This is a genomic window from Actinoplanes sp. CA-051413, from assembly GCF_050955795.1.
Lineage (GTDB): Bacteria > Actinomycetota > Actinomycetes > Mycobacteriales > Micromonosporaceae > Actinoplanes.
The window spans coordinates 7,294,426-7,403,185 of sequence record NZ_CP192100.1; the positions used below are offsets into that span (position 1 = coordinate 7,294,426).

110 protein-coding genes (2 of these 110 running past the window's edge) are annotated in these 108,760 nt (G+C 72.3%); 51 read left to right on the plus strand and 59 right to left on the minus strand.

Annotation, left to right across the window (positions count from 1 at the left end):
- Positions 1-638, minus strand: partial view of a phosphatidylinositol mannoside acyltransferase gene (locus ACQP2Y_RS34315; protein WP_433732175.1) — the 5' portion only. It extends 205 nt beyond the left edge of the window; only the first 638 of its 843 coding nucleotides appear in the window; the start codon lies at positions 636-638; its stop codon lies off the left edge, out of view.
- Positions 639-697: 59 nt separating this feature from the next.
- Positions 698-1,381: a phosphatidylinositol phosphate synthase gene (gene pgsA / locus ACQP2Y_RS34320; RefSeq protein WP_433720071.1), complete on the minus strand. Its 684-nt coding sequence runs from the start codon at positions 1,379-1,381 to the stop codon at positions 698-700.
- A gap of 233 nt (positions 1,382-1,614) precedes the next feature.
- On the opposite strand from pgsA, the gene ACQP2Y_RS34325 reads away from it, so the two are divergent.
- Positions 1,615-3,765, plus strand: coding sequence for an elongation factor G-like protein EF-G2 (locus tag ACQP2Y_RS34325; RefSeq protein WP_433720073.1), 2,151 nt, complete (start codon positions 1,615-1,617; stop codon positions 3,763-3,765).
- 6 nt (positions 3,766-3,771) lie between these two features.
- Here ACQP2Y_RS34325 and ACQP2Y_RS34330 read toward each other — a convergent pair whose 3' ends face one another.
- Positions 3,772-4,962, minus strand: a complete 1,191-nt coding sequence (locus ACQP2Y_RS34330) for an FAD-dependent monooxygenase (RefSeq protein WP_433720075.1) — start codon at positions 4,960-4,962, stop codon at positions 3,772-3,774.
- 54 nt (positions 4,963-5,016) lie between these two features.
- Here ACQP2Y_RS34330 and ACQP2Y_RS34335 point away from each other — a divergent pair, with 54 nt between their 5' ends.
- Positions 5,017-5,598 carry a TetR/AcrR family transcriptional regulator gene (locus ACQP2Y_RS34335; RefSeq protein WP_433720077.1) on the plus strand — a complete coding sequence of 194 codons (582 nt, stop codon included), beginning with the start codon at positions 5,017-5,019 and terminating at the stop codon, positions 5,596-5,598.
- Here ACQP2Y_RS34335 and ACQP2Y_RS34340 read toward each other — a convergent pair.
- Positions 5,569-6,045, minus strand: a complete 477-nt coding sequence (locus ACQP2Y_RS34340) for an HIT family protein (protein WP_433732177.1) — start codon at positions 6,043-6,045, stop codon at positions 5,569-5,571. The two genes, ACQP2Y_RS34335 and ACQP2Y_RS34340, sit on opposite strands and share 30 nt — an antisense overlap.
- Positions 6,046-6,206: 161 nt before the next feature.
- On the opposite strand from ACQP2Y_RS34340, the gene ACQP2Y_RS34345 reads away from it, so the two are divergent.
- The gene (locus ACQP2Y_RS34345) at positions 6,207-7,187 is read left to right on the plus strand and encodes a hypothetical protein (RefSeq protein WP_433720079.1); all 981 of its coding nucleotides are present in this window, start codon (positions 6,207-6,209) and stop codon (positions 7,185-7,187) included.
- Between the two features lie 28 nt (positions 7,188-7,215).
- Here the strand turns inward: ACQP2Y_RS34345 and thrS are convergent, their stop codons facing one another.
- Entirely contained in the window at positions 7,216-9,204 is a 1,989-nt protein-coding gene (thrS, locus tag ACQP2Y_RS34350; RefSeq protein ID WP_433720081.1) for a threonine--tRNA ligase, read from the minus strand.
- 57 nt (positions 9,205-9,261) lie between these two features.
- Complete coding sequence (locus ACQP2Y_RS34355; RefSeq protein WP_433720083.1) at positions 9,262-10,185, minus strand: ADP-ribosylglycohydrolase family protein; 924 nt, start codon at positions 10,183-10,185, stop codon at positions 9,262-9,264.
- A gap of 108 nt (positions 10,186-10,293) precedes the next feature.
- Here ACQP2Y_RS34355 and ACQP2Y_RS34360 point away from each other — a divergent pair, with 108 nt between their 5' ends.
- The 4 genes from ACQP2Y_RS34360 to ACQP2Y_RS34375 all read left to right on the plus strand — a co-directional run bounded on the left by ACQP2Y_RS34360 (position 10,294) and on the right by ACQP2Y_RS34375 (position 15,058).
- On the plus strand, positions 10,294-10,983 hold the full coding sequence (locus ACQP2Y_RS34360) for a response regulator transcription factor (protein ID WP_203766725.1): 690 nt from the start codon (positions 10,294-10,296) through the stop codon (positions 10,981-10,983).
- Between the two features lie 104 nt (positions 10,984-11,087).
- Positions 11,088-12,401 (plus strand): HAMP domain-containing sensor histidine kinase, encoded by a 1,314-nt coding sequence (locus ACQP2Y_RS34365; RefSeq protein WP_433720085.1) that lies wholly within the window; start codon positions 11,088-11,090, stop codon positions 12,399-12,401.
- A 244-nt stretch (positions 12,402-12,645) separates the two neighbouring features.
- Positions 12,646-14,862 carry an RICIN domain-containing protein gene (locus ACQP2Y_RS34370; protein ID WP_433720087.1) on the plus strand — a complete coding sequence of 739 codons (2,217 nt, stop codon included), beginning with the start codon at positions 12,646-12,648 and terminating at the stop codon, positions 14,860-14,862.
- Positions 14,863-14,872: 10 nt separating this feature from the next.
- Positions 14,873-15,058 (plus strand): hypothetical protein, encoded by a 186-nt coding sequence (locus tag ACQP2Y_RS34375; protein ID WP_433720089.1) that lies wholly within the window; start codon positions 14,873-14,875, stop codon positions 15,056-15,058.
- On the opposite strand, the gene ACQP2Y_RS34380 is transcribed toward ACQP2Y_RS34375, so the two are convergent.
- Both ACQP2Y_RS34380 and ACQP2Y_RS34385 read right to left on the minus strand, forming a co-directional pair.
- A complete protein-coding gene (locus tag ACQP2Y_RS34380) occupies positions 15,052-16,071 on the minus strand; it encodes an adenosine deaminase (protein ID WP_433720091.1) in 1,020 nt (339 codons plus the stop codon). The two genes, ACQP2Y_RS34375 and ACQP2Y_RS34380, sit on opposite strands and share 7 nt — an antisense overlap.
- 9 nt (positions 16,072-16,080) lie before the next feature.
- Positions 16,081-16,851 carry a trans-aconitate 2-methyltransferase gene (locus tag ACQP2Y_RS34385; RefSeq protein ID WP_433720093.1) on the minus strand — a complete coding sequence of 257 codons (771 nt, stop codon included), beginning with the start codon at positions 16,849-16,851 and terminating at the stop codon, positions 16,081-16,083.
- A 66-nt stretch (positions 16,852-16,917) separates the two neighbouring features.
- Here ACQP2Y_RS34385 and ACQP2Y_RS34390 point away from each other — a divergent pair, with 66 nt between their 5' ends.
- Complete coding sequence (locus ACQP2Y_RS34390) at positions 16,918-17,895, plus strand: aldo/keto reductase (protein ID WP_433720095.1); 978 nt, start codon at positions 16,918-16,920, stop codon at positions 17,893-17,895.
- Positions 17,882-18,112: a hypothetical protein gene (locus ACQP2Y_RS34395; protein WP_433720097.1), complete on the plus strand. Its 231-nt coding sequence runs from the start codon at positions 17,882-17,884 to the stop codon at positions 18,110-18,112. Before ACQP2Y_RS34390 ends, ACQP2Y_RS34395 begins: the two co-directional genes overlap by 14 nt.
- Before the next feature lie 1,255 nt (positions 18,113-19,367).
- Here the strand turns inward: ACQP2Y_RS34395 and ACQP2Y_RS34400 are convergent.
- From ACQP2Y_RS34400 to ACQP2Y_RS34430, 7 genes are all read right to left on the minus strand, one after another.
- A complete protein-coding gene (locus tag ACQP2Y_RS34400) occupies positions 19,368-19,571 on the minus strand; it encodes a cold-shock protein (protein WP_007458127.1) in 204 nt (67 codons plus the stop codon).
- Between the two features lie 262 nt (positions 19,572-19,833).
- On the minus strand, positions 19,834-20,106 hold the full coding sequence (locus ACQP2Y_RS34405; RefSeq protein ID WP_360821605.1) for a DUF4235 domain-containing protein: 273 nt from the start codon (positions 20,104-20,106) through the stop codon (positions 19,834-19,836).
- Positions 20,103-20,570, minus strand: coding sequence for a DUF3618 domain-containing protein (locus ACQP2Y_RS34410; protein WP_360821607.1), 468 nt, complete (start codon positions 20,568-20,570; stop codon positions 20,103-20,105). Before ACQP2Y_RS34410 ends, ACQP2Y_RS34405 begins: the two co-directional genes overlap by 4 nt.
- The gene (locus ACQP2Y_RS34415; protein ID WP_360553347.1) at positions 20,567-21,001 is read right to left on the minus strand and encodes a phage holin family protein; all 435 of its coding nucleotides are present in this window, start codon (positions 20,999-21,001) and stop codon (positions 20,567-20,569) included. Before ACQP2Y_RS34415 ends, ACQP2Y_RS34410 begins: the two co-directional genes overlap by 4 nt.
- A 74-nt stretch (positions 21,002-21,075) precedes the next feature.
- Positions 21,076-22,263: a mechanosensitive ion channel family protein gene (locus tag ACQP2Y_RS34420; RefSeq protein WP_433720100.1), complete on the minus strand. Its 1,188-nt coding sequence runs from the start codon at positions 22,261-22,263 to the stop codon at positions 21,076-21,078.
- 102 nt (positions 22,264-22,365) lie between these two features.
- The gene (locus ACQP2Y_RS34425; RefSeq protein WP_433720102.1) at positions 22,366-23,187 is read right to left on the minus strand and encodes a DUF1206 domain-containing protein; all 822 of its coding nucleotides are present in this window, start codon (positions 23,185-23,187) and stop codon (positions 22,366-22,368) included.
- A 61-nt stretch (positions 23,188-23,248) separates the two neighbouring features.
- On the minus strand, positions 23,249-23,572 hold the full coding sequence (locus tag ACQP2Y_RS34430; protein WP_360553364.1) for a hypothetical protein: 324 nt from the start codon (positions 23,570-23,572) through the stop codon (positions 23,249-23,251).
- A 45-nt stretch (positions 23,573-23,617) separates the two neighbouring features.
- Here ACQP2Y_RS34430 and ACQP2Y_RS34435 point away from each other — a divergent pair, with 45 nt between their 5' ends.
- A complete protein-coding gene (locus ACQP2Y_RS34435; RefSeq protein ID WP_433720104.1) occupies positions 23,618-23,896 on the plus strand; it encodes a GNAT family N-acetyltransferase in 279 nt (92 codons plus the stop codon).
- Between the two features lie 18 nt (positions 23,897-23,914).
- Here the strand turns inward: ACQP2Y_RS34435 and ACQP2Y_RS34440 are convergent, their stop codons facing one another.
- On the minus strand, positions 23,915-25,492 hold the full coding sequence (locus tag ACQP2Y_RS34440; protein WP_433720106.1) for a glycoside hydrolase family 3 protein: 1,578 nt from the start codon (positions 25,490-25,492) through the stop codon (positions 23,915-23,917).
- A gap of 188 nt (positions 25,493-25,680) precedes the next feature.
- On the opposite strand from ACQP2Y_RS34440, the gene ACQP2Y_RS34445 reads away from it, so the two are divergent.
- From ACQP2Y_RS34445 to ACQP2Y_RS34470, 6 genes are all read left to right on the plus strand, one after another.
- Positions 25,681-25,821, plus strand: a complete 141-nt coding sequence (locus ACQP2Y_RS34445) for a hypothetical protein (protein ID WP_433720108.1) — start codon at positions 25,681-25,683, stop codon at positions 25,819-25,821.
- 18 nt (positions 25,822-25,839) lie between these two features.
- Positions 25,840-26,790, plus strand: a complete 951-nt coding sequence (locus tag ACQP2Y_RS34450; protein WP_433720110.1) for a TIGR03557 family F420-dependent LLM class oxidoreductase — start codon at positions 25,840-25,842, stop codon at positions 26,788-26,790.
- A 39-nt stretch (positions 26,791-26,829) separates the two neighbouring features.
- Complete coding sequence (locus ACQP2Y_RS34455) at positions 26,830-28,476, plus strand: RecQ family ATP-dependent DNA helicase (RefSeq protein ID WP_433720112.1); 1,647 nt, start codon at positions 26,830-26,832, stop codon at positions 28,474-28,476.
- 11 nt (positions 28,477-28,487) lie between these two features.
- Complete coding sequence (locus ACQP2Y_RS34460; protein ID WP_433720114.1) at positions 28,488-28,991, plus strand: hypothetical protein; 504 nt, start codon at positions 28,488-28,490, stop codon at positions 28,989-28,991.
- A gap of 81 nt (positions 28,992-29,072) precedes the next feature.
- Positions 29,073-29,921, plus strand: coding sequence for a helix-turn-helix domain-containing protein (locus ACQP2Y_RS34465; protein WP_433720116.1), 849 nt, complete (start codon positions 29,073-29,075; stop codon positions 29,919-29,921).
- Positions 29,914-30,330 (plus strand): VOC family protein, encoded by a 417-nt coding sequence (locus ACQP2Y_RS34470; RefSeq protein WP_433720117.1) that lies wholly within the window; start codon positions 29,914-29,916, stop codon positions 30,328-30,330. The genes ACQP2Y_RS34465 and ACQP2Y_RS34470 overlap by 8 nt, the downstream gene beginning before the upstream one ends.
- Here the strand turns inward: ACQP2Y_RS34470 and ACQP2Y_RS34475 are convergent.
- The 6 genes from ACQP2Y_RS34475 to ACQP2Y_RS34500 all read right to left on the minus strand — a co-directional run bounded on the left by ACQP2Y_RS34475 (position 30,300) and on the right by ACQP2Y_RS34500 (position 35,720).
- Complete coding sequence (locus ACQP2Y_RS34475) at positions 30,300-30,728, minus strand: dihydrofolate reductase family protein (RefSeq protein ID WP_433720118.1); 429 nt, start codon at positions 30,726-30,728, stop codon at positions 30,300-30,302. The genes ACQP2Y_RS34470 and ACQP2Y_RS34475 overlap by 31 nt on opposite strands.
- Positions 30,729-30,881: 153 nt before the next feature.
- Positions 30,882-31,511, minus strand: a complete 630-nt coding sequence (locus tag ACQP2Y_RS34480) for a response regulator (RefSeq protein ID WP_433720120.1) — start codon at positions 31,509-31,511, stop codon at positions 30,882-30,884.
- Positions 31,508-32,779, minus strand: a complete 1,272-nt coding sequence (locus ACQP2Y_RS34485; protein WP_433720121.1) for a histidine kinase — start codon at positions 32,777-32,779, stop codon at positions 31,508-31,510. The genes ACQP2Y_RS34480 and ACQP2Y_RS34485 overlap by 4 nt, the downstream gene beginning before the upstream one ends.
- A 5-nt stretch (positions 32,780-32,784) precedes the next feature.
- Entirely contained in the window at positions 32,785-33,525 is a 741-nt protein-coding gene (locus ACQP2Y_RS34490; RefSeq protein WP_433720123.1) for an ABC transporter permease, read from the minus strand.
- The gene (locus ACQP2Y_RS34495) at positions 33,525-34,436 is read right to left on the minus strand and encodes an ABC transporter ATP-binding protein (protein WP_433720125.1); all 912 of its coding nucleotides are present in this window, start codon (positions 34,434-34,436) and stop codon (positions 33,525-33,527) included. Before ACQP2Y_RS34495 ends, ACQP2Y_RS34490 begins: the two co-directional genes overlap by 1 nt.
- Before the next feature lie 81 nt (positions 34,437-34,517).
- Positions 34,518-35,720: a glycosyltransferase gene (locus tag ACQP2Y_RS34500; protein WP_433720127.1), complete on the minus strand. Its 1,203-nt coding sequence runs from the start codon at positions 35,718-35,720 to the stop codon at positions 34,518-34,520.
- A gap of 119 nt (positions 35,721-35,839) precedes the next feature.
- Here ACQP2Y_RS34500 and ACQP2Y_RS34505 point away from each other — a divergent pair, with 119 nt between their 5' ends.
- On the plus strand, positions 35,840-36,295 hold the full coding sequence (locus ACQP2Y_RS34505; RefSeq protein ID WP_433720129.1) for an SRPBCC family protein: 456 nt from the start codon (positions 35,840-35,842) through the stop codon (positions 36,293-36,295).
- Positions 36,292-37,296 (plus strand): SDR family oxidoreductase, encoded by a 1,005-nt coding sequence (locus tag ACQP2Y_RS34510; RefSeq protein WP_433720131.1) that lies wholly within the window; start codon positions 36,292-36,294, stop codon positions 37,294-37,296. Before ACQP2Y_RS34505 ends, ACQP2Y_RS34510 begins: the two co-directional genes overlap by 4 nt.
- A gap of 4 nt (positions 37,297-37,300) precedes the next feature.
- On the opposite strand, the gene ACQP2Y_RS34515 is transcribed toward ACQP2Y_RS34510, so the two are convergent.
- Positions 37,301-38,890: a phytoene desaturase family protein gene (locus tag ACQP2Y_RS34515; protein ID WP_433720133.1), complete on the minus strand. Its 1,590-nt coding sequence runs from the start codon at positions 38,888-38,890 to the stop codon at positions 37,301-37,303.
- Positions 38,891-38,996: 106 nt separating this feature from the next.
- On the opposite strand from ACQP2Y_RS34515, the gene ACQP2Y_RS34520 reads away from it, so the two are divergent.
- The 3 genes from ACQP2Y_RS34520 to ACQP2Y_RS34530 all read left to right on the plus strand — a co-directional run bounded on the left by ACQP2Y_RS34520 (position 38,997) and on the right by ACQP2Y_RS34530 (position 40,834).
- A complete protein-coding gene (locus ACQP2Y_RS34520; protein ID WP_433720135.1) occupies positions 38,997-39,965 on the plus strand; it encodes a YihY/virulence factor BrkB family protein in 969 nt (322 codons plus the stop codon).
- Positions 39,966-40,060: 95 nt separating this feature from the next.
- Positions 40,061-40,522 (plus strand): SRPBCC family protein, encoded by a 462-nt coding sequence (locus ACQP2Y_RS34525; protein WP_433720137.1) that lies wholly within the window; start codon positions 40,061-40,063, stop codon positions 40,520-40,522.
- 75 nt (positions 40,523-40,597) lie between these two features.
- A complete protein-coding gene (locus ACQP2Y_RS34530) occupies positions 40,598-40,834 on the plus strand; it encodes a hypothetical protein (protein ID WP_360828712.1) in 237 nt (78 codons plus the stop codon).
- 21 nt (positions 40,835-40,855) lie between these two features.
- Here the strand turns inward: ACQP2Y_RS34530 and ACQP2Y_RS34535 are convergent, their stop codons facing one another.
- Positions 40,856-41,509, minus strand: a complete 654-nt coding sequence (locus tag ACQP2Y_RS34535) for a hypothetical protein (RefSeq protein WP_433720139.1) — start codon at positions 41,507-41,509, stop codon at positions 40,856-40,858.
- Between the two features lie 172 nt (positions 41,510-41,681).
- Here ACQP2Y_RS34535 and ACQP2Y_RS34540 point away from each other — a divergent pair, with 172 nt between their 5' ends.
- Positions 41,682-41,879, plus strand: coding sequence for a hypothetical protein (locus ACQP2Y_RS34540; protein WP_212990676.1), 198 nt, complete (start codon positions 41,682-41,684; stop codon positions 41,877-41,879).
- Between the two features lie 73 nt (positions 41,880-41,952).
- Here the strand turns inward: ACQP2Y_RS34540 and ACQP2Y_RS34545 are convergent, their stop codons facing one another.
- Entirely contained in the window at positions 41,953-42,378 is a 426-nt protein-coding gene (locus ACQP2Y_RS34545) for a hypothetical protein (protein ID WP_433720140.1), read from the minus strand.
- Positions 42,379-42,495: 117 nt separating this feature from the next.
- Between ACQP2Y_RS34545 and ACQP2Y_RS34550 the strand changes: the two genes are divergently transcribed.
- Complete coding sequence (locus tag ACQP2Y_RS34550) at positions 42,496-42,843, plus strand: DUF6401 family natural product biosynthesis protein (RefSeq protein ID WP_433720142.1); 348 nt, start codon at positions 42,496-42,498, stop codon at positions 42,841-42,843.
- A 79-nt stretch (positions 42,844-42,922) separates the two neighbouring features.
- On the opposite strand, the gene ACQP2Y_RS34555 is transcribed toward ACQP2Y_RS34550, so the two are convergent.
- Complete coding sequence (locus tag ACQP2Y_RS34555) at positions 42,923-44,548, minus strand: mechanosensitive ion channel family protein (RefSeq protein WP_433720144.1); 1,626 nt, start codon at positions 44,546-44,548, stop codon at positions 42,923-42,925.
- Positions 44,549-44,646: 98 nt separating this feature from the next.
- Positions 44,647-45,531, minus strand: coding sequence for a cellulose binding domain-containing protein (locus ACQP2Y_RS34560; RefSeq protein ID WP_433720146.1), 885 nt, complete (start codon positions 45,529-45,531; stop codon positions 44,647-44,649).
- Between the two features lie 191 nt (positions 45,532-45,722).
- Between ACQP2Y_RS34560 and ACQP2Y_RS34565 the strand changes: the two genes are divergently transcribed.
- Both ACQP2Y_RS34565 and ACQP2Y_RS34570 read left to right on the plus strand, forming a co-directional pair.
- On the plus strand, positions 45,723-47,861 hold the full coding sequence (locus ACQP2Y_RS34565; protein WP_433720147.1) for a SpoIIE family protein phosphatase: 2,139 nt from the start codon (positions 45,723-45,725) through the stop codon (positions 47,859-47,861).
- A gap of 62 nt (positions 47,862-47,923) precedes the next feature.
- The gene (locus ACQP2Y_RS34570; protein ID WP_433720148.1) at positions 47,924-48,604 is read left to right on the plus strand and encodes an HAD family hydrolase; all 681 of its coding nucleotides are present in this window, start codon (positions 47,924-47,926) and stop codon (positions 48,602-48,604) included.
- 5 nt (positions 48,605-48,609) lie between these two features.
- On the opposite strand, the gene ACQP2Y_RS34575 is transcribed toward ACQP2Y_RS34570, so the two are convergent.
- Together ACQP2Y_RS34575 and ACQP2Y_RS34580 are read right to left on the minus strand one after the other, a co-directional pair.
- Positions 48,610-49,047, minus strand: a complete 438-nt coding sequence (locus ACQP2Y_RS34575) for a hypothetical protein (protein WP_433720149.1) — start codon at positions 49,045-49,047, stop codon at positions 48,610-48,612.
- Positions 49,048-49,116: 69 nt separating this feature from the next.
- Positions 49,117-49,926, minus strand: a complete 810-nt coding sequence (locus ACQP2Y_RS34580) for an SDR family oxidoreductase (protein WP_433720151.1) — start codon at positions 49,924-49,926, stop codon at positions 49,117-49,119.
- Between the two features lie 48 nt (positions 49,927-49,974).
- Here ACQP2Y_RS34580 and ACQP2Y_RS34585 point away from each other — a divergent pair, with 48 nt between their 5' ends.
- From ACQP2Y_RS34585 to ACQP2Y_RS34605, 5 genes are all read left to right on the plus strand, one after another.
- Positions 49,975-51,276, plus strand: a complete 1,302-nt coding sequence (locus tag ACQP2Y_RS34585) for a cation:proton antiporter (RefSeq protein WP_433720153.1) — start codon at positions 49,975-49,977, stop codon at positions 51,274-51,276.
- Between the two features lie 157 nt (positions 51,277-51,433).
- A complete protein-coding gene (locus ACQP2Y_RS34590) occupies positions 51,434-52,216 on the plus strand; it encodes a VOC family protein (RefSeq protein WP_360553313.1) in 783 nt (260 codons plus the stop codon).
- A 36-nt stretch (positions 52,217-52,252) separates the two neighbouring features.
- Positions 52,253-52,462: a DUF3072 domain-containing protein gene (locus tag ACQP2Y_RS34595; protein WP_433720154.1), complete on the plus strand. Its 210-nt coding sequence runs from the start codon at positions 52,253-52,255 to the stop codon at positions 52,460-52,462.
- 105 nt (positions 52,463-52,567) lie between these two features.
- Positions 52,568-52,804: a hypothetical protein gene (locus tag ACQP2Y_RS34600; protein WP_023560874.1), complete on the plus strand. Its 237-nt coding sequence runs from the start codon at positions 52,568-52,570 to the stop codon at positions 52,802-52,804.
- Between the two features lies 1 nt (position 52,805).
- Positions 52,806-53,435 (plus strand): Clp protease N-terminal domain-containing protein, encoded by a 630-nt coding sequence (locus ACQP2Y_RS34605; protein ID WP_433720155.1) that lies wholly within the window; start codon positions 52,806-52,808, stop codon positions 53,433-53,435.
- Positions 53,436-53,660: 225 nt separating this feature from the next.
- Here ACQP2Y_RS34605 and ACQP2Y_RS34610 read toward each other — a convergent pair whose 3' ends face one another.
- A complete protein-coding gene (locus tag ACQP2Y_RS34610) occupies positions 53,661-54,791 on the minus strand; it encodes a hypothetical protein (protein ID WP_433720157.1) in 1,131 nt (376 codons plus the stop codon).
- A gap of 207 nt (positions 54,792-54,998) precedes the next feature.
- On the opposite strand from ACQP2Y_RS34610, the gene ACQP2Y_RS34615 reads away from it, so the two are divergent.
- Positions 54,999-55,421, plus strand: coding sequence for a hypothetical protein (locus tag ACQP2Y_RS34615; protein WP_433720158.1), 423 nt, complete (start codon positions 54,999-55,001; stop codon positions 55,419-55,421).
- Here the strand turns inward: ACQP2Y_RS34615 and ACQP2Y_RS34620 are convergent.
- A complete protein-coding gene (locus ACQP2Y_RS34620; protein WP_433720159.1) occupies positions 55,409-55,939 on the minus strand; it encodes a GNAT family N-acetyltransferase in 531 nt (176 codons plus the stop codon). The two genes, ACQP2Y_RS34615 and ACQP2Y_RS34620, sit on opposite strands and share 13 nt — an antisense overlap.
- Positions 55,940-55,956: 17 nt before the next feature.
- Between ACQP2Y_RS34620 and ACQP2Y_RS34625 the strand changes: the two genes are divergently transcribed.
- Complete coding sequence (locus ACQP2Y_RS34625; protein WP_433720161.1) at positions 55,957-56,682, plus strand: class I SAM-dependent methyltransferase; 726 nt, start codon at positions 55,957-55,959, stop codon at positions 56,680-56,682.
- Here ACQP2Y_RS34625 and ACQP2Y_RS34630 read toward each other — a convergent pair.
- The gene (locus tag ACQP2Y_RS34630) at positions 56,665-57,846 is read right to left on the minus strand and encodes an ROK family protein (protein WP_433720162.1); all 1,182 of its coding nucleotides are present in this window, start codon (positions 57,844-57,846) and stop codon (positions 56,665-56,667) included. The two genes, ACQP2Y_RS34625 and ACQP2Y_RS34630, sit on opposite strands and share 18 nt — an antisense overlap.
- A gap of 51 nt (positions 57,847-57,897) precedes the next feature.
- Between ACQP2Y_RS34630 and ACQP2Y_RS34635 the strand changes: the two genes are divergently transcribed.
- From ACQP2Y_RS34635 to ACQP2Y_RS34650, 4 genes are all read left to right on the plus strand, one after another.
- Positions 57,898-58,521 (plus strand): HAD-IA family hydrolase, encoded by a 624-nt coding sequence (locus ACQP2Y_RS34635; protein WP_433720163.1) that lies wholly within the window; start codon positions 57,898-57,900, stop codon positions 58,519-58,521.
- A gap of 187 nt (positions 58,522-58,708) precedes the next feature.
- Entirely contained in the window at positions 58,709-59,785 is a 1,077-nt protein-coding gene (locus tag ACQP2Y_RS34640; RefSeq protein WP_433720164.1) for a hypothetical protein, read from the plus strand.
- Positions 59,786-59,841: 56 nt separating this feature from the next.
- On the plus strand, positions 59,842-60,306 hold the full coding sequence (locus ACQP2Y_RS34645) for a MarR family winged helix-turn-helix transcriptional regulator (RefSeq protein ID WP_433720165.1): 465 nt from the start codon (positions 59,842-59,844) through the stop codon (positions 60,304-60,306).
- Between the two features lie 11 nt (positions 60,307-60,317).
- On the plus strand, positions 60,318-61,289 hold the full coding sequence (locus tag ACQP2Y_RS34650; RefSeq protein WP_433720166.1) for a pirin family protein: 972 nt from the start codon (positions 60,318-60,320) through the stop codon (positions 61,287-61,289).
- 8 nt (positions 61,290-61,297) lie between these two features.
- Here ACQP2Y_RS34650 and ACQP2Y_RS34655 read toward each other — a convergent pair whose 3' ends face one another.
- Both ACQP2Y_RS34655 and ACQP2Y_RS34660 read right to left on the minus strand, forming a co-directional pair.
- Positions 61,298-61,426: a hypothetical protein gene (locus tag ACQP2Y_RS34655; protein ID WP_433720167.1), complete on the minus strand. Its 129-nt coding sequence runs from the start codon at positions 61,424-61,426 to the stop codon at positions 61,298-61,300.
- A 251-nt stretch (positions 61,427-61,677) separates the two neighbouring features.
- Entirely contained in the window at positions 61,678-62,292 is a 615-nt protein-coding gene (locus ACQP2Y_RS34660) for an NAD(P)-dependent oxidoreductase (RefSeq protein ID WP_433720168.1), read from the minus strand.
- 94 nt (positions 62,293-62,386) lie between these two features.
- On the opposite strand from ACQP2Y_RS34660, the gene ACQP2Y_RS34665 reads away from it, so the two are divergent.
- Positions 62,387-62,752 carry a winged helix-turn-helix transcriptional regulator gene (locus tag ACQP2Y_RS34665; protein ID WP_433720170.1) on the plus strand — a complete coding sequence of 122 codons (366 nt, stop codon included), beginning with the start codon at positions 62,387-62,389 and terminating at the stop codon, positions 62,750-62,752.
- Between the two features lie 164 nt (positions 62,753-62,916).
- On the opposite strand, the gene ACQP2Y_RS34670 is transcribed toward ACQP2Y_RS34665, so the two are convergent.
- Both ACQP2Y_RS34670 and ACQP2Y_RS34675 read right to left on the minus strand, forming a co-directional pair.
- The gene (locus tag ACQP2Y_RS34670; RefSeq protein WP_433720172.1) at positions 62,917-64,293 is read right to left on the minus strand and encodes a hypothetical protein; all 1,377 of its coding nucleotides are present in this window, start codon (positions 64,291-64,293) and stop codon (positions 62,917-62,919) included.
- Between the two features lie 79 nt (positions 64,294-64,372).
- Entirely contained in the window at positions 64,373-64,501 is a 129-nt protein-coding gene (locus ACQP2Y_RS34675; RefSeq protein ID WP_433720173.1) for a hypothetical protein, read from the minus strand.
- A gap of 100 nt (positions 64,502-64,601) precedes the next feature.
- On the opposite strand from ACQP2Y_RS34675, the gene ACQP2Y_RS34680 reads away from it, so the two are divergent.
- From ACQP2Y_RS34680 to ACQP2Y_RS34705, 6 genes are all read left to right on the plus strand, one after another.
- Complete coding sequence (locus tag ACQP2Y_RS34680; RefSeq protein ID WP_433720175.1) at positions 64,602-66,179, plus strand: phospholipase D family protein; 1,578 nt, start codon at positions 64,602-64,604, stop codon at positions 66,177-66,179.
- Positions 66,180-66,249: 70 nt separating this feature from the next.
- The gene (locus tag ACQP2Y_RS34685; protein ID WP_433720176.1) at positions 66,250-67,557 is read left to right on the plus strand and encodes a sensor domain-containing protein; all 1,308 of its coding nucleotides are present in this window, start codon (positions 66,250-66,252) and stop codon (positions 67,555-67,557) included.
- Positions 67,545-68,198, plus strand: coding sequence for a response regulator (locus ACQP2Y_RS34690; protein ID WP_433720177.1), 654 nt, complete (start codon positions 67,545-67,547; stop codon positions 68,196-68,198). Before ACQP2Y_RS34685 ends, ACQP2Y_RS34690 begins: the two co-directional genes overlap by 13 nt.
- A 51-nt stretch (positions 68,199-68,249) precedes the next feature.
- On the plus strand, positions 68,250-69,035 hold the full coding sequence (locus ACQP2Y_RS34695) for an ABC transporter ATP-binding protein (protein ID WP_433720178.1): 786 nt from the start codon (positions 68,250-68,252) through the stop codon (positions 69,033-69,035).
- On the plus strand, positions 69,032-69,793 hold the full coding sequence (locus ACQP2Y_RS34700; protein WP_433720179.1) for an ABC transporter permease: 762 nt from the start codon (positions 69,032-69,034) through the stop codon (positions 69,791-69,793). Before ACQP2Y_RS34695 ends, ACQP2Y_RS34700 begins: the two co-directional genes overlap by 4 nt.
- A 14-nt stretch (positions 69,794-69,807) precedes the next feature.
- Positions 69,808-70,650 (plus strand): MerR family transcriptional regulator, encoded by an 843-nt coding sequence (locus tag ACQP2Y_RS34705; RefSeq protein WP_433720180.1) that lies wholly within the window; start codon positions 69,808-69,810, stop codon positions 70,648-70,650.
- Here ACQP2Y_RS34705 and ACQP2Y_RS34710 read toward each other — a convergent pair.
- Complete coding sequence (locus tag ACQP2Y_RS34710) at positions 70,559-71,677, minus strand: methyltransferase domain-containing protein (protein ID WP_433720181.1); 1,119 nt, start codon at positions 71,675-71,677, stop codon at positions 70,559-70,561. The two genes, ACQP2Y_RS34705 and ACQP2Y_RS34710, sit on opposite strands and share 92 nt — an antisense overlap.
- Complete coding sequence (locus ACQP2Y_RS34715) at positions 71,670-72,845, minus strand: phosphotransferase family protein (protein ID WP_433720182.1); 1,176 nt, start codon at positions 72,843-72,845, stop codon at positions 71,670-71,672. The genes ACQP2Y_RS34710 and ACQP2Y_RS34715 overlap by 8 nt, the downstream gene beginning before the upstream one ends.
- A 99-nt stretch (positions 72,846-72,944) precedes the next feature.
- Here ACQP2Y_RS34715 and ACQP2Y_RS34720 point away from each other — a divergent pair, with 99 nt between their 5' ends.
- Entirely contained in the window at positions 72,945-73,730 is a 786-nt protein-coding gene (locus ACQP2Y_RS34720; protein ID WP_433720184.1) for a transglutaminase-like domain-containing protein, read from the plus strand.
- A 7-nt stretch (positions 73,731-73,737) separates the two neighbouring features.
- On the opposite strand, the gene alc is transcribed toward ACQP2Y_RS34720, so the two are convergent.
- Complete coding sequence (gene alc / locus ACQP2Y_RS34725) at positions 73,738-74,739, minus strand: allantoicase (RefSeq protein WP_433720185.1); 1,002 nt, start codon at positions 74,737-74,739, stop codon at positions 73,738-73,740.
- Positions 74,739-76,052, minus strand: coding sequence for an allantoinase AllB (gene allB / locus ACQP2Y_RS34730; RefSeq protein ID WP_433720186.1), 1,314 nt, complete (start codon positions 76,050-76,052; stop codon positions 74,739-74,741). The genes alc and allB overlap by 1 nt, the downstream gene beginning before the upstream one ends.
- Before the next feature lie 208 nt (positions 76,053-76,260).
- On the opposite strand from allB, the gene ACQP2Y_RS34735 reads away from it, so the two are divergent.
- Positions 76,261-76,842: a hypothetical protein gene (locus tag ACQP2Y_RS34735; protein ID WP_433720187.1), complete on the plus strand. Its 582-nt coding sequence runs from the start codon at positions 76,261-76,263 to the stop codon at positions 76,840-76,842.
- 12 nt (positions 76,843-76,854) lie between these two features.
- Here ACQP2Y_RS34735 and ACQP2Y_RS34740 read toward each other — a convergent pair whose 3' ends face one another.
- From ACQP2Y_RS34740 to uraD, 7 genes are all read right to left on the minus strand, one after another.
- Positions 76,855-78,003 (minus strand): DUF6986 family protein, encoded by a 1,149-nt coding sequence (locus tag ACQP2Y_RS34740; protein WP_433720189.1) that lies wholly within the window; start codon positions 78,001-78,003, stop codon positions 76,855-76,857.
- 2 nt (positions 78,004-78,005) lie between these two features.
- On the minus strand, positions 78,006-79,553 hold the full coding sequence (gene aceB / locus ACQP2Y_RS34745) for a malate synthase A (protein WP_433720191.1): 1,548 nt from the start codon (positions 79,551-79,553) through the stop codon (positions 78,006-78,008).
- Positions 79,554-79,749: 196 nt separating this feature from the next.
- A complete protein-coding gene (locus ACQP2Y_RS34750; protein WP_433720192.1) occupies positions 79,750-81,222 on the minus strand; it encodes a DUF1996 domain-containing protein in 1,473 nt (490 codons plus the stop codon).
- Positions 81,223-81,404: 182 nt separating this feature from the next.
- A complete protein-coding gene (locus ACQP2Y_RS34755) occupies positions 81,405-82,757 on the minus strand; it encodes an 8-oxoguanine deaminase (protein ID WP_433720194.1) in 1,353 nt (450 codons plus the stop codon).
- A complete protein-coding gene (gene pucL / locus ACQP2Y_RS34760; protein WP_433720195.1) occupies positions 82,754-83,614 on the minus strand; it encodes a factor-independent urate hydroxylase in 861 nt (286 codons plus the stop codon). The genes ACQP2Y_RS34755 and pucL overlap by 4 nt, the downstream gene beginning before the upstream one ends.
- Positions 83,615-83,617: 3 nt before the next feature.
- A complete protein-coding gene (gene uraH, locus ACQP2Y_RS34765) occupies positions 83,618-83,980 on the minus strand; it encodes a hydroxyisourate hydrolase (RefSeq protein WP_433720197.1) in 363 nt (120 codons plus the stop codon).
- Entirely contained in the window at positions 83,967-84,476 is a 510-nt protein-coding gene (gene uraD, locus ACQP2Y_RS34770) for a 2-oxo-4-hydroxy-4-carboxy-5-ureidoimidazoline decarboxylase (RefSeq protein ID WP_433720199.1), read from the minus strand. The genes uraH and uraD overlap by 14 nt, the downstream gene beginning before the upstream one ends.
- A 113-nt stretch (positions 84,477-84,589) precedes the next feature.
- On the opposite strand from uraD, the gene ACQP2Y_RS34775 reads away from it, so the two are divergent.
- On the plus strand, positions 84,590-87,175 hold the full coding sequence (locus ACQP2Y_RS34775; protein WP_433732180.1) for an ATP-dependent RNA helicase: 2,586 nt from the start codon (positions 84,590-84,592) through the stop codon (positions 87,173-87,175).
- A gap of 122 nt (positions 87,176-87,297) precedes the next feature.
- Here ACQP2Y_RS34775 and ACQP2Y_RS34780 read toward each other — a convergent pair whose 3' ends face one another.
- From ACQP2Y_RS34780 to ACQP2Y_RS34795, 4 genes are all read right to left on the minus strand, one after another.
- A complete protein-coding gene (locus ACQP2Y_RS34780) occupies positions 87,298-89,586 on the minus strand; it encodes a putative bifunctional diguanylate cyclase/phosphodiesterase (RefSeq protein ID WP_433720200.1) in 2,289 nt (762 codons plus the stop codon).
- A gap of 136 nt (positions 89,587-89,722) precedes the next feature.
- Complete coding sequence (locus ACQP2Y_RS34785) at positions 89,723-90,445, minus strand: PP2C family protein-serine/threonine phosphatase (protein ID WP_433720201.1); 723 nt, start codon at positions 90,443-90,445, stop codon at positions 89,723-89,725.
- A gap of 91 nt (positions 90,446-90,536) precedes the next feature.
- A complete protein-coding gene (locus ACQP2Y_RS34790; protein WP_433720202.1) occupies positions 90,537-91,553 on the minus strand; it encodes a hypothetical protein in 1,017 nt (338 codons plus the stop codon).
- Positions 91,550-92,689, minus strand: a complete 1,140-nt coding sequence (locus ACQP2Y_RS34795) for a transporter substrate-binding domain-containing protein (RefSeq protein WP_433720203.1) — start codon at positions 92,687-92,689, stop codon at positions 91,550-91,552. The genes ACQP2Y_RS34790 and ACQP2Y_RS34795 overlap by 4 nt, the downstream gene beginning before the upstream one ends.
- Before the next feature lie 157 nt (positions 92,690-92,846).
- On the opposite strand from ACQP2Y_RS34795, the gene ACQP2Y_RS34800 reads away from it, so the two are divergent.
- Positions 92,847-93,596, plus strand: coding sequence for a hypothetical protein (locus ACQP2Y_RS34800; protein ID WP_433720205.1), 750 nt, complete (start codon positions 92,847-92,849; stop codon positions 93,594-93,596).
- Between the two features lie 15 nt (positions 93,597-93,611).
- Here ACQP2Y_RS34800 and treZ read toward each other — a convergent pair whose 3' ends face one another.
- The 3 genes from treZ to glgX form a co-directional block, all read right to left on the minus strand.
- Positions 93,612-95,345 carry a malto-oligosyltrehalose trehalohydrolase gene (treZ, locus tag ACQP2Y_RS34805; protein WP_433720206.1) on the minus strand — a complete coding sequence of 578 codons (1,734 nt, stop codon included), beginning with the start codon at positions 95,343-95,345 and terminating at the stop codon, positions 93,612-93,614.
- Entirely contained in the window at positions 95,345-97,582 is a 2,238-nt protein-coding gene (treY, locus tag ACQP2Y_RS34810) for a malto-oligosyltrehalose synthase (protein WP_433720207.1), read from the minus strand. Before treY ends, treZ begins: the two co-directional genes overlap by 1 nt.
- A 76-nt stretch (positions 97,583-97,658) precedes the next feature.
- Positions 97,659-99,770 carry a glycogen debranching protein GlgX gene (glgX, locus tag ACQP2Y_RS34815; protein ID WP_433720208.1) on the minus strand — a complete coding sequence of 704 codons (2,112 nt, stop codon included), beginning with the start codon at positions 99,768-99,770 and terminating at the stop codon, positions 97,659-97,661.
- A 268-nt stretch (positions 99,771-100,038) separates the two neighbouring features.
- Between glgX and ACQP2Y_RS34820 the strand changes: the two genes are divergently transcribed.
- Genes ACQP2Y_RS34820 through ACQP2Y_RS34830 form a run of 3 tightly spaced genes read left to right on the plus strand, consistent with a single transcriptional unit; the run spans position 100,039 to position 102,712 of the window.
- On the plus strand, positions 100,039-100,890 hold the full coding sequence (locus tag ACQP2Y_RS34820) for a glycogen debranching enzyme N-terminal domain-containing protein (protein WP_433720209.1): 852 nt from the start codon (positions 100,039-100,041) through the stop codon (positions 100,888-100,890).
- A complete protein-coding gene (locus tag ACQP2Y_RS34825; protein ID WP_433720210.1) occupies positions 100,887-101,864 on the plus strand; it encodes an ATP-binding cassette domain-containing protein in 978 nt (325 codons plus the stop codon). Before ACQP2Y_RS34820 ends, ACQP2Y_RS34825 begins: the two co-directional genes overlap by 4 nt.
- Positions 101,861-102,712 (plus strand): ABC transporter permease, encoded by an 852-nt coding sequence (locus ACQP2Y_RS34830; protein WP_433720211.1) that lies wholly within the window; start codon positions 101,861-101,863, stop codon positions 102,710-102,712. The genes ACQP2Y_RS34825 and ACQP2Y_RS34830 overlap by 4 nt, the downstream gene beginning before the upstream one ends.
- A gap of 806 nt (positions 102,713-103,518) precedes the next feature.
- On the opposite strand, the gene ACQP2Y_RS34835 is transcribed toward ACQP2Y_RS34830, so the two are convergent.
- Complete coding sequence (locus ACQP2Y_RS34835) at positions 103,519-104,115, minus strand: TetR/AcrR family transcriptional regulator (RefSeq protein ID WP_433720213.1); 597 nt, start codon at positions 104,113-104,115, stop codon at positions 103,519-103,521.
- A gap of 109 nt (positions 104,116-104,224) precedes the next feature.
- On the opposite strand from ACQP2Y_RS34835, the gene ACQP2Y_RS34840 reads away from it, so the two are divergent.
- Positions 104,225-104,938 carry an SDR family NAD(P)-dependent oxidoreductase gene (locus ACQP2Y_RS34840; protein WP_433720214.1) on the plus strand — a complete coding sequence of 238 codons (714 nt, stop codon included), beginning with the start codon at positions 104,225-104,227 and terminating at the stop codon, positions 104,936-104,938.
- Between the two features lie 13 nt (positions 104,939-104,951).
- On the opposite strand, the gene ACQP2Y_RS34845 is transcribed toward ACQP2Y_RS34840, so the two are convergent.
- From ACQP2Y_RS34845 to ACQP2Y_RS34860, 4 genes are all read right to left on the minus strand, one after another.
- On the minus strand, positions 104,952-105,923 hold the full coding sequence (locus tag ACQP2Y_RS34845) for a hypothetical protein (protein ID WP_433720215.1): 972 nt from the start codon (positions 105,921-105,923) through the stop codon (positions 104,952-104,954).
- A 124-nt stretch (positions 105,924-106,047) separates the two neighbouring features.
- Positions 106,048-106,971: a ketopantoate reductase family protein gene (locus tag ACQP2Y_RS34850; RefSeq protein ID WP_433720216.1), complete on the minus strand. Its 924-nt coding sequence runs from the start codon at positions 106,969-106,971 to the stop codon at positions 106,048-106,050.
- A gap of 6 nt (positions 106,972-106,977) precedes the next feature.
- On the minus strand, positions 106,978-107,244 hold the full coding sequence (locus ACQP2Y_RS34855) for a UBP-type zinc finger domain-containing protein (protein ID WP_360822314.1): 267 nt from the start codon (positions 107,242-107,244) through the stop codon (positions 106,978-106,980).
- Positions 107,241-108,760 carry the 3' portion of a Na+/H+ antiporter gene (locus ACQP2Y_RS34860; protein ID WP_433720218.1) on the minus strand. Its footprint extends 55 nt past the window's final position, so the window shows 1,520 of its 1,575 coding nt (coding positions 56-1,575); its start codon lies beyond the right edge, outside the window; it ends in the stop codon at positions 107,241-107,243. Before ACQP2Y_RS34860 ends, ACQP2Y_RS34855 begins: the two co-directional genes overlap by 4 nt.

Sequence of the window (108,760 nt, forward strand, 5' to 3'; positions counted from 1 at the left end):
GCGTACAGCGGGGCGCCGGTGCGCAGGGCCAGGATCGCGGGGCCGGCCGGCATCCGGGTGCGGCCGCCGAAGAACCGCACCTCGATGCCGCGGGCGGACAGGTCACGGTCGGCGAGCAGGGGCACCGCGTACCCCTGGGTGGCTTTTTCGGCGAGCACGTCCAGCGGTGGCCGTTGGCCGCCGGTGAGCGGGAGCACCTCCATGCCGAGCTTCTCGCGGTACGCGATGAAGCGCTCGAACAGCCCTTCGGGCTTGAGTCGCTCCATGACCGTGACCAGCCGGTAGTCGTGCGAGACGACCCAGGCAGCGGCCGCGTCCCAGTTGGCCATGTGCGGCAGCGCCAGGATCGCGCCCTTGCCCTCGCCCAGGACGCGGTGGAACTCGTCCGCGTTGACCAGGTCGAAGTCGCGCAGGAAGTCGGCCCGGCTCCGCGAGGGCAGCCGGAAGGCCTCCATCCAGTACCGGGCGTACGAGCGCAGGCCGGCCCGGACCAGCTCGTCGAGCTCGGCCTCGGGCATGTCGGGGCCGACGACCATGCGCAGGTTGCGGCGCAGCCGCTGGGTGCCCGGGCCGTTGGCCTTGGCCGCACGGTCGGCGCCCCGGTCGAAGACGGCACGGGCGGCGCGCAGCGGCAGCATCCGCGTCACCCGCCAGCCGGCGGCGTAACCCAGCTCGGTCAGCTGATCCCGCCGCGAACTCACGCCGGACCGCCCGGCCCAGCCGGCACGCCCGGCCCGGCAGCAGCGGGCCCAGCCGACGTGGGCCCGGCCGGGACGACGTCCGACTTGGCCGCGTGGATCAGCCGCTGGAAGACCGTGATGATCGACAGCACCGACAGCACCCACAGCGCGGCCGGCAGGCCCCACTCCAGGCCGGCGGCGCCCAGCAGACCGCCGACACCCACGATGAGCAGGCGTTCGAGGCGCTCGGCGATGCCGACGTCGGCGTCCAGGCCGAGGCTCTGCGCGCGGGCCTTGACGTAGGAGACGACCTGGCCGAAGGCGAGCGAGATCAGCGCGGCGACCATGCCGCCGTACGGGTTGCCCTCGCCGGCCAGGTAGTAGGCGACGGCGCCGAAGACCGCGGCGTCGGCGATGCGGTCCATCGACGAGTCCAGCAGGGCGCCGAACTTGCCCGACGGTCCGCGCAGGCGGGCCATCGTGCCGTCGAGAGCGTCGGTGAGGGCGCTGGCCGTGACGATCACGGTGCCCCAGAACAGCTCACCGCGGGCGCCGAAGCCCAGGGCGCCGATCAGGACGCCGACGGTGCCGGCGACGGTCACCGCGTTCGGGGTGACGCCGAGGCGCAGCAGGAGGCGGGCGGTCGGATGGAGGACGTACGACACGAGGGCGCGAGCGGGCACGCTGACGATCTTTGCCATGGCCGTCCCACCATAACGGCGACCGGGGAGAACCGGTACGGCGTGCGTCACGCGTCGCCGGATCGTCACAAAGGCCGGTTGCTGACTACAAAGGGTTGCGGGGGTGACTGCGCCGGGTGTCAGATCCAAGGACGGGGGGCGTAACAGCCAGGAATGCCCGCCCGGGTCCCGCGGCAGCCGACGGGGTCGGGAGAATGGGCGCCGACCGCGGCTGCCGACAGGAGGGCGTCACCATGACGCAGAAGACCCAGGAGAAAGGGCTCACCGCACCGGTGGTGACCGAGCCCGGCAGAGTACGCAACGTGGTGCTGGTGGGCCACTCCGGCGCGGGCAAGACGACGCTGGTCGAGGCGCTGCTCGCGGCGACCGGCACCATCTCGCGTACGGGCACGGTGGCGGACGGCACCACGGTGACCGACCACGACCCTGCGGCCGTACGCCAGCAGCGGTCCGTCTCCCTCTCGTGCGCCCCGCTGGTGCACGAAGGAGTGAAGATCAACCTGCTCGACACCCCCGGCTACGCCGACTTCGTGGGTGAGCTGCGCGCCGGCCTGCGGGCCGCGGACGCCGCCGTCTTCGTGGTCTCGGCGGTCGACGGCGTGGACGAGGCGACCGTCTCCCTGTGGGAGGAGTGCGCCGCGATCGGCATGCCCCGGGCCGTGACGATCACCCGGCTGGACCATCCGCGCGCCGACTACGAGGGCACCCTGCAGGAGTGCCAGGAGGCGTTCGGCGAGAACGTCATGCCGATCTACCAGCCCATGCTCGGCGACGACGGCGCCTCCATCGCCGGCCTGCTGGGCCTGGTCACGCTGAAGGTGCTGGACTACTCGGCCGGCTATCCGCCGCGGGCCGGCGAGGCCGAGCGCGAGCACCTGCTGCCCATCAAGGACGACCGTGACCTGCTCATCGAGGGGATCATCGCCGAGAGCGAGGACGAGACCCTGATGGACCGGTACGTCGCCGGCGAGCTGATCAGCACCGACACGCTGATCCCGGACCTGGAGAAGGCGGTCGCCCGCGGCACCTTCTACCCGGTCATCCCGGTCTGCGCCGCGACCGGGGTCGGCCTGGACGCCCTGCTCGACGGCCTGGTCAGCGCCGCGCCGTCGCCCCTGGAGCACGACCTGCCGGTGGTCACCGGGGTGGACGGCAGCCCCCGCCCGCCGCTGACCTGCGACCCGGACGGCCCGCTGGTGGCCGAGGTGGTCAAGACGACGATCGACCGGCACGTCGGCCGGGTCTCGCTGGTCCGGGTCTTCTCCGGCACGCTGCGCCCCGAGCTGACCGTGCACGTCTCCGGGCACGGCCTCACCGAGCGGGGGCACCCCGACCACGACGCCGACGAACGGATCGCGCACGTCTACTCCCCGCTGGGCGCGCAGCTGCGCGAGGTGAGCGCCTGCGTCGCCGGGGACATCTGCGCGATCACCAAGTCGGGCAGCGCCGAGACCGGTGACACCATCTCCGCCAAGGACCAGCCGCTGCTCATGGAGCCGTGGAGCATGCCGGAGCCGCTGCTGCCGATCGCGGTGGTCGCCAAGACCCGCTCCGACGAGGACGCCCTGGCCAAGAATCTGGCCCGGCTCGTCGCCGGCGACCCCACGCTGCGGCTGGAACGCAATCCCGACACCCACCAGCAGGTGCTGTGGTGCATGGGCGAGTCGCACGCCGACGTGGTCCTCGAACGGCTGCGCGCCGGTGGCGTGGAGCTGGACACCGAGCCGGTGAAGGTGTCCCTGCGCGAGACCTTCAGCGCCCCGGCCGAGGGTCACGGCCGGCACGTCAAGCAGTCCGGCGGCCACGGCCAGTACGCCGTCTGCGCGATCAAGGTCGAGCCGCTGCCCCGCGGCAGCGGCTTCGAGTTCGTGGACAAGGTCGTGGGCGGCGCGGTGCCGCACAACTACATCCCGTCGGTGGAGAAGGGCGTACGTGCCCAGCTCGAACGGGGCATCGTCGCCGGTTACCCCGTGGTCGACCTGCGGGTGACGCTGGTGGACGGCAAGGCGCACAGCGTCGACTCCTCCGACGCCGCATTCCAGACGGCCGGGGCGCTGGCCCTGCGGACCGCGGCCGAGCAGGGTCAAGTGACGCTGCTGGAGCCGGTCGACGAGATCGTGGTGCGGGTGCCGGACACCTACGTCGGCCCGGTGATGAGTGACCTGTCCGGGCGCCGGGGCCGGCCGCTGGGCACCGAGGTGACCGAGGACGGCGACCACAGCCTGGTCCGGGCCGAGGTGCCGGCCACCGAGCTGGTCCGCTACGCGGTCGAGCTGCGCGCGCTCACCTCGGGCGCGGGCACCTTCAGCCGCACCTACGCCCGGCACGAGCCCATGCCGGCGCACCTGGCCGACGCCATCCGCAAGGAGCACGCGAGCAGGTAGCAGCGTTCACGCGACCGGCGCCATCGGGTAGGACGGCAGCTCGATGGCGTTGGCCGCGTCGTGCAGCGGCCGGGTGACGCGCTCGATGATCTGCCGCTTGAGCGGGTGGTACTTCAGCGTGCGCATGCCGTAGTTGCGCACCGCCAGCGAGAGCCGGCGGCCCGGGACCATGTCGCCGGCCATCTTGACGCCGAAGGCCAGGTTGCGTTCCACGTACGGGCGCAGCCTGGCCTCGTACCGGTCGAAGGCGGCCCGGTGGTCACCGGCCGCCGCGGCCAGCTCGCCGGCCAGCAGGTAGGCCCCGACCAGGGCCATGCTGGTGCCCTGGCCGGCCGCCGGTGACGGGCAGTGCGCGGCGTCGCCGAGCAGCACTACCCGGCCGGCGGAGTAGCGCGGCAGCTCGACCTGGTTGAGCGCGTCGAAGTAGACGTCGTCGGTGCTGCGCAGCAGGTCGAGGAAGCGCGGCACCTGCCAGCCCAGGCCGGCGAACCGGTCCGCCAGCACCTCCCGGCCCAGCGCCGGCTCGTCCGCGCCGAAGACCATGCCGACCTTGGCCGGCGCGGTGCCGCCGGTGCTGTAGGCGAAGACCATCCGGCCCGGCTCGGTGTAGAAGATCTCCTCCCGGTCCAGGCCCAGCTCGTTCGGCACGTCGAAGAACGCGATGTGCGCGCCCAGGTAGCGCAGCGGCACCTCCCCCATGGCCAGGCGCCGGGTGGCCGAGTGCACCCCGTCCGCGCCCACGACCAGGGCGAACCGGCGGGTGGCCCCGCTGGTGAAGGTGACGTCGACGCCGTCGGGGCCGTCGGTCATCGTGGCGATCGAGTCGCCGAAGACGTACTCCACGTCGGCCGCGGTGGCGTCGTACAGGATCCGGGTCAGGTCGGTGCGCATGACCTCGAGGTCGTCGCCGCGGCGGCCCATCAGCAGGTCGGCGTCGAGCTTGGCGATCTGCCGGCCGTCGCGCCGGACGTAGGTCACGTAGCGCATGCCGGTGTCCACCGACCGGGCCGCCTGGTAGAGGCCCATGCGTTTGAGGACGTCGGTGGCGGCGCCGCGGATGTCGACCTTGTAGCCGCCGTCGCGCAGGGCCGGGGCCCGCTCGACGACCGTGGGACGGAAGCCGTACCGGTGCAGTTGGTGGGCCAGGGCGGGACCGGCGAGGCCGGCGCCGGAGATGAGTACGTCGCGCTGCGTCATACGAATTACTATACAAACGTCTTACACGTTTGTATAGAACTTAGGATGGCGCCCATGGGACACCGCGAGGAGTTGCTGGCCGGGGCGAAGCGCTGCCTCCACGAGAAGGGCTACGCGCGGACCACCGCCCGTGACATCGTCGCGGCCTCGGGGACCAACCTCGGCTCGATCGGCTACCACTACGGCTCCACCCAGGCCTTGATGCAGGCGGCCATGCTCAGCGCGATCGAGGACTGGGGCGACGCGGTCGGGCTCGCACTGGCCACCGCCACCGGCGACGAGTCGGCGGACCCGCTGGTGCGCTACTGGCAGCGGGTGATCGGCAGCATCCGCAGCCACCGCGAGCTGTGGCTCGCCAGCATCGAGGCGATGCTGCAGAGCGAGCACTCCGCCGAGCTCAAGGCCCAGCTCGCCGAGGGCATCGAGCAGGGGCGGCGCGGCCTGGCCGCGATGCTCACCGGCCGGGACGAGGAGACGATCGACGAGCAGACGGTACGCACGATCGGCGCGGTCGCGATGGCCCTGATGTCGGGTGTGCTGACCCAGTGGCTGACCGACCCGGTCCGCGCGCCGTCCGCGGAGCAGATCGCCGCCGGGATCCGGGCCCTAAGCCTCGCCCCAGGCTTTCACGAGTAGGGCGCGGGTGTCGCCGAGCATCTGCGGCAGCACCTTGGTGCGGCCGATCACCGGCATGAAGTTGCCGTCGCCGCCCCACCGCGGCACCACGTGCTGGTGCAGGTGTGCCGCGATCCCGGCCCCGGCCACCGCGCCCTGGTTCATCCCCAGGTTGAAGCCGTGCGGGCTGCTCGCCCGCCGGATGACCCGCATCGCCCGCTGGGTGAAAGCGGCCAGCTCGACGGTCTCGGCGTCGGTCAGCTCGGTGTAGTCGGCGACGTGCCGGTACGGGCAGACCAGCAGGTGGCCCGGGTTGTACGGATACAGATTGAGCACCGCGAAGACGTGCTCACCGCGGGCCACCACGAGGCTCTCCCCCTCGTCGAGCCCGGGCGCCACGCAGAACGGGCAGCCGGCCGGTGCCTCGTAACCGCCCTCGGGCCGGTCCGCCCCCGAGATGTACGCCATCCGGTGCGGCGTCCAGAGCCGGTCGAGACCGTCCCGCTCCCCTGCGTCACTCACCCTCCCACCCTAGTCAGCCGGGCCGGTGCCCGCCCGGTGCCCGCCCGGTGCGCGCCGGACATCGACATTCGTCATAGAGTGTCGGCGATCGAGTGAGGTGGACGACCATGCGTGGGACGCATATCCGGCACCGTCGTGGTGTCCTGGTGAGCCTGATCGTGGCGGTGCTGGTGGTCGGCGTGACGGTGACGACCGTGGTCGCCCTGCGCACCGGCGACGACGAGCCGGTCGCACCGGGGGCCGCGCCGGCCGGCCTCGGCCGCCGCCCCTGGCAGGTCACCCTCGACGTGAACCAGACCTCCGGCTACGTGGTCACCGCCAGCGTCACCGACGGCGACCGGCAGACCCTCACCGTGCAGAACCTCGGGCTGGGCAGCAGCCCCGACGGCACGTACGGCGGTGAGGTGACCGCCTTCTCGCCGGGCACGCTGGACGAGAGCCAGTTCCGCGGTGCCGAGCAGATCGACGACCTCCGCTACCTGAAAGCGTTCTCCTTCGCCGGGCACACCGTCGGGGAGACCGAGCCGTGGCAGACGCCGGCGGTGGGCCGGCGGGACCCGTCCGGCACCTGGATCGTGGTCTACGCCGACACCTCCCGGGCCAAGGACAAGATCACCCGGGCGGACCTGCTCCGGCTCGCCGCCGCGGTGACCCTCGGCTCGCCCCGTGATCTGCGGCTGCCGCTGCGCCTCGGCGTCCGGATGCCCAAGGGCCTGGAGCTGACCTACCTCCGGTCGCCGGACCACCGGATCGACCGGGGAGAGACCGCTGTCGGCTTCAGCACCGGCTCCCGCGCGCCGTCGGGCGCGGCCGTCTACAACGGACTGCCGGGCGGCCTGGAGGTCGCCGTGCTGACCGCCGCCCGGGACGCGAACTGGGAGCGCAAGCGCGCGGCGCTGACCGGCCGGACCCAGGTCGGCAAGCTGCCGGCCTGGTACGAGCCCCGCGGCCGGCTGATCGTGGAAGCCGAGCACTGTGTCGTCACGGTGGAGTCGCTCTTCCCCCGGCGCGAGCTGGACGCGCTGATCGGGGAGCTCACCATCGGCGACTGCGCCGACCCGGACTCCTGGATCCCGCCGCTGAGCTGACGCGGGACCCAGGAGACGCGGGGATGTCTCAGGCCGCGGCCGGCCCGGTGTTGACCCGGCTGCGCACGATCTCGACCACGTGCGCGACCGCCTCGTCGAGCGGCACCCCGTTGCGCTGGGAGCCGTCGCGGTAGCGGAACGACACGGTGCCGCCGTTCACGTCGTCGTCGCCGGCGATCGCCATGAACGGGATCTTCTGCTGCTGGGCGGTGCGGATCTTCTTCTGCATCCGGTCGTCGGAGAAGTCGACCTCGGCCCGGATGCCCTCCTTGCGGAGCCGCGCCACGAACTCGGCCAGGTAGTCGGCGTGGTCGTCGCGGATCGGGATGCCGACCACCTGCACCGGCGCCAGCCAGGCCGGGAACGCGCCCGCGTAGTGCTCGGTCAGCACGCCGAAGAAGCGCTCGATCGAGCCGAACAACGCCCGGTGGATCATGATGGGCCGCTTGCGGGTGCCGTCCGCCGCCGAATACTCCAGCTCGAAGCGCTCCGGCAGGTTGAAGTCGAGCTGAATGGTCGACATCTGCCAGGTGCGGCCGATCGCGTCCTTGGCCTGCACGCTGATCTTCGGGCCGTAGAACGCCGCGCCGCCCGGGTCCGGCACCAGGTCCAGACCGGACTCGGTGGCCACCCGGCGCAGGGTCTCGGTGGCGCGCTCCCAGTTCTCCTCGGTGCCGACCGACTTCTCCGGGTTGCGGGTGGACAGCTCCAGATAGAAGTCGTCCAGGCCGTAGTCCTTGAGCAGCTGGAGCACGAAGGTCAGCAGCGAGGTGAGCTCGGCCTCCATCTGCTCCTCGGCGCAGAAGATGTGCGCGTCGTCCTGGGTCATGCCGCGGACCCGGGTGAGGCCGTGGATCACGCCGGACTTCTCGTAGCGGTACACGGTGCCGAACTCGAACATGCGCAACGGCAGCTCGCGGTATGACCGGCCCCGGGACCGGAAGATCAGGTTGTGGAACGGGCAGTTCATCGGCTTGAGGTAGTAGTTCGCGCCCTCCATCTCCATGGGCGGGAACATGCCGTCGGCGTACCAGTCGAGGTGGCCGGAGGTCTCGAACAGGTTGGCCTTGGTGATGTGCGGGGTGTTGACGAACGCGTACCCCGCCTCCTCGTGCTTCTGGCGCGAGTAGTTCTCCATCTCGCGCCGGATGATGCCGCCCTTGGGGTGGAACACCGGCAGGCCCGAGCCGAGCTCGTCGGGGAAGGAGAACAGGTCCAGGTCGGCGCCCAGCTTGCGGTGGTCGCGGCGGGCGGCCTCCTCCAGCAGCTTCAGGTACGCCTTCAGCTCGTCGCGGGTCGGCCACGCGGTGCCGTAGACCCGCTGGAGCTGCGGGTTCTTCTCACTGCCCCGCCAGTACGCGGCGGCCGAGCGCATCAGCTTGAAGGCGCCGATCATCCGGGTCGACGGCAGGTGCGGACCACGGCACAGGTCGCCCCAGACGCGCTTGCCGTCCTTGTCGATGTTGTCGTAGTGGGTGAGCTCGCCGGCGCCGACCTCCATGACCTCGTCGGCGTCCACCTCACCCTTGATGTCGACCAGCTCGAGCTTGTACGGCTCGTTCGCCAGCTCCACCTTGGCCTCGTCGAGCGAGCCGTACTCGCGGCGCCGGAACGTCTGGCCGGACTTGACGATCTCCTGCATCCGCTTCTCGAGCTTGGCCAGGTCGTCGGGCTGGAACGGCTTGGTCACGTCGAAGTCGTAGTAGAAGCCGTTCTCGATCGGCGGCCCGATGCCGAGCTTGGCCTCCGGGAAGACGTCCTGCACGGCCTGGGCCAGCACGTGCGCGGTCGAGTGCCGCAGCACGTTGAGCCCGTCCGGCGAGTCCAGCGGCACCGGGGTGACCTCGGTGTCCAGCTCGGGAGCCCAGTCCAGGTCACGCAACCGGCCGGCCGGGTCGCGCACGACCACGATCGCCTTCGGACCGGCGGCGGGCAGGCCGGCGGCGGCCACCGCGTCGGCCGCCGTCGTCCCGGCCGGGACGACCAGGCCCTCGGCGGGGGTACGGGGTGCAGACACAGTGGTTCTCCTTCGCGTGAAAACGGGGTCGAGCACGATGCTAGTAGGTCGCTCCGGTCAGGCCTCGCGCGACGCGGTCACCCAGTCGGGCAGCTCCTCGCGCGCCGCCAGCCAGGCCGCCGGGATCCCGTCCACCCCGGTGTACGCGGCGACGATGCCCCCGGCCATCGCGGCGGTGGTGTCCACGTCCCCGCCCGCGGTGACGCAGGCGGTGATCGCGGCCGGATAGTCGCCGAGGTGCCGGGCGGCGACCCAGACGGCGAACGGCACCGAGTCCGGCGCCGTCGACCTCGATCCGGTGCCGAGCTCGTACGCGGCCTCCGCGGGGTCGGTGAGGCGCTGGGCCCGTTCCAGGCCGTCCCGCACGTGTCCCGGGGCGACCCAGCCCGCGACAGCCGCCAGGAACTGCGCCGGCTCGGGCCGGTGACCGTCGAGGCGGGCCGCCGCCGCGATGGCCGCCGCAACAGTGACCGCCACCCCGCCGGCGATGCCCTCGGAGTGGGCGTGGGTGACCTCGGCCGCCCGGGCGCCCTGGGCCGCGGCGTGGGCCAGCGAGTCGGCGTGCCAGGCGCCGAGCGGGGCGGCCCGCATCGCGGCGCCGTTGCCGGCGGAGCCCTGACCGTCGAAGGCGGCCGCGGCGGCGATCGGCCACGGGGTGCCCTCGCGGATCTGCCGGAGCATGACCACCGCCCCCGGCCCGTAGCCGCGGTAGGCGTCGAAGTGCCGGCCGAGCAGGTCGGCGAAGTGGTCCCGGTCGAGGCTGAGCTCGTCACTGGCCGTCAGCGCGGCGACCAGGCAGCAGGCTTCCTCGGTGTCGTCGGTCCACGGCCACGGCGGGGTGGGCAGGTGGCCCCGGGAGAGGTCCGCGGCGTAATGGCCGGGGACGAAATACTGGGCGCCGAGCGCGTCGCCGACCGAGAGACCGGCCAGGCTGTCGGCGGCGAGGGCAAGACGTGCGTCGGGAAAGAGTGTGAAGGTCATCGGTACGCCCCATCCTATAGCGCCCGGTTTCCGGTGACTCTGAGTGATCGACGGCTGCCTCTGGATGACGGATTCGGCGTGGCTTGCCAAGGGCAGTACCTTCTCTGCATGGCCACGGTGTTGCTCGTCGAAGACGATCACGTCGTGCGCGGCGCCATGCTCCGGTCGCTGGCCGATCGGGGGCACGCCGTGCACGCCGTCGGCACAGCCCTGGACGCCCTGCGCCGGGTGGCCGCCGAGACCCCCGATCTGGTGGTGCTCGACCTGGGCCTGCCCGACCTGGACGGCTCGGACGCGCTGCGCATGCTGCGCGGCATCACCGACGTCCCGATCATCATCGCCACCGCCCGCGACGACGAGCAGACCGTGGTGCGGCTGCTGCGCGCCGGGGCCGACGACTACATGGTCAAGCCGTTCACCGGTGCCCACCTCGACGCGCGGATCACCACGGTGCTGCGCCGCGTCGGCCGGGCCAGCCGGACCGCCCAGCCCGCCGTGCACGAGGTCGGCGAGCTGCGGGTGGACGTCGGCGAACGCAGTGCCAGCCTGGCCGACCAGCCACTGGCGCTGACCCGCAAGGAATTCGACCTGCTGGCGTACCTGGCCGCCCGCCCGGGCCGGGTCGTGTCGCGCCGTGAGCTGTTGGAGGAGGTATGGCGACAGCCGTCAGTCGGCGAGGACCAGACGATCGACGTGCATCTGTACTGGCTACGTCGGAAACTGGGCGAATCCGCGGCGAAGCCTCGCTACCTGCGCACCGTGCGGGGGGTCGGATTCCGGTTGGTGGCGCCGGACTGAGGGCGCGGCTGGCCTACGTCAGCGCCGCCACCACCGCCATCGCCGCACTCGCGTTCCTCGTCCCGCTGGGCTGGGAGCTGCGTGAGGACCACCGTGACCAGGCCATGTCCACGGCCGAGCAGCGCAGCGCGCTGGTCGCCGGCGCCATCGCCGCCGGCGCGAACAAGAAGAACGTCGACGCCGCGGTCAAGAGCGCCGGCGGCGGGCTCGTCGTGCACCCGCCGGACACCGTGGGCGCCACCCGGGCCGGCGCCGACGACGTCCTGGACGCCGCCAAGGGCACCGAGGCGCTGGTCATCGAGGCCGAGGACGGGCTGGTCCGGCTCGAGCCGGTCCGCGCCGGCGACAAGACCTCGGTGGTCGAGGCCTTCGTCAGCGACGAGGAGCTCGGCGCGGGCACAGCCCGGGACTGGTGGATATTGCTCGGCATCATGCTCGGGCTGGTGCTGGGCTCGGTGATCGTGGTCGACCGGCTGGCCCGCGGCGCGGTGGCCTCGGTCCGCAACCTGGTGCACGCGGCGATGGCCGTCGGCGGCGGTGACCTCGGCGTGCGCATCCAGCCCTCCGGCCCGCGCGAGCTGGCCGAGGCCGGGTACGCGTTCAACCGCATGGCCGACCGCCTGGTCACCTCCCGCACCAGCGAGCGCGAGCTGGTCGCCGACCTGTCGCACCGGCTGCGCACTCCGCTGACCGTGCTGCGCCTGGACGCCGAGGCACTCGACCCGGACGACACCCACATCGGTGAGTTCTCCGCGGCCGAGCTCGACCGCCGGCGCGGGATCCGGCGCATCCGGCAGGCCATCGTGACCCTCGAGGGCGAGGTCGACCAGCTGATCAACACCACCCGGCAGGCCGTCGCCGCCCAGGTCGCGGCGCCCGAGGAGGGGCTCTGCGACGCCAGCGAGGTGGTCCGCGACCGGATGGTCTTCTGGTCCGCGCTGGCCGGCGACCAGGACCGCCAGTACCGGGTGGTCGGCGCGCACCTGCGCATCCCGGTGCCGGTGGCCCGGGCCGAGCTGGCCGCGGCCCTGGACGCCGTGCTCGGCAACGTCTTCCGTTACACCCCGCAGGGCACCGCGTTCGAGGTGGGCATCAGCCGCCGCGACGGCTGGGTCGCGCTGCGGGTCGACGACGCGGGGCCGGGCATCGACGACCCGGAGAAGGCCCTGCGCCGCGGCGAGAGCGAGCAGGGCTCGACCGGCCTGGGCCTGGACATCGCGCGGCGGGCGGCCCAGGCCACCGGCGGCTCGGTGAGCCTGGACCGGGCCGCGATGGGCGGGGCCAGCGTCGTCATGCTGCTGGCCGACGCCGAGGCCGCACCGAAACAGGTGAACCGTTTCGGCCTGGTCGGCCGGCTGGCCCGGGAACGGGATCCGGTGAAGCGCAAGTGGCCGCATCAACGCACGGACGACGCGTAGAAAACGGCCGCATCGCACCGAGCCCCGCGAAACAACCCGGACGGTACAACGATTGCTTAGATCTGTATTAAAGGCGTTCCCCTGGCGCTCCCGGGCTGGCAGGGTCTACCCCGATCCCATCCGGCCGGCCGGTCCGCAGCCCGACGCACGACCCCACACCACGGATCCGGCAGGCCACCTCGCGGTGGGAGGTGGTCACCCCATAACCCCCTCCCACCGCGCCCCCGCAGTACGAGGAGATGGTTTGTCCACCCACCGACGTCCCGCGCCGCGTGGGGAGGCGCCGTCCTCGCGACGGCGGGCTCCCGCCGACCGGGGACGCCGGCGTGCCAATCCCCGCCCGCACCGGCTGCTGCCGGTGCTGCTGGGCGTCGCGATGCTCGGCATCGGCGGCGTGGTCGGACCGAGCGTGGTCGGCGGCGGCTGGACCGGTGACGGCGACGGCCAGGACGGCGAGCGGATCACCTACGCCGCCCGGCCGGCCGACAACCCGGGCCTCGGCCTGGTCTACTTCGGGCTCAAGCCGGGTGACAAGGACTCGCTCTGCGCGGGCGTGTACGAGCTCGACGAGGAGACGTGCACCCACGGTCCCGACCCGGCCCCGGCCGGCCTGAAGGTCACCCGCGACGTCGCCCCGGTGACGGCCAAGGTGCCCGAGCCCGCCGACCCGGCCCGCGAGGCGGCATCCGTGCCCCCGGACGCCGAGATCGTCCGCGACCAGGGCGGCTCCGCACTGTCACCCGGCGCCCCGGCGCTGATCCCGGACGCGGCTCCCGGCGAGGCCGACTTCGTCATGGGTACGCACGACGTGGCCTGCGAGGGCGACGGGCGCACCGGCAAGCGGGTCCAGGTGCTCTACCTGCACGAGTTCGGCACCCCGAGCCGCTACGCCGACTTCCTCGGCTCGATGCGCACCTGGTCGGCCGGCGTCGACCAGATCTTCGACGCGAGCGCGGCCGAGACCGGCGGCTCGCGGCACGTGCGCTTCGTGACCACGCCGCAGTGCCGGGTCGACGTCGCCGAGGTCCAGGTGCCCGAGGCGGCGCTGGAGTCGTTCACCGGCAACATCGACGCGCTGCAGACGCTCGGTTACAACCGCACCGACCGCAAATACCTGATCTTCGCGGACACGAACGTGTACTGCGGCATCGGCACCTTCGTCGCCGACAAGCGGCCGGGGCTGGGCAACCGCAACAACGGCGGGCCGTCGTACGGCCGGGTCGACGCGGGCTGCTGGAGCTCGGTGGTGGCAGCGCGCGAGGTGACCCAGATGCTCGGCGCCCGGCTGCAGGACTCGCCGAACTCCACCGGCGCCGGCAGCTGCACCGACGACTACGACCTGATGTGCAACAAGGACCGCTCGGACACCGCCCTGCGTACGGTCTGCCCGAAGAAGCACGAGGACCGCCTCGACTGCGGCCACGACGACTACTTCAACACGAACCCGAAGCCGAAGAGCTACCTGGCGGACAACTGGAACGTGGCGCAGAGCGAGTTCCTGCTGCGCAGCGACGGCGGCGACGACATCCCGGACGCGCCGAACGCCGTACCGGCCGAGCCTGACGCGACCCCGCGGGCGACCCCCAGCAAGGCGGCTCCCGAGGGGCCGGAGGCCCCGGAGCCGACTGCCACCGGCGGCGACGCCTCCGACGGCGGTGGCGACGCGCTGCCGCCCGGCGCCGAGCCCGGCGCGACCGCGCCCGGCGTCCCGGCCCCCACGACCGGCGCTCCCGCGGCCGACCCGACCACGGCCGCCCCACCGCCGGTCCCCACGACCCCGGCAGCGGCTCCGGGCGTGCAGGCGGTCCTCGAGGTACGCGAGCCCAACAGCACCTCCGTACGGCTCACCTGGAGCGCCGCCGGGCCCAAGGCCGGCTACGACGTCGAGGTGGACGGCGTGAAGATCGCCACCACCGTGGCCACCCGGGCCAAGCTGATCGGCCTGCGCCCGGACGCCAAGTACCAGGTCGCGATCCGCAGCACGAACGGTTACCTGGCCAAGGGCACCGCCCAGTCGGCCCCCGCGGCGAGGCCCGCCGCGAACACGTGGTTCGTCCTGACCAACTCGCTCACCGGCGGTGCGGCGGACCTGTACGCCGCACGGACGGCCAACGGCACCCCGGTGACGCTCGGCGGCCCGGACGGCGACTCGCAGCAGCAGTGGAAGCTGGTCCCGGCCGCGGCCGGCGCGTTCTCCCTGCAGTCGCGGGCGACCGGCAAGTGCGTGATCCCGCTGGACGGCAACCCGGTGGCCGGTGCGCCGCTCGTGCAGGGCGACTGCACCTCGGCCGGCAGCGGCCGGTGGTCGCTGTTCGCCACGGACTACGGCTTCAGTCTGCGCACCACCGCCGGCGGCCTGGTCGCCGGCGTGGGCAGCCAGCGTTTCGGCGCTTCCCGGCTGCTCGTCCTGCAACAGCCGGAGCAGGCCCGGCACCAGAGTTGGACGGCGGTTCCCGGCTGAGATCCGGGCGATGGGAGTGACGATGCTGGACACCGACGTACGCACCGATCCGGAGCTGGAGCCGGACGAGGACCCGGGCCGGTTCAACCGGCGCCGGGTCGTCCGGATCGTGACGGTCCTGGTGCTGGGGATCCTCGCCGTGCTGGCGCTGTGGCAGGAGCCGCTCTACGCGGGCTTCCACTCCTCCGGCTACTGACCGGCGGCGTAGTCGTCGATCTCGGCCAGCAGCGCTGACTTGCCGGCCGGGGGCAGGAACGACGCGTGCACGGCCGCACGGGCGAGGCCGGCCACCCCGGCGGCATCGAGCTCGAGCAGCCGGGCGGCCACCGCGTACTCCTCCTCCAGGGTGGTGCCGAACATCGGCGGGTCGTCGGAGTTGATCGTGACCGGCACCCCGGCGGCGACCAGGACCGGCAGCGGGTGCTCGTCGATGCTGGGCACGGCCCGGGTCCGCACGTTGGAGGTCGGGCAGACCTCCAGCGGGATCCCGTGCTCGGCCAGGTAGGCCATCAGCTGCGGGTCCCGGGCGGCGGCGATGCCGTGCCCGATCCGTTCGGCGCCGAGGTCGCGCAGCGCGTCCCAGATGGTCTCCGGCCCGGTGGTCTCGCCCGCGTGCGGCACGCTGTGCAGCCCGGCCGCGCGGGCCTTGTCGAAGTACGGCTTGAACTGCGGCCGCGGCACGCCCACCTCGGGACCGCCGAGGCCGAAGCTGATCAGGCCGGCGGGCTGCTCGTCGAGCGCGATCCGCAGCGTCTCCTCGGCGGCGGCCAGCCCGGCCTCCCCGGGGATGTCGAAGCACCAGCGCAGGTCGACCCCGAAGTCGGCGGCGGCACCGGCCCGGGCGTCCTCGATGGCCGCGCAGAACGCCGGCGCCGGGATGCCGCGCCGCACGTGCGAGTACGGCGTCACGGTCAGCTCGGCGTAGCGGACCTGCTGGCGGGCGAGCTCGCGGGCCACCTCGTAGGTCAGCGTCCGGACGTCCTGGTCGTCGCGGATCAGGTCGACCACGCTCAGGTAGATCTCGATGAAGTGGCCGAAGTCGCGGAATGCGAAGTAGTCGGCCAGGGCGCCCGGGTCGGCCGGCACCGGGGTGTCCCCCTCGTGCCGGGCCGCCAGCTCGGCCACGATCCGCGGCGACGCCGAGCCGACGTGGTGCACGTGCAGCTCGGCCTTGGGCAGTCCGGCGATGAAGGCGGTCAGATCGGTCAACTTCTCCCCCTAGGCGATGGTCGCCACCGCGAAGATCCGGCGGAACGGGAACGCCACGTACCCGTTGCGGGCAGGGTATTCCGCCGTCAGCGTGGCACCGAGCGCGACCCGGAACTCGCGCCACGCCGGATCGTCCAGCGCGGCTTTCACCGGCCGCAGCGCGGTGCCCTCCATCCAGCGCAGCACCGGGTGCTCGGGCCCGGTGTCCGGGAGCAGGTGGATGTAAGTGGTCTCCCAGGCGTCCACGGCGGCTCCGGCGCCGGTCAGCAACGCGGCGTAGCCGACGGCGTCGTCCACCGGCGCCTCGCGGACGATGTCGCCGACGGTGTCCGCGTACGGGGCGCTGCGGGCCAGCGCACGCAGGGCGCGGTGTGAGGGTGCGTCGAAGTTGCCGGGGACCTGCATCGCGAACCAGGCGCCCGGCGGCAGGGCCGGGATCCACCGCTCGAGCAGCGCGCGGTGCTCCGGCACCCACTGCAGGACGGCGTTGGTGACGACCACATCGGTGTCGGGGCCGGGCTGCCAGTCGCCCACATCAGCAACCGCGAACTCCACGCCGGCGTCGAGCGCGCGAGCTTTGCCGATCATCTCGGGCGACGAGTCCAGGCCGGTGATCCGGGCGTCCGGCCAGCGCCGCGCGAGGCTCGCGGTGAGCTCGCCGGGGCCGCAGCCCAGGTCGGTGACGGCCCGCGGGTGCGGCGCGCCGATCCGGGCGACGAGGTCGTGGAACGGGCGGGCGCGCTCGTCACCGAAGCGGTGGTAGACGGTGGGATCCCACATGGCGATGCTCCAAACCGTACGTACGTCTTTTTTGCAGCGTACCATCGGCGGACTAGGCTCGGCGGCGTGGAAAATCGCAGCTTCGCCCGCATGGGGCGCACCGTCGGCGTGATCGGACTCGGCGCCTGGCAGCTCGGCGCCGACTGGGGCAGCGTGAGCGAGGACGACGCGCTCGCCACCCTGGGGGCGGCGGTCGACGCCGGCGTCACCTTCATCGACACCGCCGACGTCTACGGCGACGGCCGCAGCGAACAGGTCATCGGCAAGTTCATCAAGGACAAGCCGCAGCTCACCGTGGCCACCAAGATGGGCCGCCGGGTGGCCCAGGAGCCGGCCAACTACACGCTGGACAACTTCCGGGCCTGGACCGACCGCTCCCGCACCAACCTGGGCGTCGACACCCTCGACCTGGTGCAGCTGCACTGCCCGCCCACCCCGGTGTTCTCCACCGACGCGGTCTACGACGCGCTGGACACCCTGGTGCAGGAGAAGCGCATCGCGGCGTACGGCGTCAGCGTCGAGAAGGTCGACGAGGCACTGGCGGCCATCGCCCGCCCGGGCACCGCAAGCGTCCAGATCATCCTGAACGCGCTGCGCCTCAAGCCGCTGGAGCAGGTGCTGCCCGCAGCCGCCGAGGCGGGCGTCGGCATCATCGCCCGGGTGCCCCTGGCCAGCGGCCTGCTGTCCGGACGGTACGACGAGCACACCACGTTCAGCGAGGACGACCACCGCACGTACAACCGGCACGGCGAGGCCTTCGACGTCGGCGAAACCTTCTCCGGCGTCGACTTCGGCACCGGCCTGCAGGCGGTCCGGCGTCTGCTGCCGCACGTCCCGACGGGCGCGACCATGGCCCAGTTCGCACTGCGCTGGATCATCGACCAGCCCGCGGTCACCGTGGTCATCCCCGGCGCCCGCAACGCGGAGCAGGCCCGGGCCAACGCCGCGGCGGCCGAGCTGGCCCCGCTGGGCGACGAGGCCCACGAGGTGGTCCGGTCGGTCTACGACGAGCTGATCCGCCCCCAGGTCCATGACCGCTGGTGAGGGCACGCCGATGAAAGGCTGGCCGTGGCTGACCGCGGGCCTGCTCGGCGTGGTGCTGGGCGTGCTGTGGACGGCTCAGGGCCTCGACCTGCTCGGCGGCAGCGTGATGAGCGGCGTGACGATCTGGGCGGTCATCGGGCCGATCGTCGCTGTGGTGGGGCTGGTGCTGATCGTCCTCGGGGTTCGTATCCGGGCCCGTAGTAAGTCTCAGCCGTAGGTCTTTTGCTTTCGTGCCTGGGTTGCGCTGGGGGGCTTGGGGGCGGGGATGACCCACGCAGCTCGTCAGGCTTGATATCTGCGTGGGTCATCCCCGCCCCCAAGCCCGCTGTGGTCCGGCTTTCTGGTCCCCTGCCAGCTTTCCGGCCGGGCGGGATCCCTCGGGCTCCTCGGAGGGTCGGCGTCGCCGGTCCATCAGGGAGTCCGCAGCCATCCCCGGCCGAGGCAGGCCTTCTGGTCGCACGAGGGTCAGCCCGCAGCTCGCAGTCCGCAGCTCGGGCCGGCGATGCCGACGCAGCCTGGCCCAGGTGCGGCTGGCCCGGCCAGGCTGGTCCAACGCAAAGCTGGCCCAGGCTTGGCTCGCCCACGCGCAGGTCTCCCAGGCGCAGCTCGTGGGTGAGGCTCGGCCAAGCGTCGTTGGCCTTAGCACCGCTCGCCTAGCCACGGCCCGACCAGGCGCAGCTCACCCAAGCGAAGCTCGGCCAGGCGCAACTCACCAAGCACAGCTCACCCCAAGCACGGCTCGGCCAAGCACGGCCCGGCCAGGCGCAGCTCGCCCAAGCACGGCGGGGCCAGGCCCGGCACGGCACGGCCCGGCACGGCACGGCACGGCTTGGCCATGCACGGCACGGCTTGGCCATGCACGGCAAGCACGGCTCGGCCGGCATTCGGTGTCGTGGCCGCTCGCAGTGTCCACATGCCGGGCTTGCACGTCAGCCTGACCCGACGAGGGGAAGCCAGTGCCAACCTGAGCTCCAGCGAAGGCGGCCAGGCCACCAACCACGCGACCGCAGCAGGAGACGACGCCGAAAGGCAGCCTCCGCCCCACACCCCCCGCACACGCGGCTCCGGACGGCGCGGCGGAGCGGCCCTGGCCGCACGTCACCTCGACGCACGTGGCAGGTGAGGCACTGTCGGGAACCAGTGACGGCGCCGAGCTGGCAGCTTGCCTCGATGGCGGGGCACACGGTGGCCCAGCTCGTTGGGGCCCGCGCTTGCTGAGGCCGTTCAGTCGCAGTTGTGATGCCGCCGGCGAACCAACCAGGGTGACCACAACGGGCTTGGGGGCGGGGATGACCCACGCAGATATCAAGCCTGACGGTCTGCGTGGGTCATCCCCGCCCCCAAGCCCCCCAGCGCAACGACCAAAAAAACACACAGAAAAACCCCGCACCCCTCGAAGAAGGGATGCGGGGTCACTCAGGCCGATCTCCGCCAGGCGATCGGCGGCCGGCGTCGCCGCCGGCAGGATGGTCTCAGAGCGGGCGAACCTGCTCCGCCTGAGGGCCCTTCTGGCCCTGGGCGATCTCGAATTCGACCCGCTGGTTCTCTTCCAGACTGCGGTAGCCGCTCGTCTGGATGGCCGAGAAGTGGACGAACACGTCAGCACCCCCGCCATCGACGGTGATAAAGCCGAAGCCCTTGTCTGCGTTGAACCACTTCACGGTTCCCTGCGCCATGCTGAACTCTCCTTCTGAAAATGCCGGCCCGGTGATGCGGGGCCGATGGTCGTTTCCGCGCAGCGGCCGCCGCGAGGGGCGGCGTTTCAGCAGGACGAGCCTCTGAACCACGTACACGAAAACTGGCCACACTGTACCCGAAGAACCAGCCCGAAAGCTGCCCCTCAGCCGAATCCCGTCGACTTGGACAGAACCGGAAAAGGCCTCCGGCGCCGCTTGAGCGGCGCCGGAGGCCTCGACGTGCGTCTATGTAGGCGATCGATCAGTCGGGCCATTCCCCGGTGATCTTGCGGACACCGGCCGCCCCGCCGCGGTCGACGAGGGCCTTGACCGTCGCGAAGATCGCGCCCTGCAGCGCGGCCGCGGCGATGATCTCGCCCCAGCCGCGGTCCTCATCGGTGGCGTTCGGGGCGTCGTCGTCCCCGGAGGCGAACTTCCAGATCTCCTTGAAGACGAAGCCCGCGACCGCGCCGGCCCCGATGCCCAGCAACAGGCCGACCGGCTTGTACGCCACCTTCTGAAGCTTGTTGCTCACTTACGCCTCCCGCGCACGATGAGGATGATGCCGACCAGCGCCACCCCGGCCGCGAGCACGGCGGCGAAGGGGATGGGGTTGCGCTGCACCTGGACGCGCGCGTCCTGCGCCTTGTCCAGGACGCCCGACTCCTTGACCTTGTCCAGGGCGCCGGATTCCTTCACCTTGTCGCCGGCCAGGGCGACCTTGTCGCCGGCCTGCGCCTTGGCGGTGCGGACCTTCTCGGACGCGACGCCGACCGCGGCAGCCGCAGCCTCGCGGACCTTGCCGGTCGTCTCGTGCACCTGCGCCTTGGCCCGCTGCTTGGTCTGCTCGACCTGCTCCTTGGCCCGGGCCTTGACGTCCGCCTTGGCCGCGAGGGCCTGGACCGTCTCACCGAGCTCGGCGCGGGTCTGCTTGATGTCCTCGCGCAGGGCCGCCACGTCCGGCTTGCCTGCCGACGTGGACCCGTTCTTGTCACTCATGCCCGGCTCCTGCTCTTGATCGCGTGCTTCACTTCGTCGACGTCCGCCTTCGCGCTGGCGATGGCGGCCGAGGGCTCCGGCGGGACCGCCTGGGTGACCTGCTTCTTGCCGAGCAGCGCCAGCACGCCGGCCGAGGCGAAGAGCACCACGGTCACGATCAGTGCGGCCAGCCACAGCGGCAGGAACAGGTCGAGGACGATGATCAGCGTGGCGAACAGCGCGCCGACGCCGTACAGGGCCAGCACCCCTCCGCCGCCGAACAGACCCACACCGATGCCGGCGTGCTTACCCTTCTCGGTGAGCTCCGCCTTCGCGAGCGCGATCTCATCCTTGACCAGGCGGGAGATCTGCTCGCTCGCCTTCTGTACCAATTCCGAGGTGGACTGGTCGGTCCCCGGACGGGCCGGGCTACCGTTCAGGACATCGGCCATGGTGTCCTCCTTTCCCAATGGAGCCTCTATGCCCTGCACAGGGCCTGGTCAATCCTCGCCTGCCGGAGCCGAAATTACTGCCTGATACCGGACGTGGCGGCAGATGTCTGCTCTTCCGGACCACTGAAGGCCGCCGCACGCTCGTCACCGTCCCCGGCGCCGCTGAACACGCGGGCGTCGTCGTGGGTGGCGGTGTCGTCCGCCGGCGCGGTGACAGCGCTTGCGGGCACTGCCCGTTCACCCTGGGAAAGGTCTGCGCGCAGCCGTGGCAGCGAGTCGCGCCGGTGCTCGAAGACCCAGGTCACCAGGCGCTCGCGGACCAGGCAGCGCAGGTCCCACAGGGAACCCGCGTCGTGCGCGCTGACCAGGGCGCGGAGCCGGATCATGCCGCCGGTCGCCTCGGTCACCTGCAGCACGCAGACCCGGCCGTCCCACAGCTCGCTGCCCTCGCAGACGGCGCGCAGCTCGGCGCGCATCGGCTCGACCGGCGCCGACCAGTCGACGTCGATCTCCGCGGTGCCGAGCACGGCGGAACCGGTACGGGTCCAGTTCTGGAACGGCTTGGTGGTGAAGTACGAGGTCGGCAGGATCAGCCGGCGGTCGTCCCAGATCTGCACCGCGACGTACGTCAGGGTCAGCTCCTCGATCCGGCCCCACTCCCCCTCGACGACCACCACGTCGTCGATGCGGACCGCGTCGCTGAAGGCGAGCTGGAGGCCGGCGATGAGATTGCCCAGGGTGCTCTGGGCGGCGAGCGCGGCGATGACGCTGATCACGCCGGCCGAGGCGAGCACGCTGGCGCCCAGGGCTCGTACGTCCGGGAAGGTCATCAGCATGACGCCGATGGTCAGCACCACGATGGCGGCGATCGTGACCCGGCGCATTATCACGACCTGGGTCTTGACCCGGCGGGCCTTCATGTTGTCCGGGACGTCGACCCGCCAGCGGGCCAGGGCGACGTCCTCCAGCACGAGCAGCAACGCGCCGACGAGCCAGGCGACCGAGGCGATCACCAGCAGGACGAGGGCGTGCAGCACCCCGTCCCGGCCGGTGAACTCACCGGCGTAGGTGCGGACGGCCTGCTGCACGGCGTAGATGGTGACGCTGGTCAGGAACGGCTTGTGCGCCGTACTGGCCAGGTCGTTGAGCAGGGTCGAGCGGCGCCCGAGCCGTTTGACGACCCAGTGCACCGCCTCGACCAGGACGATCGCCGCACCCGCCGCGATGACGACGGCGAGCAGGGCGGTGAGCACGCTGGTCACGGGTTCCCTCTCCAGAATTCAGGGGTCGTTGCCAGCGCTCTACCTTGCCCTGCCCGCCTGTGCGAAGACACGTCTTCCACCCGCTTCGAGCTTGGTTCTGCGTCACACCTTGCGGTAGCGAGCCTGCGAGAAGCAGTAGACACCGAAGGCCGCGATGCCCAGCGCGACCAGGCCCAGCAGCCACGGGCCGTACGACTGCTCGGCCAGCAGGCGCAGCGCCGCGTCCAGGCCGCGGGCCTTCTCCGCGTCGTAGGTCACGGCCGCGGCCACGATCAGGCCACCGGCGATCGCGTACGCGACGCCCTTGGCGGAGTAGCCGGCGACACCGAGGCGACGCGTGGTCTTGCGGACGGACGGGCTCATCTGCTGGGTGTTGAGGTGCTTCTCGAACTTCTTGGTGACGCCGTAGATCACCAGGCCGACGCCGACGCCGACCACCACGAGGCCGATCAGCCCGACCAGCCAGCGGCCGCCCGAGTTGGCCATCAGGCTGGAGGCGCCCTTCTCCTGGCTGTCGCCGGTGGAGGCGTTCGCGCCCTGCAGCACCCGGATGGCGATCCAGGCGAACGACAGGTAGATCACCGCGCGGACGCCGGAGACGACGCGCTCGGCGAGTGCCTCCTTGTCCTGCGGGCCACTCTCGCCGATGGCGGCCTCGAAAGCCTGCCAGAGGGCCAGGGCGATCATGCCGATGACGGCGATCACCAGCATCGTCTTGCCGAACGGCTTGCCGGCCAGGCTCTGCAGCGCGCCGGACTGGTCACTCTCACCCTTCGAGTCGCCCAGGGCGACCTGCAGGGCCAGCCAGGCGAAGAGCAGGTGGATGACGCCGTACACGATGAAGCCACCGCGGGCGAGATATTCGAGGGGTTTGCTGTCGGCAGCACGCGACGCGGTGCTCCGGGCTTGCTGGGTGGCAGACATGCTGCCCAGATTGACCTGGGGCAACATTTTTGAAACCTGCCACCCGTGCCACCCGGACCTGCTAGCGGGAAACCTGGAAGCCGATCTGGTCGGCGGTGATGCTGTCCAGCGACACCTGGAGGCCGCCGACGTCCACGGCCTGCTGTCCCTTGGTGAGCTGGACCTGCTCGCCGGCCACCTCGAGGGTGACGGTGTTGGCGTCGGCGCTGACGAACTTGGCCTCCACGCCGAGCACGCTGGCGCTCGCGCTGGTGCTGCGGTCGAGGGTCACGGTGCACTGGTCCAGGCCGCAGTCGACGTTGTCGCTGCTGCATCCGGCCAGCAGGGTCAGACCGAGGACGGCTGAGGTGAACAGGGCGGCGATGCGCGGTGCTGCGGTGTTCATCACCCGATCAAGAGTACGGGCCGCAAGCCACCCTAGGCTGGCGACATGGACGTCACCGTGCAGGACAACCCGGCCCGCCACCGCTTCGAGATCCTGCTCGACGGCGAGGTCGGCGGGTTCGCCGACTACCGCGAGCGCGACGGTGCCGTGGTCGTCGTGCACAGCGAGGTGGACCCGGCGCACCGTGGCCAGGGCCTGGGCAGCGTGCTGGCCGCGCAGACCCTGGACGCCCTGCGGGCCCGTGGGGCGAAGGTGGTGCCCGCCTGCCCGTTCTTCGCGCGCTACGTCGCGGACCACCCCGAGTACGACGACATCATCGGCTGAGCGGCCCGCGACCTCTCCTCAGGCGGCGAGGGCCTGCGACGCGAGCTGGGGCACCGAGGAACCGGCGATGATCTCGGCCGCGGCCTGACCGCAGGCGCGGGTGGCGCCGTAGGTGGCCAGGTGCACCCCGCCGCTCACCGCGACCGGCACACCCATCTCCACCACGATCGCGTCCGGGCGTACCGCCAGCGTGTCGCGCAGGGCGTCGGCGATCCACGGGTGCCGGTGCGCGTCGCGGACCACCAGGACCAGCGGGCGACCGCCGGCTCCGGCCAGGACCGGGGCGGCCGGATCGCTCACGCCGGCGAGGTCCTCGGCGCTGAGCCGGATCGAGGTGGTGCCGGGCAGCAGGTTGCCCAGCGGCGCCCCCACTCCCCACGGCGTCTCGGCGCCGATGGCGATGTTGCGGGCCGGCGCGAACTCGACCACGTGCGGCGCGCAGCTCAGCGGCAGCTCCGGGGCGGCCGCGCCGGTGGTGACCTTGACCGCGCGCCGGGCGGCGGCCTGGCCGACGGCCGAGCCGCCGATGACGGCGACCTCGTGCGCGGCGGCGCCGGCGACCTCCGCGACGGCGCGGGCGCCGATCGCGGTCTGCGTCTCCAGCGTCCAGGTGGCCAGCTTGCGAACCCGGGCGGCGGCGTCGCGCAGGCGCTCCTCGCTCAGCTCACCGCTGCGCACAGCGGCGACGATGGCGTCCCGCAGGCGGATCGCGGTGTGCTCGTCGGCGTGGTCGCCGCCGACACAGATGGCGTCGGCCCCGGCGGCCAGCGCCCGTACGGTGGCGCCTTCGAGCCCGTAGGTGCGGCGTACGCCCTGCATCTCGATGCCGTCGGTGACGATCAGGCCCTGGAAGCCGAGCTCCTCGCGCAGCAGGCCGGTGAGGATGCGCCGGCTCAGCGTCGCGGGCAGCTCCGGGTCGTACGCGGGTACCAGCAGGTGCCCGGTCATGACCGACTGCACGCCGGCGGCGATGGCGGCCTTGAACGGCACCAGCTCCACCTCGGCGAGCCGCTCCCGGCTGCGGTCGATCACCGGTACGGCGTGGTGCGAGTCGACGGCGGTGTCCCCGTGGCCCGGGAAGTGCTTGGCGCAGGCGGCGACGCCGGCCTCCTGCAGGCCACTGATCCAGGCCGCGCCGTGGCGGGCCACGAGACCGGGCTCGGCGCCGAACGCGCGTACCCCGATGATCGGGTTGTCCGGGTTGCTGTTGACGTCGGTGTCCGGGGCGTAGTCGAGCGTGATGCCCGCGTGGGCCAGCTCGAGGCCGAGGTCCCGGGCGACGGCGTGGGTCAGCTCGGCGTCGTCGATCGCGCCCAGGCCCAGGTTGCCGGGGCGGGAGCTGCCGTGCCGCGACTCGAAGCGGGTGACGTCACCGGCCTCCTCGTCGATGGCCACGATGACGTCCGGGCGTTCCGCGCGCAGCTGGGCGGTCAGGGCCGCGACCTGTGCGGGTGTCTCGACGTTGCGGGCGAACAGGGCGACGCCGCCCAGTCCGTCCGCGAGCCAGCGACGGACCCAGTCGGGCACAGCGGTGCCTTCGAACCCGGGCTGTAACACCGTCGCGGCGAGAACTGGCAATTCGCCATGATTCGGCATGTGTCCGCGTACCTCCGGTGACGACGAATACGCGCTCAGCGAGCACGTCCCCCAACGTGATCGGCCGACAACCGTCATGGGCGCGGCGACGACCTATGGTCACCCACTTCAGCCCTTTAGTCAACAAACCTTTCTATTAAGCGAACTTAAAGTGTTTCGCCGCTTGCTCGCCTCGCTAAGCTTCCTGCGTGCGGACACAGTGGGCGACGCCCGTCCTGGCAGCCTCCGGCGTGGACTGGTCCGAGGTGCACGCGGTGCGCCTGCTCGGCGTCGCCCTCGGGGCCCTGATCCTGCTCTGGGCCATCCGCCGGATGTTCGGCGGCAAATAACCGGGGTATCCGCCCGGTATGCGAATCGGATACTTCCTGTCCAGCGAGGAATACACCCCCGCGGAGCTCATCGAGCAGGCCAAGGGCGCCGAGCGCGCCGGCTTCTCCGCCCTGTGGATCTCCGACCACTACCACCCCTGGGTCGACGCCCAGGGGCAGAGCGCGTTCGTCTGGTCCACCATCGGTGCCCTCAGCCAGGCCTGCTCCCTGCCCATCACCACCGCGGTCACCTGCCCGACCGTGCGCATCCATCCCGCCGTGATCGCCCAGGCCGCCGCGACCAGCGCGGTGCTGACCGGCGGGAAGTTCCGGCTCGGCATCGGCACCGGCGAGGCCCTCAACGAGCACATCTTCGGCGACGCCTGGCCCGAGGCCGACGTGCGGCTGGAGATGCTGGAAGAGGCCGTCGAGATCATGCGCGAGCTGTGGAAGGGCGGCACGGTGTCGCACCGCGGCAAGCACTACACCGTGGAGAACGCCCGGGTCTACACGCTGCCGGAGAAGCCGGTGGAGATCCTGGTGTCCGGCTTCGGCCCCAAGGCGATCTCGGTGGCGGCGCGCGTCGGCGAGGGCTACATCAGCACGATGCCCGACGGCGAGATGGTCCAGCAGTTCCGCTCCCAGGGCGGCGGCGACCGTACCTGTCAGGCCGGTTTCAAGGCTGCGTTCGCCACCAGCGAGGAGGAGGGCGCGCGGATCGCGTACGAGAAGTGGCCGAACGCCGGCGTGCCCGGCGAGCTCTCCCAGGTCCTGCCCTCGCCCAAGCATTTCGAGCAGGCCTCGGAGCTCGTCACCCAGGACATGATCAAGGAGGCCTTCGTCTGCGGCAACGACCCGGCGGCCCACCTGGAGATGATCGACAAGTACGCCCAGGCCGGCTTCGACGAGGTCTACGTGGCCAACACCGGCCCGCACTACCAGGGCCTGTTCGATCTCTACGCCGAGCACATCCTGCCCAAGCACTCGTAGCGTTTGGCTGTCACACCCGTGGGGCACAATGGCCGCTCGATGAAGCTACCGATCTACGGCCCGCGCCTGCGCAAGGTCGCCCGCAAGCATTTCGGGTGGCCCGGCCTGCGCCCCGGCCAGTTCAAGCCCATGCGGGCCGTGCTGCGCCGCCGCGACGCCCTCGTCGTCCTGCCCACCGGCGCCGGCAAGTCGGCGATCTACCAGATCCCGGCGGTCCTGCTGCCCGGGCCGACAGTGGTGATCTCACCGCTGCTGGCCCTGCAGCAGGACCAGATCGCCGCCCTCAACGAGCGGGACGACGCCGCCGTGCGCGCCGTACGGGTCAGCTCGGCCGAGACCCCCAACCAGCAGCGTGAGGCGATCCGGGAGATCCGGGAGGGCCGCGCCGAGTTCCTCTTCATCACCCCGGAGCAGCTGGCCAACCCGGAACGGCTGGCCGAGGTCCGGGCCCTGCGGCCGGGCCTGGTCGCGATCGACGAGGCGCACTGCATCTCCGCCTGGGGCCACGACTTCCGCCCGGAATACCTCTCCCTCGGGCATCTGATCAAGGGCATCGGCCGGCCGCCGGTGCTGGCGCTGACCGCCACCGCCTCGCCGCCGGTCCGCGACGACATCATCGCCCGGCTGCACCTGAACAAGCCCGAGATCCACGTCTCCGGCCTGGACCGGCGCAACCTGTTCCTCGAGGTCGCGTACTGTCCGGACGAGGCCTACCGGTGGCGCCGGCTCACCGCGCTGCTGGACGAGACCGAGCGGCCGGGGATCGTCTACGTCGCCACCCGGCGCGCGGCCGAGGAGCTCGCCGAGCGCCTGACCCAGGCCGGCTACAGCGCCACGTTCTATCACGGCGGGATGGCCGGCGGCGCCCGCGAGCAGGCCCACGAGGACTTCCTCGCCGACAAGGTCGACGTCATGGTGGCCACGTCGGCGTTCGGCATGGGCATCGACAAGCCCAACATCCGCTGGGTCGCGCACGTCGCCCTGCCCGACTCCCCGGACAGCTACTTCCAGGAGATCGGCCGGATGGGCCGCGACGGCGAGCCGAGCCGGGCGCTGCTGCTGTGGCGGGCCGAGGACGAGGCGATCCAGCGCTTCTTCACCGGCGGCTCGCCCGAGGTGGCCGAGATCCGCGAGCTGGCCGCCGCCCTGCGGGCCGGACCGGCCACCAAGACCGCACTGAAGGAGAAGACCGGCCTCGGGCCGCGCAAGCTGGGTCAGCTGCTGAGCCTGCTGGAGCAGGTCGGCGCGGCGGTCGCCGGCAGCGGCAACAAGTGGACGGTCCCGGTCTTCGCCCCGCTGCCGGCCGCGGCGGCCGAGGCCGCCGTCGCCGAGCACGAGCGCCAGCAGGTCGTGCAGCGCTCCCGCACCGACATGATGCGCGCGTACGCGCAGAGCAACGCGTGTCGCTCCCAGACCCTGCTGGCCTACTTCGGCGAGGATCTCGCCGAGCGTTGCGGGCACTGCGACAACTGCGCCGAGGGCGTGGCCGAGGAGACCGAGGAGGAGACCGGCGACGAGCCGTTCGCCGTGCACAGCACGGTGCGGCACGCCGAGTGGGGTCCCGGCATGGTGATGGGGTACGAGGAGGATCGCATGACCGTGCTCTTCGACGAGGTCGGCTACAAGACCCTCTCGGTGCCGGTCGTCCAGGAGCACGCGCTGCTGGTCGTTGAGAAGAAGAAGTGAGTGAGGATCCCATGACCGACGAACCGTTGTACGCCACATTCGGCTTCACCGACGCCGAGTGGGGGCTGCTGGTCGGCCTTCCGCAGTCGGTGCTGACCGCCGCGAGCGTGGCGACGCACGACAGTGCCCGTAAGACCCGGGCCGAGACGGCTGCCGGTCTCGACCAGATCTCCGACGCGCGGGCCTCGGCCAGCCGGCTGGTCACCGCGATCGCCACGGCGGTCCTGGACCAGACCGGCGACCCGGACCGGGGCGAGGAGCTGCCGGCCATCGAGCCGGCCGACCCGATGGGCTACGGCCAGGACGTGGTGAACCGCGCCGCCGAGGCGTCCGCGCTGCTGACCGCCAAGGCCGACCCCGCGGACGCGGAGACGTACAAGCACTGGCTGGTGGAGATCGCCGAGAGCGTGGTCGGTGCGGCCTCGTCCGGTGGTGTGCTGGGCATCGGCGGCGACGTCGTGACCGACAACGAGCGTGCCTTCCGCGACGCCCTGGCCAAGGCCCTGGCCGACTGATTCCCGGCCCGGGGCCGCGCCGGAGACCTGGTGACCGGCGGGGCCCTGGGCCGGCCCGCGTCGCGGTGGGATGCTCAGTTCATGGTGGTCGACGAGTCCGCGTGGGCGCGGCCGGCGGTGGCGCTGCGGCCGTACGTCGCGCACTACTCCGGCTGGCGGCAGAGCGGGGTGCCGCCGGTGACCCATCGGGGTCTGCCCTCGCCGTACCTGACGCTTGTGCTCACCCTCGACGATCCGCTGGTCGTGACCGCCCACCCGGACGGCCGCCAGGCGCCGGGCCGCTATGACGCCCTGCTCGGCGGCCTGCACCTGGCCCCCGCCCTGATCGCCCACGGCGGCCGGCAGTCCGGTGTCCAGGTGGCCGTGCATCCGCTCGGCTGCCGCACCCTGTTCGGCCTGCCCGCGGGCGAGCTGGCCGGCCTGGACCTCGACCTCGCCGACGTGCTCGGCGGCCTCGGTGTCGAGCGGCTGCGGGCCCGGCTGCTGGCCGCGCGCAGCTGGCCCGATCGCTTCGCGGCCCTGGACGCCGCCCTGCTGGCCCGGGCCCGGTGCCACGAGGCCGAGGTGCACCCCGACGTCTCGTATGCGTTCCGCCGGCTGCTGGCCACCGGCGGCCGGCTACCGGTCCGGGACCTGGCCGGCGAGGTCGGCTGGAGCCCGCGCCACCTGACCGACCGGTTCCGGGTCGAGACCGGCCTCGGGCTCAAGGAGGCCGCCCGGGTGGTCCGCTTCGACCGGGCCCGGCGCCGGCTGACCCCGGGCACGCCGCTGGCCCGGCTGGCCGCCGACACCGGCTTCTACGACCAGGCGCACCTGGCCCGCGAGTTCCGGTCCCTGGCCGGCTGCTCACCGTCGCGGTGGCTCGCCGACGAGTTCACTTTCGTCCAAGACCCTCCGCGGTCCGGAGCGCAGGATGAGGGGCATGACTGATCCGAAGACCCCACCACCGCAGGTGTGGCCCACCCTGCGAGCCCGGGACGCCCGGGCCCTGATCCGCTTCCTCGTCGACGCCTTCGGCTTCGTGGAGGTCGCCGTCTACGGCGAGGGCGACCAGGTCGCGCACGCCGAGCTGGCCTGGCCCCCGGGCGGCGGCATCATGCTCGGCTCGCACCGTGACGACCCGGACGACCCGTGGGCGCTGCGGCCGGGCACCTTCGGCGCGTACGTGGTCACCGACGACCCGGACGGCCTGCACGACCGGGCCGTGAAGGCCGGGGCGACCGTGACCCGCGAGCTGAACGTGACCGACTACGGCTCGCGGGAGTTCGGCGTCCGCGACCCGGAGGGCAACCTGTGGTCGTTCGGCACCTACCGCGGCGAGCCGGTGCCGGCGGCGTAGCGCAGCACGACCGCGCCACCGTCGAACGGCCTGCTCTCCACCAGCCGCAGCGCCCGCCCGGCGGTGGCATGGTCGAACAGTCCCGGCCCCTCCCCCAGCACCACCGGGTGCACCGCGAGCAGCAGTTCGTCGACGAGGCCGTCCGCGTCGAGCAGCGGGCCGAGCGTGGCGGGCCCGGCGGAGAGCACGATCCGGCCGTCCAGCGCGCGCAGGCCGGCGACCAGGTCACCGCTGAGGGCGCCGGGCCGGGACCGGGAGAAGACGACCTTGCGCATCCCGGCCAGGAGCTGCGCGAACTCCCAGTCGGCCGGTCCGAGCTCAGCCACGTCGTCGGGCAGCTCCCCGCGGGCGACGGTCTCCCACCAGGGCACGATGGCGTCGTACATGACCCGGCTCATCGCCCAGGTGTCGGCCTGCCGGAAGAAGCCGTTGAGGTAGGCGGACTCGGGCGCGCCCCACGGGAACGGCTCCCAGAACTACCCGTCCGCCCCGGCGATGCGCCCGTCCAGCGTGGACTGCATGTGCACGACGATGCTCCGCATCCCGGCAGCCTATTGCTGTCCGCCGAGCAGACCCCGGGCATAGGCCGCCGCGACCGCCGCCGCGCGGTCGCGGACGCCGAGCTTCGCGTACGCGTGCAGCAGATGCGTCTTCACCGTCGCCTCGCTGATGAACAGGCGGCTCGCGGTCTCCCGGTTGGAGCAGCCCTGCGCGATCAGGCCCAGCACCTCCAGCTCGCGCTGGCTCAGCTCCTCGCGGGCCGGGGAGCGCAACTCGCCCATCAACCGCCCGGCCACGGCCGGGGACAGCACCGACTCTCCGCGGTACGCCGCCGACACCGCCCGGAACAGCTCCTCCCGGGGTACGTCCTTGAGCAGGTAACCGGTCGCACCGGCCTTGATCGCCGGCAGGACGTCGCTGTCCGTGTCGTACGTGGTCAGCACCAGCACCCGGGCCGGCACGCCCTGTTCGCGCAGCGCCCGGATGGCCGTCACGCCGTCCATGCCCGGCATCCGCAGGTCCATCAGCACCACGTCCGGCTGGACCGCCCGGGCCACCGCCAGCGCCTCGTTGCCGTCGGCCGCCTCGCCCAGCACCCGGAAGCGCTCGTCACCGGCGAACATGCCGCGCAGGCCGTCGCGGACCACCGGATGGTCGTCGACGATCAGCAGACCGATCATGCGGCGGCCGCCCCGTGCAGCGCCGGTACGCAGGCCGAGATCGCCGTGCCCGCGCCCGGTTCCGACTCCACCTCCAGGGTGCCCGCGATCCGCCGTACCCGTTCCCGCATGGCCGTCAGGCCGTAGCCGCCGTCGTATCCCTGCGCGCGGCCGTGCGCCGGGTCGAAGCCGGCGCCGTCGTCGCGGACGTCCAGCGTCACCACGTCCTCCATGTAGGACAGGGTCAGCGCTACCCGGTCCGCGTCCGCGTGCCGGGCCACGTTGGCCAGCGCCTCCTGGGCGGTGCGCAGCAGGGTCGCCTCGATCTCCGGCAGCAGCGGCCGCGCGGTGCCGGTGGTGATCAGCTGGGCGGCCACCCCGTGGCGGGCCGCCCAGCCGTCGACCACCTCACCCAGCGCCTCCGGCAGGGCCGCCTGCGCGAGGGGCTGCGGGCGCAGCGCCTGCACCGAGCGGCGGGCCTCGGTGAGGCTGTCGCGGGCCAGCTGCTTCGCGGTGTCCAGGTGCCGGCGCCGGTCGCTCTCCCGGCCGGCCGCCTGGTCGGCCGCCTCGAGCTGGGTGACGATGCCGGTCAGCCCCTGGGCCAGCACGTCGTGGATCTCCCCGGCCATCCGCTGGCGCTCGTCCAGGACGCCGGCCTCGCGGGCCTGCACCAGCAGTTGCTCGTGCAGTCCGGCGTTCTCGCTCAGCGCCCCGGCCAGCTTGTCGTTGGCCTCGGTGAGCTGGCGCAGCATCTCGGCCCGGCGGGTCGCGTGGTCGGTGTTCGTGATGGACAGGTGGGTCATCGTCACCGCGATGCTGATGTTGAACGCCAGCAGGATGACGAAGGCGAGCCAGATGCGCGCCGTGGTGAGGTTGCCGAAGCCGCCGACCTGCGAGATCGCCGTGCAGCAGGCGACCGCGGCCGCGCCGGCCAGGCGCCACCGGCCGCGCAGGCTGGAGACCGCGTACAGGTAGCCGGTCCAGGCGAAGAAGCCGTAGATCGGGTGACACCACACCAGCAGCACGATCAGCACCAGCAGGCCGGCGAAGAACACGGCCCCGGGTCGCGTCCGTCCTTGCCACTGGGGATGCAGCGTGACCATCCAGAGCAGCCAGGCGGCCGTGACCGCCACGACCGCGAAGGTGGTCGGCAGTCCCTGCCGGGGCAGGCCGAGGTCGCCGGCCACGACCACCATCACGGTCGAGCCGAGCAGCGCCGCGTACGGCAGCAGCAGCAACCGCCGATCGGCCCGGCGCTGCCGCATCTCCAGCCGCTTCACCTCGGACATCGCTCTCACTCCCAGCGGAACAGTCTGGCCGCCGCCAGCCCGAACACCAGCATGTACGCCACCAGCACGGTAAGCGATCCCCAGGCCGGCCACTGCCCGCTCATCGCGTCCTGCACCGCCCGCTCGCCCGCACCCAGCGGCGTCAGGTCCGCGATCCGCCGCAGCAGCTCGGGGAACACCTCGCGCGGCGTCCACAGCCCGGCGAAGAACATGAGCGGGAAGAACAGCAGCGTGCTGATGGTGTTGGCCGCCTTGCCCCCGGGTGCCACCGCAGCCACGAACAGCCCGATGGCGAACGCGGCACCGGCGGTGGCCAGGAAGGCGACCGCGAAACCGGCGCCCTGCCGCGGCAGCGCCACGTCGAAGACCAGCTGGCCGACCAGCAGCAGCAGGACCACCGAGCCGATCGCCGTGAGCAGGCTCATCACCAGCTGGGCGCCGAGCAGCGCGACGGGCCGGGCCGGGGTGGTGGCGAGCCGGCGCAGAATGCCCCGCTCCCGGTACGTGGCCAGCACCATCGGCGCCACCTGCAACGCGAGCGAGGCCAGGGTCAGGATGATCGCGATGGCCACGTACAGGTCGACCACGCGCAGGCCGCCGAGGTCCGCGCTCGGCTCCCGGAACGGCGGTACGCAACCGAGGATGACCACCAGCAGCGACGGGAACACGAAGATCCAGAACAGCTGCATCGGTTCGCGCAGCAGCAACCGGAACTCGGACCGGGTCAGTTTGACGAAGACATGCATCAGAACGGCTCCCCCGTGCTGGCGCGCCCGGTCAGCCGGACGAACGCGTCGTCCAGGCTGGCCTGCTCGACGCGCAGGTCGTTGGCGATGATCCGGTGCGCGGCCAGGGCCGCCGTGACGGCGTGCAGCACGTTGCCCTCGCCGATCACCTCGAGCTGGGTGCCGTACCGGCGGACCTCGCGGACCTCGGCCAGGCCGGTGAGCACGCTGTCGTCCAGCGGTACGGACGGCCGGAAGCGGATCCGCTGCTCGGCCGAGACCCGGGCGACCAGCCCGGCGGGGGTGTCCAGGGCCACGACCGCGCCCGCGTCGATCAGGGCGACCCGGTCGCAGAGCCGCTCGGCCTCCTCCATGAAGTGGGTGACCAGCAGCACCGTGACCCCGCGGTCGCGGACGGACTCGACCAGCTCCCAGGTGTCCCGCCGGGCCTGCGGGTCCAGGCCGGTGGTGAGCTCGTCCAGGATCGCGATGGCCGGGTTGCCGATCAGGGCCAGCGCGATGGACAGGCGCTGCTTCTGCCCGCCGGAGAGCTTGCCGTAGCGGGTCGTGAGCTTGCTGCCGAGACCGAGCTCGTCGGCGAGGCGGCGCCAGTCGGCGGGCTCGGGGTAGAACGCGGCGTACAGCTCCAGGGCCTCGCCGGCGGTCATCTTCTCGGCGAGCTGGCTCTCCTGCAGCTGCACGCCGACCAGCCGGCGCAGCTCAGGGTCGCGCGGATCACGATCCAGCACGGTGATCGTGCCGGCGTCGGGGGTCCGCAGCCCGGCGATCGACTCGACGGTGGTGGTCTTGCCGGCGCCGTTGGGGCCCAGGACGCCGAAGATCTCACCGCGCTCGACGATGAACGACACGTCCCGGACCGCCACGGTGTCGCCGTAGCGTTTCTGCAGGTGGTCGACGGTGATGACTGTCATGAGCCCAGCGTCGCAGCGGACGCCGGGCGGCGAATCGACCAGCTCGCGAGTCCACCGGTCAACCGATCGGTGGACCCCGGGCTACACCGTCGCCTCGGCGCCCGTCTCGCTGGGCTTGCGGCCGGAGACCGCTGCGTACACCGAGCCGACCTGCGCGGCGACCCGCTTCCACGAGTACGCCTGGCGGGCCCGGTCCAGCGCCGCCGTCGCGTACGCGAAGCGCCGTACCTTGTCGTTGACCAGCCGGCGCAGCGCGCCGCCCAGCGCCCGCGGGTCGCGGGCCGGGATCAGGTCACCGGTGAGGCCGTCGACGACGGTCTCGTTGATGCCGCCGACCGAGGTGCCGATCACCGGCACGCCGCAGGCCATCGCCTCCAGCGGGGCCAGCTCGAACTGCTCCTGCCACGGCGCGGCGACCAGCAGGTCGGCCGAGCGGTACCAGCGGGGCATGTCGGCGCTGGGCACGCTGCCGACCAGCCGCACCCGGTCGGCCACCTGGTAGTGCTCGGCCAGCGCACGCAGCTTCTTGGCCTGGGGGTCGGTGGCGAGCTGGGCCGCGGACGGGCCGCCGACCACGACGTACTCGGCGCCGGGGAGATAGCGCATGGCCTGGATGACGTCGCCGTAGCCCTTGCGCTCGACCAGCCGGCCGACGGAGAGGATGCGGGGACGTTCCGGGTCGCGCTCGACCGCGGGGCCCTCCGGGGTGAACCGATCGCTGTCGACGCCGGCGGGCACCACGGTCAGCTGGGTGCGCGGCACGCCGATGCGGACGAGACCGCGTGCCTCGTTCTGGGTCTGGGCGACGACCCGGTCGACCGCCCGGCCGAGCGCGCGCTCGTAGCCGGCCCGGGTGGCTCCGCCGCCGGCCGGTCCGGCCTCGCCGAGCTCGTGGAACGACTGGACGACCGGGATGCCGACCTGGCGGGCGGCGGTGACAGCGGCCAGGCCGCTGGTCCAGAAGTGGGCGTGGGCGACCTCGGGCAGCCAGTCCGTGTCGCGCCACTCGGTGCGCAGCCACTGGGCGAAATCGCCCATGTGGGACAGCAGCTGCTCGGGCGGCAGGGCCAGTGCGGGGCCGGCCGGCACGTGCACGACCTGCACGCCCTCGCTCATCTTCACGATGGCGGGCAGGTGCGGGTCGTCGCGGCGGGTGTAGACGCGCACCTCGTGGCCCTGCTCGGCCAGGGCAGCGGACAGCTCGGCTACGTGGCGCTGCTGAACGCCGGTGGTGTCGCGCGTGGTCAGCGGGCTCGCGTGCTCGGAGATCATCGCGATACGCACGGGGTCCTCCTCCAACAGCTTGATTCCGGGAGAAAGACCGGAGTTGAGGCTGTGATACGCGGCGAGACATGCCCGTCACTCAGAAGCGTAAACATGCGGAGTGCGGGTACGAGTGCCTCGTGGCTATCGTCAAGCGTACCGTCCAGGCTTCTCCGGAGCGGGTCTTCGCCGTGCTGGCGGACGGGTGGACCTACAGCGACTGGGTTGTCGGCACGGTGCACATCAGAGACGTGGACGAGCACTGGCCCCAGGTCGGTGCCGAGTTGCACCACAAGGCCGGACCGTGGCCGCTGTCACTGCAGGACAGCTCGACGGTGCTGGCCATGGTGCCGGACCGGCTGCTGAAGCTGCGGGCGGGCCTGTGGCCGCTCGGCTCGGCGGTCGTGGAGATCGTGCTGGACCCGGTGGCCGAGGGCGGCACCCGGGTCACCATGAAAGAGGACTTCGAGGCCGGGCCGCTGCTGTTCGTCCGCAACAAGCTCAACGACCTGGTGCTGCACCGGCGCAACATCGAGTCGCTGCGCCGGCTGACCGACATCGTGCTGCGCTCGGCCAGCAAGGGGGCCGAGGCATGAGTCAGGTCGTGGTCATCGCCGGTGCGAGTGCCGGGGTCGGGCGGGCGGTCACCGCGGCGTACGCGGCCCGCGGCGCCAAGCTCGCCCTGATCGCCCGCGGCCGGGCCGGGCTCGAGGGCGCCTCGCTGGAGGCCCGCGCCGCCGGTGCCGCCGACGTGCGCACGTTCCAGGTCGACGTGGCCGACGCCGAGGCGGTGCAGGAGGTCGCCGACGAGGTCGTGCGCGCCTGGGGCGGCATCGACGTCTGGATCAACGACGCGATGGTCTCGGTCTTCGCCCCGGCCTGGGAGGTCACGCCGGCCGAGTACAAGCGGGTTACCGAGGTCAACTTCCTGGGCACGGTGCACGGCACGCTCGCGGCGCTGCGGCACATGCGCCCGGCCGGGCGCGGTGCGATTGTGCAGATCGGCTCCGCGCTGGCCTACCGGGGCATCCCGCTGCAGGCGCCGTACTGCGCCACCAAGCACGCCATCCAGGGTTTCAACGACTCGCTGCGGGCCGAGCTGCTGCACGACGGCAACCGGGTGAAGCTGTCGATGGTGCAGCTGCCGGCGGTCAACACCCCGCAGTTCTCCTGGGTGCGGACCCGGCTGCCCCGGCACCCGCAGCCCGTCCCGCCGATCTACCAGCCGGAGGTGGTGGCCCGGGCAGTGCTCTGGGTGGCCGACCACGGCAAACGCGAGATCAACGTCGGCGGCCCGACCCTGAAGACCCGGCTGGGCAACATCGTCGCGCCGGGCCTGCTCGACCGGTACCTGTCGCGCGACAAGCAGGGCTACGAGGGCCAGCAGACCGCCGACCCGATCGACCTGGCCACCTGGCAGGACAACGTCGACAAGCCGGCCGACGAGGAACGCGACCACGGCGCCCACGGCGTCTTCGACGACCAGTCCCGGACCAGCTCGTTCGCCCTGTGGGCGGCGATGCACAAGCCGCTGGTCGCGGGCGTCGTCAGCGCCGGGCTGGGTGCGGCAGCGGCGGCCCTGGTGCGCCGCCGCTGACCGGTCAGCGGTAGATGGCTTTGTGGGCGGTGCTGATCGCGGCCTCGTAGAGCCGGCCGGTCAGCGCGCGGTCGCGGGCCAGCGCCGCCCGGGCCGCGTTGGCCCCCGGCGCGCCGTGCACGCCGCCGCCCGGGTGCGCCGAGGCGCTGGCCAGGAACAGCCGGTCCACCGGGGTGTCCGGCCGGCCCAGCCCGGGGATCGGGCGCAGGAAGAGCTGCTGGAAGGCGGCTGCCGTGCCGCCGCCCAGGGCCCCGCCGACCAGTGACGGATCCTCCCGTTCCAGGTCGGCCGGGGAGAAGACGTTGCGCCCGACGACCAGCCGGCCGAAGCCGGGCGCCTGCGCTTCCAGCACGGCCTCCATGCGCTCGACGTGGGCGGCGATGTCCTCGGCGGCCCACTTCTTGCGATGCGGCAGATGGGTGTACGCCCACACCGACTCGGTGCCCTCCGGCGAGTGCGACGGGTCCGCGGTGGTCATCTGCCCCAGCAGCAGGAACGGGTCCGGCGGCATCTCGTCGACGGCCAGGAGGGCCGCGTACCGGGTCAGGCCGTTCAGGTCCGCACCCAGATGCACCGTTCCCGAGCCGGCGGCGGCCGGGTTCTTCCAGGGGATCTTGCCGTTGACCGCCCAGTCGACCTTGACGGTGGCGCCGTCCCAGCGGAAGAACTCCAGGTCCTCCTGGAACCGCGAGGGCAGCCACCGCGAGCCGACCATGTCCAGGTACAGCGCCGGGGCCGGTACGTCGGCCAGCACGGCCCGGCGGGCGCGCCAGTTGCGGCCGTCCGCCGTGCGTACCCCCATCGCCTTGCCCCGCGCGACCAGGATGCGCGTCACCGGGGTGTCGTAGGTGATCCGCCCGCCGCGCGACTCCAGGCGCGCGACCAGCGCGGACGTGATCTGCTGGGCGCCACCGACCGGGACCGGCCAGCCGTACTCCTGGCCGAGCATGGCCAGCAGCCAGCCGTAGACGCCGCCGCCCGCGTCCTCCGGTGACAGGTCCGTGTGCAGGGCGCAGCCGGCCAGGGCGAGCTGGGCGCCCTCGCCCTCGAACAGCTCGGCGCCCAGCTGGCGGACGGACAGCACGAGCCGCCGGGCCAGCCGCAGCGCGCCGCCGACCTTGAGCTGGCGGGCCAGTTCCAGCCCGGAACGCACCGGCGGGAACGGCGTGAAGAGGACGTCGAGCATCTGCTTGGAGACGTTCCGCCAGTCGTCGTACGCGTGCAGCCACCGCTCCCCGTCCCCGGGGGCGAACTGCTCCATCGAGGCCATGGTGGTCTCGACGTCGCGGTTGACGGTGGCCGCCCGGCCGTCCGGCAGCAGGTGGGTCAGCACGTCGGGGGCGTTGGTCCAGCTCAGCCCGTGGTCGCCGAGCTCGAGCCCGCGCATCACCGGCGAGGCGTAGCCCAGCGGGTAGAACGAGCTGAACAGGTCGCTCAGGTAGCCCGGGGCCGTCACGTAGCCGGAGCGCACCGCGCCGCCGGGATGCGGCGTGGCCTCCAGCACCTCGACACTCCAGCCGGCGTCGGCCAGCAGGTTCGCGGCCACCAGCCCGTTGTGTCCCGCTCCGATGACTATCGCGTCCGCACGTTCCACGTCACCCGCCGCCTCTCGTCGCGCTCGCCGTACCCGTTCGAGTTTGTCGCAAACAAGGCGCGGGTAGTGCTGTGTGTGCATGGCGTGACGGATGAGGAGCCCCACCATGACTGCCGTTGACGCCCGTACCGAAGCGACTCCCCTGCCCACCCGCTTCCGCCAGCTGCGTTGGTCGACCTGGCGCGGAGTGCTGTGGCGCAGCGCCAACGGCTACCTCGACGACGACTGCGGTGACCTCGCCGCCGCCCTGACCTACAACGCGGTGCTGGCCATCTTTCCGGTCGGCATCGTCGTGGTGGCGCTGGTCAACCTGGTCACCGACGGCCGCACGGCGGTCAACACGATCATCGGCATCCTGGAGGACCTGGGGGCCGGTTCCATCGTCGCCGACCAGAGCCTGCGGGACGTGCTCGACGCCATCATCGTGCAGCAGAGCTCGGCCAAGGTGCTGCTGGGCTTCGGTCTGCTCGGCGCCCTGTGGTCGGCGTCGAACTACGTCGGCGTCTTCACCCGCGCGTCGAACCGGATCTACGGGGTGCGCGAGGGCCGGGCGTGGTGGAAGCTGCGCCCGCTGCAGATCGGCCTGAGCGCCATCGCCCTCGTCCTGATGGCCACAGTGGCCGCGGGCCTGGTGATCAGCGGCCCGCTGGTGGACGCGGTCGGCAACGCCCTGCACGCCGGCGAGGCGGCCAAGCTCACGTACTCGATCGGCCGCTGGCCGGTGCTGGTGCTGATCCTGATGCTGCTGCTCTCGCTGCTGTTCTGGATCGCGCCCAACGTCAAGCAGCCCCGCTTCCGCTGGCTCACGCTCGGCGGCGTGGTGGCGTTGCTGGCCTGGGCCGTCGCCACCTTCGGCTTCGGCCTGTACGTGGCCAACTTCGCCTCCTACGACAAGACGTACGGCAGCCTCGGCGCCGTCATCGCCTTCCTGGTGTGGCTGTACCTGTCCAACTCCGCCCTGATGCTCGGCGTCGAGATCAACGCCGAGGTGCAGCGCGGCCGGCAGCTCCAGGCCGGCAACGAGGACTCGGATCCGCCGCTGCCGCCCCGTGAGGAACCCGACGACACGGTTTAGCCGTTCCGAGGCCGGGCACGTTTCCTGGAGACGGTCCGCGAGAGCGACCCGGGCACCACAGCAAGGCGGGGCAACAAAACTGAAGGGGAATCACCGTGAGTACAGTCACCGAGTCCGTTGACGTCAACGTCCCGGTAAACACCGCGTACAACCAGTGGACCCAGTTCGAGGAGTTCCCTCGCTTCATGGGCGGCGTCGAGGAGATCAAGCAGCTCGACGCCACCACCACGCACTGGAAGACCAACATCGACGGGGTCAAGCGGGAGTTCGACGCGAAGATCACCGAGCAGCTGCCCGACGAGCGGGTGGCCTGGACCTCGATCGAAGGCTCCAAGCAGGCCGGCGTCGTGACCTTCCACCGGCTCAGCGACACCACCACCCGCGTCACCTGCCAGATGGACTTCGAGCCGCAGGGCGTGGCGGAGACGGCCGGCGACAAGCTCGGCTTCCTCGACCGCCAAGTCAAGGGCGACATGAAGCGCTTCAAGGAGTACATCGAGCAGCGCGGCACCGAGTCCGGCGCCTGGCGCGGCCAGGTGGACCGCCCGGGAGCATGATCGCGTGACAAACGGAACGGCCGCCGGCTCACCGGCGGCCGTTTCGCCGTCCCGGACCCCGGGTACGCCACAGCCATGACTGATCGCGAAGACGGCGTGTGGCGGGACGAGGAGAAGACCTCGGTGAAGGACCTCAGCGAGGCGATGGCCAGCTGGGACACCGACGGCCAGGGCGACCCGACGGACAACGACGCCGGCGAGGAACAGGCTTTCGGCCACGGAGCCCAGGTGACGACGGAGAACGAAGCGGGCCAGACGGACCCGGACCGCGAATACCGGCCCAGCACCACCGGCCGCAGCGGGCCACACTAGTTTCTGGCTCTTCGCGGGGGTTCAGCCCCAGACGGTGACGCTGCCTACCTCGGTGCCGACGTTCATCGTGTAGCGGTCCGGGGCTTCGGGCCAGGTTGCCGGGGCCAGGACCGTGTTGGCCGGGGCTCGGGTTCGGCCCGCCCACGGGACGGCGACCAGGCCTGCGCCGCCTCGGAGGTGCAGGCGGAGCGGCGTACCCGGGGGAAGCGCGACCGCCACCTCGCCCACACCGCCGGCCACGATGATCGGGACCGTGCCGCGGGGCGCCGGGAGGCGCATGCTGACCAGGCCGGTGCCGGAGCCGAGTTCCAGGCGGCGCAGCCGGCCGGCCGACAGGTCCAGGTGTTGTTCGCCGGCGCCCGCCGGGAGGCGGATGTCCCAGCTCACCGCCCGGTTCAGCAGGATCTCCACGGTGTCCGGGCCGTCGGCGCCGGTCGGGCGCAGGCCCAGCCGGACCCGGCCGTGGGTGCCGGTGACCGCCGGCGCGAGGCCCGAATCGGCCGGTGTGCTGATCCGGTAGAGCAGGCCCGGCAGGTCCGCGAGGCGGACCTCGACCCGCGACGCCGCGTCCCGGACGATCAGAAACGCACCCGTACGGCCGTGCAACGCGCCCGCCAGCACGTGCTCCTGCGGGCCGTCCGCGGCCGGCATCTGCCGGGCGCCCAACGTCGTCACGGGAGCGCAACCGGCCCCGAAAAGGCCCACGATCATGGCGGCGAGCAGCGCGAACACGGGTCGCAGACCGACCGTGGACCGACGATGACGCTGCGCAGTAGGCACCATCGGACAACCCGAGATCGGCCGAAAGGGTGACGGTGAAGCACCCAAATCGGGCCACAATATCCGGATGCGTTCAGCCGGTTTTCTGTCCGAGCGTCAGCGCCGCCTCGCGTGGGTGGGTTTTCTGCTCGCCGCGTTCCAGGCCCCTGCCGCCGCCCAGCTCATCGACGACGCCTCCTGGCTCTTCGCCGTGGTGGTCGCTCTGCTCGTTGCCGCTGTGATCATCGCCGACGACACCCAGCGTCGCCGGCCCACGACGGAGTAGTCCCCGGACCTCTCCGCGTCACCACCCGGAGTCCCGAGCCCAGCGGGCTCGGGACCTTTCACGCGTGGGCCCGTCAGCGGGCCTCGTGGCCTTCGCGCCCCCGGGTGCGACGGCGTTCCTTCAGCTCGGCCTCGTAGAGGTGGCGCCGGCCGCCGGCCAGTTCGTCCCGGGCGTCCTTCTCCAGCGCGCGGAACTCGGCGTAGTAGCCGTCGTCGAACTCCTCGACGAGCTGGAACGTCCAGTGCCCCGGCACGACGTTGCGCCCGATCAGCTCCTGCGCGATCCGTTCCGCCAGCTTCGGCTGCCCGGCCTGCACAAAGAGCGAGACGGCCTCGTCGAGCTTGAAATCGGCCTCGCCGACCAGCTGGTGCAGCGAATACAGGTGCCCGCGCACCCGCTCGACCGTCTCCAGGGCCTCGCTGAGCTTGCCCAGCGCCTCCACCGTGACGTCGTCCACTCCGTCGGGCCGCCGGTGCTCGCTGTCCGGGCCGTCCACCATCCGTGCCTCCCTGGGCCTCTGGGTCCGGTTCAAGCTTTCCCCACCGGCGCGAGTTCAACCGAGCTGCACCGATCGGGGACACCGTTGGCTACCCCGCGATCCCTACCTTTGCATCTTATGAATGGCCTGTTCAGCGGCGCTGCCGCCCGTGCTGCCCAGCGTTCCGCCCACACCTGCCTCGAGGAGCTGACGGCCTCCGTCGGCGCCGACGGCCTCGATGCCGCGACGCAGTCCCCGGGGTTGCTCGCCACCATCGACCAGCACGCCGCGGGCATCCGCGACAGCTTGTCGTCGGACGTCCGCCCGCTGACGGCGGTCATCCTCGCCGCCTACGCGGAAGGTGTCCGCGACGCGGCGTTCAAGCACGGCTGGCGCCCGCCGGCCGGCCCGATCGACTGGACCGAGAACGACTGGGTGCTCAACCGCCTGCTGGCGGTCTGCTCGCTCGCCCGTACCCTGCCCTGACCTTTCGCTGACAGGCCACACCGACCATTCGGGGCCGGTACCGGATCACCCCGGTACCGGCCCCCTCTCATGTCCGCCGTCAGCTGTTCGGTTTGTCGTCCCGGCGTACCCGGATGACCTGGGTCTTCTCGCCGTCGGCGGGGGTGCTCTGCTGGGGCAGCGCCTGGCGCAGCTCATTGCGGGAGATCACGACCGTGCTGTCCGAATCGGCACCCGTGCCGCCCGGCCGGCCGGTGACATCCGCCGTCGTCTCCGCGTCGTCGTCCCCCGAACCCGAGGCATCCGCGCCGTCGCTGTCTTTCGCCGGTGCTTCCCCGCTGGTCGCGTCGGCGCTCTCAGCCGGCCGGTCCGGGTCTGCCTCTCCGGCGGCCGCGGATTTCGGCTCGGACTCGCCAGCCACCTGCGGCGAGCCGGCTGCCGACGCCGAGACAGCTCCGGAAGTGTCCTCTCCCGGCTTCTCTCCCACGCCCCGCGCATCATCCGACCGAGCTGCGGTGTCGGTGCCGTCCTCCGGCCGGCTACCGGAGCTGCCGGCGTCGGCGTCTTCTTCCGCCTGGCCGGCCGCATGCGAAGCGGTGTCAGTGCCGTCCTCCGGCTGACCAGCCGCGTCGCGATGCAACCAGGTCGTCGTCTCAGCCGTCTCCACCGGCTCCGGGTCGTCGAAGCCGGGCACCACATGCGGCCGATCATCACTACCCGGCCAAGGCCGCTGCATAGGAATGACCTGCGTCTTCTCCGCCGCCGCAGCCGCCGCCGCCCGCTCCCGCGCAGCCTCCTCAGCCGCCCGGGCAGCCTCCTCGGCCGCCAGAGCCGCAGCCTCAGCCGCCCGCGCCTCGGCCTCGACCGCCTCGGCCCGCGCCGCCTCAGCCGCCGCATCCTCCCGCTTCCGCCGCTCAGCCTCTTCGACCCGCGCCTGCTCAGCCAGCCGCGCCTGCTCAGCCGCCAACGCCGCCGCCTTCCGCGACGCCTCCTCCTCGGCCGCCTTCTTCTCGGCCTCGACCCGCGCCCGCTCGTCCGCATAACTGCGGGCGTGTTCCCGGATCGCCGCCGATTCCGCGCTGGCCCGCTCCAGCCAGACTTCCCAGCGCCGCTGCATCGGGCGGATCAGTCCGCCGCCGACACCCACGATGACCACCCCGGCCACGGTCGCCAGCACCGCGATCAGCACCGGCTGGGTCACCGCCGTCGCGATCTGCACCTGCTCCAGCGCCGCGATGACCCCCAGGGCCACGATCAACCAGTACGCCACCTGCGCCAGCACCCGCCCGTACGCGAGACCGCCGAGCGCGCTGCCGATCAGGTCCCGCACCGCCCCGCCGATCGCCGCGGCCACGACGATGATCACGATGGCCACGAAGGCCCGGGGCAGCCAGCCGATCAGCGCGGTGAGCAGGTCGCTGACCGCGTTCGGGCCCCAGATGCCGAAGGCCAGCTGGAGCGCGAAGAGCAGCACCGCGTAGAACGCGATCTTGGCGCAGAGGTCGCTGGGCTCGACGCGGCCACCCAGCGCCTTGCCGATCGCGCCGCGTTCGACGGCCCGGTCGAAGCCGATCCGGCGCAGGGTCTTGACCACCACCGTGCGGACCAGCCGGGCCAGTACGTAGCCGATGAGCAGGATGGCGAGGAAGGCCAGCGCCGTCGGTACGAACAACAACACGGAACGCCACATGTCGCTCAACGCATCGCTCAGATCGGCGCCGCTCATCTGCTCTCCCTGGAAGGTGTCAGCGGCCGGTGTCGATGCGGCCTGCGCCGACCATAGGTCGCCGGACCCCGATCCGCACCGTCAGCGAGAGGTGAAGCTCAGGAGCAGGGGCTGCCGTCGATCGCGCAGGCGCCCGGCAGGGCGGACAGCAGACCGGCCACCTGGAACGAGAAGGTGACCGCGCCGCCCGCGGGCACGGTCGGCTCCCCGTCCGGCGTGAACGTCACCGTCTCGCCGTCCTGCGCGACCGAGGCGCCGGTGGCGGTCACTGCGTTGCCGCCGGGCACGGTCAGGGTCACCCGCCAGCCGGTCACGTCGCGGGAGCCCGGGTTCTCGATGCGGACCGTTCCCGCGTACCCCAGGAGACCGTCCTCGGCCGGGTCCACGACGTGGCTGATCGTCGCGATCAGCGGCAGCGGCGGGGCGACGGCCGGCTGCGTCGCGGCCGGTTCCGTCGGCGCCGCCGTGGCTGCCGGCGGCGGATTCCAGGGGTCGGGCACGCCGGGCAGAGTCACGGCGTCGGGCAGTGGACGGTCGGTCTCCGAGGTGCCGGTGGTGGTCGCCGCGGTCGTGTTGCTCGTCGCGGTGGGGCCGGTGGTGCGCGCGGCGACCGGTTCGGAGCCGGGCAGTGCGGGGTCGAGCGGCGGTAGCCCGTCGGTGGGCACGTCGGACGGCGCGGTGCCCTGCGCCCGGGTGCGGGGTGCGTCCGCGGAGCCGCCGAGCGCGGCATAGCCCAGACCGGCGCCGGCCAGGATGGCGACGGCCGCGGCGGCGAGGATCGCGGTCTGAGTCCGGCGGCGCGGCTGCTGTCGAATGTGCGACACGATCGGCGCCGGGGTGACCGGCGGCGGTGACGGAACGAGAGCAGCCGGCTCGGCCGGGTGCAATTCATCGATGTACGGCGGCACGGGATCGAATTGCTGCAGCTCAGCGACGTATCCCATGACGCCGCGGCTGGGCCGGGGCCGCGGGTTCTCGCTCACCGCGGGACTATAAGCGAGTCAAGATCGGATGAGCCAAGCCCAATTTCCGTACGGCCGGACTACGCACCGTGAGATCACGCTCGATCGGGTCACGGACGGCACATGCCCCTCACCCAGGCGTACCGGGCATAATCGGACGTCCGTATGGTGCCCCCATCGTCCGAACGGCCGAGGCGGGCTACGCTCATCTCATGGTCGGCATGGGGAGCTCTCTCGCGATGACCACGCTGCCCGATCAGACCGGCGTGCCGCCGGAGCGCGCCATCGACTGCGCCGAGCTCGTCCGCCTGCACCCGTGGGCGGCGACCTCGCTGGGCCCGGCCGAGGCGTGGGACGCGGTGGTGCGCGCGACGGTCGACATGTTGCTCGCGTCGCCGGTGCCGATGGTGCTCGCGTACGGCGACGACCACGTCATGGTCTACAACGACGCGTACGCGGAAGTGCTCGGCGCCCGGCACCCGGCGGCGCTGGGCCGCCCGGCCGCCGACGTGTTCGGCGAGCTGTGGCACACCCCCGGCGTCGGTGGCGTCATCGCCGACGTCTACCGCACCGGGCAGCCGTTCCTGGAGGCCGAGACCCAGGTGGCGGTGGCCCGTGGCGGCGCCGGCCACGTCGAGCAAGCCTCGTTCACCCGCGGACACTCGGTCATCCGCGACCTGCACGGCGCCGTCGTAGGCGTGCTGACCGTGGCCGCCGAGACCACCCAGGTGACCCGCCGGCTGCAGAGCCTCGGTGACCTCACCGCCCGGCTGGCCTCGGCGCTGACCATCGACGACGTCGCCCGGGTCGTCCTGGCGTACGCGATGACCTCGTTCGACGTCGACCACTGCGTCTTCGCCGTCGACGACGGCGCGGAGTTCCGCTATGTCCGGCGGATCCGCGGCGAGATGATGGACGAGGCGGACGAGCGCCTGCCCCCGCTGTGGAAGAGGTTCGCCGCCGACCCCGACTCGCCGATGGTGTCCGCCGCGCAGACCGGCCGTCCCACGTTCCAGGCCGACGGCGCCCCGCTGGCCAAGATCGCCAGCGACCGGCACGAACGCCGGATCCGCGCGCTGGCCGCGATGCCGCTGCGCACTCCCCTGCTGCGCGGGGCCCTGACCATGGGCTACCGCACCGCGCACACCTGGCTGCCGGCCGAGCGCGCCCTGCTCTATGCGGCCGCCGAGCTGGTGGCCCAGGCCGCCGAACGGGCCCGCCGCTTCGAGGCCCAGCACGGCACCGCCCAGCTGCTGCAACGCAGCATGCTCCCGGAGCACCTGCCGGAGCTCGACCGGTTCCGCATCGCGGCGCGCTACGACGTCGGCGTGGACGGCAACGCGGCCGGCGGCGACTTCTACGACGCGTTCGAGCTGTCCGACGGCCGCCTGGCGATGGTGCTGGGCGACGTGGCCGGTCACGACGTGCGGGCCGCCGCCGTGATGGGCCAGGTCCGGGCCGCGCTGCGGGCACTTGCGCTGACCGACCCGGCCCCCGGCACCGTGCTGGCCGGGCTGGACAGGCTGGTCGGCTCGCTCGGCGCGGAGTCGCGCAACGAGGAGATCTTCGTGACCGTCGTCTACGGGGTCCTGGACCCCACCGACGGCACCATCACGCTGGCCAGTGCCGGTCACCCACCGCCGGTGCTGCGCCGCGCGGGCCTGCCGGGCGGCCCGGCCGGCGCCGAGCTCGTCCAGGTGCCGCCGGGTGCGCCGCTCGGGCTGGGCGGCCGATGGCGTACGACAGTGCTGCAGCTGGAGCCCGGCGACTCGATCCTGATGTTCAGCGACGGCGTCGTGGAGCGCCGGGACCGGCCACTGAGCGCGGGCCTCGCCGACCTGGTGGCCGCGGCGGCCGGGGCGACCAGCGGTGACCCGCGCAACCTGTGCTCGCTGGCGACAGCGGCCGTGTCCGGCAGCACCGACGACGACGTGGCGGTGCTGGCCGTGGAGCGGGCGGTGACGCTGAGCCGTTCGGCCACGATGCTGGTCCCGGCCGAGCCGACCGGTCCGAGCCGGGTCCGGCAGTGGATGTCGACCCGGCTGCGGGAGTGGTCGGTGCCGGAGCCGGTGATCGGTGCGGCCATCCTGTGCACCAGCGAGCTGACCACCAACGCGCTGCTGCACGCGGGCACCCCGGCCCAGGTGCACATCGACCTGAGTGCGGAGCGCCTGCTGGTGTCGGTGGCCGACACGGGTACGCGAGGCAGCGTGACCCGGGCCCGGACGGACGCCCTGAGCAGCCGGGGCCGGGGGCTGGGCCTGATCGAGGAGCTGAGCGACACCTGGGGCACGGACCCGACGGTGCGCGGCTCCACGGTCTGGTTCGAGATGCTCATCCCGCCCCGCTGATTCCGTTCCGCCGATCCCGCCCCGCCGCGTTTGCCGGCGCCGAACGGGGTAAACGTCCAGGTATGACAGCGAAACCCGGGGTCCTCTTCGACGTCGACGGCACCTTGGTCGACACCACGTACTTGCACACGGTGGCGTGGTGGGAGGCCCTGCGCCAGTTCGACCACGACGTACCGATGGCGGAGATCCACCGTGGCATCGGCATGGGCTCGGACAAGATCATCGACCACCTGCTGGGCACCGACCGCGACAAGGGCGCGGACGACGAGATGACCACCGCCCACGACATCCTCTACGGCGCCTGGTGGGAGCGCCTGCGCCCGCTGCCCGGCGCCGGCGACCTGCTCCGCGCCTGCGCCGATCGCGGCCTGGCTGTCGTCCTGGCCTCGTCGGCCAAGGAGTCCGAGCTGAACATCCTGCGCAAAGTCGTCGACGCCGATGATGCGATCACCGCGGCGACCTCGTCGTCGGACGCGAAGCAGAGCAAGCCGGCGCCGGACATCCTCGAGGCGGCGCTGGACCAGTCCGGGGTCGACCCCCGGCAGTCGGTCTTCGTCGGGGACGCGGTCTGGGACGTCAAGGCGGCGTCGAAGCTCGAAATCCCGTGCATCGGCCTGGCCTGCGGTGGCACCAGCGCGGCGGAGCTGAAGCGGGCCGGTGCCGTCGCAACCTACAAGGACCCGGCGGAGCTGCTGCGCGACCTGAAGAACTCGCCGATCGCCGAGCTGCCGAAGGGAGCATGAGCGGCTCAGCGCGGGTGGTCTGCGGTCCGCGGTCGGTCACCCGCGAACAGCGAGAACAACGCCAACGCGCCGGCCAGCCCGGCCGCCACCGAGATGACGAAGCCCCGATCCATGCCCTGTGGCGCCAGCATCCATCCGCCGATCAAGGCGACCACGGCTGCGGCAGCCATCGCGAGGCGGACGGTCCGCTGCGCTGCCTCGTTCGTGGTGCCACCGCCCGGACGGACGCCTGCCTCCTCGCGCTGTAGGCGCCATACGGCCACGGCGATGACCGCGGCGCCTGTTGCGCCGGCGACGCCGGTCACGATGAAGGGCACCGCCATTCCGTAGCGGCCCGGACCCGCGACGCCGACTCCGGAGAGGGCGAGCATCGCGAACACCACGACCGCGATGCCGTGCTGGGCCACGCTGCGGCGCAGCCGCCGCTGTTCGGAATTCGTCATCGCGTTCTCCGCCCGCCGCTCCGGTCGGCGTCATCGTCCCACGCGAGATTGCCCGGACCGGGCCCCGCGCTAAGGCCGGCGCCAGTCGTTGCCGGTCAGGTGGGATCCGGCCTGCGGGCCCATGTTGAGCATCCCGCCGTCGACCGGCCACGAAGCCCCGGTCACATACGTCGCGTCCGGCCCGGCCAGGAAAGCCACCACCGCCGCCACCTCGCGAGCATCGCCCGGCCGGCCCAGCGGCACCCCCGGCCGTTCAACCCCGGTCGGATCCACATCCTCCTGCCCCGTCATCGGAGTAGCGATCTCCCCCGGCGCCACCGAGTTCACCGTGATGCCGTGCTCCGCCAGCTCCAGAGCCAGGACCCGGGTCAGCAGACCCAGACCACCTTTGGCCGCGCAATACGCCCCCGCACCCACCCGCGGCGCCGTCTCGTGGACGCTGGTGATGTTGATGATGCGACCACCCCGGCCCGCCTCGACCATCCGGCGGCCGGCCCGCTGCGCGCACAGAAACGGCCCGTCGAGGTCGACGGCGAGCACCCGCCGCCATTCGTCCCAGCCGGTGTCCAGCACCGGGGTGGTTGTGCCGGTGCCGGCGCAGTTGACCAGCACCCCGATCCCGCCGAGCGCGTCCGCCAGCTCGTCGATCACGTCCGCCGCCTCGGGCAGCCGGGTCAGGTCGAGGTCGCGGATCTCGGCGCGGCGGCCGGCCTTGCGGACCTCGTCGGCCGTGCGCTGCGCGTGCCCGGCGTCGCGGTAGCTGGTGATGCCCACGTCGTAGCCGGCCGCGGCCAGGGCGACCGCCACCGCCCGGCCGATGCCGGACTCGGACCCGGTCACCACCGCCACCCGGGGATGGTTCGCGTTTCTGCCAGTCATGGCGGCCGGTTACCCCGGCGCGGTGCCGACAATCACCCCGGCGACGGCATGTTTTGCCCGCGCCAGGGGCAGTGCAGAGCGGTGCAGCTGTCCGACCTTCTCTTCGCCCTGCTCGGTGTGGGCGCCCTGCTGGCCGGAATCCTGCCTCGGGTCCTCGAACGCCGTCCCCTGTCCATGCCGATCGTCTTCCTCGCCCTCGGGATGGTCGTCTTCGCCCTCCCGCTCGGGCTGCCGACCGCTGATCCGCTCGCCCATCCGAAGCTCACCGAGCACCTCACCGAGGTGTGCGTCATCGTCGCCCTGATGGGTGCCGGCCTCAAGATCGACCGGCCGCTGACCATGCGCCGGTGGTCGTCGACGTGGCGGCTGCTGGCCGTCGCCATGCCGGTCACCATCGCGACGGTCGCCCTGTTCGGCTGGTGGTGGGCCGGGCTGGTGCCGGCCACCGCGCTGCTGCTCGGCGCGGCCCTGGCCCCGACCGACCCGGTGCTGGCCGCGGACGTCCAGGTCGGCGAGCCGACCGACGAGGAGGATTCCGAGGACGAGGTGCGGTTCGCGCTGACGTCGGAAGCGGGCCTCAACGACGGGCTGGCCTTCCCCTTCGTGTACGCGGCCATCGCGCTGGCCACGGTCGCCGTGACCGGGGAGGGCTGGGTCGGCGAGTGGGTCCTCAAGGACGTGTTCTACAAGATCCTCATCGGTGTCGCCGGTGGCCTGCTCATCGGCAAGTCGCTGGGCCGGCTCTTCTTCCGGGCCCGCAACCGCAACCTGCGCCTGGCCCACCACGCCGAGGGTTTCCTGGCGCTGGCCGCGACGTTCCTGGCCTACGGGCTCGTCGAGGTCGCCGGCGGCTACGGCTTCCTGGCCGTCTTCATCGCCGCCCGCGGGATCCGCTCGGCGCAACGGTCGCACGAGTACCACCAGGTGCTGCACGACTTCGCCGAGCAGATCGAGCGGCTGCTCACCGTACTCTTGCTCCTGCTCCTCGGGGGCGCCGTGGTCGGTGGCCTGCTCGGCTCGCTCACCTGGCCCGCTGCCCTGGCCGGGCTGGCTCTGATCTTCGTGGTCCGGCCGGTGGCCGGCTTCCTGTCGCTGCGCGGGGCGCCGGGGCACGCGGCCGAGCATGCGGTCATCGCGGCGTTCGGCATCCGCGGCATCGGCTCGTTCTACTATCTCGCGTACGCGATGACCCACGCCACGTTCCCCGACGTGGATGTCGTATGGGCGACAGTGGCCTTCGTCGTGGTCGTGAGCGTGGTGTTGCACGGCGTGGCGGTCACGCCCGTGATGCGGCTTCTGGACCGATACAACGAGCGGACCCGGACCCCCGAGGAGCGCCACGCTCAGTAATCACCGTAACTATGAGTAATCTGCATGCCGCGAAGTCGTAGTTCTTTTAGGACATTGAACCCGGGCGTAGTGGCAGAGCGTATTCATGGCTGTAAGGTGATCGGCATCTCCCCCCGGGCCGAGATTCCACGATGGAACGACAGGAAAGGTGCGGCCGATGCGTATTCGGGGCTTTGCGCCGGCGACACCCTGCTGGGTCGAGCTGGCGAGTGCTGATCCCGCCCGCGCGGCGGACTTCTACGCCGGGCTGTTCGGCTGGGAACCCGCCGGTGACCGCTTCAAGCTCGGCGGCCGGGCCGCGGCCGGACTGACCCGCGCCCGCGCCGACCGGCCCGCCGGCTGGCTCACCTACCTGACCGAGCACAATCTCGAAGCGTCGATCACCCGGGTCCGCGAGGCCGGGGGCCGCCTGGTCAGCGAGCCGATCGAGGCCCGCGGCGGACGCTCGGCGCTGATCGCCGACCCGGCCGGCGCCCTGCTGGGCCTCTGGGAGAGCGCGGGCTTCACCGGCGCCCAGGTCGGCGGCGAGCCGGGCACGATGACCTTCCCGGAGCTGCTCACCGACGACGCGGAGGCCGCGGCCCGGTTCTACGGCCAGGCGTTCGGCTGGCTGCTGCGCGACGAGTACGGCAGCGACGGCACCCGCGGCGAGTGGATCACCACGGCCCACGACGCGATGGCCGGCCTGGCCCCGAGCCGTGGCGGCAGCTGGTGGCGCGCGGCGTTCCAGGTGGCCGACTGCTCGGCGACCATGCGGGCGTGCCGCGACCTCGGCGGCGACGTCATCTCCGGCCCGACCGACATGGGTTTCGGCAGCTACGCCGAGCTGCTGGATCCGTGGGGCGTGCCGTTCGCGGTGGCGGCCCCGGCGGCCCTGCCGGTGGAGCTCAGCATGTCGTTCACCCCCACGGCAGGCATGGAGTTGACATTCGGGGGGTAGTAGCACGCCTGTTCGAGAATTCGAGGAGGCAAGGCCATGGCGAATACCGACCAGGATCCGGCGTCGAACACGATCAAGGATCCGGCCGACTGGACCACCGGTGACGAACCGGCGACCGGCGCCCAGCAGTCGTACCTGCACACGTTGGCCTCGGAGGCCCACGAGGAAGTGCCGGAGGACCTGACGAAGGCCGAGGCGTCCCAGCGCATCGACGATCTCCAGGAGAAGACCGGCCGCGGCCAGTAGGCCACCGCCACCAGAAAGGCGCCGGGCAGTCAGCCCGGCGCCTTTTCTGCGCCCTGATTGTCAACCGGAGTTGACACGGACGCCGTGTCAACGTAAGTTGACAGCATGACCGAAGCAACCGATCTCGCCGCCGCCGCCGGCAGCGCCGATCCTCGGGTCGGCCTGCGGGCGGTCGTGGCGCTGCGCCGCCTCCTGGAGGGCCTGGAGCACCTCCAGGTGGCCAACGCGCGACGCAAGGGCTGGTCCTGGCAGGAGATCGCGGACGCCCTCGAGGTGACCCGCCAGGGCGTTCACAAGAAGCACGCCGGTCGCGTGCCCATGCAGGATCCACGGGAGGGCTGAGATGTTCGAGCGATTCACCCATGCCGCACGCGACGCCGTGATGCGGGCCCAGGCGGAGGCCCGGGAGCTGCGGCAGAGCCCGATCGGCACCCAGCACGTGCTGATCGCCCTGCTCGCGGACGCCACCGGCCCGGTCGCCTCGGCCGGCGCACTGACCGTCAAGGGGGTCGACGCCCGGTTCGTCCGGGCCGAGGTCCAGCGCCTGGTGGGGCCCGGCCCCGAGCCGAGCGTCCCGGTGAGCGACACCGACGCCGAGGACGCGGCGGCCCTGAAGGCGATCGGCATCGACCTGGACGCGGTCCGCCGGGCGATCGAGGAGAACTTCGGCCCCGGCGCGCTGCGGCTGCCGCTGGCCACGGCCCCGAAGCGCCGCGGTCTGCTGCGCCGCGCCCGTCCGCGCACCCGCACCAGCGGGCACATCCCGTTCTCGCCGCGGAGCAAGAAGGTGCTCGAGCTCTCCCTGCGCGAGGCGCTCCGGCTCAAGCACAACTTCATCGCGCCGGAGCACATGATGCTGGGCATCCTGCGCGAGGGTCAGGGACTGGCGGTGCAGATCCTCACCGGTGCCGGCGTGGACCAGGAACGGCTTCGCGAGGAGGTCACCCGTTCCCTGAAGAATCAGGCGGCCTGAGCTCCCGGCCCGGGCCCGGGCCAGCGGGTGGGCGACGGCCAGACAGCACGGTACGGCGGGCAGGGCGGCACCGGCCCGGATCTCATCGGCTCCGGTGCGTTCCCGGTGCCCGCCGCCCTCCACCCGCCGGAACAACCGGCCGGCAATCCCCAGCCGCAGGAGAGCAGGGTCGACGTGGATGTAGCGCAGCCGCTCACCCGGCCACCCCCCAAGCCGTTCGCCCGGTCATCGGCGGGTGTACCAGACGGTCGCCCGGGTGGGCTGGAACGGATCGACGGCGGTGAGCCCCACCGCGAGACCTCGGTCGTTGATGTCGTTGCCCTGGCTGGTCTCCCGGCCGACGGCGTCGAGCTCCAGCGTCGCGCCCCGCCGCCAGACCACTCCCCTGGTGGCGCTGGTCCCGGTCCGGCTCCCGACCACGTCGCCACGCTCGTTGATCGCACTGCCCCCGGTCTGCGCCTGCGTCCCGCGGGCCGCATCCAGGTCGGTCATGACGCCGTTCTCCCAGCGGAACGCCCGCTCGGAGCTGGTCGCACTCGCGGCGCTCCCGGTGATCTGGCCCCGGTTGTTGATGTCGTTGGCCCGCGAGTCGGCCCCACCGAGCGTGCCGAGGTCGGTCATCCGGCCGTTGCGCCACCGGAAAGCGTGGATGTCGCCGGTGGCGGTGGTGGCGAAGCCGACGACCTCACCCCGGTCGTTGAGGTCGGTCACGGTGACCCGGTCGCCGCCGAGCGTGCCGAGGTCGGTGACCACCCCGCGGTCCCAGAAGTACGCCCGGCTGGAAAAGGTCTCGGAGACATGGTGCGCGGCGATCTGACCCCGCGCGTTCACCTTCATCGCGCTGGTGAAGCCGCTCGGGATGCCGGTGTCGGTCAGCACGCCGGCCCGCCAGTGGAACACGTGCTCGGAGCCGTCGGGCAGCGTGCTGCGGCCGGCCACGTCACCGTTGGCGCCGACCGAGCGGGCGTTGCTGGTCGGCCCGCCGAGCGTGCCGAGGTCGACCATCCGGCCCTGCCGCCACCGGAACGCGTGCGTGGAGCCGTCCGGCAGGTCACTGTCACCCACCACGTCACCGGCGTCGTTGAGGTCGAACGCGCCGGTGAACGCGCCGCCCAGCCCGCCGATATCGGTGTAGCGGCCGCGCTGCCAGATGGTGCCGCTGAGGAAGAGCAGCACCTGGTCGCGGTTGTTCACCCGCCAGGCGAGGGTGGCCTCCCCGCCGGGCGGCACGATGTCGATGCCGGGCACCACACGGCTGGGTGGGGCGGCGACCGCCGGGCCGGCCGTGGTCGCGAGAACCAGGCAGGCGACGGGCAGGATGGAGACTGTCAAACGGCGCGCGATCGAACCGGCCATGACCCACCTTCCGGTGACACGCCACCGGCCCTACCGGCGGCCCGGACTGCCACCAGAGCACACATCACATCCGCAGGCAACGACATTGCGCCAACCCGACTCTCGCACCTGCCCGGCGGTGCACCGGCGGTCGAGGCCTCCGACTGAAAGGGCGCCCACCTGGGTAGAGACACCCCGCTGATCGTCTGTTCGACGCGCGGAGGAAACGTGAACTATCGGGTCGAGTACAACGGCGAGGATCTCGAGCTCGCCACCCTGGACGCCGCGCTGGACAACGCCAAGCAGGCCATCGCCGCCGATATCGGGCCGGTCAGTGGGTGGACCGTCGAGCACGACGAGTCGATCAACGACTGGTTCGTGCAGGGGGTGATCAACGGTGAGGCGGTCGGGGCGACCGCGGTCGTCACCGGTCCCGAGCCGATGATGACCGCGCAGACCTACCCGCGGCACGCGCCGGCACACAGCGATGATCTCGCCCGGCGGCGGGTGTTCACCGGCTCGACCCCGGCCGACGCGCTCGGCATGGCGGCGAACTGGCTGGCCGGCCGCCCGGAGGTCGTCGCCGTCGACGACCTGGGCTGGCGTCAGAAGCGCGACGGTTACGAGCTGCGGGTCTACTACCGCAGCTGACCCAGCCTGGCGTAGAGCAGCCGGTCGCGCCACGCGCCGCGGATCAGGAAGTGGTCGCGCAGGTGGCCTTCGCGGGTCATGCCGATCTTCTCCAGCACCCGGACCGAGCCGGCGTTCTCCGGGTCGCAGGTGGCGGTGATCCGGTGCAGGCCGCCGCTGGTCAGGCCGAAGTCGAGGACCGCGCGCGCCGCCTCGGTCGCGTACCCCTGGCCCTGGGCCGCCGGGGCGATCAGATAGCCCATCGTGCCGCGCCGGTGCTCCGGGCTCTCGATGTGCAGCTCGGCCGAGCCGATGAGTGCCTGGTCCGCCCGGCGGACCACCGCGAACTTCCAGGTCCGGCGCGGCGTCTCGGTGTCCGACGCCAGGGCGTACGCGAGGAAGACGCCGGTCTCCTCCGGCGTGTTCGGACCCCAGTCCATCCACCGCACGACCTGCGGGTCGCCGGCGATCACGTGCAGCGCCGCGTGGTCGTCGGCGCGGAACGGGCGCAGCAGCAGCCGCGCGGTGCTGAGCTCCATCGCGCGATTATCGCCCGGTGCCCGCCTTCAGCGCAGCGCGTAAGGGCTGGACCGGCCGTCCCCGCGGCTGGCTGAATGAGGTGATGACGCGCGCCGCCTACGACGAGATCGCCGACTGGTACGAGTCCGAGTTCATCCGCCCGCAGTCCGATGAGGACGATCCGCTGGGCGTGCACGACGCGCTGCGCGAGCTGCTCGGCCCAGGCACGGGTCTGTGCCTGGAGATCGGCTGTGGCACGGGCGTGTACGCCGCGGCGGTCCGCCGGCTGGGCCGCACGCCCATCGGGGTGGATCTCTCCGCCGGAATGCTGCGGCACGCCGCGGGCCGGCTCCCGGTCGCCCGGGGCGACGCCACCCGGCTGCCGTTCGCCGACGCCTCGGTGCCCGCGGTCATCGCGATGATGGTGCACACCGACATGCCCGGCTACCCGGCCGTGCTGCACGAGGTCCGCCGGGTGCTCGCGCCCGGCGGCGTCTTCGTGCACGTCGGCGTGCACCCGTGCTTCTGCGGCGCGTTCGCCGACCGCGCCGACCCGGCCGCCACCGTCATCCGCCCCGGCTACCGCGAGCGCGGCTACAGCCGCGACTCCTGGACCAGCCAGGGCGTGCGCGACAAGGTCGGCGCGATGCACTTCCCGCTGGCCGAGCTGCTCGGCGCGTTCGTCGCCGCCGGGCTGGCCGCGGACGGGTTCGTCGAGGGCGGCGGGCCGACGCCGATCACCTTCTCAGTGCGGGCCCGCTGACCACTCGGCCAGCGCGGTCTCGCTGGTGACGTGGTCCAGCGCGAGGATCGCCGCACCGTGCAGCGCGCCGTCGTCGCCGTGCACCGCGTCGACCACCGGCGGCGGCTGTCCACGATGGAACGCCATGAGCCCGTCGGTGTAGGCGGTGTCGAAGACGTCCGGGGCGGCCGCGCGCAGCGGGGCGGCGAGCCCGCCGAGCGTGACCATGTCCGGGTCGTGCACGTTGACCAGGCCGCCGATGCCCGCGCCGAGCGCGCCCGCGACAGCCGCCAGGGCCCGGCGGGTGGCCGGGTCGCGCGGCGAGCGGTCCAGGACCTGCCGGGCGAACCCGCGGGGGTCAGCCGGGGCGGGCCCGCCGAGGTGCCGGGCCAGGGCGCGGCCGTCGATCTCGAGATCCCAGCAGCCGCGCGCCCCGCACGGACAGGACAAGGACCGGTTCCCGTACGGCTGATGGCCGTACTCACCCGCAGCACCGTGCGCACCGGTCGATGGTTGCCCGTCCACCGTGAAGGCCCCACCGATGCCGACCTCGACCATCAGGTGCAACGCCGCCCGCGCCCCCACCGCGGCCCCCGTGCGGGCCTCGGCGAGCCCGGCGAGCGTGGCGTCGTTACCGGGCAGCAGCGGGACAGTGTTGCCGGCGGTGAGCGTGGTCAGGTCGACGTCCCGCCAGCCCAGCGTCGCGGACTGGGCGAGCCGGCCGTCGTGGATCGACCCGACGACGGCGAGGGCGATCGCGCGCAGCCGGTGCCCGTAGCGCTCCCGCACAGCGTCGATCACCCGGCGGATCTCCGCGAGCACGGCCTCCGGGTCCCGGCTGACGTGCCGCGAGCCGGTGACGTCGCGCAGCTCCCCGTCGACGCCGGCGACCGCGTGCCGCCAGTCGGCCATCCGGAGGTCGATCGCCAGCACGACCGGCCCGCCCGGGTGAGCGCCGAGCACGGTGGTCGGCCGGCCCCGGCCCTGCGGCGGCGCGGGCGTCTCGGCGAGCAGGCTCAGCGCCCGCATCCGGCCGGTCAGCTCGGTGGCCAGGCCGCTGGTGAGCTGGAGGTCGTGGGCCAGGGCGGCGCGAGTCGCCCCCGGGTGCAGCCGCAGCCAGGCCAGCACCTGGGACGCCGTGTGCCAGCGGGTCTCCTGGGCGCGGCGACGGACGGGACTTGCCATGACGGGGGTTCACCACCTTATGCTCGTACGACGAGGATAATGGAGGACGGCGTGGACCTGACCATCATCGAGGCGGTGCTCTTCGACATGGACGGCACCCTGGTCGATTCGGACGCGGCCGTCGAACGCGCCTGGCGGGTGTGGGCGGCGGAGTACGCCGTGGACCCGGCCGCCGTCCTGGCTGTCGCGCACGGCGCCCCGGCCGAGCGTACGGTCCGGCTGGTCCGCCCGGACCTCACCGGGACCGGCGTCGCCGAGGCCGCGGCCCGCCAGCTGACTCTGCAGTACGACGACCTGTCCGACGTCGTGGCCACACCCGGAGCCCCCGAACTGCTGGCGGCGCTGCGAGTGCCGTGGGCCATCGTGACCAGCGCAGACGTCCGGCTGGCCAAGGCCCGGCTGGGCGCGGCCGGCATCGCGGCGCCACTGCTGGTCACGGTCGAGGACGTACGGGTCGGCAAGCCGGACCCGGAGGGCTACCGGCGCGCGGCCGAGTTGCTGGGCGTCGCGCCGGAGCACTGCCTGGTGGTCGAGGACGCGGAGGTCGGCGTGACCGCTGGCCGGGCCGCCGGCGCCCAGGTGGCCGGCCTCAAGGGCGTCGACGCCGACCTGCCCATCACCGACCTGCGCGCGCTCACCCAGCTCTTGGCCGCCGCCGGCAAAGCCCACGCCTGACCAAGCCACCGCCAGGCCAGGCCACCGCCGGACCGGGCCCCCGTCAGGCCAGGTCCCCGTCAGGCCAGGCCCCCGTCAGGCCAGGCCACTGCCGGACCCGTCTCCCACGGCCCGGCTCGCGCTCCGGCGAGCTCGCCCGTCCCGCCCGCCGGTGACCGCATCGCCCGAGCCAGTCAGGAGTGGTCGCATGGACAGCAATGTCAGGCAGGCCGGGATTGCGCAGGCGGCGCTCGGCTACGCGATCACCGCTCTCGGCGCGTGTCTCGTGCTGCTGGCCGGCGACTTCGGCGTACCCCCGGAGGCGCTGGCCTGGCTGCCCGCCACCTTCGGCTTCGGCCTGCTCGCGATGGCCCCGGCCGGACCGCTGCTGTTGCGGAGCAGTCCGCGCCCGGCCCTGGTCGGTGGCTCGCTGGCCGTAGCGGGCGGATCGACGCTGCTCGCCCTCGCACCTGTCCCAGGCGTGGCGGTCGCCGGCGCCCTGCTGCTGGGGGCGGGCGGGGCGGCGTTCGCCCTGGTCACCCCGGCGCTGCTGGCCGGGGCCCAGGCGGCGGTGCAGCTCACCAAGGTCAACGCCGCGTCCAGCACCGCCTCGGTACTGGCCCCCGCAGCGATCGGCGGCCTCAACGCCACAGGTGTGGTCAGCGGGCGGCTGGCGTTGCTGGCCGTCGTACCCCCGCTGCTTTTTCTGGCCGCGACCGCCCGCCCGACCGCGACCGGATCCGGGTCGCAACCGGGTGCCCGGCCCGCGGCCGGCGCGGTGTCGCGGCGCTGGGGCGTCGTGGTGCTGGCCGTGTCGGTCGAATTCTGCTTCACCATCTGGGCGGTGGCCCGGCTCGCCGCCGCGGGCCTGACGCCCGGAACCGCCGCCGCGCTCGGCACGGCCTTCCCGATCGGCATGGCGCTCGGCCGGCTGGCCGGTCCGGCCCTGATCCGCCGCATCCCGGTGGTCCCGATCGGCGCCGCCGTCACCGCGGCGGGCGCGCTCGTGGTCGTCGTCGCCGGCGGCGCGGCCGCGATCACCGCGGGCCTGGTCGTGGCCGGTGCGGGCGTGGCGACCCTCTACCCGGTGGCCCTGGCCGGGCTGGTCGCGACACCCCGGTTGAGCGCCGCGCACGCCGCGTCCTTGGGCGCGCTCGCTTCGGGTACGGCGATCCTGGCGGCCCCGGCGGCGCTGGCCCGGCTCGCCGACGTGGTGGATCTGCGGCTCGCCTTCCTGATCACGCTCCCCCTGCTGGCCACCCTGCTCCTGCTGCGCCGCCGGTGACGATCGCCACCGCCGTACCCCTGTTATTTCAGATTTGAAGGAGTATGGTTCTGGGCATGACCGAACCGCTCAGCGCCACCCAGCAGGCCGCCTGGCGCGCCTTCGTGGAGAGCAGCTGGGCGCTGCACAACCGCCTCGAGGACGACCTGCGGGCCGGCACCGGGCTGAGCATGGCGGACTACCACGTGCTGGTCGTGCTCTCCGAGGCGCCGGAGCACCGGCTCCGGATGGGTGAGCTGGCCGGCCGCCTGGTCTTCTCGCCCAGCCGGTGCACCTACCAGATCACCACGATGGTCAAGCGCGGCCTGGTCCGGAAGCAGAGCTGCTCCGACGACGGCCGCGGCCAGGAGGCCGTGCTGACCGACGCCGGGATGGCCGCGCTGACCGCCGCCGCGCCGCTGCATCTCGCCACCGTGCGGGAGACGTTCATCGACGACCTCGACGATGCCGAGCTCGCCACCATCACCCGCGTCTTCGGACGCCTGGGCCCCCGACTGCGCACGCAGCCGGTCGCAGTCTGAGGGAGAAGATCATGCCAGCGATCACCGTCGACGACGTCCTGGTCCTGCCGCGCCTGCCGCGGCTCGACCCCGCCACCACCAGCTACCGGCCGGTGCGCCGGCTCACCACCGCCCCGTCCGGCTTCGAGGGCGAGGGCTTCCCGGTCCGGCGGGCCTTCGCGGGCGTACCGGTGAACGAGCTCGACCCGTTCATCCACCTCGACCAGATGGGCGAGGTCGACTACGCGCCGGGCGAGCCCAAGGGCACCCCGTGGCACCCGCACCGCGGCTTCGAGACAGTCACCTACATGATCGACGGCACCATGGACCACCAGGACTCCCTCGGTGGCGGCGGCACGATCACCAACGGCGACACCCAGTGGATGACCGCGGGCGGCGGCATCCTGCACATCGAGGCCCCGCCGGAGAAGCTGGTCACCAGCGGCGGGCTCTTCCACGGCCTGCAGCTGTGGGTCAACCTGCCCCGCGCGGCCAAGATGATCGCCCCGAAGTACCAGGACATCCGCGGCCGCGAGTCGGCCCTGCTGACCACCCCGGACGGCGGCAGCCTGATCCGCGTGATCGCCGGCGAGGTCGCCGGGCACGCCGGCCCCGGCTCGACGTTCACCCCGATCAACCTGGCCCACGTCACCCTGCAGCCGGGCGCCCAGCTCGACCTGCCCTGGCAGCCGGACTACAACGCCCTGGTCTACGTGCTGGCCGGCCGCGGCACGGTCGGCGTGGAGCAGCGCCCGATCCAGATCGGCCAGCTGGCGTCCCACGGCGCCGGCGACTCGATCCGGGTGAACGCGGACAAGACCCAGGACACCAACATCCCGGCGATGGAGCTGTTCATCATGGGCGGCCGGCCGATCCGCGAGCCGGTGGCGCACTACGGGCCGTTCGTGATGAACACCCGCGAGGAGCTCATGCAGGCGTTCGAGGACTACCAGAAGGGCCGCCTGGGAGTGATCCCGGCCGAGCGTCTGCCGCACACCAGCTGACAGCGGGATCAGCGGGGCGGCGAGCAGAGGCCCAGCCACTGCTCGGCGCCCCAGGCGTCGAACCGCTCGACCTCGGCGAACCCCAGCTTCGCCGCGAGCCACATGGGGGCGACGTTGGCGGTCTGGGTGGTGAGCACCACCGGCTCCCCGGGAAGCGCTGCCGCCGCGCACGCCTCGTAGGCGTACCCGAAGCCCCACGCCCGCGGCGACCGACCTTTCCCGCGGCAGCCGGGCGGCGGAGGGCCGTCGCTCTCCGGAGCAGCACCTGGCCGATCATCTCCCCGTCGAGATCAATGACGAAGCCGATGACCGTGAGCCCGGAGAGTCCGCCGCAGCACAGCAGGACGACGACGCCCGCAATGGCGCCGGCCCGGCCCAGCGGACTCCCTCAGTCGGTGACGGACGAGGGGCCCTCCTCCGCAAACCAGCCGACTCCGATGTGCTCCCGATGGTGGCTCGGCTGCTCGACCTCGTCGATCAGCGCGATCGCCAGGTCGGCATAGGAGATCCGCGACCCGGCGTCCGCGGGCAGCACCCGGTAGGCGCCGTGGCGCGGGCCGCCGTGGTCGAAGTCGCCGGCCGGGCTGACCACCACCCAGTCCCCGTCGAGGGCAGCAACTCCGGCCGCATGGGCAAGGTAGAAGTCACGCCACTCCTGCGGGTAGCCGTCGGTGTCCATCAACAAAGTGCCGTCGGCGGTGGGCAGCACGCTGGCCAGCCCGACCACGACGATCCGTCCCGCCCCGGCCGTGGACAAGGACTTCGCCGCGCGCACGAAGAAGTCCGGACCGCTCTGATAGACCGCGCTGATCACCGCGTCGGCGCCGTCGGCATGGGCGGCGGCGTCCAGCACATCGCCCGCGATGACCCGCGCCTCCGGCGGACCCTGATAGCGGGAAACGTCCCGGACGACCGCTGTCACGTCATGGCCGCGGGTCAGGGCCTCGGCCACAGCGGTACGCCCGGCCCGGCCGCCCGCCCCGAAGATCACGATTCTGCTCATGCCGGGACGCTATGCCGACCCCCGATATCCGCTCGGATACGAAGGTGCGCCGCGGTATCCCCCGGGATACCGGCCGGGCCGTTACCGTGGACGGATGCGTGCGCCGCTGGAGCCGGACATGTTCGACCCGGTCTGCCCGTCGACCCTCACCCCGATCCGCTTCGGGGACAAGTGGGCGGGCATGATCCTCCGCTGTCTGGAGGGCGGGCCACGACGCTTCTCGGAGCTGCGGGTGCCGCTGCCCGGCGTCACCGCGCGGACCCTCACCCGCTCGCTGCGCGGCCTCGAGCGCGACGGTCTCGTCTGCCGCGCCGAGGGTCACGGCTATGCGCTGACCCCGCTGGGCGTCAGCATGCTGGAGCCGATGAACGCCGCCTGCGCCTGGGCCCGCGAGCACTGGGACGAACTCATCGACGCCCGCGAAGCCGGCCTCGGCCTGGCCGCCGACAGCCCGCACTAGCAAGCGCACCGGCCCGGCCGCCGAAAGCCCGCGCCGCCTGGCGGCCGAAAGCCCGCCTCAGCAAGAGCACCGGCGTGCCGACCGAAACGCCCGGGCTGAGGACGCGGCCCGGGATCCGCACATGCAGCCGCCGGCAGCGCGGGCGACAGGGCTGGGAGCGCCGGTCAGTTCGGGAAGGACTTGGGGTCGACGTCGCTGGTCGAGGCGTTGCCGCCGATCACCGGGGTCAGGGTGATCGTCCAGATCGAGGCCGAGAACGACGTCGTGCTGAACTTGAACGTGTCGTCGAACTTGCTGAACGAGCAGTCCCGCGTGAAGCCCTTCTTGCCCTTGTCCCAGTCCTCGCCCGACGCCGTGTAGACGCGGTACGTGCCGTCGCGCACGCCCTTTGCGGTGAAGGTGGCGCCGCCTCGGACGTACACGGTCAGGACCGGCTTGGGCTTTTTGCCCTTGGCCGGGACCAGGCTGACCGTGGTGTCGTCCGCGCCGTTCTTGATCTTCAGGTGGCCGGAGCCGCCGGTGCTCGTGCGGGCGATGAACGTGCCGTTCTTGAGGCGGCGCTTGCTTTCCTTGGGCGCTGCCGGCAGGAACGTGCCGAACTTGAACGCCGGGTCCGCGGCTGCCAGCTTCTTCGCGTCCTCGCGGATGCCGTCGGCCCAGCCGGACTGCAGGACCGTCGCCCACGGGGAGGCGGCCGGGCATTCCTGCTTGGCCGAGGCCGACTCGTCGACCATGTCGCCGAGGCTCTGCAGCTCGAGGGTCAGCTGGCCGTGCGCGGCCGCCGCGGCGGCGGGCGGCTGGACGGCGCGCAGCTTGTCGGCCTCGGCGCGGATCGTGGTCACGGCCGTCGGGGCCGCCTTGGCGAAGGCCGCGCTGTCGGCGGTGGCGAGCTTGCGGAAGCTTGTGCCGATCGCCGTGTCGGAGGCCGCCAGCACCTGGGCGTACTGCTCCGGGGCGAGCGGGGTGGTGGATTTGGGCCCGGTGCTGCCGGCGGTCGCGGCCACGCCGTTGCGGTTACCGGCCTGCGGGCTGTCGTCGTCCCCGCTGAAGACGCGGACGATGCCGCAGCATCCCAGGGCGAGCAGCACGACGAGGCTGCCGCCGATCACGGCGTTGCGCTTGGTGTTACGCGGCGCGGCCTGCGGCGGCCCGGCGAAAGCCTGAGGCTGACCGGGGAAGGGCTGGGGCTGACCGGGGAAGGGCTGGGGCTGGCCAGGAAATGGTTGCCCAGGGAACGGCTGACCCGGGAAAGGCTGGCCGGGGTAGGGCTGGCCGGGCGGCGGCGGGTAACCCGGCCCGGCCGCGGGAGCACCCGGGTAGGGCTGCGGCGGCGGGAACGGTGACGACACCCGGATGGTCACGGCGACGTTGCCGGCGGTCGGGCTCTGCACCCAGACCACCGCCCCGTCGACGGTGCCGGGGGGCACCACCACGTTGAGCGGGCCGTGCGTCGGCGACCAGACGGTCCGGCTGGTCCCTGCTGCCGCCTCCGCCTGCGGGACCTCGATGACTGCGCTGCTGTACCCCGGATCCCCCGTCATGCCGACGAGTATGGGCCAGCCGCGCCAGCCGGCGCTGCCCCATATCCGTCACATGCCACAACGGTTCGGTATCGGCAGCTCAGGACATCAGCAGCATCGCGCCCACGCCGCTGAGCACCAGCAGCAGCATCGCGATGAGCAGGCCGCGCTCCGAGGCGGCGGCCGCGTCGGCCGGGATGGCGGTCGAGGTCAGAGGCTCGGTGGTCATGGAGTGTTTCCCATCTCACTCGGGGACGCGCGCTTCAGCGTGCGTTCGGCCGTCCAGGGGCCTACGGTGAGGGCGTCGTCGACCTCGGAAGGGCTGCCCCGTGCCACTGGAGGACTGGTTCCTGACCGCGGACGAGCGTGGCAACCCGGACTCCGACATACCCACCTGGTGCACGGGAAACACCGCCGAGCCGCTTATTCACGGAAGAACGTATTTCGACCGGTTGGTGAACGAGGTCGAAGCGCTGCGTGAAGGCGACCACCTGTTCTTCACCGACTGGCGGGGTGACCCGGACGAGCGGATGCGCGACGACGGGCCGACCATCGCCGAGCTGTTCGCCGCAGCCGCCAAGCGCGGCGTGGTGGTCAAGGGTCTGCTCTGGCGCTCGCACGTCGACAAGCTGGCGTACAGCGAGGAGGAGAACCGCAGCCTCGGTGACGACATCGCCGCCGCGGGTGGTGAGGTGCTGCTCGACCAGCGGGTACGCCGCGGCGGCTCCCACCACCAGAAGCTGGTGATCATCCGTCACCCGGACGAGCCGGAGCGTGACATCGCCTTCGCCGGGGGCATCGACCTGTGCCACAGCCGCCGCGACGACGCCGACCACCACGGCGACCCGCAGCCGATCGCGATGGCCGCCGCGTACGGGAAGAACCCGCCCTGGCACGACGTCCAGCTCGCCCTGCGCGGCCCGGTGGTCGGCGCCCTGGATCTCACCTTCCGTGAGCGCTGGACCGACAAGGTGCCGCTGGACCAGCACGGCCCGATCTCCACGATCGAGGACAAGCTGCGCGGCGCCGACCTGCACGCCGACGAGCTCCCGCTGCAGCCGCCGGATCCGCCGGAGTGCGGTCCGTACGACATCCAGGTGTTGCGCACCTATCCGGCGATGCGCCCGGCGTACGGCTTCGCCCGGCTGGGTGAGCAGAGCATCGCCCGGGGCTACACGAAAGCCATCAAACGGGCCCGCCGGCTGATCTACCTGGAGGACCAGTACCTGTGGTCCAAGGAGGTCGCCCAGCTCTTCGCGGACGCGCTCAACGACAACGAGAATCTGCACCTGGTCGCGGTTGTCCCCCGGCACCCGGACGTGGACGGCCGGTTCGCCCTGCCGCCGAACCAGGTCGGCCGCGAGGAGGCCATCGAGCTGTGCCGCAAGGCGGCCCCGGATCGGGTGCACGTCTTCGACGTGGAGAACCACGCGGGCACCCCGGTCTACGTGCACGCCAAGGTGTGCGTGGTCGACGACGTCTGGGCCAGCACCGGCAGTGACAACTTCAACCGTCGTTCGTGGACCCACGACAGTGAGCTGTCCTGCGCGGTGCTGGACAACACCCGCGACGAGCGGGCGCCGCTGGATCCGGCCGGTCAGGGTGAGGGAGCCCGCACGTATGCGCGTGACCTGCGGCTCGCCCTCATGCGTGAGCACCTGGACCGCACCGACGACGACGGGCTGATCGACCCGGACGACGCGGTGCGCACGATCAGCGCCGCCGCCGACGCGTTGCGGGACTGGCACGCGAACGGCGAGCGGGGCCCTCGTCCCCCGGGCCGGGTGGTGCCCCACGAGACCGAGCGCCTGCCCTGGTGGCAGCGGCTGTGGGCAGTCCCGGCGTACAGGCTCATCTATGACCCGGACGGACGGCCGTGGCGGGCCCGCCGGGCCGGCACCTGGTAGTGCCAGGCATACCCCGGGTGTAGCCGTGGACGGCTGGGAACGACCCCGCGGCGGTCATTACCGTGACGCTGTGTCAACAATCGAGACTCCCTGGCAAGCCCTCCGCAGCCGTCACTACCTGCTCTCGTCGGGCCCGTGGCGCGCGATCCTCTACGGATTGACCACCCTGCCCCTCGCCGGTGTCGTCGGCGTCGGGCTCGGCACGCTCATCCTGCCCTGGCTGGCCGCCGGCCTGCGGTTCAACGACGGCCGGGTGATCGACGGCCCGCTGCTGTTCGTGATGGTCACCGCCCTGGCGATGTTCGCCGGCGCGGGTCCGCTGGTCGCGATCCCGCTCGCCGCCGTCGAACGCGGCCGGCTGGCCCTGATCGACCAGCGGCCCGTGCAGTCGGCCCACCGGCCGCTGCGCACGGACCCGATCACCTGGCTGCGGGTCCGCTACACCGAGGCGGCCACCTGGCGGGAGGTCCTCTACGGCGCTTTCCTGGGCCTGATCGTCCCGGTCGTCTACGGCATGTACGCCTTCCTCGCCCTGATCGACTTCGCTTTCCTGGTGAGTCCGCTGTTCGCCGCGTCCGGCACGGACAGCTGGCAGTTCGGGGTGTTCACGGTCAGCACCCTCGGTGAGGCGATCCCGCTGGCGATCGTCGGGCTGCTGCTGATCCCGGTCCTGATCTACCTGCTCGGCCTGATCGCCGCCGGTCAGGCCGCGACGGCGCGGGCGCTGCTCGGCGACCGGGACGGCACGGCGTTGCGGGCGGTGGCGCAGTCGCGGGCCCGGCTGGTGGACGCGTTCGAGGCGGAGCGGCGGCGCATCGAACGGGATCTGCACGACGGCGCCCAGCACCGGCTCACGAGCCTCACCCTGCAGCTCGGCATGGCCCGGCTGGACGTGCCCGCGAACTCGCCGGCCGCGGCACCGCTGGCGCAGGCCCACGACGAGGCCAAGGAGCTGATGGTGGTGCTGCGGGAGCTGATCCACGGCATCCGGCCGCAGTCGCTGGCCGATCTGGGTCTGCCCGCGGCGCTGCGGGAGCTGACGGTCCGCTCGCCGCTGCCGGTGACGGTCACGGTCGCGGAAGGCCTGCAACGCCCGGCTCCGCACCTGGAGAGCACGGCCTACTTCGCGGCCTCGGAGGCTCTGGCCAACGTGGTGAAGCACGCCGCGGCGAGCCGCGCCGATCTGCTGCTCGCGCAGGCGGGCGACATGCTGGTCCTGGAGGTACGCGATGACGGGCACGGTGGCGCCGACCCCGCCCACGGCACCGGGCTGACCGGGCTCGCGGACCGGGTGGCCGCCGTCGGTGGCCGCCTGCTGCTGGCCAGTCCCGCGGGTGGTCCTACCCTGATCCGGGTGGAGCTTCCGTGGCAGAGCTGATCCGGGTGGTGCTGGCCGAGGACGGTGTGCTGCTGCGCGAGGGCCTGGTCGGGGTGCTGTCCCGCTTCGGCTGCACGGTGGTGGCGGCGGTCGGTGACGGCCCCGGGCTGCTCGCGGCGGCCGCCGAGCACCGGCCCGACCTGGTGATCACCGACATCCGGATGCCACCGACCTTCACCGACGAGGGCCTGCAGGCGGCGGTCACCCTGCGCCGGGAGCAGCCGGGGCTGGCGGTCGTCGTGCTGAGCCAGTACGTGCAGGAGGAGTATGCGGCCGCGCTGCTGGACACCGGTGACGGCCGGCGGGTCGGTTACCTGCTCAAGGACCGCATCGTCGACGTGCAGGAGTTCATGACCTCGCTGCAGACGGTGGTCGGCGGCGGCACGGTGGTCGATCCCGAGGTCGTACGCCGGTTGCTGCGCCGGCCCAAGGACCCGCTGGCCGCTCTGTCCCCGCGCGAGCGGGAGGTGCTGGGGCTGGTCGCCGAGGGCCACTCGAACTCGGCGATCGCGGCCCGGCTGTTCGTGACCGAGGCGGCCGTCGGCAAGCACGTGGGCAGCATCCTGGCCAAGCTGGACCTGCCGCCGGCCGAGGACACCAACCGGCGGGTGCTGGCCGTCCTGGCCTATCTCCGGGCCTGATCGCGAAAACGCTTGACCCTGACGCTACGTCAACCCTGGACCCTGGGTGCCATGAGCACCTCACCCATGAGCGAACCCGCGATCCAGCTGCGGGGCCTGGAGAAGTCGTACAAGGAGCTGCGCGTGCTGCGCGGCGTGGACCTCGACGTGGCGCGGGGCAGCATCTTCGCGCTGCTCGGCTCGAACGGGGCCGGCAAGACCACGGTGGTGAGGATCCTCTCCACCCTGCTCAAGGCCGACGCCGGCAGCGCGACGGTCAACGGGTTCGACGTCTCGACCCAGGGCGGCGACGTCCGCCAGTCGATCAGCCTGACCGGGCAGTTCGCCGCGGTCGACGAGATCCTCACCGGGAAGGAGAACCTCGTCCTGGTCGCCCGGCTGCGGCACCTCAAGAATCCGGGGACGATCGCGGAGGACCTGCTGGCGCGGTTCTCGCTGACCGAGGCGGGCGCCCGGCGGGTGGGCACGTACTCCGGGGGCATGCGCCGCCGGCTGGACATCGCGATGAGCCTCATCGGCGACCCGCCGGTGATCTTCCTCGACGAGCCGACCACCGGGCTGGACCCGCAGGCCCGCCTCGAGGTGTGGCAGGCCGTCCGTGAGCTCGCCGAGGGCGGCACGACCGTGCTGCTCACGACCCAGCACCTCGACGAGGCCGAGCAGCTCGCCGACCGGATCGCGATCCTGCACGAGGGCCGGATCATCGTGAACGGCACCCTCGACGAGCTCAAGCGGCTGCTGCCGCCGGCCAAGGTCGAGTACGTCGAGAAGCAGCCCACGCTCGAGGACGTCTTCCTCACTCTGGTCGGCACCGCCACGAAGGGCGAACAGCGATGAACAAGCACTTCCTCGGCGACACCGCCGTCCTGCTGGGCCGTTCGCTGCGCCACATCGTGCGCAGCCCCGACACCATCATCACCACGGTGGTGACGCCGATCGCCATGCTGCTGCTGTTCGTCTACGTCCTCGGCGGCGCGATCCAGACCGGGACCGGGTCGTACGTGAACTACCTGCTGCCCGGCATCCTGATCATCACGATCGCCTCGGGCATCTCCTACACCGCCTACCGGTTGTTCCAGGACCTGCAGGGCGGCATCTTCGAGCGGTTCCAGTCCATGCCGATCGCCCGGGCGTCCGTGCTGTGGGCCCACGTCCTGACCTCGCTGGTCGCCAACGTCATCTCGCTCGTGGTGGTCCTGCTGGTCGCCCTGGTGATGGGCTTCCGGTCGGGTACGGGCGTGCTGGGCTGGCTCGCGGTCGCCGGCATCCTCGTCCTGTTCACTCTGGCGCTGACCTGGCTCGCTGTCGTCCCCGGCCTCACCGCCAGCACCGTGGACGGCGCCAGCGCGTTCGCCTACCCGCTGATCTTCCTGCCGTTCATCAGCTCGGCCTTCGTGCCCACCGAGTCCATGCCGGGCCCGGTACGCGCCTTCGCCGAGAACCAGCCGGTGACCTCCATCGTCAACACGCTCCGGGCCCTGTTCACCGAGCAGCCGGTGGGCTCCGGCATCTGGACCGCCCTCGCCTGGTGTGTCGGCATCCTGGTCGTGGCCGTGGCCTTCGCGATGCGCACCTACCGCCGTCGGATCAGCTGAGCGAGGATCGGACCATGCTCACGATCGGCCAGCTTGCGGCGTACGCCGGTGTCACGGTGCGGGCGGTGCGGCACTATCACCAGATCGGGCTGCTGCCCGAGCCGGAACGGGACGCGTCGGGCTACCGCCGGTACGGCGCCTCGGCGGTCGTGGCCCTCATCAAGATCCGCACTGTCGCGGACGCCGGCGTACCGCTGTCGCAGATCGGCCTGATGCTGCGGGCCGACGACGACACCCTCGCCGATGCCGTCGAGAAGATCGACAACGACCTGTGCGAGGAGATCGAACGGCTGGAGCTCAGCCGCAAGCGGATCGCGCAGCTCGCCGCCGGTGACGCTCTGGTGCTCCCGCCGGAGGTCACCTGCTATCTCGACCGGCTCCGCGAGCTGGGGGTGTCGCCGCGGATCCTGGAGGGCGAGCGGGACGGGTGGATCCTGATCGCGGCCCGCTGGCCCGAGCGCATGTCCGCGGCCATCGCCGCCAAGTTCGCGGAGCTGGAGAACCCGCAGTTCGTCCGGCTCTACCAGGTCCTCTCCGAGGTCGGGGACAGCGACGCCGACGATGAGTCGCGCCTGGAGGAGGTCGCCGACCTCATGGCCGGTCTGCTCGACCGGGCCTACGCCGCCGGTGAACTCGACCTGGGCGAGGCGTGGCAGGACGAGCTGCCGTTCGACCTGGTGGACAATCTCGCCGCCGGGGCCGATCCGCGGGTGCGGCGGCTCGTGGAGCTCATGCGCGAGCGCGGCTGGGACGGCTGGACCCGCCTCAAACGGGTGGACCAGGGCGCTCCGGGCGCAGCGACCAGGCCGCCGGGGCCCAGATCGGCGCCTGCGGGTCACCGGTCAGCTGGAGGGTGATCTGCCACGCCCGCATCGAGGGCCGGCCCGCCGCCTCCCAGCGGTCGATGATCGCGACGGCCTGCTCGCCGTACCCGATCGCCTGGTCTCCCCCGGCCAGGACCGAGCCGTCGGGCAGGATCGCCGCGCCGCCGCTGCCCTGCTCGTCGAGCAGGACCACGCCGCTGACGTCCCGGTCGGGCAGTGCCGCGTGGGTGGCCCGGCTGCTCCACACCCCGGCCGCGTACCAGAGGTCACGGTAGGCGTAGGAGCCCAGCGGCGGGTCCCAGCGCGGCGGTGCGAACGGCGCGAACGCGGTCAGCGCGCCGGTCGGCACCGGATGCGGATGGGAGCGCGGATGGGCGGCGGTCAGCGGGCCGGCGGCGCTCATGAACCCGGACGGGCAGATCACCGTCGCGGTGACCGGGCCCTCCGCGGCGCCGTGGACCGCCAGCACCGGATGCGTGCCGGCGTGCTCGACGGGCACGACGATCGGGCCCGGCTGGGTCTGCGCCAGCCACTGCGGCGAGACCCCGGCGACCCCGACGGTCACGATCGCCCGGTCGAAGGTCTCGCCCGGCGCGCCCGCGTAGCCGTCACCGGTGAGCACCCGTACGCCCTCGACACCGGCCGCGGCCAGCGCGGCCCGGGCCCGTTCGGCGACGTCGGCCTGCACGTCCACGCTGGTGACCCGGGCGCCCAGCGCCGCCAGCAGCGCGGCGTTGTAACCGGTGCCCGCGCCGATCTCCAGGATCCGGGCGCCGGGCTGCACCTCGAGGCCCTCCAGCATGATCGCCATCAGCGACGGCTGGCTGGACGAGCTGACCGCCACCCGGGCGTCGACCTTGGTGACCAGCACGTCGTCGCGGTAGACGGCGTCGCGAAAACCCGCCGTGCCGGGCCGGGCCCACGAGCCGTCGCGGCGCTGGAAGCCCTCGGCGACGAACAGCTCCCGGGGCACCGCGGCGAACGCGGCGGCCAGCTCGGGCGTCAGCGGGGCGCCGTTGCGACGGAGCTGCTCCACGAAGCGTCGCCGCAGGTCAGTCACCCCACCACCGTACGGCCGCGGCGGCTGCGGCGCTCAGTCGCGCCGGCACGTCGGCCCGGTGGTACGGCCACTCGGCGGGCTCGATCCGGTCGAGGAACTCGGCGTACAGCGCGGCGGAGCGCAGCTCGGCGACCGGCCTGATCAGGTCGAGGACCCGCTCGGGGTCGGCGCCGGGCACATCCGAGCGCCACCGCTGGGCCCACTGCTGCAGCACCTTGCCGGGCTCCTCCAGGCCCTCGCAGAGCCGCAGGATGTCGTACGCCGGATGGGCGACCGTGGAGTCACCCCAGTCGACGATCACGCGGGACTCCCCGTCGGCGCGTACGTTGCCGGGATGCAGGTCGCCGTGCACGAGGGTGTCGGGCAGTCCGCAGGCCTCGATCGCGGCGATCCGCCCGGGCAGCGCGTCCAGCACCGCCGCCAGCCCGTCGATCTCGTCCAGGAACGGCTCGGCCACCCGGGCCAGCCGGTCGATGTCGAAGCGCCGGTCGGGCACGCCGGCCGCCAGCAGCTCGTCGACCCGGCCGGCGAAGTGCACCTGGGCCGGATGCCAGTCGGCGGCGACGGCCGCGCAGAAGTCCTCGCCGGCGTCGTACCGGTCCTCGCCGGGCACGTGGGCGAGCACCATCCGGCCCGGGGCGGCGGACGTCAGCACCGTGGGCACCAGCCCGGGCTCGAAGCCGGCCAGCAGCGCCAGCACAGCGGGCTCGTGCGCGAACATCCGCGGGACCTGCTTGAGCCAGGCCACCGGGGCGCCGGCGGCGTCGAGGTGCCAGATCATGGACAGGTTCCAGGTGCGCTGCTGCACCGGGGTCACATCGTCGCGGCCCAGCGCGGCCAGCGCCCAGGCCACCGAGGCGGCCGGGCCGCCGGGTACGGCGTACGGGGCGCGCAGCGGGTGCGGCGCCAGGTCGGCCTCGGCCGGCGCGAGCGGCACGCCGGGCGGCTCGAAGACCTGGGCCAGGTACGTGACGTGGCCGCCGGGCTGGGCCGGACGATCAGCCGTGAGCAGCCGCAACACGTGCACGTCGAGGCCGTGCCGCTCCCGGGTGGCGGCGACCACGTCGGCGGCCTCGGGCCACCAGGGCAGCTCCACCTCGACCGGTGGCAGGGCGCCGAGCACCGCACCGGCGGCATCGACGAGGACAAGCGTCACGGTTCGGCCCACGCCAGGACGGTAGCGGCCGGGCCGGCATCGGGGCGACCGCGTTTCCGCCGCCCCGCGCCGTAACCCGGACGACATCCGGATCCGGCTACCGTGACGTCCGTGAACAACTCCCAGGTCGGTGCCACGCTCGTCTTCGACGTGACCGAGCCCGCCGAGATCGTCCTGCTGATCGCCGCCGCGGATCCGGTGTCGGAGTCGCTGTCGCTGTCCAGCGACGGCCGCAGCGTGGAGGCGGTGGAGCTGCCCGGTCGCCAGCACTACGTCCGGGCCCCCAAGGGCAGGCTGACCGTCACGTACGCGGCGGAGGTGGCCGTCTCCCGGCCGGTCCCGGCGGACGTCACCGAGCTGGACCGGATCGTCGCGCTGCGGCCGAGCCGGTACTGCCCGTCGGACAAGATGGCCGGCTTCGCGGGCACGCTGTTCAGCGGCCTGCCGGACGCCACCGCGACCGTCCGGGCGATCCGCGACTGGGTGCACGACCACCTCAGCTACGAGGCCGGCAGCAGCGGTCCGAGCACCGACGCGGCGGACACGCTGCTCGACGGCCGGGGGGTCTGCCGCGACTACGCCCACCTGGTCACCACGCTGTGCCGGGCGATGAACGTGCCGGCCCGGGTCGCGGCGGTCTACGCGCCGGGGCTGTCCCCGATGGACTTCCACCTGGTGGTCGAGACCGCGCTGGACGGCCGGTGGCAGGTCTGGGACGCGACCGGCCTCGCGCCCCGGCAGAGCCTCATCCGCATCGCGACCGGCCGGGACGCGGCGGACACCGCGCTGGCCACCACCCTGTCCGGCCTGCTGACCATGCCGGAGCTGGTGATCACCGCGGTGGCCGGCAGCGACCTGCCCCTGGACGACCACACCGGCCTGGTCGAGCTGGCTTGAGGCAGACCTAGGTCACGGCCTCGAAGCGGGCGCGCAGGACAGCGCCGTCCGGGCGGCCGTGCAGGCGCAGCCGGGCCATGCCGCCGTCCGGGAAGATGTCCAGCCGCACGTGGGTGGCGACCGGAACCACTGACACCGCGAAGCGGTGCCGCGTATCCGGGGACAGCCGCACCTGCGGCAGCAGGTCGAACCAGTCGGTCGGGTCGTCGAGCAGCCCGGTGCGGGCGTCGATGCCGCGCAGGGTGGCGCTGCCCGGCGCGTTGCCCTTGAAGTGGCTGGTGTCCAGCTCGGCCAGCTCGATCACCGACGGCACGGCCAGCTGCACCAGCACCCAGTCGTTGCCGTCGTCGCGGCGGCGGGAGGTCTCCCAGCCGTCGCCCATGGACCGGGCCAGGCCCGGGTAGATCATGTTCTGCGGGTGGCCGTAGAACATGTTGCTGCAACCGGCGATGCGGGCGCCGTACTCGGCCGCGGCCACGTCGAAGACGCTCGGCAGCAGCCGCGGGTCGGGCACGACCTCGCCGTGCACCCGCAACCGGGCCACCCCGCCGTCCGGGTAGATGTTCAGCCGGATGTGGGTGTAGCGCTGGCTGGAGTCGACCGGGAACAGGTTCTGGCTGTCCCCGACCAGCGGCGAGCGCGGCACCAGCGGCACCCAGTGCGCCTCGGCCAGCTGGATCGGATCCGGGTAGCCCTCCAGCGCCGCGCCCTCGACCGACGCGTACGGCGGGTAGTTGCCGGTGAAGAAGGCGGTGTCGATGTCGATGCCGTGCACGATGCCGGGCGCGCCGAGCCGGATGATCGCGGTGTCGTGTCCGGGTTCGCGCCGCCGCCGGGTCTCCCAGCCGTCGTACACCTGGCCCTTGTGCCCGAAGGTCTGCGGCGCGAAGACCGGCCGGGCCGGCTCGACGAGATGGTCGGCCGCGGCGAAGAACTCGTCGTTGGCGAACACCACCCCGCCGCCGAAGGTGCGCGACGCCAGGTCGGGCAGCAGCGTGAACTCCTCCATCAGGAACCCTCCCGGGTCAGGAAGACGCCGCGGGGGGCGTCGCCGGTCACGGTCCGTCCGCGCAGCCAGGTCGTGCGGACCACCCCCGTCAGAACCTTGCCCGCGTACGGCGTGACGGGGTTGCGGTGGTGCAGCCGTACGGGATCGACGGTGAAGTCCGCGGCCGGGTCGAAGGCGACCAGGTCGGCGTCCGCGCCCACCGTGATCCGGCCCTTGCCGGTGAGCCCGACCAGGTCGGCCGGGCGCCGGGCCATCCAGCTCACCACGTCGGCCAGGGAGTGTCCCCGGGCGCGGGCGGCTGTCCAGACAACCGGCAGGCCGAGCTGCACGGATGCGATGCCGCCCCACGCTGCCGCGAAGTCGCCGGTGTCCTGCCGCTTGAGCTCGGGGGTGCACGGAGAGTGGTCGCTGACCACGCAGGTGATCAGGCCGTCGGCGAGCGCGGCCCAGAGCCGGTCGGCGTTGGCGGCGTCGCGGATGGGCGGGCAGCACTTGAACTCGGTGGCGCCGGCCGGGATCTCCGCGGCGTCCAGGGTCAGGTAGTGCGGGCAGGTCTCGGCGGTCACCCGCAGGCCGTCCGCCTTGGCCTGGGCGATCAGCGGCAGGGCGCTCGCGGCGGACAAGTGCAGGATGTGCACCCGCCCACCGGTGACGCGGGCGGCCTCGATCGCGGTGGCGACTGCGGCGTGCTCGGCGTCCGGCGGCCGGGAGGCCAGGAAATCCGCGTACGCCGAGGAGGACACGGCGGCGTGCAGGTGGTCGGGGTCCTCGGCGTGCACCACGAACTGGGCGTCGACCGCGCGCAGGGCCTCGCCGAGCTGGTCGGGGGTCAGCGGCGGGAACTCGGGCACGCCGGAGTCGGCCAGGAAGGCCTTGAAGCCGTACACCCCGGCGGCGTGCAGGGCGGGCAGCGCACCGGTGTTGCCCGGGATCGCGCCACCCCAGAAGCCGACGTCCACGTGGATCTGACCGCGGGCGGCGTCCTGCTTGACGGCCAGGGCGTCAGCGTCGACGGTCGGCGGCAGGCTGTTGAGCGGCATGTCCACGATGGCGGTGACCCCGCCGGCGGCCGCGGCCCGGGTGGCGGTGGCGAAGCCCTCCCACTCGGTGCGGCCGGGCTCGTTGACGTGCACATGGGTGTCGACCAGCCCGGGCAGCAGGGCGAGGTCGCCCAGGTCCACGTTCTCGGCGGCCTCCAGCACGGCCGCGTAGTCGTCCACGGCGACGATCCGGCCCCCGGCGACGGAGACCGCGGCGGGCTGCTCGGTGCCGCCGACGACGGCACGACGGGACCGCACCACCAGATCGACCATGCGCCGAGCCTAACCGCCAACTGTTGCCACACGGCTACGTCGGGTGAAGCCGAGTCACAAGATCACAATCGGGTGTCCGGTTCCCGACCGGGCGGATCATCGGGGCTGAACGGAGCGCCGGCGGCCGGTATAAAGATCGCGGAGCGGGCGCAGCCCCCGACGCATCACCCGAGGGGGACGTGGAGTGCCGACCGTGCCGACCCGCCGCATGACCTCACGCAAGGTGGCCCTGACCGCCGCTTTCCTCGCCCTGGCCGCGGGCGGCACCGCCGCCTGCGACACAACCTACGAAGACGACTACGACGACTCCACGTACGCCTACGACTCGGACGGTTACGACGCCGGGCCCGGATCGGGTTCGGGGTCGGGGTCGGGGTCGGGGTCGGGTTCGGGTTCGGACACCGGGGCGGATTCGTCGGACGAGGACGAGAGCGGGGACGAGAGCGGGGACGACAGCGGGGACGACGCCGGGGACGAGGACGAGCAGGCGCCGGTCGACGAGGTGTTCTACTGCGCCGACGAGGACGGCGAGATCGTCGACGAGGACCTCTGCGCCGACGCCGACGAAACCTCGTCGTACTTCCTGTACCACTCCCCGTTCTACGCCCATGGCCTCAAGCCGGGCACGTACCTGGACGGCGGCGACTCCTTCTCGGCCGGCGACCGGTCGGCCCGGCGCGCGTTCAAGCTGCCGCCGACCGGCAAGGTCGGCAACGGCACCGTCAAGACCAACGTCGTCGGCCGCGGCAGCACCGGCTCCGGGCTGTCCAGCGGCACCTCGGGTGGCTGAGCGGTCCGCCGCTCAGGCCAGTGCGGTCAGCTCCTCCCGCGTGAAGCCCGCATCGTCCAACGCACCGCAGTCCAGGCCGCGGAGCAGGTAGCCGGCCAGCGCGCGGGCCGTGGCCGGCTCGTCGAGGATGCCGCCCGACTGCCGGTCCAGATAGCGCCGCAGGCGGATCGAGGCCGCGTCGACACCGTCGGCGAAGAAGGCGTAGGTGGCCGCGAAGCGGGTCGGCAGCTGCGCCGGATGCAGATCCCAGCCCTGGTAGAAGCCGCGTTCCAGCGAGCGGCGGACCAGGCGGTGGTGCAGCGCCCAGGCGTCGTGGACGGCCACGTCCGAGCCCACCGGAAGGATGTTGGTCGAGCCGTCGGACAGCCGGACGCCGGTGCCGGCCGCCGCCGCTTGGATGACCGCCTTGGCGTAGTCGGCGACCGGGTGGTCCATCGCCTGGTACGCCGCCGCCACTCCGGCCGCCGCGCTGTAGTCGTACGTGCCGTAGTGCAGGCCCGTGCACCGGCCGCCGGCCGCGGTGATGAGGCGGGCCACGGTCGCTGTGCCGTCCGCGCCGAGCACCGCCGACGGCAGCTCGATCTGGATCTCGAACGTCAGCGTGCCGGCGGCCAGCCCGTACCCGCGTTCCAGCGTCTCGCACAGCGCGACCATCGCAATGACCTGGTCCGGGCCGCTCACCTTGGGCAGCGTCACCGTGAACGGCTCCTGGTGCAGCGACAGGAACAGGTCCAGGGTGCGCAGTGAGCGGTGCCGGGTCGCCGCCTCCAGCGACTTGATCCTGATCCCGACGAACGGCGGGCGCGGCCCCTCGGCCAGCACGGCCACGGCCGCCTTGACCGCCGCGTCCTCCTGGTCGTCGTCGCGGACGCCGTAGCCGTCCTCGAAGTCGATCCGCAGGTCCTCGATCGGCTCGGTGGCCAGCTTGGCCCGGACCCGGTCGGCCAGCGCGGCCGGGAACGGCAGCGGCGGGCACTCGTCCAGCGCCGCCAGCGCCTGGGCGCCCCACTGCCGGAAGCCGCCGATCCGGTCGGCCGGGATGTACACCGTGTGCACCGGCTGCCGCCCGGTCCGCTCCCCCGGATACCGCGTGGCGAGGAACCTGTCGTGGGCGGCGAGCCGGTCGTCCAGGGCGGCGTAGTCGTCGTCGCTGAGCCGCATCGTCAGTCGATCGAGTCGTAGGCGGCCGTCGTCAGGAAGTCCGCGAAGTCGTCGGCCAGGGCCACCCGCTCGAAGAGCTTGCGCGCGTCGTCGAAGCGGCTGCCCGCCCAGGCCTGGTCGCCCAGCGCCGCGCGGATCTTGGCGAGCTCCTCGTCCTCGATCCGCCCGACCAGGTCGGCCGTGATCGTGGTGCCGTCGTCCAGGCGTACCCCGTTGTGGATCCACTGCCAGACCTGGGAGCGGGAGATCTCCGCGGTGGCCGCGTCCTCCATCAGGTTGTTGATCGCGACCGCGCCGTTGCCGCGCAGCCAGGCCTCCAGGTACTGCAGGGCGACCGAGACGTTGCCGCGCAGGCCCGCCTCCGTCACCGCGCCGCCGGTGGCCGCCACGTCGAGCAGCTGGGCCGCCTCGACACTGACGTCGTCACGCCGGCGGTCGAGCTGGTTGGGCCGGTCGCCGAGCACCCGGTCGAAGATCTCCTGACAGACCGGCACCAGGTCTGGGTGGGCCACCCAGGAGCCGTCGAAGCCGTCGGCGGCCTCGCGTTCCTTGTCCTCGCGGACCTTGGCCAGGGCGACCTCGTTGACCGCCGGGTCGCGGCGGCTGGGGATGAAGGCGGCCATGCCGCCCATCGCGAAGGCCCCGCGCCGGTGACAGGTCGAGACCAGCAGCTCCGTGTACGCCCGCATGAACGGCGCGGTCATCGTCACCGCGGCCCGGTCGGGCAGCACCATCGCCGGGTTGTCCCGGAAGTACTTGATGATGCTGAACAGGTAATCCCAGCGTCCCGCGTTGAGCCCCGAGATGTGCGGGCGCAAGGCGTGCAGGATCTCGTCCATCTCGAACGCGGCCGGGATGGTCTCGATCAGCACGGTGGCCCGGATGGTGCCGACCGGGATGCCCAGCGCCTCCTGGGCGTACGTGAACACGTCGTTCCAGAGCGCCGCCTCTTTGTGCGACTCCATCTTGGGCAGATAGAAGTACGGCCCGCTCCCGCGGCTGAGCAGCTCGGCGGCGTTGTGGAAGAAGTAGAGCCCGAAGTCGACCAGCGCCCCGACGGCCGGCTCCCCGTCCACCGGCAGGTGCCGCTCGTCCAGGTGCCAGCCGCGCGGCCGCATCACGATGGTCGGGTACGGCCCGTCGCCCAGCTCGTACGTCTTCTTGCCGGTCTCCAACCGGATCGTGCGCCGGATCGCGTCGTACAGGTTCTGCTGGCCGTCGACCACGTTCGACCAGTGCGGGGTGTTGGCGTCCTCCAGGTCGGCCAGCCACACCTTGGCGCCCGAGTTGAGGGCGTTGATGGTCATCTTGCGCTCGGTCGGGCCGGTGATCTCGACCCGCCGGTCGGTGAGGTCGGCCGGTGCGGCCGGCACCTGCCAGTCGCCCGCGCGCACGTCGGCCGTCTCGGCCAGGAAACCGAGGCTGCCCCCGGCGGCGATCTCGGCGCGCCGGGCCGCGCGGGCGGCCAGCAGCTCGTTGCGCCGCGGGCGGAACCGCCGGTTCAGGTCAGCTACGAACGTCACGGCCTCGTTGGACAGAATCTCGGTCACGGTCGGCGACTCCCCTCACTGCGATGGCTGGCTCGGAACGCACGCCTCTCCTCGTACCGTATCGGTCCGCGCGCCGGCCGCACGGAACTCGGCCCGGACATGGCAGTGGCCCCCGCGGGGAAACGGGGGCCACTGCTTTTCTCTATCTGGGGATGAGGGCGCCCCCTGGGGATTGGGGGCACCCGGTGGTGCCGACCTAGAAGTTGCCGAACGAGTCGCACTTGGCTTTCTGGACGATGCAGTTCTTGACCCGGCTGCCCAGCGCCTCGTCCTCCCAGGCGAAGAACGCGTCGCCGTGCATCGAGGAGGCGTTGCCCGACGACAGCTTGAAGCCGGCCGCGCTGCCCGAGGTCGGGTAGCCGATCACGAAGGACAGCGACGGGATCGCCACCGGGAACTTGCCGCTCGCGCAGGTGCCGTCCGGGCCGGTCCCGCCGACGTGCGACTTGTGGTCGGGGCTGTCCAGGTGCACGCCGTCCCAGCAGTCCGGGAAGGTCAGCTGGAAGGTCAGCTCGGCGGTCCTGGCGCAGACCGGCCAGTTGCCGTCCGCGCTGCGGCCGACCTCGCCACCGGCCCCGGCGCACCAGAACTGGCCGGGAGCGCCCTTCGGGGTGGCCACCTGCCGCTTGGCGTCGCCGACGATCATGCGGAAGCCCTGCGGGAAGGGCACGGTCCTGGTGGGGTCCTTGAGGCGGGAGCCGTAGTAGACCGTGACACCGTGCGGGTTGACGGCCTTGCCGTTCTCCTGCAGCTCCGGCACCCAGTATGCGGAACGGTCCTCGCCGGGCTTGCAGCTCGACCCGGCGTTGGCCAGCAGCGTCATGGTCGTGGTGTTGGCGTCGGTGCTGTTGTTGCCCAGGAACGTGTGCATGTGCGAGGCGCCGGACATGCCCGGGAAGACGATCGGGTCGTCGGGCTTGGAGTGGCTGACCGTGCAGGAGGCGTTGAACTCGGGCACCCGTACGTTGCCGGCCGGCACGGCCTTGGGCTTCATCGCCTCGAACGCGGCCAGCTGCGCCTTCCACTTGGCCTGGTCCATGGTCACCCAGCCGTCACCGGAGGGCGTCCCACCCGGGGCAGAGGTGGTAGGTGCGGGCGCGGGCGTGGAAGGCACAGGCGTAGCGGTGGTCGCCGCTCCGAACGTGAACCAGTTGACGTTCACGAAGTCGCCGGCCTGCGCGCTCTTGAGCACCGCGAAGACGGTCTGCCGGCCGGTGGGTACGGACTTCGCCGTCGCGGTGACCGTCGTCCACGTCTGCCAGCCGCCCGTGCGGGCGACCGGGAACGTCGCCAGCAGCGCACCGGTCTGCGAGCCCAGGTGCAGCTCGATCGAGCCGCCCGTGGCGTTGTCCGAGGCGATCCGGGCGGACAGGCCGGCGCCGGTCACGGAGACGTTGTCGTAGCGCAGCCAGTCCCCGGAGGCGAGCCAGCCGACGTTCTTCCCGCCGTCGGCGTCGCCGGTGCCCTCGACCTGCACGCCGGACTGGGCGGCGTACGCCTCGGCCTGCACCCGGCCCGGCACCACGGTCTCGGCGGCACTCGCGTTGGCGATGTAGATGCCACTTCCGCCCAGCGCGGCGGCGACCGCGGCGGCCAGGGCGACCCGGGTGGTGCGCCGGCGCCGCTTGGCGACCTCGCCGGGCGCGACATGGGCAGGAGTTGTCCGCATAACCATTCCTTCACTGAGGCCGTACCGGGGCGATGAAAGCTATTCGCCAGGGAGTATGCACAGCTCAGGAGGCTTGTATCAAGGCGCGAAAGAAGATTTGAGAATCGCCCGACAATGGCCCGCAGGTCGCGGCGGTTCCGCTTCCCGATAACAATTAATCGGGGCGTGTTCCTTAAGTTTTCCTAAATTCCGTCGAGCAGCCGTCGGTGGGCCCGGCGTGCGCGCAGTGTGAGCGCGCGGGCGTCGGCGTTGACCAGCCGGCCACTCTCCACCACCGGCCGGCCACCGACCAGGGCCAGCTCCACCGGCGCGGCGGGGCCGAGGACCAGCGCCGCGACCTTGTCGTCGATGCCGTCGTGGCCGAGCCCGTCGAGGCGCCAGAGCACCAGGTCCGCGAGCTTACCCACCTCGATGGAACCAAGGTCGTCGGCCCGGCCGAGACAGCGGGCGCCGCCCATCGTGCCGAGCCGCAGCGACTCGCGGGCCGACAGCGCGGCCGGGCCGCCGCGCAACCGGGCGACGTACAGCGCCTGGCGCAGCTCCTCACCCAGGTGCGCCGCCTCTTGTGAGGCCGAGCCGTCCACGCCCAGGCCCACCGGGGCGCCCGCGTCCAGCAAGTCCCGGACCCGGGCCAGGCCGGCCCCGAGGCGGGCGTTCGAGCTGGGGCAGTGCGCGACCCCGGTGCCGGTCGCGCCGAGCTTGGCCACGGCCGCGTCGTCCAGGTGTACGCCGTGCGCCAGCCACACGTCCTCGCCCAGCCAGCCGAGCTGTTCCGCGTACTCCACCGGGGAGCAGCCGAACCGGGACCGGCAGAACTCCTCCTCGTCGTCGGTCTCGGCGAGGTGGGTGTGCAAGCGGACGCCCTTGCGCCGGGCCAGCGCGGCAGCCTCGCTCATCAGCTCCCGCGTCACGGAGAACGGCGAACAGGGCGAGACGCCGATCTGCAGCATCGACCCGGGCGACGGGTCGTGCCACCGGTCGATCGCCGCCTCGGTGGCCGCCAGCGCCGCGTCCGTCTCCTCGACCACGTTGTCCGGTGGCAGCCCACCCGAGGAGCGGCCCAGGTCCATCGAGCCGCGGGTCGGGTGGAACCGCAGCCCGATCTGCCCCGCGGCCTCAATCTCGGCGGCCAGCACGTCGCCGCCGTCGTGCGGGAAGACGTAGTGGTGATCCATGCTGGTCGTGCAGCCGGAAAGGGCCAGCCAGCCCAGGCCCGCGCCCGCGGCGGCCCCGACCGCCTCGGCGTCGATGCGGCCCCAGATCGGGTAGAGCGTGGTGAGCCAGCCGAACAGGTTGTCGTCCTGGGCCAGGCCCCGGGTGACCCATTGGTAGAGATGGTGGTGGGTGTTCACCAGGCCGGGGGTGAGCAGGCAGCCGGTGCCGTCGACCCGGCGCGGCGAGCCGGGCACGGCATCTGCGCCACCCGCGCCGACCGCGGCGATCCGGCCGTCGTCGCCGACCACCACGTGGCCGTCGGTGTGCTCGGTGCCGTCCGCGTCCACCGTCGCGACAGTGACGTTCTCGATCACGATCACAGGTACCACTCCGCACTGGCCGGGGACACGTCGTCGCGGGTGACGGTGCCCTCGATGAGACCGTACGGGCGGTCGCCGGCCTGAAAGACCTCCTGCGGGTTGTCCAGCCCGAACGGCGACAGGTCCATCAGGTAGTGATGCTTGTTGGGCAGGGCCAGTCGGATCTCGGCGATCTCCGGCCGGCTCTCCAGCGCCCGCTGCCCCATCGCGTACAGGGTCTGCTGCAACGAGTGGCTGTAGGTGCCCACGAACGCCTCGACCAGCGCCTGCTTCGCGCCGGCGAACGAATCGTCCCAGTCGGCGGCGTCACCCCGATGCCGCCAGCGGGCGTCGACGGCCGTGGCCAGGATCCGCTCGGTGGTCTCCGGCAGCGTCGTGTACCGGTCGCGGGGATACCCGTGGAACTCCGAGTCGGTCGTGTTCAGCAGGACCAGGTCCTTGAGGCCGGAGACCACCTGCGTGCCCTGCTCCGCGACGGTCACCACGGCGGTGCGGACGTGGTCGCCCGAGCGGCGGAACGAGTGCGGGCCGAGGCGCTCCCAGCCGTACGACTCCAGCGAGATCTTGGCTGCGGAGACCTGCGGCTGCGTGGTCACGAAGTGCCGGGCCAGCAACAGGCCGAAGGCCTCGGGGGCGCCGACGCCGTGCTCGCGGGCGAACGCGTACACCGTGTTCTTCATCGTGTCGGTGGGCAGCACCCCGGCGTTGTCGCCGCTCAGATGGGTCGCCGCGAGGTCGCCGGAGAGCGCGACGCTCACGTTGAGATCCACCAGGTCATGGCGGTCACCGCCGCGGCGTACGTGCACCAGGCGGGTCTCCGCCTTGCCGTACCGGTTGCGGCCCAACACGATCGCCACGGGTCAGCTCCCTCGGTAGGTGGTGTAGCCGTAGCGGCTCAGCAGCAGCGGCACGTGGTAGTGCCGGTCCGGGTCGTGCACGTGGAAGGCGACGGTGATCTCCGGGAAGAAGGCCTGACCACCGAGGTACGGCTCCACGTAGAACACCAGCCGGTAGCCGCCGGCCTGCCAGTCGTGCAGCGGGACCCGGTGCCGCAGCCGGCCGTCGTCGTCGGTGCGGCCCTCGGCGATCAGCTTCCAGCCGTCGGAGTCGCGGCGCTCGAGGCGCACGTACACGTCGCGGGCCGGATCGCCGGTGACCGTGTCCAGGATGTGGGTGGAGATCTTGGCGTGCGACGTGGCCGCCGTGCCGTCATTCGAGGGCATCGAGCAGCCTCTCCAGTCGCAGCAGGGCGATCTTGCGCAGCTCATCGGTGACGACGGCCCGCTCGGTCGCCTCGTCGTTGCCGATCCGCTCGCGCGCCGCCGCCAGGATCTCCTCCTGCGTCCGCCCGCTGGCGAAGATCAGGAACACGTGCCCGAACTTGTCCTCGTAGGCGTGGTTCGCCGCGGTCAGCGCGGCCTTGGTCTCGTCGTCGCCGGTGCTCGCGGCCGTCGACTGCTCCCGCCGCGACCACGCGGCCTCCTTGGAGTCGCCCTGCGCCCGCTCACCGATCCGCGGATGCGCCGACAGCCCCTGCAGGACCTCGGGCCAGCTCAGGCTGCGTGCGCCCGCATCGGCCGCGGCCAGGACCGCTTCCTTCGACGGGTACGGCCGCAGCGCCGCGACCGCCCGGCCCCACGCCGGGGCGGCGCACACGGCGAGCAGCTCCGCCTCGAGCTGGCCGGCGGGCAGGGAGTTGAACGCCTCGACCCGGTCCACCCGTTCACCCCCTGTTGTGCCGACGGACAGTCAAGCAGGACACCCCGATCTTGCACCAGTATCCCCGCGCCCGGGGCGTCCCGGCGGCTGTGCGCGAGACTGGTCCGGTGCTGATCGCCGCGGACGCCCTGCCCGACCTGCCCATCCGCGCGGTCCTCCCGGAGGTCACCGCCGCCCTGGCCGCCGCGGGCGCCGCAGTGCTGGTGGCACCCCCGGGCACGGGCAAGACGACGCTGGTCCCGCTGGCCCTGGCCGGCGCCGCACCCACCGCCAAGGTGGTGGTGGCCGAGCCCCGCCGGGTCGCGGCCCGCGCCGCGGCCCGCCGGATGGCGTCCCTGCTCGGCGAGCAGGTCGGCGAGCAGGTGGGTTACACGGTGCGCGGTGACCGGCGCGTCTCGGCCCGGACCCGGGTCGAGGTCGTGACAACCGGTGTCCTGGTACGCCGTCTGCACCGCGACCCGGAACTGGCCGGCACGGCGGTGGTGATCCTCGACGAGTGCCACGAACGCCACCTGGACTCCGACCTGGCGCTGGCCTTCCTCATCGAGGTCCGCGCGGCCCTGCGCCCCGACCTGCACGTCCTGGCCACGTCGGCGACCGCCGAGTCGCAGCGCCTGGCCGAGGTGCTGGGCGACGCACCCGTCGTGCAGGCCGAGGCCGCGCTGTACCCCGTCGAGGTGCATTGGTCGCCGCCACCGCAGCCGATCACCCCGCCGCACGGCCTGCGCGTGGACCCGAAACTCCTCGACCACGTGGCCACGACGATCCGCCGGGCCCTGGCCGAGGGCGACGGCGACGTCCTGGCGTTCCTGCCGGGAGCCCGCGAGATCGAGACGGTCGCGTCCAGGCTCCGCGGCATCGACGCCGACATCGTCCCCCTGCACGGCCGGCAGTCCGGCTCCACTCAGGACGCCGCGCTGCGCCCCAGCCCCGTACGCCGCGTCGTGCTGGCCACCGCGGTCGCGGAGAGCAGCCTGACGGTTCCCGGCGTACGCGCCGTGGTCGACGCGGGCCTGAGCCGCGTCCCCCGGATGGACCACAGCCGCGGCCTGGGCGCCCTGGTCACGGTGCCGGTCTCGCGCGCGTCGGCGACCCAGCGGGCCGGCCGGGCCGGCCGCGAGGCCCCCGGCCGGGTCTACCGCTGCTGGTCCCAGGCCCAGCACGACCGCCTGCCGGCCCAACCGGAACCGGAGATCGCCGCCGCCGACCTGACGGGATTCGCCCTGAACCTGGCGGAATGGGGCCACCCCGACGGCACCGGCCTGAACCTCCCGGACCCCCCACCGTCCGGCGCGATGCAGGTGGCCACGGCCACCCTGCGAGCCCTCGGCGCCACGGACGTCGACGGCCGGATCACACCCCGGGGCCGCGCCCTGGCCGACGCGGGCCTGCACCCCCGCCTGGCCCGAGCCCTCCTGGACGGCGCCACCACAATCGGCCCCCGCCGAGCCGCCGAAGTGGTCGCCCTCCTGGACGCCGACCGCACAGCCGACGACCTGGCCACCGCCTGGCGCCGAGCCCGCACCGACCGAGACCCGGCCTGGCGCACCGAAGTCCGCCGCCTGACCTCAGCAATCCCCGCACCAACCACCGCCACCGGCAACGACGTCGCGGCCGGCAGCAGCGCCGGCATTCGCGATGGCGGCGGCGGTAGCGCCGGCAGCCGAGGCAACGGCGGAGGCGGCAGCCGCGGCGGCGACGGGGACGGCGGCCGGGAGTGGCTGCCAGATGACTTAGCTGCGGGACTGATCGTCGGGCTGGCGTACCCGGAAAGGGTGGCCAAGGCCCGCGAGCCCGGCGGCCGCGCGTACCTGATGGCCGGCGGAACCGCCGCCGACCTCACCGCCGGCAGCAACCTGGCCGGCACGACCTGGCTGGCGATCGCCGACGCGGACCGAGCCCCCGGCGCCCGCACCGCCCGCATCCGCAGCGCCGCCCCCCTCGACGAAGCAACGGCCCGCGAAGCGGCCTCAACCCTGCTGGAATCCAGCACGGAAATCGGCTGGCTGAACGGCGACGTGGTGGCCCGCCGCACAGAACGCCTGGGCGCGATAACCCTGGTGGAACGCCGCATCGACAAGCCAGACCCGGCCCGCCTGCAGGCCGCCCTCCTCGACGGCCTCCGCCGCGAAGGCCTCACCCTGCTCACCTGGTCCCGAACAGCCAAAGAACTCCGCGACCGCCTGGCCTTCGCCCACACCGCCCTGGGCCCACCATGGCCGCCCGTGGACGACGAATCCCTCCTGAAAAACCTGGAGGACTGGCTCCCTGTGGGCCAGTCCCGCCGCCGCGCCGACCTCGCCAAGATCGACACAGCAGGAGCCCTCCGCCGCCTCCTCCCCTGGTCGATAGCAGGCCGCCTCGACGACATAGCCCCGGAACGCCTACCCGTCCCAAGCGGCTCAAAGGTCAGAATCGACTACACCGACCCCTCAGCCCCGGTCCTGGCGGTAAAGGTCCAAGAAGCATTCGGCTGGCGCGAAGCCCCCCGCCTGGCCGACGGCCGCATCCCGATCCTGCTGCACCTGCTCTCCCCAGCCGGCCGCCCGGTAGCAGTAACCCGAGACCTCGCATCCTTCTGGTCAACGGGCTACCCCCAGGTGCGAGCAGAACTCCGAGGCCGCTACCCCCGCCACCCCTGGCCGGAAGACCCGACAACAGCCCCACCAACCCGCCGTCTGAACCCCCGAGCCCGCTAGAAGACCCAAAAGCGCGCCCACAACAGGGCTTGGGGGGCGGGGATGGCCCACGCAGATATCAAGCTTGACGGGCTGCGTGGGCCATCCCCGCCCCCCAAGCCCCACCATGCAACCAGCAGAAACTAAGACGCCAGATGCGACGAAGGAACGGTCGCCGTAAGCAGATGAACGGGCCCGGGCTGACCGAACAGATACCCCTGCCCGAAATGACACCCAAGAGCGGCAAGAGCATGAGCACGAGCAGGCGTCTCGATCCCCTCAGCCACGACAGCGATCCCGAGCTCAGCGCAAATAGCCAAGACGGAACGGCACAGAGCCCCGGCCCGCTCCGGCGACACGTCCACATCGGTCAGGGTCGAGTCCAGCTTCACGATGTCCACCGGCAGTGAGTGCAACTGCGCCAGCGCGTTGTAGCCGCTGCCGAAGTCGTCCAGGGCCACCCGTACCCCGCGCCGGCGCAGCCGCTCCGCGACCTCGATCGCGCGGGGCATGTCCGGGATGCGGCGGGTTTCGGTGATCTCCACGACCAGCCGGGACGGCCGTACGTTGTGCCGTTCCAGCGCCTGGGCCACCGCCTCCTCCAGCCCGTGCTGCCCCAGCCGGGCCGCCGAGACGTTGACGTGCACGTCGATCGGCCGGCCGTACGTGTTCGCCAGCCCGGCCGCGTCCGCGCAGGCCCGGTCCAGCACGAAGTCGTCGATCGCCGCGACCAGTCCGGTGCGTTCCGCGACCGTCACGAACACGTCCGGGTCGACCGGCCCGGCCACCGGGTCGGTCCAGCGGGCCAGGGCTTCCACCGCGACGATCGCGCCGTCGGTGAGCCGGACGATCGGCTGGTAGTAAACCTCGAAGCCGGCCGCCGCCGGGGCGCCGGACAGGGCCCGGGCCAGCAGGTGCGGCAGGTCCGCGTTGGGTCCGCCGTCCGCGCCGCCGGAGTAGCGGGCGAGGGCGTTCTTGCCGCGGCGTTTGCTGACGTACATCGCCGCGTCCGCCCGGCGCAGCAGCGTGTCCGCGGAGAGCTCCAGGTCGCCCGGCTCGGGCACGACCAGGCCGAGGCTGGCGCTGATGCCGACCGTGTGGCCGTCGATGACGAACGGTTCGCGCAGGGCCGCCAGGATGCGGTGGCCGGCCGGTTCGGCGTCGGCGGCGCGGTGGTCGAGCAGCACCGCGAACTCGTCGCCGCCGAGGCGGGCCACCAGGGCGCCGGGGCCGACCGCGGCGACCAGCCGGTCGCCGATCGCGCGCAGCAGCCGGTCGCCCATGGCGTGGCCGAAGCTGTCGTTGATGAGCTTGAAGTCGTCGAGGTCGGCGAAGAGCAACGCCACCGGTACGCCGCGGTGCCGGTACGCGTCGAGGGCCAGCACCAGCCGCTCGCGGAACAGCGCCCGGTTGGCCAGGCCGGTCAGCGAATCGTGGTACGCCTGGTGGTGCAGTCGTTGCTGCCCTTCGGAGACGCGGGCGAGCAGCACCGTGTTGTCGACGATGGTGAACATCTGCCGGGCCACCACCAGCCCCAGGCCGAGCCAGCCGAGGTACGCCTCGTACGAGGTGAGCTGCCCACCGGTCCCCGTGCGCACCGCGATGACCACGCCGGTGGCGACCACCGGCACGTACGGCAGCAGCAGGTGCAGCCATTCCGCCTCGGCGTGATCGTCGAGGCTGGGGTCGGCCAGCCCGGGGTTGCTGATCGCCGCGAGGGCGAGCAGGGCCGGACCGAGCAGGTGGCCGGCCGACTCGACCGGGGTGAGCACGCCGCTGCTCAGCTGGAGCAGCCGCAGCGTGTCGGAGACGCCCAGCGCCAGCATGGCCAGTGCGGTGAGCCGCAGCGGCACCCGCGCCGCCCGGGAGGCCGGCCGGGTGGCCAGCAGCAGCATGACCATCACCGCGATCAGCAGGTCGGCGATCGGGTACGCCGCCGCGAAGCCCACCACCCACGGGCTCTCCCCCACCTCGTGGAAGATCCGCCGGGGCACCGCCGACCAGACCAGCGCGAGCAGCGAGCCGGCGATCAGGACGCTGTCGATGACCAGCACGATCCGGTCCCGGCGCAGTGATGCCTGCACCGGCCGGGGCAGGGCCATCGAGCCCGCGACCAGGGCCAGGACGGTGAAGACGGGCAGGAGCAGGACGCCGATGTCGGCCACGTCGGCCGCGACGGCCCGGGTCGGCTCGAGCACGTCGCTGACGGTCCACCAGAGGCGGACGGCCGCGAAGCCGGCGAGGCCGGTGCCGAGCAGGATCCGCCAGCGGCGCCGGTGACCGGACCTGTCCCGCCCGGCGGCGAAACAGACCACGGCGGCGAGCACCCCGGCCGCGCACTGGGCGGCGTCGGTGAAGAGTCGCTGGCCGGCTCCGGCGGGCACGGCGTACGTGCCGATCGCCGTGACGGCGGCGACGAGCGCCAGCGTCACGGCTGACTGTGCCGACAGCCGTCCCGTCGTCATCACCACCCGCAGCAGAGCCGCGGCTGGCCGTCCCGCGACCGGAGTAAGGTACCGCAGCCCCGGGCCGTTGCGGGAAGCCCGCGGTTCCCCGGGATCACGCCGCTCAGTCGACGGCGACCAGATCGGCGACAATCACCGTGATGTTGTCCGGGCCGCCGCCCTGCAGAGCCAGATCGAGCAGCCGTTCGGCGCAGCTCTGCGGGGCGTCGCAGTCGAGCAGCTCGGCCTCGATCCGCTCGGCCGTGACCACGGTGGTGAGGCCGTCGCTGCACAGCAGCCAGCGGTCGCCCGGCTCGGGCTCGACGATCACGTACGACGGGCTGACCGGCTCGCCCTGCAGCGCCTGGGTGACGACCGCGCGGCGCGGGTGGCTGCCCGCCTCCTCCGGCCGGATCAGGCCCTGGTCGACCAGCATCTGCACGTACGTGTCGTCCTTGGTGAGCTGGTTGAGCCGGCCGTCGCGCAGCAGGTAGGCCCGGGAGTCGCCGACGTGGGCGAGGGCGGCCCGGTCGCCGGAGAAGATCACGGCGGTCAGCGTGGTGCCCATGCCCTGCAGGGCGGCGTCGGTGGCGACGGTCTCGGCGATCCGGCCGTTGGCCACCTCGAGCGCCTTGTGCAGCGCGTCCATCTGGCCGTCGTTGTCGATCGGCACGTCGAGGGAGGTCATCGCCTCGACGGCGAGGCGGCTCGCGACGTCGCCGGCGGCCATGCCGCCCATTCCGTCCGCGACGACGAGGAGCCGGTCACCGGCGTAGTAAGCGTCCTGGTTGTTGCTCCGGACGTGGCCTCTATCGGTGACGGCCGCCCACCGCAGGTGCAAGGTCATGGCGTGCAGCCTGCCAGGTCCGGTCCAACCTGTCTGCACGTGGTCGGCGGCGCGTCGCGACAAGCCGTGCGTACCCGTGCAAAACCGGAGGTCATCGCGGCCGGCCGAGGCAGCGCGGGTCGACCTCGGTGACCTGCCGGGTCGGTGCGACCCATTCGAGCGCGGACTCGTCGATCGGCCAGCCGCGTACCGTGATCCGGCTGTTCTGGGTCCGGATCGGCTCCGGGCAGAGGGTCTTGGACCGCACCTCGTCGTTGGGGATGAAGCGCACGTCACCGCCGCGCTGCAGGATCGTGGTGGCCGTGTCGTCGACGGTGATCAGCTGGCCGCGCACCACCTCGACCGCGGCACCCCGGGACCCGACCTCCACGGCGCTGTTGGGCAGCACCGGCGCGCGCAGGAAGACCACGCCGATCACGAACGGGGCGACGATCATCGCGCCGACGGCCGGCCAGTGCGTGGCGAGCCGGGCGGCGCGGGGCGGGAGCGGCCCGGTGAGCAGCCAGCCGAGCAGCGACGGGGCGATCAGCAGCGCGGCCGTGCCGTACTCGCCGGCGGCCAGCGACATCCGGATGCCCGGGCGGACCCAGAGCAGGATCAGCAGGCCGAGCACGATCGGGATCACCAGGGTGACCACGGTCAGCATCCGGCGCTCGCCGGGGTAGCGCTGCACCGCGGTCAGCGCCAGGATGACGGCGACCAGCATGAGCAGGGTGGGCAGCAGGCGCAGCTGCCAGGTGAAGCCGGCCAGCGCCACCGCGACCGCCACCACCCAGTCCGGCATGCGCAGGGCGGTGAGCGCCAGCACCGAGCGCCGGGCGGCCTCCTCCTGGTCCGGTGAGCTGACCAGCAGCAGGCCGCCGAGGGCCCGCAGCACCAGCACGACCGCCGGGACGGTCCAGATCAGCGTGATGATCAGCGCGCTGATCATGCCGAGCGGGCTGATGTACTGCACCAGCAGCAGCATCGTCGGCAGGTCCTGCCGGCTCAGGTACCAGAGCCGGAGCACGAGCAGCACCAGCGGGAACGCGGGCAGCGCGGTGAGCACCCAGTTGAGCTGGTTGCGGCGCACCCGGCGGGCCGGGCGGGCGAACGGCGTCACGGTCACGGGACCGCCTCCTCCCAGGGCAGCTCGCGGACCCGGGGCCGGGCGGTGACCGGCTGCCCCGGCCGGGACAGCGGCACGAGCTGACCGTCGGTCGCCTTGTTTTTCGCCGTCTCGGGCAGGATGTTGTTCTGGTACGCCTGCTCCCAGCGCGCGTCCTTCGGGTCCTTGAAGGACCGGTAGAGCGTGATGTTGACGAGGTCGCGCAGGGCCGCGTTGGCGCCGACGCTCACGCCCCACGCCTCGGTCTTGTCCAGCCCCAGGTCCCAGTGGTCGTACTTGTCCGGGTCGCGGGCCTTGTAGCCGCCGAGGATGGCCGCGTCGGTGGTGACCGCGTCGACCTCCTCGTGGTCCAGCAGCTCGAAGCACTCGGAGACGCGGTTGCGCCGCACCAGCTTGGCGTCGGACTCGTCCGCGGTCTTCGCGCTGGTGGAGCTGGACAGCGAGCAGACGTCCTTGTCCTTGAACTCCTCCAGGCTGGCGACCTTGTCATGACCTTTGAGGGTGATCACCGACTGCTCGGTGTGCAGGTACGACTGCGTGAACATGACGTTGGGCTCGCGCTCGCGGTCCGCGGTGATGCTGTAGCTGGCGATCACCATCTTGACCGGCACCGGTTTGCCGTCCAGATCGGTGGCCTCCATCCGGGCCCGGTCCTCGCTCTCGATGCCGTAGAAGCGCACCTCGTCGCGGCGGAAACCCAGGTCCTCGGCGATCATGTACGCGATGTCGATGTCGAAGCCGCGCCAGACGCCGTCCACAGGGTTCCGCTCGGCGATGCCGGGCTGATCGTCCTTGACCGCGATGGGCAGCGTCTGCCACTCGTCGACGCCGGCGGTGCGCCGCAGGTCCTCGATCGAGGGCGGGCCGATGTGGAAGAGCCGCACCCAGGAGAACGCCAGCACCAGAATGATGATCACGCCGACCGCCGCCAGCCGCCACGGGGCCAGCGAGCCGCCCCAGGTACGCACCACCCGATCGGGCCGGGCGAAGGCGGGCGGGAAGTCGGTCTGGGTGAAGGTGCGCCGCAGACCGCTCATCGCCCGCTGGGCGCGGGCCGAGCGCGGGCGGCGCGGCTCGGGCACCCGCCGGTGCACGACCACTTTGCGGACCTGCGCCCCGGCGTTCTCGTCGTCCATCGTCGACACAGCTCCCCCCGTTCCCGTACCGGAGCGACCATGGTGCCGGACCAATGTCACGGAACGGGGTCGGGTCCCCGGCCCGACACCGGCTCGCCCACCCCGCCCGCCCGGCGAGGATGGCATAGCGATCACCGGTTCGGGGTATGCGCGCCCCATGAGGATCGCTGCGACCCTGACGGCAGCCGCCGTCGCCGCGGCCGTGGCGGTGCGTGTCGCGCACTCCCGGGACCGCCGCTTCCTGCACCCCGACGGCCGTTCCTTCACCGGGGACCTGGAGGTCTGGGGGACGCTGGAGCCGACCGGTGCGGAGCTGTTCGACCGCCCGGGCCGGCACCCGGTCACCCTGCGGATCTCCAAGGGCATCGGCACCCGGCCCGGCCGCGCCGACATCCTCGGGGTCGCGGTACGGGTACACGGGCCCGTCGCGGGACGGCGGCACGACCTGCTCTTCTCCACCGCCGGCCGGGGCCGGGTGCTGCGGCACGTGCCGGTGCCCCGGGGCAGCTTCGACACCGTGTACGGCTCGATCCTGCCGTACCGGACCGGCTCGGGGCGCACGTTCCACCTCGGTGTGCAGGCCGACCCGGACGCTGGCCCGCTCGGCCGTACCCTCGAATCCGTGGTCGCCGCGGCCCGGCACGACGGCGGGGTCCTGCTGCTCGCGGTGGCCGACGGCAGCGCCGTCGAGGTCGTCGGCCGGTTGCGCTTCGGCGCGGAGCTGGCCACGAAGCAGGACGCGGAGCTCGCGTTCGACCCGGTCCGTAATGTCCCGGCGGACCTGCACCCGGTCGGTCTGGTGCACGGCAGCCGGGCGCTGGCCTACCGGCTGAGCCAGCGCTGGCGCGGCGCCCGGCCGGCCACGCCGAACCCGGCGGCCGTCGTGCGGACGAACCTGCACCGCTGACCACCGGGTCCCGGCTCAGCGGAAGGCGACCACCACGGCGGTCTCCGCCGGAAGCTCGACGCGGTCGCGTTGCAGCACCACGCCCTGCTCGGTGGCCAGCAGCACGCTGCGCGGCACCGCCCGCAGGCTGATCGTCTGCGGCACCGGAGCCAGGTTCGCGGCCACCGCGCAGTTCCCGCGGCGCATCACCACGTACTGATCGCCGTGCCAGACCTCGACCTTGTCCAGGCGCGGGTCGGACAAGTCGGCACGGCTGCGCCGCAGCGCGATCAGCTGACGGTGCAGCTGGAGGATCTCGGCGTGGCCCGGCTTCTCCCGCTCGTCCCAGTTCAGCTTGGAACGCTCGAACGTGGCCGGGTCCTGCGGATCGGGCACCTCGGCCTCGGCCCAGCCGTGCGAGGCGAACTCGCGGCGCCGGCCGTTCTGCACGGCCGCGGCCAGCTCCGGCTCCGGGTGGCTGGTGAAGAACTGCCACGGGTTGCCGGCCGCCCACTCCTCGCCCATGAACAGCATCGGGGTGAACGGCGAGGTGAACAGCAGCGTGGCGCCGATCTTGAGCCGGCCCGGCGACAGGGTGGCGGACAGCCGGTCACCGATCGCCCGGTTGCCGATCTGGTCGTGGTTCTGCAGGTACGCCACGAACCGGTGCCCCGGGATCCGGGCGCGGTCGACCGGGCGGCCGTGCCGGCGGTGGCGGAAGCTGGACCAGGTGCCGGCGTGGAAGAAGGCGCCGGTCAGCACGGTCTCCAGGCTCTCCAGCGAGCCGAAGTCGCCGTAGTAGCCCTGCCGCTCGCCGGTCAGCAACGCGTGCAGCACGTGGTGCACGTCGTCGTCCCACTGGCCCTGCAGGCCGTAGCCGTTGGCCTCGCGCGGGGTGATCAGCTTCGGGTCGTTGAGGTCCGACTCGGCGATCAGCGACAGCGGCCGGTTGAGGTGGGTGGACAGGCTCTCCACCTCGATCGCCATCTGCTCCAGCAGGTGTACGGCGTTGTGGTCGGCCAGCGCATGCACCGCGTCGAGCCGCAACCCGTCGACGTGGTAGTCCCGCAGCCAGCCGAGCACGTTGTCGATGATGTAGCGGCGGACCTCCTCCGACAGCGGGCCGTCGAGGTTGACCGAGTCGCCCCACGGGTTGCTGCCGGCGGCGCTGAGGTACGGCGCGAACATCGGGGCGTACGCGCCGCTGGGCCCGAAGTGGTTGTAGACCACGTCCAGGAACACGCCGATGCCCTTGCGGTGGGCGGCGTCCACGAAACGCTTGAGCCCGTCCGGGCCGCCGTACGCCTCGTGCGGGGCGTACCAGCAGACGCCGTCGTAGCCCCAGTTGTACTCGCCGTTGAAGGAGTTGACCGGCAGCAGCTCGACCAGGTCGATGCCCAGCTCGACGAGGTGGTCCAGCCGCTCGATGGCCGCGTCGAAGGTGCCCTGCGGGGTGAACGTGCCGACGTGCAGCTCGTAGAGGACCGAGCCCGGGAGCTGGCGACCGGTCCAGGAACCGTCCGTCCACGGGAAGGCCGAGTGGTCGTACACGCGGCTGGGGCCGTGCACGCCCTCGGGCTGCCACGCCGAGCGCGGGTCGGGCAGCCCACCGTCGTGGTCCGGCAGCACGTACGCGTAGTCGGTCCCCGGCCCGGCCTCGGGCACGTCGAGGCGCCACCAGCCGTCGTCGCCGCGTTCCATGTCACGGTCCGTTCCGTCGATCCGCAGCCGGACGGTCTTCTCGGGAACCCAGACTTCGAAGAGCGTCATTACTCTTTCACCAGCAGTGCGACGGGATAGGTGTGCAGCAGATCGGCCACCGCCAGGCGGTTACCGCCGTAACTGGTATTCGTGAAGACTTCCGTCCAGGTGTGGCCGTCAAGTGTCAGCGTGGTGTCGTGCCAGCCGCCGTGGCGTGACAATCCGACCGGCAGCCGGGTCGCGACCGCCACCACGCCGCCGCGGTCGAAGGCGAGCACGTGGTCGGACCCCCGGCCCTCGGCGAAGACGGGCCGGTAGCCGGTGAACAGCTCCGGCCGCTGCCGGCGCAACCGCAGCGTACGAGTGGTCACCAGCAGCTTCGCCGCACCGGTCTCGTCGATCGGCGGCTGCCAGCCGTCGTCGAGGCGGCCCAGGAGCTCACGGCGCTGGCCGAAGTCGACCGGCCGCCGGTTGTCCGGGTCGACCAGCGAGAAGTCCCACAGCTCGGTGCCCTGGTAGGTGTCGGGCACGCCGGGCATGGCCAGCTGGACCAGCTTCTGGCCGAGCGAGTTGGACCAGCCCGGCGCGGTGATCGACGCGGCGAAGTCACCGATCTCGGTGTGCAGGGCCGGGTCGTCGTAGATCTTGTCGACCATCTCGCGCAGCGCGGTCTCGAACCGGGCGTCCGGGTGCTGCCAGGTGGTCGAGACGGCGCCCTCACGGGCGGCCTTGAGCGCGTACGCCTGGAGCCGTTCCCGTTCGATCGGCCAGGCACCGACCGCGGCCTGCCAGACCAGGTGGGCCAGCGCCGGATCGCTCAGCGGGGCCGCGCGCACCCAGCGGCGCACCACCTCGGTCCAGTCCCCGGGCAGCTCGCTGAGCACGGCGAGCCGGGCCCGGACGTCCTCGCTGCGCTTGGTGTCGTGGGTGGAGAGGGTGGTCATCGTCTCGGGCCAGCGGCGCTGCCGCTCGTCGGCGTACTCGTGGAACTCGTCCGGGTGGACGCCGAACTTGGCCGGGTCGTTGCCGACCTCGTTGCGGGCGGTGAACCGGGTCCACCGGTAGAACGCGGTGTCCTCGACGCCCTTGGCCATGACCGCGCCGGTGTACTGCTGGAACCGCGCGGCCAGCTCGTCGTCGGCGCGCCGCAGCCGGGCGGTGAGCTGGTCCAGGGCCGGGATCAGGGCGGGGCGCCGCCGGCCCGCCTCGGACCGCGCCTTGGCCAGGTGCCGGGTGCCGAACGGCAGGTAGGACCGGTAGACCGGGAAGCAGGCGGCCAGTTCGGCCAGCGCGCGCGGGGCGGCCTCGATCTCCGGCACCAGCCGGCACATCCGGGCCAGTTCGGCGGCCAGCAGCGTGGTCGCGGCCTGGAGCTTGGTCTCGTGCACCAGGTCCTGCCAGCTGCGCTCGCCGCCGGTCAGGTGGTGGTCGAGGGTGTCGAAGAACGCCTCCGTGCCCGGGTCGACGAAGACGCCGCAGATCTCGGAGAGCGCGTCGTAGCCCGTCGTGCCGGCCACCGGCCAGTCCGGGAGCTGCTCGCCGGGCTCGAGGATCTTCTCGACCGTGAGCCAGGCGTCCGGTGCGCGCTCGTGCAGCCGCTGCAGGTAGTCCCCCGGGTCGCGCAGGCCGTCCGGGTGGTCGACCCGGATGCCCTGCACGGCGCCCTCGTCGTACCAGCGTAGGATCTCGCGGTGGGTGGCCTCGAACACCTCGGGGTCCTCGACCCGCAGGCCGGCCAGGTCGACGATGGCGAAGAACCGGCGGTAGTTCAGCTCCGAGTCGCCGCGGGTCCAGTTGACCAGCTCGTAGTGCTGCCGGTCGTGCACCTCGCGCGCGGTGCCCCCGCCGGTGCCGTCGGCGATCGGGTAGCGCTTGTCGTAGTAGTGGAGCTCGTCGCCCTCGACCTTCAGCTCGTCCAGCGCGGCCGGGTCGTCGGCCAGGACCGGCAGCAGCAGCCGGCCGCGGGACCAGTCGATGTCGTAGAACTTCGCGTACGCGGACTGCTCGCCGTGCTTGAGCACGTCCCACCAGGTCGGGTTGGCGGACGGGACGCCCACGCCGGCGTGGTTGGGCACGATATCGATCACCAGGCCCAGGCCGGCGCCGTCCAGGGCGGCCTTGAGCGCCAGCCGGCCCTCCTCGCCGCCGAGCGCGGGGTTGACCTGGCTGTGGTCCACGACGTCGTAGCCGTGCTCGGAGCCGGGCGTGGCAGTCAGCAGCGGCGCGGTGTAGAGGTGGCTGACGCCGAGGTCAGCCAGGTATTCGGCCAGCTCAGCGGTGGACTTCAGGGGGAATTCGGGGCGCACTTGGACGCGATAAGTACCAGAGGGGAAGCCTTCAGTCCGGTTAAGGGCGGCGGTGGGGTGGTCGGATGAGGGCAATTTAAACCGTCCTGTCCAAGACGATGAGCGAGCGGTCCGGCACGAGGATGGAGGAGCCCGCCTCGACGACCGAGGGCCGGTCCGGCGACGGCTCGGCGGTCTCGATGACCTTCTCCCACTTCTCGCCGTACTCCGTGGGGGGCGTGTGGAACTCGATGGGCGCGTCGTGGGCGTTGAAGAAGAGCAGGAAGGAGCTGTCCACGTGGCGCTGGCCGTACTGGCCGCGCTCGCGGATGCCCTCACCGTTGACGAACAGCGCCACCGCGCGCCCGAAGTCGTTGCCCCAGTCGTCGCCGGCCATCTGTCGGCCGTCCGGGGTGAACCACTCCAGGTCCGGCAGCGGGTCGCCGCCGCCGCGCGCGGTCACCGGCAGGCCGGTGAAGAACCGGCGGCGCTGGAAGACCTGGTGGCGGTGCCGGAACGCGGTCAGCTTGCGGGTGAACTCCAGCAGCGTCTCGTCGGCGTTGTCCCAGTCGATCCAGCTGATCTCGTTGTCCTGGCAGTACGCGTTGTTGTTGCCCTGCTGGGTGCGGCCCAGCTCGTCGCCGTGCGAGATCATCGGCACGCCCTGGCTGAGCATCAGCGTGGCCAGGAAGTTGCGCCGCTGCTTGGCCCGCAGCTGCAGCACCTGCTTGTCGTCGGTCGGGCCCTCGGTGCCGCAGTTCCAGGACCGGTTGTGGCTCTCGCCGTCGCGGTTCTCCTCGTTGTTGGCCTCGTTGTGCTTGTCGTTGTACGAGACCAGGTCGTTGAGGGTGAAGCCGTCGTGCGCGGTCACGAAGTTGATCGAGTGGAACGGCTTGCGGCCGTCGTCCTGGTAGAGGTCGGCCGAGCCGGTGATGCGGCTGGCGAACTCGGCCAGGGTGGCCGGCTCACCGCGCCAGAAGTCGCGCACGGTGTCGCGGTACTTGCCGTTCCACTCGGTCCAGTTCGGCGGGAAGTTGCCGACCTGGTAGCCGCCCGGGCCGACGTCCCAGGGCTCGGCGATGAGCTTGACCTGCCCGACCACCGGGTCCTGCTGGACCACCTCGAAGAAGGTGGAGAGCCGGTCCACGTCGTAGAACTCGCGGGCCAGGGTGGAGGCGAGGTCGAAGCGGAAACCGTCGACGTGCATCTCGGTCACCCAGTACCGCAGCGAGTCCATGATCAGCTGGAGGCTCTGCGGGCTGCGCACGTTGAGGCTGTTACCCGTACCCGTGTAGTCCATGTAGAAATTGGGCTGATCGTCGACCAGACGGTAGTAGGTCCGGTTGTCGATGCCCTTGAGGCTCAGCGTCGGCCCGAGGTGGTTGCCCTCCGCCGTGTGGTTGTAGACCACGTCGAGGATGACTTCCATCCCGGCCATGTGCAGCGCCTTGACCATGGCCCGGAACTCGCTGGTCTGCTGGCCGAGCGAGCCCATGGCCGAATACCCGTGGTACGGCGCGAAGAACCCGAGCGTGTTGTAACCCCAGTAGTTGCGCAGCCCCAGGTCGGCCAGCCGGTTGTCGTGCACGAACTGGTGCACCGGCATCAGCTCGACAGCGGTCACTCCGAGCTGCTTGAGGTGCTCGATGATCGCCGGGTGGCCCAGGGCGGCGTACGTGCCGCGCATGTCCTTGGGGACCTCGGGGTGCCGCTCGGTCAGGCCCTTGACGTGCGTCTCGTAGATCACCGAGTGGTGGTACGGGATGTCCGGGCGCCGGTCGTTGCCCCAGTCGAAGTACGGGTTGACCACGACACCCTTGGCCATGTGCGGCGCCGAGTCGAGGTCCGACATCTCGTCCGGGTTGTCGAAGTCGTAGGCGTACAGCGAGGGATGCCACGCGATGTCGGCGTCGACCGCCCGCGCGTACGGGTCCAGCAGCAGCTTGTGCGGGTTGCACCGCAGACCGCGCGACGGGTCGTACGGGCCGTAGACCCGGTAGCCGTAGCGCTGGCCGGGCTCGACCCCGGGCAGATAGGCGTGCCAGACGAAGGCGTCCTGCTCGTGCAGCTGTACCTTCCGCTCGTTGCCCGACGGATCGAACAGGCACAGCTCCACCGCCTCGGCGACCTCCGAGAAGATCGCGAAGTTGGTGCCCGTGCCGTCGTACGTCGCGCCCAGTGGATACCGGTGACCCGGCCACACCTGCATGTGCTGCTCCCACCCTCGACCGTCGGTGCCCTGCGGCCGCGAGGGCCTCACCGCTGGGCGGGCCCGTGTCTTCCCCGCCCGGGCGAAGCTCAATCCTGCGCGGCCGTGTCAGCGGTCATTCTCACCGATGGGGCTGCCGGCGTCCCGGCGACTGTCCGGTTACCCACTGAGACTTCCCCCTTTCGCTGAGTACATGCCACGAAATGGGTGGTTTAACGTGATCCACAATGAGCATTGAGCCGGTCGTGCCACTGAGTGAGCTTCCCGCATGACGATGCCGATCATTCTCGGACCGCAGACCTGTGGTTCGCTCGCGGCGGACGGCGGGGCCGAGCATGAGTGGCTGGTCACCGACGGACTGGGCGGTTTCGCCTCGGGCACCGCGTCCGGCCTGCGCACCCGCCGCTATCACGCGCTGCTGACAGTGGCCGATCCGGTGACCGCCGTACGCCGGGTCGGGCTGGTGGCGCTCGACCTGACGCTCACCCTGCCGTCCGGGGCGCACGTACCGCTCTACACCCACGAGTGGCAGTCCGGCGCGATCGCCCCGCAGGGCTACCGCCTCCTCGAGACCTTCTCACTCGTGGACGGGCTACCGCGCTGGCGCTGGCGGGTCGTCGACATCGTGATCGAGCGGGAACTCGCCATGGCCCACGGGTCACCGTCGCTGGCCGTCGTGCACCGGGTGGTCAGCGCCCCGGAGCCGGTCGGGCTGGCTGTGGCCGCCATGTGCACGTGGCGCGACGCGCACGGCGAACGCCACGCCGACGGTCCGGCTCTGCGCACCACGCAGCTCAGTGACGGGGTGCTGGTCGAGGACGCGTACCGGCTGGCCGAGATCGTCGAGCACGGCGTGACCGGGGTGCGCTTCGCCCCGCAGGACCCGGCATCGCTGGCCGAATCGGTGGGATCCGTCCTGGCCGACCGCGACTACGCCCGCCGCCTGGCCCGGCGCGGCCGGCGCCGGGTCCGCGAGGACTTCGCGTGGCCGGCGATCGCGGCCGACACGGTGGCGGTCTACGCGGCGGCCGGCGCCGACGGCAAGGTCACCCGGGCGGCCGAGGACGTGCTGGCCACTTCCCGAAAAATGTCACAGGGGTACGGCACCATGCTGGCATGAGTGCACCGGCCATCGAGACCTCGGAGCTCGTCAAGACCTTCGGGGACAACCGCGCGGTCGACGGCGTCGACCTGACGGTGCCGGCCGGCACCGTCTACGGCCTGCTGGGCCCCAACGGAGCAGGCAAGACCACGGTGGTGCGCATGCTCGCCACCCTGCTGAGACCCGACGGTGGCAGCGCCCGGGTGTTCGGCAACGACATCGTGTCCGAGGCCGACGCCGTCCGGGCCCGGGTCAGCCTCACCGGTCAGTACGCCTCGGTCGACGAGGACCTGACCGGCACGGAAAACCTCGTCCTGCTGGCCCGCCTGCTCGGTCACTCCCGGCCCCGGGCCCGCGAGCGCGCCGCGCAGCTGCTGGAGGCGTTCGGCCTGACCGACGCCGCCGACCGACAGGTGAAGAAGTATTCCGGCGGCATGCGCCGCCGGCTGGACATCGGCGCGAGCATCCTCAACACGCCGGACCTGCTGTTCCTCGACGAGCCGACGACGGGCCTCGACCCGCGCAGCCGCAACCAGGTCTGGGACATCATCCGGGTGGTGGTCGCCAACGGCACCACGGTTCTGCTGACCACGCAATATCTCGACGAGGCCGACCGGCTGGCCGGCCGGATCGCGGTGATCGACCACGGCCGGGTCATCGCCGAGGGCACGCCGGGCGAGCTGAAGTCCTCGGTCGGCGCGGGCACGATCCACGTCCGGATCCGCGACGCCGCGCAGCGCGGTGCCGCCGAGCGCGTCCTGGCCACCACCCTGGAAACAGCGGTCGAGCTGGACGCCGACCCGGTGGCCCTGACCGCGCGGGCGGAGGGCTCCGAGCAGGGCGCCGCCGAGCGAGCCGCCCGGGCGCTGGCTGCCTTGGCCGCCGCCGGGATCGTGGTCGACGACTTCGCCCTCGGCCAGCCCAGCCTCGACGAAGTGTTCCTGGCCCTCACCGACCGGCCGGCCGAGCAGCCGCAGGAGGTCACGGCATGAGCACCACGACCAGCACCCCGGAAGCGCCCACCGCCTACACCCCGTCCGCCGAGACCCTGGCAGCGGTGCTGACCCGCGGCGAACGCCCCCAGCGCCCGAGCGCCCTGTCGGCGTCCCTGACCTTCGGCTGGCGCGCGATCCTGAAGATCAAGCACGTCCCCGAGCAGCTCTTCGACGTCACCGCGTTCCCGATCATCATGACGCTGATGTTCACGTACCTGTTCGGCGGCGCGCTGGCCGGCTCCACCCGCGACTACCTGCAGTTCTTCCTCCCCGGCATCATGGTCACCAGCGTCGTGATGATCACCATGTACACCGGCGTGGGCCTGAACACCGACATCGAGAAAGGCGTCTTCGACCGCTTCCGCACCCTCCCGGTCTGGCGCCCCGCCGCCCTGGTCGGCATGATCTTCGGCGACGTCCTCCGCTACATCCTGGCGGCCACCGTCATCATGTGCGTGGGCCTGGCCCTGGGCTTCCGCCCCGCCGGCGGCGTGATGGGCGTGGTCTCAGCGATCGCCCTCCTGGTGATCTTCTCCTTCGCCTTCTCCTGGGTCTGGACGATGTTCGGCCTCCTGCTGCGCTCAGAAAAGTCGGTGATGGGCGTCAGCATGCTGGTCCTGATGCCCCTGACCTTCCTGAGCAACGTCTTCGTGGACCCGCGCACAATGCCGGGCTGGCTGCAGGCCTTCGTCGAGATCAACCCGATCAGCCACCTGGTGACGGGCGTCCGCTCCATGATGGCCGGCAACTGGAACATGCCCGAGATCACCTGGACCCTCCTAGCCAGCGCGGCCTTCGTGCTGGTCTTCGGCACGCTGACGATGCGCCTCTACAACCGCCGCTGAACTGTCGGGCCTTCCGGGTCCCGCCCGGTCGGATCGGCTTATCCGCAGCGCGCGGCCGTTGGGGTCAGGAGCGTCTTGGTCGCAGCTTGGACTGCAATTGGCTCGGCTTTCGCATTGGCTGGGCAGCGGACCAAGTCACCACAGCGCGCCGCATCGGGCCAGCCCGGCTTGCGCCGGGCCATGCGGGCCGGGCCACGCCAGCCGGGCCACGCCAGCCGGGCCACCCCAGCCGGGCCACGCCGGCCAGCCCGGCTTGGCCTGAGTCACGCGGACTGGGCCACCCCAGCCGGGCCACCCCAGCCGGGCCACGTCGGCCAGCCCGGCTTGGCCTGGGCCACGCGGGCTGGGCCACGCCAGCCGGGCCACGCCAGCCGGGCCACGCCGGCCGGGCCACGCCGGCCGGGCCACGCGGGCCGAGCCACGCGGGCCGAGCCACGCCGTGTGGCCAGGCCACTGCGCGCCAGGCCACGCGGGCCAGACCACGCCGTATGGCCAGGCCGCTCCGCGCCAGGCAATGCTGAGCCAGGCCAGGCCAGGCCAGACCAGGCCGCCCGTCGGGACCGCGCGGCCCCAAGCCAAGCCACACCGAGACAGCCTCACCGAGGCATTCAGGCCACGCCAGTCAGAGCAACCCGCGGCGCGGCGCCAGAAAACGCCGCCGCGCGGCGCCGGGCCACACCGAGCCGACCGGGCCGCGCAAAGGCGCGTGCTCGATCTTCAGACTTCACCGACTTCCCGCGCGGATGCCCTCCGCGCCGCGACCCGACCTCGTCGCCAGAGCCGGGCGACCACGCACCGACGCGGGATCAGGCCGTGAAGGAGTGGACGAACGCAAGCCCCGCCTTCATCGACACCCGCATCGGTTCAGCAGTTCGCAGAGTCTGACTGAGGACGCTGCCTCCCTGAAGCGCCGTCAGCAAAGCCATCGACAGCTCGTCGAGATCAGCCTCCGGCCGCAACTCACCCCGTTCGCGCATCGCTTGCAAGCCGTCGTGCAGCAGGGACTGCCAGCGCTGGAAGGCGTTGCACAGGTCTTCGCGGGTCGCTTCGTCGGTCGGGCCCAGCTCCCCCGCCAGCGACGTCAGCGTGCATTCGCCCCGCCCGCTGTTGTGCTCCTGGTGTTCGATCGCGGCATCGGCCCAGGCCCGCAGCGCGTCGAAGCTGTCCAGCGCCCCCATGATCGGCTGGCCGGGGGTCAGGGGCGCTTCGGCCTGGCGGGTGATGACCGCCCTGATCAGGGCCTGCTTGCTGTCGAAGTAGTGGTACAGCTGCGACCCGCTGATGCCGGCCGCCTTCCGTACGTCCTCCGTGCTCGTGCCGGCCACGCCGTGCTGGGCGATCAGCTCGGTCGCCGCTTCGAGGATGCGTTCCCTGGTCGCCTGCCCTTTGCGGGTCAATGTCACACGCCCAGCCTAACGGACTGGGTTGCGCAACCCAAAAAGCCCGGGTAGGAATGGGTTCACCAACCCAGAACGGAGTCACATGTCTGGTCTAAAAGGAAAAACAGCCCTGGTGACCGGGGCCACGGCGGGCATCGGCCGGGCCGTCGCGGTGCGGCTCGCGGAGAACGGGGCTGAGGTCGTGGTGCACGGCCGGGACGCACAGCGCGGGGCTGAGCTGGTGTCAGCCATCGCCGAGCGGGGCGGCCGGGCACGGTTCGTCGCCGCCGACCTTTCCGCTGCCGGGGACGTCGAGCGGCTGGCGGCCGAGGCCGGTGAAGTGGACATCCTGGTCAACAACGCCGGGGTGTACGAGTTCACCTCCACCCCCGGCACCAGCGCGGACAGCTTCGACCGGCACCTGGCGGTCAACACCCGGGCGCCGTTCCAGCTGGTCGGGGCGTTGGTTCCGGGCATGGTCAAGCGGGGGCAGGGCGCGATCGTCAACATCAGCTCGACCGCCGCCACCTCGGTCGCACCGGTCGGGGCGGCCTACGGTGCGTCGAAGGCCGCGCTGGAGACGTTGACCCGCTACTGGGCCACCGAGTTCGGCGGCGCCGGCATCCGGGTCAACGGGGTCTCCTCCGGGCCCGTGCGCACCCCGGGTACGGCACCCCTGCTGGCCGCCTACCCGGACGCGATGGATCAGCTGACCGCGCGCGGCCGGATCGGCGATCCGGAGGAGATCGCGGATGTCGTGCTGTTCCTGGTCGGGCCGCGCAGCAGCTACGTCAACGGGACCGTGGTGGCTGTCCACGGTGGAGAGCGCAGCCTGCTGCCCGGCTGACGACCATGACCCGTCAGGCGGTCTGGCTCAGCACGTCGTTGAAGATCTTCTGAACGACCGCCTTCTGCGCCGGCGGGGCGAACGCCCCCACCCCCACCTGCCACGCCCCGCCGGAGGTCGTGAAGAAGTGGCTCATGTCGAGGGTGTACCGCCCCTTGGCGTCCTTCGGCGTCTCCACGTACCAGGTGCTCTCGTCGTACGCCCGGCTCTTCGCGCCCGGATCGAACCACTCCGTGGTGAGCCGCTCCCGCTCCGCCGGTCCGCAGGGTGCCGGGCACGGCCGCAGCATGATCTGCACCCGTTGTCCGCTTCCCGGGTTGCCCTCGTCGATGCACACCCGGGCCTGCGCCTCCGGGAGGCTGACCCGGCCGGCCACGCACCCCCAGGTGCCGGGCGTGCGGAACGCGAACGGCCACCCGTTGAACGCCATCGTGTACGTGTCGTCCCCGGCGGCGTAGGCCGGACCGATCAGCTTGCGGTCCGGCGCGGACCGCAAGGTGGGCTTGCTCGACGGGACCGCCTCCGTCGCGCCCGGAGCAAGTTCCGTCGGCCGGGCCGGGATCGGCGAAACGGCGGTGGGTCGCGCCACCGGGGTGTCGGATTCCGCGTTGTCGAGCAGCGCCGCCACGCCGAGGCCGCCGCACACGCACAGCAGCAGGACCAGCGGAACCACCACCAGCGCGATCGCCGCCGGCAGGCCGCGGTACTTCTGCGGCGCCGGTCCGATCGCGCCGTCGAGCAGGGCGATCGCCGGTGCGCGGTACTCCACCTCGGCCACCTGGCCGGGATGGACCGGCACCACCGTGTCGGCGGTGCCGATCCGCGACGGCAGCAGGTACGGCACGTGCATGTGGACGTGGTGCTGACCGGGCGGCACCGGCACGACGGTCCGCCCCCAGCGGGCAGTGACCGGCTGGCCGTTGATCGCCAGGTACGGCTTGAACAGGCCCAGCATGAAGGTCAGCCACGAGTAGCGGGCCGTCACGGCAATGGCGGTCGAGCCCTGGTACCCGGGCGGTGGCGGAGGAGACGGCGCGCCCCATGAGGGCTGCGGCGGGTCGTACACGGCGGTCCTTTCCGATCAAGGACTGCGAAGCATACGGCTGCGGTCAGCCGGTCCTGCCACGGGAGTAGACCGACAGATTCGTGTACGCCGCCGCGTACAACGGCGCGTCCACGCCCAGCCGCTCCGCGTGGGCGACCAGGTCTCCCACGATCGCGTCGGCTTCGACCGGCCGGCCCGCCTGCATGTCGCGGTACATCGACGAGGTCGTCGGGACTTTGCGGGCGTTGGTGATGCTGCCGCGCAGGAACGTCAATGCCTGCTCGCGCGGCGGGTGGCCCGCTGCCGTCACGATGGCGACCGCTTCAGCGATCACCCGGTCGGTGAAGGCCGGGCCGCCCGGCGCCGCCAGCACCTCGCTCACCGGGCTGCGCATCAGCGTCGTCACCACCCCGAGGCTGGCCAGGAACAGCCACTTCTCCCACATCTGCTGGGTGACCGTGGTCGTGCCCTCGGAGTCGAACTCCGCCCCCGACAGCGCTTCGGTCACCGCGGGCAGGCGCGGGTCCGGGCCGCCGTCCAGCGGGCCGTACGCGAGCCTCTGCAACCCGGTGAGCTGCACCACGTCACCCTCGTCGGTCAGCGTGCCGGCGATCATGCACACGCCGCCGTACACGTGGCCGGATCCGAACGCCGAGATCAGCGCGTCGATGTGCCGCATGCCGTTGAGCAGCGGGACGATCACCGTCTCCGGTCCCACCGCCGGTTTCAGGTCGTTCAGGGCCCCGTCCAGGCCGTAGCTCTTCACCGCGAGCACGATCAGGTCGTACGGGCCGTCGATCTCCCCCGCCGTGACCGTCCTGACCGGGATGGTGCTGTCCCCGGCCGGGGAGTGGATCCGCAGGCCGCGCTCGGCCAGCGTGGCCGCGCGGGCCGGGCGGACCAGGAACGTGATGTCCCGGCCCGCCTCGGCCAGCCGGCCGCCGAAGTAGCCACCGGTCGCGCCGGCCCCGACGAAGAGGGTCCTCATCGGGGCTCAGGCGCCGAGCACGTCGTCAACGAAGCACCACTTCCAGTTCTCGCCCGGCTCGTAGGAGCGCATCACCGGGTGGCCATCCGTTTCGTAGTGGGCGGACATGTGCCGGCGCGGCGACGAGTCGCAGCAGGCCACGTAGCCGCAGTCCAGGCAGAGGCGCAGGTGCACCCAGTCGCGGTGGCCGTCGGCCACGCACTCGGGGCAACCGCCCTCGTACGGCGCCTGCGGTGTCGGTTCCCCGGCTTCCTTCAGGTGCTGGCAGGTCAATCGTCACTCCGGTTCAGCTGGGACTCTTCCAAATCGAGGTCGCGCTGGGCGCGGGTGAGCACCTCCTCGGAGATGCGCCCCTCGTTGCGGGCGATCTTGAAGACGTGGCGCTCAGCGGTAATCATCTCCCGACGCAGCCGACCGTACGCCGCCGACGGGGTCTCCTGCGTCTGACTGCCCAGCCGTTCCCAGGCGTTGTTGGCCCGGCTGTCGGTCAGCGCCCGCAGCCGGTCGACCACGGACCGGGGTGCGCCGTCGGCCGCGGCGTCCAGCCGTTCCAGCGCCGCGCGGCTCGCCGCGTGCTGCACCGCCGCCTCGGCCAGGGCGTCCTCGGCGGTGGTGTCCTCCTTGACGCCGAGCCGCCGGGCCAGCACCGGCAGGGTGGGTCCCTGGATCAGCAGGGTGAGCACGATGATCGCGAAGGCCACGAAGACGAACAGCTCACGCGGGTAGTCGGCGTTGGGCACGTCCTTGTTGAGCGGCAGGGTCAGCGCCGCGGCCAGGGTGACCACGCCGCGCATGCCGGCCCAGGCGATCACCGTGGGCACGCTCGGCGGCGGGCGTTCCTCCCGGGCCCGGACCCGGGGGATCAGCCTGGCCAGGTACGTGGCCGGATACATCCATGCGAACCGGACCAGCACCAGGGTCAGGAACACCGCGGCGGTGACCGTGACCGTGGTGGCCAGGTCGCGTTCGATCCGGCTGATCAGGTCGCGGATCTGCAGACCGACCAGCAGGAAGACCACACCTTCGAGCAGGAACGTGATCAGCCGCCAGACCGCGTCCATCTGCAGCCGCGAGGTCGCCGACAGCAGGTACGGGATCCGGTGGCCCAGGTAGAGCCCGGCCACGACGACCGCCACGATGCTGGAGGTGTGCAGCCGCTCGGCCACGATCACCACGACGAACGGGGTGAGCAGCGACACCGCGTCGTCGAGCAGCGAGTCCTCGATCCGCTTGTGCAGCCAGGCGGCGCCCATCGCGGCCGCGAAGCCGATGAGCACCCCGCCGCCCGCCTTGAGCGCGACCTCGCCGGCGATCTCCCAGAAGCCGACGGCCGAGCCGAGCAGCGCGCCGACCGAGATCCGCACGAGCACCAGCGCGGACGCGTCGTTGAGCAGGCTCTCGCCCTCGAGGATGGTGACCACCCGGCGGGGCAGGCCGATGCGGCGGGCGATCGCCGTCGCCGAGACCGCGTCGGGCGGCGCCACCACCGCCCCGAGCGCGATGCAGGCGGACAGCGGCACCTCGGGCAGCAGCGCGTGCACGACGAAGCCGACGGCGAACGCGGTCAGCACGACCAGCCCGACCGCGAGCAGCAGGATCGGGCGCAGGGCGCGGCGGAAGGCGACCACGTTGGTCTGCAGCGCGGCGACGTAGAGCAGGGGCGGCAGGATGCCGATCAGCACCAGCTCCGGCTCGATCTCCACCTCCGGCAGGCCGGGGACGAAGGACAGGCCGAGGCCCGCCACCAGCAGGACCAGGGGCGCGATGAAGCCGAGCCGCCGGGCGAGCG

What these genes read in the sequence shown, in the direction of transcription:
- ACQP2Y_RS34485 (WP_433720121.1), bottom strand. Translation starts at nt 32,779, where the DNA reads ATGTCCGAGGTGAAGCGGCTGGAGATGCGGCAGCGCCGGGCCGATCGG.
- ACQP2Y_RS34640 (WP_433720164.1), top strand. Translation starts at nt 58,709, where the DNA reads ATGGACAGCAATGTCAGGCAGGCCGGGATTGCGCAGGCGGCGCTCGGC.
- ACQP2Y_RS34355 (WP_433720083.1), bottom strand. Translation starts at nt 10,185, where the DNA reads ATGACCTTCACACTCTTTCCCGACGCACGTCTTGCCCTCGCCGCCGAC.
- ACQP2Y_RS34830 (WP_433720211.1), top strand. Translation starts at nt 101,861, where the DNA reads ATGAGCACCACGACCAGCACCCCGGAAGCGCCCACCGCCTACACCCCG.
- ACQP2Y_RS34610 (WP_433720157.1), bottom strand. Translation starts at nt 54,791, where the DNA reads ATGGCCGGTTCGATCGCGCGCCGTTTGACAGTCTCCATCCTGCCCGTC.
- ACQP2Y_RS34470 (WP_433720117.1), top strand. Translation starts at nt 29,914, where the DNA reads ATGACTGATCCGAAGACCCCACCACCGCAGGTGTGGCCCACCCTGCGA.
- ACQP2Y_RS34415 (WP_360553347.1), bottom strand. Translation starts at nt 21,001, where the DNA reads ATGGCCGATGTCCTGAACGGTAGCCCGGCCCGTCCGGGGACCGACCAG.
- ACQP2Y_RS34540 (WP_212990676.1), top strand. Translation starts at nt 41,682, where the DNA reads ATGCGTTCAGCCGGTTTTCTGTCCGAGCGTCAGCGCCGCCTCGCGTGG.
- ACQP2Y_RS34675 (WP_433720173.1), bottom strand. Translation starts at nt 64,501, where the DNA reads ATGACCACCGAGCCTCTGACCTCGACCGCCATCCCGGCCGACGCGGCC.
- ACQP2Y_RS34575 (WP_433720149.1), bottom strand. Translation starts at nt 49,047, where the DNA reads ATGACGAATTCCGAACAGCGGCGGCTGCGCCGCAGCGTGGCCCAGCAC.
- ACQP2Y_RS34440 (WP_433720106.1), bottom strand. Translation starts at nt 25,492, where the DNA reads ATGCCGAATCATGGCGAATTGCCAGTTCTCGCCGCGACGGTGTTACAG.
- glgX (WP_433720208.1), bottom strand. Translation starts at nt 99,770, where the DNA reads ATGCAGGTGTGGCCGGGTCACCGGTATCCACTGGGCGCGACGTACGAC.
- ACQP2Y_RS34595 (WP_433720154.1), top strand. Translation starts at nt 52,253, where the DNA reads ATGGCGAATACCGACCAGGATCCGGCGTCGAACACGATCAAGGATCCG.
- ACQP2Y_RS34490 (WP_433720123.1), bottom strand. Translation starts at nt 33,525, where the DNA reads ATGCATGTCTTCGTCAAACTGACCCGGTCCGAGTTCCGGTTGCTGCTG.
- ACQP2Y_RS34800 (WP_433720205.1), top strand. Translation starts at nt 92,847, where the DNA reads ATGAGGATCGCTGCGACCCTGACGGCAGCCGCCGTCGCCGCGGCCGTG.
- ACQP2Y_RS34375 (WP_433720089.1), top strand. Translation starts at nt 14,873, where the DNA reads ATGGGAGTGACGATGCTGGACACCGACGTACGCACCGATCCGGAGCTG.
- ACQP2Y_RS34395 (WP_433720097.1), top strand. Translation starts at nt 17,882, where the DNA reads ATGACCGCTGGTGAGGGCACGCCGATGAAAGGCTGGCCGTGGCTGACC.
- ACQP2Y_RS34495 (WP_433720125.1), bottom strand. Translation starts at nt 34,436, where the DNA reads ATGACAGTCATCACCGTCGACCACCTGCAGAAACGCTACGGCGACACC.
- ACQP2Y_RS34325 (WP_433720073.1), top strand. Translation starts at nt 1,615, where the DNA reads ATGACGCAGAAGACCCAGGAGAAAGGGCTCACCGCACCGGTGGTGACC.
- ACQP2Y_RS34850 (WP_433720216.1), bottom strand. Translation starts at nt 106,971, where the DNA reads ATGAGGACCCTCTTCGTCGGGGCCGGCGCGACCGGTGGCTACTTCGGC.
- ACQP2Y_RS34400 (WP_007458127.1), bottom strand. Translation starts at nt 19,571, where the DNA reads ATGGCGCAGGGAACCGTGAAGTGGTTCAACGCAGACAAGGGCTTCGGC.
- ACQP2Y_RS34345 (WP_433720079.1), top strand. Translation starts at nt 6,207, where the DNA reads ATGCGTGGGACGCATATCCGGCACCGTCGTGGTGTCCTGGTGAGCCTG.
- ACQP2Y_RS34335 (WP_433720077.1), top strand. Translation starts at nt 5,017, where the DNA reads ATGGGACACCGCGAGGAGTTGCTGGCCGGGGCGAAGCGCTGCCTCCAC.
- uraH (WP_433720197.1), bottom strand. Translation starts at nt 83,980, where the DNA reads ATGCCCTCGAATGACGGCACGGCGGCCACGTCGCACGCCAAGATCTCC.
- ACQP2Y_RS34580 (WP_433720151.1), bottom strand. Translation starts at nt 49,926, where the DNA reads ATGACTGGCAGAAACGCGAACCATCCCCGGGTGGCGGTGGTGACCGGG.
- ACQP2Y_RS34410 (WP_360821607.1), bottom strand. Translation starts at nt 20,570, where the DNA reads ATGAGTGACAAGAACGGGTCCACGTCGGCAGGCAAGCCGGACGTGGCG.
- ACQP2Y_RS34590 (WP_360553313.1), top strand. Translation starts at nt 51,434, where the DNA reads ATGCGTATTCGGGGCTTTGCGCCGGCGACACCCTGCTGGGTCGAGCTG.
- ACQP2Y_RS34475 (WP_433720118.1), bottom strand. Translation starts at nt 30,728, where the DNA reads ATGAGCCGGGTCATGTACGACGCCATCGTGCCCTGGTGGGAGACCGTC.
- ACQP2Y_RS34480 (WP_433720120.1), bottom strand. Translation starts at nt 31,511, where the DNA reads ATGATCGGTCTGCTGATCGTCGACGACCATCCGGTGGTCCGCGACGGC.
- ACQP2Y_RS34645 (WP_433720165.1), top strand. Translation starts at nt 59,842, where the DNA reads ATGACCGAACCGCTCAGCGCCACCCAGCAGGCCGCCTGGCGCGCCTTC.
- ACQP2Y_RS34735 (WP_433720187.1), top strand. Translation starts at nt 76,261, where the DNA reads ATGACCTCACGCAAGGTGGCCCTGACCGCCGCTTTCCTCGCCCTGGCC.
- ACQP2Y_RS34455 (WP_433720112.1), top strand. Translation starts at nt 26,830, where the DNA reads ATGAAGCTACCGATCTACGGCCCGCGCCTGCGCAAGGTCGCCCGCAAG.
- ACQP2Y_RS34820 (WP_433720209.1), top strand. Translation starts at nt 100,039, where the DNA reads ATGACGATGCCGATCATTCTCGGACCGCAGACCTGTGGTTCGCTCGCG.
- alc (WP_433720185.1), bottom strand. Translation starts at nt 74,739, where the DNA reads ATGGAGGAGTTCACGCTGCTGCCCGACCTGGCGTCGCGCACCTTCGGC.
- ACQP2Y_RS34550 (WP_433720142.1), top strand. Translation starts at nt 42,496, where the DNA reads ATGAATGGCCTGTTCAGCGGCGCTGCCGCCCGTGCTGCCCAGCGTTCC.
- ACQP2Y_RS34665 (WP_433720170.1), top strand. Translation starts at nt 62,387, where the DNA reads ATGCGTGCGCCGCTGGAGCCGGACATGTTCGACCCGGTCTGCCCGTCG.
- ACQP2Y_RS34785 (WP_433720201.1), bottom strand. Translation starts at nt 90,445, where the DNA reads ATGACCTTGCACCTGCGGTGGGCGGCCGTCACCGATAGAGGCCACGTC.
- ACQP2Y_RS34450 (WP_433720110.1), top strand. Translation starts at nt 25,840, where the DNA reads ATGCGAATCGGATACTTCCTGTCCAGCGAGGAATACACCCCCGCGGAG.
- ACQP2Y_RS34425 (WP_433720102.1), bottom strand. Translation starts at nt 23,187, where the DNA reads ATGTCTGCCACCCAGCAAGCCCGGAGCACCGCGTCGCGTGCTGCCGAC.
- ACQP2Y_RS34660 (WP_433720168.1), bottom strand. Translation starts at nt 62,292, where the DNA reads ATGAGCAGAATCGTGATCTTCGGGGCGGGCGGCCGGGCCGGGCGTACC.
- ACQP2Y_RS34435 (WP_433720104.1), top strand. Translation starts at nt 23,618, where the DNA reads ATGGACGTCACCGTGCAGGACAACCCGGCCCGCCACCGCTTCGAGATC.
- ACQP2Y_RS34565 (WP_433720147.1), top strand. Translation starts at nt 45,723, where the DNA reads ATGGTCGGCATGGGGAGCTCTCTCGCGATGACCACGCTGCCCGATCAG.
- ACQP2Y_RS34630 (WP_433720162.1), bottom strand. Translation starts at nt 57,846, where the DNA reads ATGGCAAGTCCCGTCCGTCGCCGCGCCCAGGAGACCCGCTGGCACACG.
- ACQP2Y_RS34825 (WP_433720210.1), top strand. Translation starts at nt 100,887, where the DNA reads ATGAGTGCACCGGCCATCGAGACCTCGGAGCTCGTCAAGACCTTCGGG.
- ACQP2Y_RS34330 (WP_433720075.1), bottom strand. Translation starts at nt 4,962, where the DNA reads ATGACGCAGCGCGACGTACTCATCTCCGGCGCCGGCCTCGCCGGTCCC.
- ACQP2Y_RS34520 (WP_433720135.1), top strand. Translation starts at nt 38,997, where the DNA reads ATGACTGCCGTTGACGCCCGTACCGAAGCGACTCCCCTGCCCACCCGC.
- ACQP2Y_RS34430 (WP_360553364.1), bottom strand. Translation starts at nt 23,572, where the DNA reads ATGAACACCGCAGCACCGCGCATCGCCGCCCTGTTCACCTCAGCCGTC.
- ACQP2Y_RS34700 (WP_433720179.1), top strand. Translation starts at nt 69,032, where the DNA reads ATGAACAAGCACTTCCTCGGCGACACCGCCGTCCTGCTGGGCCGTTCG.
- pgsA (WP_433720071.1), bottom strand. Translation starts at nt 1,381, where the DNA reads ATGGCAAAGATCGTCAGCGTGCCCGCTCGCGCCCTCGTGTCGTACGTC.
- ACQP2Y_RS34465 (WP_433720116.1), top strand. Translation starts at nt 29,073, where the DNA reads ATGGTGGTCGACGAGTCCGCGTGGGCGCGGCCGGCGGTGGCGCTGCGG.
- ACQP2Y_RS34365 (WP_433720085.1), top strand. Translation starts at nt 11,088, where the DNA reads ATGTCCACGGCCGAGCAGCGCAGCGCGCTGGTCGCCGGCGCCATCGCC.
- ACQP2Y_RS34600 (WP_023560874.1), top strand. Translation starts at nt 52,568, where the DNA reads ATGACCGAAGCAACCGATCTCGCCGCCGCCGCCGGCAGCGCCGATCCT.
- ACQP2Y_RS34555 (WP_433720144.1), bottom strand. Translation starts at nt 44,548, where the DNA reads ATGAGCGGCGCCGATCTGAGCGATGCGTTGAGCGACATGTGGCGTTCC.
- ACQP2Y_RS34750 (WP_433720192.1), bottom strand. Translation starts at nt 81,222, where the DNA reads ATGCGGACAACTCCTGCCCATGTCGCGCCCGGCGAGGTCGCCAAGCGG.
- ACQP2Y_RS34650 (WP_433720166.1), top strand. Translation starts at nt 60,318, where the DNA reads ATGCCAGCGATCACCGTCGACGACGTCCTGGTCCTGCCGCGCCTGCCG.
- ACQP2Y_RS34740 (WP_433720189.1), bottom strand. Translation starts at nt 78,003, where the DNA reads ATGCGGCTCAGCGACGACGACTACGCCGCCCTGGACGACCGGCTCGCC.
- ACQP2Y_RS34530 (WP_360828712.1), top strand. Translation starts at nt 40,598, where the DNA reads ATGACTGATCGCGAAGACGGCGTGTGGCGGGACGAGGAGAAGACCTCG.
- treZ (WP_433720206.1), bottom strand. Translation starts at nt 95,345, where the DNA reads ATGACGCTCTTCGAAGTCTGGGTTCCCGAGAAGACCGTCCGGCTGCGG.
- ACQP2Y_RS34510 (WP_433720131.1), top strand. Translation starts at nt 36,292, where the DNA reads ATGAGTCAGGTCGTGGTCATCGCCGGTGCGAGTGCCGGGGTCGGGCGG.
- ACQP2Y_RS34605 (WP_433720155.1), top strand. Translation starts at nt 52,806, where the DNA reads ATGTTCGAGCGATTCACCCATGCCGCACGCGACGCCGTGATGCGGGCC.
- ACQP2Y_RS34385 (WP_433720093.1), bottom strand. Translation starts at nt 16,851, where the DNA reads ATGTGGGATCCCACCGTCTACCACCGCTTCGGTGACGAGCGCGCCCGC.
- ACQP2Y_RS34670 (WP_433720172.1), bottom strand. Translation starts at nt 64,293, where the DNA reads ATGACGGGGGATCCGGGGTACAGCAGCGCAGTCATCGAGGTCCCGCAG.
- ACQP2Y_RS34585 (WP_433720153.1), top strand. Translation starts at nt 49,975, where the DNA reads ATGTTTTGCCCGCGCCAGGGGCAGTGCAGAGCGGTGCAGCTGTCCGAC.
- ACQP2Y_RS34545 (WP_433720140.1), bottom strand. Translation starts at nt 42,378, where the DNA reads ATGGTGGACGGCCCGGACAGCGAGCACCGGCGGCCCGACGGAGTGGAC.
- ACQP2Y_RS34460 (WP_433720114.1), top strand. Translation starts at nt 28,488, where the DNA reads ATGACCGACGAACCGTTGTACGCCACATTCGGCTTCACCGACGCCGAG.
- ACQP2Y_RS34705 (WP_433720180.1), top strand. Translation starts at nt 69,808, where the DNA reads ATGCTCACGATCGGCCAGCTTGCGGCGTACGCCGGTGTCACGGTGCGG.
- ACQP2Y_RS34340 (WP_433732177.1), bottom strand. Translation starts at nt 6,045, where the DNA reads ATGGCGTACATCTCGGGGGCGGACCGGCCCGAGGGCGGTTACGAGGCA.
- ACQP2Y_RS34795 (WP_433720203.1), bottom strand. Translation starts at nt 92,689, where the DNA reads ATGGACGACGAGAACGCCGGGGCGCAGGTCCGCAAAGTGGTCGTGCAC.
- ACQP2Y_RS34620 (WP_433720159.1), bottom strand. Translation starts at nt 55,939, where the DNA reads ATGGAGCTCAGCACCGCGCGGCTGCTGCTGCGCCCGTTCCGCGCCGAC.
- ACQP2Y_RS34570 (WP_433720148.1), top strand. Translation starts at nt 47,924, where the DNA reads ATGACAGCGAAACCCGGGGTCCTCTTCGACGTCGACGGCACCTTGGTC.
- ACQP2Y_RS34360 (WP_203766725.1), top strand. Translation starts at nt 10,294, where the DNA reads ATGGCCACGGTGTTGCTCGTCGAAGACGATCACGTCGTGCGCGGCGCC.
- allB (WP_433720186.1), bottom strand. Translation starts at nt 76,052, where the DNA reads ATGGTCGATCTGGTGGTGCGGTCCCGTCGTGCCGTCGTCGGCGGCACC.
- ACQP2Y_RS34695 (WP_433720178.1), top strand. Translation starts at nt 68,250, where the DNA reads ATGAGCACCTCACCCATGAGCGAACCCGCGATCCAGCTGCGGGGCCTG.